Source organism: Streptomyces flaveolus (genome assembly GCF_000716535.1).
Lineage (GTDB): Bacteria > Actinomycetota > Actinomycetes > Streptomycetales > Streptomycetaceae > Streptomyces > Streptomyces flaveolus_A.
On the sequence record NZ_JNWV01000007.1, the window covers coordinates 1 to 111,272 of the forward strand.

At 72.2% G+C, this 111,272-nt stretch carries 109 protein-coding genes, 1 tRNA gene, 3 pseudogenes and 1 riboswitch (1 of these 114 running past the window's edge); of the genes and pseudogenes, 67 read left to right on the plus strand and 46 right to left on the minus strand.

From position 1 onward, the window contains the following. On the plus strand, nt 1-573 hold a 573-nt coding region (locus OO52_RS50725), incomplete at its 5' end, for a hypothetical protein (RefSeq protein WP_209439608.1). Here OO52_RS50725 and OO52_RS52535 read toward each other — a convergent pair. Next, complete coding sequence (locus OO52_RS52535; protein WP_030989302.1) at nt 549-911, minus strand: hypothetical protein; 363 nt, start codon at nt 909-911, stop codon at nt 549-551. The genes OO52_RS50725 and OO52_RS52535 overlap by 25 nt on opposite strands. 399 nt (nt 912-1,310) lie before the next feature. Further along, entirely contained in the window at nt 1,311-2,495 is a 1,185-nt protein-coding gene (locus tag OO52_RS08755; protein ID WP_030643160.1) for a helix-turn-helix domain-containing protein, read from the minus strand. 114 nt (nt 2,496-2,609) lie between these two features. Here OO52_RS08755 and OO52_RS08760 point away from each other — a divergent pair, with 114 nt between their 5' ends. Beyond that, nucleotides 2,610-3,170 carry a flavoprotein gene (locus OO52_RS08760; RefSeq protein WP_030643158.1) on the plus strand — a complete coding sequence of 187 codons (561 nt, stop codon included), beginning with the start codon at nt 2,610-2,612 and terminating at the stop codon, nt 3,168-3,170. Nucleotides 3,171-3,330: 160 nt separating this feature from the next. Here the strand turns inward: OO52_RS08760 and OO52_RS51430 are convergent, their stop codons facing one another. Both OO52_RS51430 and OO52_RS08765 read right to left on the minus strand, forming a co-directional pair. After that, on the minus strand, nt 3,331-3,504 hold the full coding sequence (locus OO52_RS51430; RefSeq protein ID WP_167347905.1) for a hypothetical protein: 174 nt from the start codon (nt 3,502-3,504) through the stop codon (nt 3,331-3,333). Between the two features lie 59 nt (nt 3,505-3,563). Next, the gene (locus OO52_RS08765; RefSeq protein WP_030643156.1) at nt 3,564-3,884 is read right to left on the minus strand and encodes a GYD domain-containing protein; all 321 of its coding nucleotides are present in this window, start codon (nt 3,882-3,884) and stop codon (nt 3,564-3,566) included. A 341-nt stretch (nt 3,885-4,225) separates the two neighbouring features. Between OO52_RS08765 and OO52_RS08770 the strand changes: the two genes are divergently transcribed. Beyond that, nucleotides 4,226-4,435, plus strand: coding sequence for a hypothetical protein (locus tag OO52_RS08770; protein WP_030643154.1), 210 nt, complete (start codon nt 4,226-4,228; stop codon nt 4,433-4,435). Between the two features lie 108 nt (nt 4,436-4,543). After that, nucleotides 4,544-4,750, plus strand: coding sequence for a ribosomal protein L7/L12 (locus tag OO52_RS08775; protein WP_037628894.1), 207 nt, complete (start codon nt 4,544-4,546; stop codon nt 4,748-4,750). 80 nt (nt 4,751-4,830) lie between these two features. On the opposite strand, the gene OO52_RS08780 is transcribed toward OO52_RS08775, so the two are convergent. Then, complete coding sequence (locus OO52_RS08780) at nt 4,831-5,592, minus strand: phosphoglyceromutase (RefSeq protein ID WP_030643150.1); 762 nt, start codon at nt 5,590-5,592, stop codon at nt 4,831-4,833. A gap of 202 nt (nt 5,593-5,794) precedes the next feature. Between OO52_RS08780 and OO52_RS08785 the strand changes: the two genes are divergently transcribed. The 3 genes from OO52_RS08785 to OO52_RS08795 all read left to right on the plus strand — a co-directional run bounded on the left by OO52_RS08785 (nt 5,795) and on the right by OO52_RS08795 (nt 11,007). Beyond that, nucleotides 5,795-7,489, plus strand: a complete 1,695-nt coding sequence (locus tag OO52_RS08785) for a stealth family protein (protein ID WP_030643148.1) — start codon at nt 5,795-5,797, stop codon at nt 7,487-7,489. A gap of 11 nt (nt 7,490-7,500) precedes the next feature. After that, nucleotides 7,501-9,663, plus strand: coding sequence for a stealth conserved region 3 domain-containing protein (locus OO52_RS08790; RefSeq protein WP_158712482.1), 2,163 nt, complete (start codon nt 7,501-7,503; stop codon nt 9,661-9,663). 90 nt (nt 9,664-9,753) lie between these two features. Continuing rightward, on the plus strand, nt 9,754-11,007 hold the full coding sequence (locus tag OO52_RS08795) for an MDR family MFS transporter (RefSeq protein WP_030643146.1): 1,254 nt from the start codon (nt 9,754-9,756) through the stop codon (nt 11,005-11,007). A 19-nt stretch (nt 11,008-11,026) separates the two neighbouring features. Here OO52_RS08795 and OO52_RS08800 read toward each other — a convergent pair whose 3' ends face one another. Further along, complete coding sequence (locus tag OO52_RS08800; RefSeq protein ID WP_030643143.1) at nt 11,027-11,410, minus strand: hypothetical protein; 384 nt, start codon at nt 11,408-11,410, stop codon at nt 11,027-11,029. Between the two features lie 493 nt (nt 11,411-11,903). On the opposite strand from OO52_RS08800, the gene OO52_RS08805 reads away from it, so the two are divergent. Further along, complete coding sequence (locus OO52_RS08805; protein ID WP_051818317.1) at nt 11,904-12,764, plus strand: GAF and ANTAR domain-containing protein; 861 nt, start codon at nt 11,904-11,906, stop codon at nt 12,762-12,764. Between the two features lie 29 nt (nt 12,765-12,793). Here OO52_RS08805 and OO52_RS08810 read toward each other — a convergent pair whose 3' ends face one another. The 3 genes from OO52_RS08810 to phoU form a co-directional block, all read right to left on the minus strand. Beyond that, nucleotides 12,794-13,042 (minus strand): SCO4226 family nickel-binding protein, encoded by a 249-nt coding sequence (locus OO52_RS08810; RefSeq protein WP_030643140.1) that lies wholly within the window; start codon nt 13,040-13,042, stop codon nt 12,794-12,796. A gap of 131 nt (nt 13,043-13,173) precedes the next feature. Then, a complete protein-coding gene (locus OO52_RS51435; RefSeq protein WP_167347904.1) occupies nt 13,174-13,329 on the minus strand; it encodes a hypothetical protein in 156 nt (51 codons plus the stop codon). Nucleotides 13,330-13,455: 126 nt separating this feature from the next. Beyond that, the gene (gene phoU, locus OO52_RS08815) at nt 13,456-14,145 is read right to left on the minus strand and encodes a phosphate signaling complex protein PhoU (protein ID WP_030643138.1); all 690 of its coding nucleotides are present in this window, start codon (nt 14,143-14,145) and stop codon (nt 13,456-13,458) included. A gap of 180 nt (nt 14,146-14,325) precedes the next feature. Between phoU and OO52_RS08820 the strand changes: the two genes are divergently transcribed. Both OO52_RS08820 and OO52_RS08825 read left to right on the plus strand, forming a co-directional pair. Then, nucleotides 14,326-15,576, plus strand: a complete 1,251-nt coding sequence (locus OO52_RS08820; protein ID WP_030643136.1) for a sensor histidine kinase — start codon at nt 14,326-14,328, stop codon at nt 15,574-15,576. After that, nucleotides 15,573-16,253, plus strand: a complete 681-nt coding sequence (locus OO52_RS08825) for a response regulator transcription factor (RefSeq protein WP_014673455.1) — start codon at nt 15,573-15,575, stop codon at nt 16,251-16,253. The genes OO52_RS08820 and OO52_RS08825 overlap by 4 nt, the downstream gene beginning before the upstream one ends. An 88-nt stretch (nt 16,254-16,341) precedes the next feature. Here the strand turns inward: OO52_RS08825 and OO52_RS08830 are convergent, their stop codons facing one another. Continuing rightward, complete coding sequence (locus OO52_RS08830; RefSeq protein ID WP_030643134.1) at nt 16,342-17,016, minus strand: hypothetical protein; 675 nt, start codon at nt 17,014-17,016, stop codon at nt 16,342-16,344. 626 nt (nt 17,017-17,642) lie between these two features. On the opposite strand from OO52_RS08830, the gene OO52_RS08835 reads away from it, so the two are divergent. The 7 genes from OO52_RS08835 to OO52_RS08865 all read left to right on the plus strand — a co-directional run bounded on the left by OO52_RS08835 (nt 17,643) and on the right by OO52_RS08865 (nt 24,533). Then, nucleotides 17,643-18,125: a CarD family transcriptional regulator gene (locus tag OO52_RS08835; RefSeq protein WP_003953493.1), complete on the plus strand. Its 483-nt coding sequence runs from the start codon at nt 17,643-17,645 to the stop codon at nt 18,123-18,125. Nucleotides 18,126-18,479: 354 nt separating this feature from the next. Beyond that, on the plus strand, nt 18,480-19,232 hold the full coding sequence (ispD, locus tag OO52_RS08840) for a 2-C-methyl-D-erythritol 4-phosphate cytidylyltransferase (protein WP_030643131.1): 753 nt from the start codon (nt 18,480-18,482) through the stop codon (nt 19,230-19,232). After that, entirely contained in the window at nt 19,222-19,719 is a 498-nt protein-coding gene (gene ispF / locus OO52_RS08845; RefSeq protein ID WP_030643129.1) for a 2-C-methyl-D-erythritol 2,4-cyclodiphosphate synthase, read from the plus strand. Before ispD ends, ispF begins: the two co-directional genes overlap by 11 nt. Nucleotides 19,720-19,775: 56 nt before the next feature. After that, a complete protein-coding gene (locus tag OO52_RS08850; RefSeq protein ID WP_030643127.1) occupies nt 19,776-20,180 on the plus strand; it encodes a PPOX class F420-dependent oxidoreductase in 405 nt (134 codons plus the stop codon). 83 nt (nt 20,181-20,263) lie between these two features. Further along, the gene (cysS, locus tag OO52_RS08855) at nt 20,264-21,667 is read left to right on the plus strand and encodes a cysteine--tRNA ligase (protein ID WP_030643125.1); all 1,404 of its coding nucleotides are present in this window, start codon (nt 20,264-20,266) and stop codon (nt 21,665-21,667) included. An 88-nt stretch (nt 21,668-21,755) separates the two neighbouring features. Next, nucleotides 21,756-22,697: a 23S rRNA (guanosine(2251)-2'-O)-methyltransferase RlmB gene (rlmB, locus tag OO52_RS08860; RefSeq protein ID WP_030643123.1), complete on the plus strand. Its 942-nt coding sequence runs from the start codon at nt 21,756-21,758 to the stop codon at nt 22,695-22,697. Between the two features lie 150 nt (nt 22,698-22,847). Beyond that, the gene (locus tag OO52_RS08865) at nt 22,848-24,533 is read left to right on the plus strand and encodes a DoxX family protein (protein ID WP_030643122.1); all 1,686 of its coding nucleotides are present in this window, start codon (nt 22,848-22,850) and stop codon (nt 24,531-24,533) included. A gap of 75 nt (nt 24,534-24,608) precedes the next feature. Here OO52_RS08865 and OO52_RS08870 read toward each other — a convergent pair whose 3' ends face one another. From OO52_RS08870 to msiK, 3 genes are all read right to left on the minus strand, one after another. Further along, entirely contained in the window at nt 24,609-25,340 is a 732-nt protein-coding gene (locus OO52_RS08870) for a nucleotidyltransferase family protein (RefSeq protein ID WP_030643121.1), read from the minus strand. Nucleotides 25,341-25,442: 102 nt separating this feature from the next. Beyond that, nucleotides 25,443-25,904: a hypothetical protein gene (locus tag OO52_RS08875; RefSeq protein ID WP_030643120.1), complete on the minus strand. Its 462-nt coding sequence runs from the start codon at nt 25,902-25,904 to the stop codon at nt 25,443-25,445. A gap of 218 nt (nt 25,905-26,122) precedes the next feature. After that, entirely contained in the window at nt 26,123-27,259 is a 1,137-nt protein-coding gene (msiK, locus tag OO52_RS08880) for a diacetylchitobiose ABC transporter ATP-binding protein MsiK (RefSeq protein WP_030643119.1), read from the minus strand. A gap of 207 nt (nt 27,260-27,466) precedes the next feature. On the opposite strand from msiK, the gene OO52_RS08885 reads away from it, so the two are divergent. Next, nucleotides 27,467-27,540, plus strand: a tRNA-Thr gene (locus OO52_RS08885). A gap of 531 nt (nt 27,541-28,071) precedes the next feature. Here OO52_RS08885 and OO52_RS51440 read toward each other — a convergent pair. Then, nucleotides 28,072-28,230, minus strand: coding sequence for a hypothetical protein (locus OO52_RS51440; protein ID WP_167347903.1), 159 nt, complete (start codon nt 28,228-28,230; stop codon nt 28,072-28,074). Between the two features lie 351 nt (nt 28,231-28,581). Between OO52_RS51440 and OO52_RS54525 the strand changes: the two are divergent. From OO52_RS54525 to OO52_RS08920, 7 genes and pseudogenes are all read left to right on the plus strand, one after another. Next, nucleotides 28,582-28,764 (plus strand): annotated as a pseudogene (locus OO52_RS54525) (acyl-CoA desaturase); the annotation flags it as partial. A gap of 366 nt (nt 28,765-29,130) precedes the next feature. Continuing rightward, complete coding sequence (locus tag OO52_RS08895) at nt 29,131-30,591, plus strand: ice-binding family protein (RefSeq protein WP_030643117.1); 1,461 nt, start codon at nt 29,131-29,133, stop codon at nt 30,589-30,591. 235 nt (nt 30,592-30,826) lie between these two features. Beyond that, entirely contained in the window at nt 30,827-31,444 is a 618-nt protein-coding gene (locus tag OO52_RS08900) for a DUF5819 family protein (RefSeq protein WP_030643116.1), read from the plus strand. Further along, the gene (locus OO52_RS08905) at nt 31,434-32,654 is read left to right on the plus strand and encodes an HTTM domain-containing protein (RefSeq protein WP_106971960.1); all 1,221 of its coding nucleotides are present in this window, start codon (nt 31,434-31,436) and stop codon (nt 32,652-32,654) included. Before OO52_RS08900 ends, OO52_RS08905 begins: the two co-directional genes overlap by 11 nt. Before the next feature lie 266 nt (nt 32,655-32,920). Continuing rightward, entirely contained in the window at nt 32,921-33,622 is a 702-nt protein-coding gene (locus OO52_RS08910) for a DUF5994 family protein (protein WP_030643113.1), read from the plus strand. Between the two features lie 10 nt (nt 33,623-33,632). Further along, nucleotides 33,633-33,908: a hypothetical protein gene (locus OO52_RS08915; protein WP_030643111.1), complete on the plus strand. Its 276-nt coding sequence runs from the start codon at nt 33,633-33,635 to the stop codon at nt 33,906-33,908. A gap of 147 nt (nt 33,909-34,055) precedes the next feature. Next, nucleotides 34,056-34,436: an STAS domain-containing protein gene (locus tag OO52_RS08920; protein WP_078876751.1), complete on the plus strand. Its 381-nt coding sequence runs from the start codon at nt 34,056-34,058 to the stop codon at nt 34,434-34,436. A 163-nt stretch (nt 34,437-34,599) separates the two neighbouring features. On the opposite strand, the gene OO52_RS08925 is transcribed toward OO52_RS08920, so the two are convergent. Then, complete coding sequence (locus OO52_RS08925) at nt 34,600-35,511, minus strand: aminoglycoside phosphotransferase family protein (RefSeq protein ID WP_030643107.1); 912 nt, start codon at nt 35,509-35,511, stop codon at nt 34,600-34,602. Here OO52_RS08925 and OO52_RS08930 point away from each other — a divergent pair. The 3 genes from OO52_RS08930 to OO52_RS08940 are packed head-to-tail and all read left to right on the plus strand — an operon-like array spanning nt 35,510 to nt 38,092. Then, nucleotides 35,510-36,163, plus strand: coding sequence for a rhomboid-like protein (locus tag OO52_RS08930; protein WP_030643104.1), 654 nt, complete (start codon nt 35,510-35,512; stop codon nt 36,161-36,163). The two genes, OO52_RS08925 and OO52_RS08930, sit on opposite strands and share 2 nt — an antisense overlap. 10 nt (nt 36,164-36,173) lie before the next feature. Beyond that, nucleotides 36,174-37,580: an NAD(P)/FAD-dependent oxidoreductase gene (locus OO52_RS08935; protein WP_030643102.1), complete on the plus strand. Its 1,407-nt coding sequence runs from the start codon at nt 36,174-36,176 to the stop codon at nt 37,578-37,580. 32 nt (nt 37,581-37,612) lie between these two features. Beyond that, nucleotides 37,613-38,092 carry a GNAT family N-acetyltransferase gene (locus OO52_RS08940; protein ID WP_030643100.1) on the plus strand — a complete coding sequence of 160 codons (480 nt, stop codon included), beginning with the start codon at nt 37,613-37,615 and terminating at the stop codon, nt 38,090-38,092. A gap of 347 nt (nt 38,093-38,439) precedes the next feature. Here OO52_RS08940 and OO52_RS08945 read toward each other — a convergent pair. Together OO52_RS08945 and OO52_RS08950 are read right to left on the minus strand one after the other, a co-directional pair. Beyond that, a pseudogene (locus OO52_RS08945) lies at nt 38,440-39,408 on the minus strand (zinc-binding dehydrogenase); the annotation flags it as partial. Nucleotides 39,409-39,455: 47 nt separating this feature from the next. Further along, the gene (locus tag OO52_RS08950; protein ID WP_030643096.1) at nt 39,456-40,628 is read right to left on the minus strand and encodes an NAD(P)-binding protein; all 1,173 of its coding nucleotides are present in this window, start codon (nt 40,626-40,628) and stop codon (nt 39,456-39,458) included. A 121-nt stretch (nt 40,629-40,749) separates the two neighbouring features. Between OO52_RS08950 and OO52_RS08955 the strand changes: the two genes are divergently transcribed. The 3 genes from OO52_RS08955 to OO52_RS08965 all read left to right on the plus strand — a co-directional run bounded on the left by OO52_RS08955 (nt 40,750) and on the right by OO52_RS08965 (nt 44,011). Further along, a complete protein-coding gene (locus OO52_RS08955; RefSeq protein WP_196944574.1) occupies nt 40,750-41,439 on the plus strand; it encodes a pentapeptide repeat-containing protein in 690 nt (229 codons plus the stop codon). A gap of 178 nt (nt 41,440-41,617) precedes the next feature. Further along, on the plus strand, nt 41,618-42,136 hold the full coding sequence (locus OO52_RS08960; RefSeq protein ID WP_030643092.1) for a GNAT family N-acetyltransferase: 519 nt from the start codon (nt 41,618-41,620) through the stop codon (nt 42,134-42,136). Nucleotides 42,137-42,451: 315 nt separating this feature from the next. After that, the gene (locus OO52_RS08965) at nt 42,452-44,011 is read left to right on the plus strand and encodes a M4 family metallopeptidase (protein ID WP_106971962.1); all 1,560 of its coding nucleotides are present in this window, start codon (nt 42,452-42,454) and stop codon (nt 44,009-44,011) included. Between the two features lie 40 nt (nt 44,012-44,051). Here OO52_RS08965 and OO52_RS08970 read toward each other — a convergent pair whose 3' ends face one another. Beyond that, nucleotides 44,052-45,446 (minus strand): M1 family metallopeptidase, encoded by a 1,395-nt coding sequence (locus tag OO52_RS08970; RefSeq protein WP_030643080.1) that lies wholly within the window; start codon nt 45,444-45,446, stop codon nt 44,052-44,054. 70 nt (nt 45,447-45,516) lie between these two features. On the opposite strand from OO52_RS08970, the gene OO52_RS08975 reads away from it, so the two are divergent. Further along, nucleotides 45,517-46,017, plus strand: coding sequence for a hypothetical protein (locus OO52_RS08975; protein ID WP_030643078.1), 501 nt, complete (start codon nt 45,517-45,519; stop codon nt 46,015-46,017). A gap of 48 nt (nt 46,018-46,065) precedes the next feature. On the opposite strand, the gene OO52_RS08980 is transcribed toward OO52_RS08975, so the two are convergent. After that, nucleotides 46,066-46,641, minus strand: a complete 576-nt coding sequence (locus OO52_RS08980) for a TerD family protein (RefSeq protein ID WP_030643076.1) — start codon at nt 46,639-46,641, stop codon at nt 46,066-46,068. A 166-nt stretch (nt 46,642-46,807) separates the two neighbouring features. On the opposite strand from OO52_RS08980, the gene arfB reads away from it, so the two are divergent. Together arfB and OO52_RS08990 are read left to right on the plus strand one after the other, a co-directional pair. Further along, the gene (gene arfB, locus OO52_RS08985; RefSeq protein WP_030643075.1) at nt 46,808-47,245 is read left to right on the plus strand and encodes an alternative ribosome rescue aminoacyl-tRNA hydrolase ArfB; all 438 of its coding nucleotides are present in this window, start codon (nt 46,808-46,810) and stop codon (nt 47,243-47,245) included. Nucleotides 47,246-47,347: 102 nt separating this feature from the next. Next, on the plus strand, nt 47,348-48,187 hold the full coding sequence (locus OO52_RS08990) for a sigma-70 family RNA polymerase sigma factor (protein WP_030643073.1): 840 nt from the start codon (nt 47,348-47,350) through the stop codon (nt 48,185-48,187). Here the strand turns inward: OO52_RS08990 and OO52_RS08995 are convergent. Continuing rightward, entirely contained in the window at nt 48,184-48,666 is a 483-nt protein-coding gene (locus tag OO52_RS08995; RefSeq protein ID WP_030643070.1) for a GNAT family N-acetyltransferase, read from the minus strand. The two genes, OO52_RS08990 and OO52_RS08995, sit on opposite strands and share 4 nt — an antisense overlap. A gap of 50 nt (nt 48,667-48,716) precedes the next feature. After that, nucleotides 48,717-49,289, minus strand: a complete 573-nt coding sequence (locus tag OO52_RS09000) for a flavin reductase family protein (RefSeq protein ID WP_078876753.1) — start codon at nt 49,287-49,289, stop codon at nt 48,717-48,719. A 370-nt stretch (nt 49,290-49,659) separates the two neighbouring features. On the opposite strand from OO52_RS09000, the gene cdgB reads away from it, so the two are divergent. Both cdgB and OO52_RS09010 read left to right on the plus strand, forming a co-directional pair. After that, complete coding sequence (gene cdgB, locus OO52_RS09005; protein ID WP_030643068.1) at nt 49,660-51,315, plus strand: diguanylate cyclase CdgB; 1,656 nt, start codon at nt 49,660-49,662, stop codon at nt 51,313-51,315. Between the two features lie 118 nt (nt 51,316-51,433). Next, nucleotides 51,434-52,381, plus strand: a complete 948-nt coding sequence (locus OO52_RS09010; RefSeq protein WP_030643067.1) for a CBM35 domain-containing protein — start codon at nt 51,434-51,436, stop codon at nt 52,379-52,381. On the opposite strand, the gene OO52_RS09015 is transcribed toward OO52_RS09010, so the two are convergent. The 3 genes from OO52_RS09015 to OO52_RS09025 all read right to left on the minus strand — a co-directional run bounded on the left by OO52_RS09015 (nt 52,378) and on the right by OO52_RS09025 (nt 55,618). Continuing rightward, complete coding sequence (locus OO52_RS09015; RefSeq protein ID WP_030643066.1) at nt 52,378-53,307, minus strand: 1-phosphofructokinase family hexose kinase; 930 nt, start codon at nt 53,305-53,307, stop codon at nt 52,378-52,380. The genes OO52_RS09010 and OO52_RS09015 overlap by 4 nt on opposite strands. 122 nt (nt 53,308-53,429) lie before the next feature. Beyond that, complete coding sequence (gene nagA / locus OO52_RS09020; protein ID WP_030643065.1) at nt 53,430-54,557, minus strand: N-acetylglucosamine-6-phosphate deacetylase; 1,128 nt, start codon at nt 54,555-54,557, stop codon at nt 53,430-53,432. A 116-nt stretch (nt 54,558-54,673) separates the two neighbouring features. Next, complete coding sequence (locus OO52_RS09025) at nt 54,674-55,618, minus strand: ROK family protein (RefSeq protein WP_199819915.1); 945 nt, start codon at nt 55,616-55,618, stop codon at nt 54,674-54,676. A 141-nt stretch (nt 55,619-55,759) separates the two neighbouring features. Here OO52_RS09025 and OO52_RS09030 point away from each other — a divergent pair, with 141 nt between their 5' ends. The 3 genes from OO52_RS09030 (at nt 55,760) to otsB (ending at nt 58,690) form a co-directional block, all read left to right on the plus strand. Further along, a complete protein-coding gene (locus OO52_RS09030) occupies nt 55,760-57,013 on the plus strand; it encodes an ABC transporter substrate-binding protein (protein ID WP_030643063.1) in 1,254 nt (417 codons plus the stop codon). Between the two features lie 35 nt (nt 57,014-57,048). Further along, nucleotides 57,049-57,273: a DUF3263 domain-containing protein gene (locus OO52_RS09035; RefSeq protein WP_030643061.1), complete on the plus strand. Its 225-nt coding sequence runs from the start codon at nt 57,049-57,051 to the stop codon at nt 57,271-57,273. A 553-nt stretch (nt 57,274-57,826) separates the two neighbouring features. Continuing rightward, nucleotides 57,827-58,690 (plus strand): trehalose-phosphatase, encoded by an 864-nt coding sequence (gene otsB / locus OO52_RS09040; protein WP_030643059.1) that lies wholly within the window; start codon nt 57,827-57,829, stop codon nt 58,688-58,690. On the opposite strand, the gene OO52_RS09045 is transcribed toward otsB, so the two are convergent. Both OO52_RS09045 and OO52_RS09050 read right to left on the minus strand, forming a co-directional pair. Continuing rightward, nucleotides 58,657-60,096 (minus strand): alpha,alpha-trehalose-phosphate synthase (UDP-forming), encoded by a 1,440-nt coding sequence (locus OO52_RS09045; RefSeq protein ID WP_106971961.1) that lies wholly within the window; start codon nt 60,094-60,096, stop codon nt 58,657-58,659. The two genes, otsB and OO52_RS09045, sit on opposite strands and share 34 nt — an antisense overlap. 74 nt (nt 60,097-60,170) lie before the next feature. Continuing rightward, the gene (locus OO52_RS09050) at nt 60,171-61,115 is read right to left on the minus strand and encodes a glucosyl-3-phosphoglycerate synthase (protein ID WP_030643055.1); all 945 of its coding nucleotides are present in this window, start codon (nt 61,113-61,115) and stop codon (nt 60,171-60,173) included. 131 nt (nt 61,116-61,246) lie between these two features. Beyond that, a riboswitch (SAM riboswitch) is annotated at nt 61,247-61,387 on the plus strand. Nucleotides 61,388-61,404: 17 nt separating this feature from the next. Between OO52_RS09050 and thrC the strand changes: the two genes are divergently transcribed. From thrC to OO52_RS09075, 5 genes are all read left to right on the plus strand, one after another. Continuing rightward, nucleotides 61,405-62,688, plus strand: coding sequence for a threonine synthase (gene thrC, locus OO52_RS09055; protein ID WP_030643053.1), 1,284 nt, complete (start codon nt 61,405-61,407; stop codon nt 62,686-62,688). Nucleotides 62,689-62,836: 148 nt separating this feature from the next. Further along, entirely contained in the window at nt 62,837-63,112 is a 276-nt protein-coding gene (locus tag OO52_RS09060; protein WP_030643051.1) for a MoaD/ThiS family protein, read from the plus strand. Nucleotides 63,113-63,557: 445 nt separating this feature from the next. Next, entirely contained in the window at nt 63,558-63,761 is a 204-nt protein-coding gene (locus OO52_RS09065) for a cold-shock protein (protein WP_004929928.1), read from the plus strand. Between the two features lie 298 nt (nt 63,762-64,059). Next, nucleotides 64,060-65,682 (plus strand): chaperonin GroEL, encoded by a 1,623-nt coding sequence (gene groL / locus OO52_RS09070; RefSeq protein ID WP_014673417.1) that lies wholly within the window; start codon nt 64,060-64,062, stop codon nt 65,680-65,682. A 235-nt stretch (nt 65,683-65,917) separates the two neighbouring features. Next, a complete protein-coding gene (locus OO52_RS09075) occupies nt 65,918-67,045 on the plus strand; it encodes an NADH:flavin oxidoreductase (protein ID WP_030643048.1) in 1,128 nt (375 codons plus the stop codon). A 27-nt stretch (nt 67,046-67,072) separates the two neighbouring features. Here OO52_RS09075 and OO52_RS09080 read toward each other — a convergent pair whose 3' ends face one another. The 3 genes from OO52_RS09080 to OO52_RS09090 all read right to left on the minus strand — a co-directional run bounded on the left by OO52_RS09080 (nt 67,073) and on the right by OO52_RS09090 (nt 69,606). Next, entirely contained in the window at nt 67,073-67,645 is a 573-nt protein-coding gene (locus tag OO52_RS09080; protein WP_030643046.1) for a hypothetical protein, read from the minus strand. Nucleotides 67,646-67,693: 48 nt separating this feature from the next. After that, a complete protein-coding gene (gene murQ / locus OO52_RS09085; RefSeq protein ID WP_030643044.1) occupies nt 67,694-68,632 on the minus strand; it encodes an N-acetylmuramic acid 6-phosphate etherase in 939 nt (312 codons plus the stop codon). Nucleotides 68,633-68,700: 68 nt separating this feature from the next. After that, a complete protein-coding gene (locus tag OO52_RS09090; RefSeq protein ID WP_014673413.1) occupies nt 68,701-69,606 on the minus strand; it encodes a MurR/RpiR family transcriptional regulator in 906 nt (301 codons plus the stop codon). 56 nt (nt 69,607-69,662) lie between these two features. On the opposite strand from OO52_RS09090, the gene OO52_RS09095 reads away from it, so the two are divergent. Both OO52_RS09095 and OO52_RS09100 read left to right on the plus strand, forming a co-directional pair. Then, nucleotides 69,663-70,046, plus strand: coding sequence for a hypothetical protein (locus OO52_RS09095; RefSeq protein ID WP_030643041.1), 384 nt, complete (start codon nt 69,663-69,665; stop codon nt 70,044-70,046). Between the two features lie 7 nt (nt 70,047-70,053). Further along, the gene (locus OO52_RS09100) at nt 70,054-70,329 is read left to right on the plus strand and encodes a DUF4031 domain-containing protein (protein ID WP_030643039.1); all 276 of its coding nucleotides are present in this window, start codon (nt 70,054-70,056) and stop codon (nt 70,327-70,329) included. Here the strand turns inward: OO52_RS09100 and OO52_RS09105 are convergent. Both OO52_RS09105 and OO52_RS09110 read right to left on the minus strand, forming a co-directional pair. Further along, nucleotides 70,311-71,402 (minus strand): GNAT family N-acetyltransferase, encoded by a 1,092-nt coding sequence (locus OO52_RS09105; RefSeq protein WP_030643037.1) that lies wholly within the window; start codon nt 71,400-71,402, stop codon nt 70,311-70,313. The two genes, OO52_RS09100 and OO52_RS09105, sit on opposite strands and share 19 nt — an antisense overlap. Nucleotides 71,403-71,437: 35 nt before the next feature. Next, a complete protein-coding gene (locus tag OO52_RS09110) occupies nt 71,438-72,082 on the minus strand; it encodes an HD domain-containing protein (RefSeq protein ID WP_030643035.1) in 645 nt (214 codons plus the stop codon). 132 nt (nt 72,083-72,214) lie between these two features. On the opposite strand from OO52_RS09110, the gene OO52_RS09115 reads away from it, so the two are divergent. Beyond that, nucleotides 72,215-72,874, plus strand: coding sequence for a maleylpyruvate isomerase family mycothiol-dependent enzyme (locus OO52_RS09115; RefSeq protein WP_196946300.1), 660 nt, complete (start codon nt 72,215-72,217; stop codon nt 72,872-72,874). 66 nt (nt 72,875-72,940) lie between these two features. Then, nucleotides 72,941-73,639, plus strand: a complete 699-nt coding sequence (locus OO52_RS09120; protein ID WP_030643031.1) for a copper homeostasis protein CutC — start codon at nt 72,941-72,943, stop codon at nt 73,637-73,639. A 34-nt stretch (nt 73,640-73,673) separates the two neighbouring features. On the opposite strand, the gene OO52_RS09125 is transcribed toward OO52_RS09120, so the two are convergent. Next, entirely contained in the window at nt 73,674-75,728 is a 2,055-nt protein-coding gene (locus OO52_RS09125; RefSeq protein ID WP_030643029.1) for a HelD family protein, read from the minus strand. 507 nt (nt 75,729-76,235) lie between these two features. On the opposite strand from OO52_RS09125, the gene OO52_RS09130 reads away from it, so the two are divergent. Together OO52_RS09130 and OO52_RS09135 are read left to right on the plus strand one after the other, a co-directional pair. Beyond that, a complete protein-coding gene (locus OO52_RS09130) occupies nt 76,236-76,418 on the plus strand; it encodes a hypothetical protein (protein WP_030643027.1) in 183 nt (60 codons plus the stop codon). Between the two features lie 33 nt (nt 76,419-76,451). Then, nucleotides 76,452-77,582, plus strand: a complete 1,131-nt coding sequence (locus OO52_RS09135; protein ID WP_030643025.1) for a glycosyltransferase 87 family protein — start codon at nt 76,452-76,454, stop codon at nt 77,580-77,582. A 33-nt stretch (nt 77,583-77,615) separates the two neighbouring features. Here OO52_RS09135 and OO52_RS09140 read toward each other — a convergent pair whose 3' ends face one another. Beyond that, a complete protein-coding gene (locus OO52_RS09140; protein ID WP_234339444.1) occupies nt 77,616-79,637 on the minus strand; it encodes a CASTOR/POLLUX-related putative ion channel in 2,022 nt (673 codons plus the stop codon). Between the two features lie 228 nt (nt 79,638-79,865). Here OO52_RS09140 and OO52_RS09145 point away from each other — a divergent pair, with 228 nt between their 5' ends. Then, nucleotides 79,866-81,884: a flavin monoamine oxidase family protein gene (locus OO52_RS09145; RefSeq protein ID WP_030643021.1), complete on the plus strand. Its 2,019-nt coding sequence runs from the start codon at nt 79,866-79,868 to the stop codon at nt 81,882-81,884. Nucleotides 81,885-81,888: 4 nt separating this feature from the next. Here OO52_RS09145 and OO52_RS09150 read toward each other — a convergent pair whose 3' ends face one another. After that, the gene (locus OO52_RS09150; protein WP_030643019.1) at nt 81,889-83,532 is read right to left on the minus strand and encodes a DNA repair helicase XPB; all 1,644 of its coding nucleotides are present in this window, start codon (nt 83,530-83,532) and stop codon (nt 81,889-81,891) included. 178 nt (nt 83,533-83,710) lie between these two features. Between OO52_RS09150 and OO52_RS09155 the strand changes: the two genes are divergently transcribed. Beyond that, complete coding sequence (locus OO52_RS09155) at nt 83,711-84,250, plus strand: hypothetical protein (RefSeq protein ID WP_030643017.1); 540 nt, start codon at nt 83,711-83,713, stop codon at nt 84,248-84,250. A gap of 8 nt (nt 84,251-84,258) precedes the next feature. Here the strand turns inward: OO52_RS09155 and OO52_RS09160 are convergent, their stop codons facing one another. Further along, nucleotides 84,259-86,862 carry a helicase-associated domain-containing protein gene (locus tag OO52_RS09160; protein WP_030643015.1) on the minus strand — a complete coding sequence of 868 codons (2,604 nt, stop codon included), beginning with the start codon at nt 86,860-86,862 and terminating at the stop codon, nt 84,259-84,261. Between the two features lie 98 nt (nt 86,863-86,960). Between OO52_RS09160 and OO52_RS09165 the strand changes: the two genes are divergently transcribed. Beyond that, nucleotides 86,961-87,959, plus strand: a complete 999-nt coding sequence (locus tag OO52_RS09165) for a hypothetical protein (RefSeq protein ID WP_030643013.1) — start codon at nt 86,961-86,963, stop codon at nt 87,957-87,959. 148 nt (nt 87,960-88,107) lie between these two features. Further along, nucleotides 88,108-88,752 (plus strand): HAD family hydrolase, encoded by a 645-nt coding sequence (locus tag OO52_RS09170; RefSeq protein ID WP_030643011.1) that lies wholly within the window; start codon nt 88,108-88,110, stop codon nt 88,750-88,752. Here the strand turns inward: OO52_RS09170 and OO52_RS09175 are convergent. Beyond that, on the minus strand, nt 88,716-88,979 hold the full coding sequence (locus tag OO52_RS09175; RefSeq protein ID WP_030643009.1) for a hypothetical protein: 264 nt from the start codon (nt 88,977-88,979) through the stop codon (nt 88,716-88,718). The two genes, OO52_RS09170 and OO52_RS09175, sit on opposite strands and share 37 nt — an antisense overlap. A gap of 164 nt (nt 88,980-89,143) precedes the next feature. Here OO52_RS09175 and OO52_RS53940 point away from each other — a divergent pair, with 164 nt between their 5' ends. Further along, complete coding sequence (locus OO52_RS53940) at nt 89,144-89,527, plus strand: cold-shock protein (protein ID WP_030643007.1); 384 nt, start codon at nt 89,144-89,146, stop codon at nt 89,525-89,527. Between the two features lie 31 nt (nt 89,528-89,558). Here OO52_RS53940 and OO52_RS09185 read toward each other — a convergent pair whose 3' ends face one another. The 4 genes from OO52_RS09185 to OO52_RS09200 form a co-directional block, all read right to left on the minus strand. Next, nucleotides 89,559-90,407: a 1,4-dihydroxy-6-naphthoate synthase gene (locus tag OO52_RS09185; RefSeq protein WP_030643006.1), complete on the minus strand. Its 849-nt coding sequence runs from the start codon at nt 90,405-90,407 to the stop codon at nt 89,559-89,561. After that, nucleotides 90,397-91,149, minus strand: coding sequence for a futalosine hydrolase (locus OO52_RS09190; RefSeq protein ID WP_199819911.1), 753 nt, complete (start codon nt 91,147-91,149; stop codon nt 90,397-90,399). The genes OO52_RS09185 and OO52_RS09190 overlap by 11 nt, the downstream gene beginning before the upstream one ends. After that, complete coding sequence (locus tag OO52_RS09195) at nt 91,122-91,619, minus strand: DUF2771 family protein (RefSeq protein ID WP_030643004.1); 498 nt, start codon at nt 91,617-91,619, stop codon at nt 91,122-91,124. The genes OO52_RS09190 and OO52_RS09195 overlap by 28 nt, the downstream gene beginning before the upstream one ends. Before the next feature lie 94 nt (nt 91,620-91,713). Then, nucleotides 91,714-93,114 carry an MFS transporter gene (locus OO52_RS09200; RefSeq protein WP_234317250.1) on the minus strand — a complete coding sequence of 467 codons (1,401 nt, stop codon included), beginning with the start codon at nt 93,112-93,114 and terminating at the stop codon, nt 91,714-91,716. Nucleotides 93,115-93,381: 267 nt separating this feature from the next. Between OO52_RS09200 and OO52_RS09205 the strand changes: the two genes are divergently transcribed. Beyond that, complete coding sequence (locus tag OO52_RS09205) at nt 93,382-94,308, plus strand: DUF3027 domain-containing protein (RefSeq protein ID WP_030643002.1); 927 nt, start codon at nt 93,382-93,384, stop codon at nt 94,306-94,308. A gap of 29 nt (nt 94,309-94,337) precedes the next feature. Further along, nucleotides 94,338-94,826 carry a GNAT family N-acetyltransferase gene (locus OO52_RS09210; protein WP_030643001.1) on the plus strand — a complete coding sequence of 163 codons (489 nt, stop codon included), beginning with the start codon at nt 94,338-94,340 and terminating at the stop codon, nt 94,824-94,826. A gap of 6 nt (nt 94,827-94,832) precedes the next feature. Here OO52_RS09210 and OO52_RS46985 read toward each other — a convergent pair. After that, a pseudogene (locus tag OO52_RS46985) lies at nt 94,833-95,240 on the minus strand (ATP-binding protein); the annotation flags it as partial. Between the two features lie 92 nt (nt 95,241-95,332). On the opposite strand from OO52_RS46985, the gene OO52_RS09215 reads away from it, so the two are divergent. After that, a complete protein-coding gene (locus tag OO52_RS09215) occupies nt 95,333-96,202 on the plus strand; it encodes a helix-turn-helix domain-containing protein (RefSeq protein ID WP_030642999.1) in 870 nt (289 codons plus the stop codon). Next, the gene (locus OO52_RS09220) at nt 96,199-96,393 is read left to right on the plus strand and encodes a DUF397 domain-containing protein (protein ID WP_030642997.1); all 195 of its coding nucleotides are present in this window, start codon (nt 96,199-96,201) and stop codon (nt 96,391-96,393) included. Before OO52_RS09215 ends, OO52_RS09220 begins: the two co-directional genes overlap by 4 nt. 1 nt (nt 96,394) lies before the next feature. Here OO52_RS09220 and OO52_RS09225 read toward each other — a convergent pair whose 3' ends face one another. After that, nucleotides 96,395-98,020 (minus strand): alkaline phosphatase D family protein, encoded by a 1,626-nt coding sequence (locus tag OO52_RS09225; RefSeq protein ID WP_030642995.1) that lies wholly within the window; start codon nt 98,018-98,020, stop codon nt 96,395-96,397. 146 nt (nt 98,021-98,166) lie between these two features. Between OO52_RS09225 and ppk2 the strand changes: the two genes are divergently transcribed. Beyond that, a complete protein-coding gene (gene ppk2 / locus OO52_RS09230) occupies nt 98,167-99,186 on the plus strand; it encodes a polyphosphate kinase 2 (RefSeq protein WP_030642994.1) in 1,020 nt (339 codons plus the stop codon). A gap of 15 nt (nt 99,187-99,201) precedes the next feature. Then, nucleotides 99,202-100,164 (plus strand): YihY/virulence factor BrkB family protein, encoded by a 963-nt coding sequence (locus OO52_RS09235; RefSeq protein ID WP_030642992.1) that lies wholly within the window; start codon nt 99,202-99,204, stop codon nt 100,162-100,164. Between the two features lie 16 nt (nt 100,165-100,180). On the opposite strand, the gene OO52_RS09240 is transcribed toward OO52_RS09235, so the two are convergent. Next, complete coding sequence (locus OO52_RS09240; protein ID WP_030642990.1) at nt 100,181-100,672, minus strand: hemerythrin domain-containing protein; 492 nt, start codon at nt 100,670-100,672, stop codon at nt 100,181-100,183. A gap of 136 nt (nt 100,673-100,808) precedes the next feature. Between OO52_RS09240 and OO52_RS09245 the strand changes: the two genes are divergently transcribed. The 3 genes from OO52_RS09245 (at nt 100,809) to OO52_RS09255 (ending at nt 105,897) form a co-directional block, all read left to right on the plus strand. Beyond that, a complete protein-coding gene (locus OO52_RS09245) occupies nt 100,809-103,967 on the plus strand; it encodes a sacsin N-terminal ATP-binding-like domain-containing protein (protein WP_030642988.1) in 3,159 nt (1,052 codons plus the stop codon). 140 nt (nt 103,968-104,107) lie between these two features. Then, nucleotides 104,108-104,866, plus strand: a complete 759-nt coding sequence (locus OO52_RS09250) for a hypothetical protein (protein WP_030642986.1) — start codon at nt 104,108-104,110, stop codon at nt 104,864-104,866. Between the two features lie 200 nt (nt 104,867-105,066). Continuing rightward, the gene (locus OO52_RS09255) at nt 105,067-105,897 is read left to right on the plus strand and encodes a hypothetical protein (protein ID WP_030642985.1); all 831 of its coding nucleotides are present in this window, start codon (nt 105,067-105,069) and stop codon (nt 105,895-105,897) included. Nucleotides 105,898-105,914: 17 nt separating this feature from the next. Here OO52_RS09255 and OO52_RS09260 read toward each other — a convergent pair whose 3' ends face one another. Together OO52_RS09260 and OO52_RS09265 are read right to left on the minus strand one after the other, a co-directional pair. Further along, nucleotides 105,915-108,311 (minus strand): HAD-IC family P-type ATPase, encoded by a 2,397-nt coding sequence (locus tag OO52_RS09260; protein ID WP_030642984.1) that lies wholly within the window; start codon nt 108,309-108,311, stop codon nt 105,915-105,917. An 88-nt stretch (nt 108,312-108,399) separates the two neighbouring features. After that, a complete protein-coding gene (locus tag OO52_RS09265; RefSeq protein WP_030642983.1) occupies nt 108,400-108,666 on the minus strand; it encodes a DUF2530 domain-containing protein in 267 nt (88 codons plus the stop codon). 150 nt (nt 108,667-108,816) lie between these two features. Between OO52_RS09265 and OO52_RS09270 the strand changes: the two genes are divergently transcribed. Then, complete coding sequence (locus OO52_RS09270) at nt 108,817-110,268, plus strand: NCS2 family permease (protein ID WP_030642982.1); 1,452 nt, start codon at nt 108,817-108,819, stop codon at nt 110,266-110,268. Between the two features lie 10 nt (nt 110,269-110,278). Here OO52_RS09270 and OO52_RS09275 read toward each other — a convergent pair whose 3' ends face one another. Then, the gene (locus OO52_RS09275) at nt 110,279-110,461 is read right to left on the minus strand and encodes a ribbon-helix-helix protein, CopG family (protein WP_030642981.1); all 183 of its coding nucleotides are present in this window, start codon (nt 110,459-110,461) and stop codon (nt 110,279-110,281) included. A 155-nt stretch (nt 110,462-110,616) separates the two neighbouring features. On the opposite strand from OO52_RS09275, the gene OO52_RS09280 reads away from it, so the two are divergent. Together OO52_RS09280 and OO52_RS09285 are read left to right on the plus strand one after the other, a co-directional pair. After that, nucleotides 110,617-111,054 (plus strand): MarR family winged helix-turn-helix transcriptional regulator, encoded by a 438-nt coding sequence (locus OO52_RS09280; RefSeq protein ID WP_030642980.1) that lies wholly within the window; start codon nt 110,617-110,619, stop codon nt 111,052-111,054. Between the two features lie 105 nt (nt 111,055-111,159). Continuing rightward, on the plus strand, nt 111,160-111,272 hold the 5' end (the start) of the coding sequence (locus OO52_RS09285) for an MFS transporter (protein ID WP_030642979.1). It continues 1,159 nt past the right edge of the window; 113 of the gene's 1,272 nt are visible here — the first part of the coding sequence; it begins with the start codon at nt 111,160-111,162; its stop codon lies off the right edge, out of view.

Below are 111,272 nucleotides of genomic sequence, written 5' to 3' on the forward strand. Positions count from 1 at the left end.
TCAGCCGGTGGCCGTTCTTGTATCCGGACTCTCACTCCGACGCCGGGGCAAACGCCCGGATCAGGTGGGAACCCGTACACCACTTCTCAGGACGCAACCTTGTTGCACGGCGTAGGCCACGGTGCGTTGGCTGTCAGCCACGGCGGAACGACCCTAAGCCGGCCCCATGTGCTTGAGCTAACGCTGACGAATGTAGGCAATCGAGATCTGGAAGCTGCTCATTTCAGTAACCAGCCCATCGAGTTCACATCTAGTGCCACATTCATCGATGTACTTTCGCAGGTTTCCTCGCCCTCGTCCCAGCGGATCATCCCTGCAACCATCAGCGGGACCAAACTCGAACTCACGCCCGGCACGCTGCATCGGCATCAGAGCATCACGTACACGGCACTCGTTGATGGTGCCAGTCCGACCATCGACGCCGTGGCATCCCTGAGTAATGGCGACTTCCAGCGCCGCCGGGGATCAGACGCAAGCCAGTCAACGGATCGGACTCAGATCGCGGTGGCAATCGTGGGTGCGCTGGCCTCGGCAGTCGCCGTTGCGGTTCAAACGCTTCTCGACCTCAAATGAGCTGCCCGGCGGTTCGCCAGTGGCAGGAAGCGCACTGGGCGGATCGTCCATGTGATCCGGGTGCCGGCGTGGGTCACTGACACCGTGCACGGCTCGCCGCGTAAGAGGGCTCGGCGGGTCTCGATGCGGTGCTCGTGCAGCCACTCCCACGCCTCGTCCGATGCGTCGGTGTCCAGTGCTGGTGAGATCGTGCGGAGGGTGACGGCCACCCAGCGATCCGCCTGGGGCGCTGAGCGGGCGTCGAACGAGGCCACCAGCGCCGGTTGCCACTGCTCCGTCAGGTCCTCGGTCCAGCACTCGCACCAGTAGCCGTACCACGCCGCCGTTTCGTCAGAAATCGTAGGGGTGCCGTTGTCCCCCGGTTCGAGTCACCGGGCGGCCGGCTCTCCGGCCCGGCAATTCGGGCACTCACATGACGGGAAGGCGGAGGTGAGCGGTGGTGGTCCTTCGAGGGGCGGCACGCTCACTGTGCCGTGCTCCTGGGTGACGGCGCCGTGGCGGTTCACCCGGTACACCCTGATGGTCATCTTGGCGGTTGGCGGGTCATCCTGGGGCGGGCATGTAGCGTTCGCCATGTCGACGCTCCTTCGCAGCGTTGGCCGGCCCCGGGGTCGTTCGCGCGGCCGTCGGGGCGCATCTCGCCTCGTCGCCTTCGCATAGCTGTGGCGACGGTGAGTAAAGGGTGACAAGCCGCTGGATGAGGAACGCTCACAGTTTTGTGAGCGTCGTGAGCGCGTCTAGAGGCCGACCCAGGCCGCCATGTGGTTGAGCGTCTCCGGGGTGCGGCGGGACTGGTGCACCAGGCCGGTGATCGTCTCCCGGGCGGCGGGGTGGTAGCGGGTCTGCTCGGGGGCCAGGCGGCGAGCTTCTACGAGGGATTTCAGCGCCGCGTCGGTGAGCCCGGTCTCCATCTCGGCGCGGGCCCGTTCGATGAGGAAGTGGGCGCGGCGGGAAGTAGGGAGGCGGGAAGGCAATTTGATGTTCCGAGCCTGCTTCAGTGCGTCGTCGTGCTGGCACATCTCGATGGCGGCGGACATCTTGTGCAGGGCCACGTTGGCCGGACCGAAGCTGAGCCAGTGCACATCGGAGGCGTCGCCGATGCGCTGTGCGATCCGGTGGGCCTCGGCGATGTGCTGTTCGACGGACGAGCGCTGCTCGGCGCGGGCGGCGATGACCGCTCCGCCTAGGTGCAACTGTCCGGCCACGGCGAGTGCTTCTCGCGAAGGTTTATTCCGCGCGATCACGTCATGCCCGGTGGCGATGAGGCGTTGTCCGATCCGGTACTCGCCCTCGCGGAAGTAGACCAAGGCCCGCATGTACTGCCGTACGGCGGCCAGGCACGGGTCGGATGCGCGGTGCGCCGCCCAGTCCATGCGGTCCAGAGCGACTGTGGACAGGTCGTAGTAGCCGAGCTTGACGCTGATGTCGTGCGCCGTGCGGTATGCGGAGGACAGCGCCTGCCACAGCTCCGTAGAGGGGGTCGACCATGCCGTGTGGGTCAGTTCGGCGATGAGCCCCGGAAGATCGCGCGCCGCGCTGCGCAAGCGGGTAGCCCGCACCTCGACGCAGAGGTGGTCGGCCGCGGCGATGAGCTGTCGCGTCGGCCGGGGGGCCAGATCAGGGTTGGGGCCGAGGTCATACAGGTCCAGGGATTCGCGGATGGGCCGGACCAGTTCCGCCAGGCGGTCACGCTGCAGTTCGGTCACGTACGGCTGCCCGGTCAGGACCGTCACGTCGATGCTGAGGGCCCTGGCGCAGGCCGCGACGAAGGCGGCGGTGGCCGGGCGTGCGCCGCATTCGACCTGGTTCAGGTAGCTGTAGGAGTAGGGAAGCCGCTCGGCCAGCTGCCGTTGGGTGAGTCTGGCCAGTCTGCGCTGTTCCTTGATGCGTGAGCCCGTGTGGTCGTCGTCCCGCGTCGGCATACCGGTCTCCGTTCTGAGCACCCGATGGAACGGTACCCGCGTAGCTGTACGGGTACGTGGCTTCCGTCCCCCATCGCCCCTGGTGCCGGTGGTCGTGTGTGGTCGGATAGGCACATGACGACAACGCGTCCTGTCCTCTACCTCTTCGGCTCCGCTGCCCCACCGGTGTTCGACATGACGGAGGTCGTCGCAGATGCGCAGGGGCGAGGGTTCGACGTGTGTCTCGGGCTGACCCCGACCGCGGCACGCTGGCTTGAGCCGCAGAGGGCCGAGCTGGAGCGGATGACCGGGCACCCCGTGCGCAGCGCGTACAAGCTGCCGGGGGAGCCGGACGTGTGGCCGAAGGCGGACGTGATCGCGGTGGCGCCCGCGACCTTCAACACGGTCAACGCCTGGGCCCTCGGTATCACTCGTGACTTTGTGGTCGGCGTCGTCGCCGAGGGCATCGGCAAGGGCATCCCCTTGGTCGCGATGCCCTGCGTGAACGCCGCCTACGCGCAGCACCGGCAGTTCGAGCGGAGTCTCGCCGAGCTGCGTGAGATGGGTGTGCGTGTTCTGTATGGCGATGATGGTTTTGTCCCGAATCAGCCAGGGCAGGGCAAACCGAGCGAGTATCCGTGGCACCTGGTGCTCGGCGCGGTCGAGGAGATCGCCCTGGGCCGGTGGCCAAGGTGAGCCGGCACCGTCCCCGTGGCTCCAGGGGCTGCGTGGCCGGCCCAGCGACGGCCTCACCACAGTGTCAAGCTCCCGAGCCCCTGACGGCAGAAACAGCCCCTTGCCCGCGGACAACCCGCAGGCAAGGGGCCTGAGCAGCTGGGTTTCGCTTGTCGGAGCGTCAGTGCTTGAAGGAGCTCTTGGCCCCTTCCTTCGCGCCCCGCATCCTGCCCCTCGCTTCGAGGGCGGCGCCCTTTACCGCGAGATCGTCCTTGTGCACCGCGTGAGCCAGCGTTCGCACGGCCTTTCCCACAACCTGTTCGGCCTTTGCCTTGGCCTTCTCTCCGGCACTCATCTCGGTACCTCCACGCTTACTCACCGAGTGCCCGGGAGGGCGAGGAGGCATGTCTCCGCTCACGCGCCGGGCGCGCGGAAGGCGACCCGTCGGCGGGCGGCCTCGTCGATCTCTTCGAGGGCGAGGAGGGGAGTGGCCCGGGTCTGGAGGGCGCCGCTGGCCTTGACGGTGAGGCTGACGGCGGCCATCGACACCGGGTCGGGGAGGTCGATGATGCACACGAGGTCGTCCTCCCCGAAGGCGAAGTACATGGCCTCGACCGTCCCGCCGAGGTCGGCGACGACCCGGTCGACGGCGTCGCGACGCCCGCTGGCGCCTTCCTTGAGCAGCCCCTTCGTGCCCTCCGGCGTGTAGGTGGCCTGGATGAGGAACTTCGGCATGGGGCTGCTCCCTGTCCGCTTCTTCTCCGACAGCACGATGGCCTACCCGGTGCCACGTCGGACGCCACTCAGCGACGGCTTGATTCACTCGGAAGCCGACGTCTCTCCTTCTCCGCTGAGTAGCCGAGCACAGCAGAGGGCCCCTTGACCGCGAGAAAGTCGCAGGTAGGGGGCCTGGAGGGCGAAGGTTGCTTCTTCTTCGCCTGGCTCTGGCGGGCCCGTCTTCCGCCCGCACCCGACAGCGATGTCACCCGAATGGCGCAACGTGACGTGCCACCCACATGGGCGAAGGTCAAGCTGACTAGTGCCCCAACCGAGGCAATCCGTGAAAGGCGAACCACATGCGCATTCGACGAATCCTCGCCACCGTCATCGCCACGACAGCCCTCGCCGGACTCGGCCTCACAGGCGCCGCCACCGCCATCGCCGCCACCGCACAGGGCGCCCCGTCCTACGTCACCCCTTCCGAGTGCAAGCAGGGCGGCGGAACGGCAGATCTGACGGACAACCTCTGCAAGGGCGGTATGCACGACGGGGAGAAGATCGACTGAATCCCGCAAGGCGCCCCGCGGCCACGCGCCGCGGGGCGCTCCCGCGCGACTGTGCCGACGCAACGGGGACGGACTGGCGCTTGCCCCTAGGGAGCGCTCGCCCATGACATGGATGTGGTCCGAGCGGTGCGCAAGGTGACCGGGCTGAGCTTGTGGTACAGCCGGGTCCTGGCGCGCCAAGCCCCCGTCACCCTCCTTGAGGGTCTGCCTGCGGACAGGGCCCAGTCCGCTGTCGCTCTGCTCCGGAGCGCCGGCGCCAGAGTGGAGTGGAGACAGGAACCGGAGCCCGGAGAGCGCACCGCCCCATCGCCCTGACGGCCCACAGGCGGCCCCAGAAGGCGAAGAAGCCCCCTCCCAGCGGGGAAACCGCAGGCGGGGGGCTTGTCCGTGGGCGCTTACTTCTTCTTGCCCTGGTTCTTGACCGCCTCGATCGCGGCCGCCGCCGCCTCCGGGTCGAGGTACTTGCCGCCGGGGGTGACCGGCTTGAAGTCGGCGTCCAGCTCGTAGTAGAGGGGGATGCCCGTCGGGATGTTCAGGCCCGCGATGTCCGCGTCGGAGATGCCGTCCAGGTGCTTGACCAGGGCGCGCAGGCTGTTGCCGTGGGCGGCGATCAGGACCGTGCGGCCGGTCAGCAGGTCGGGGACGATGGCGTCGTACCAGTACGGGAGCATCCGGATGACGACGTCCTTCAGGCACTCCGTGCGCGGGCGCAGCTCCGGCGGGATGGAGGCGTAGCGCGCGTCGTTCGCCTGGGAGAACTCGGAGTCGTCCGACAGCGGCGGGGGCGGGGTGTCGTACGAGCGGCGCCAGAGCATGAACTGCTCCTCGCCGAACTCGGCCAGCGTCGCAGCCTTGTCCTTGCCCTGGAGGGCGCCGTAGTGGCGCTCGTTCAGGCGCCAGGAGCGGTGGACGGGGATCCAGTGGCGGTCCGCGGCCTCCAGCGCGAGCTGGGCCGTGCGGATCGCGCGCTTCTGGAGGGACGTGTGGACCACGTCGGGGAGGAGATCGGCGTCCTTCAGGAGCTCGCCACCGCGGACTGCCTCCTTCTCGCCCTTCTCGTTCAGGTTCACGTCCACCCAGCCGGTGAACAGGTTCTTCGCGTTCCACTCGCTCTCGCCGTGGCGGAGGAGGATCAGCTTGTACGGTGCGTCGGCCATGGCCTTTAGCCTACCTAAGGGGGATGGGGGCCGTGTCTGGCACGGGGGGCCCTGCTCCGCCGTAGCGCGCCGGTCGGCCGGCGGGGCCACGGGTCGGTAACGGGCACACCAAGTCCGGGTTGCTTCTCGTACAACGATTCGCCACATTCGGGTGTCTCTTCAACGCCGGGAGGTTGAGGGCTCGGGAAGAGGAGTACACGACGTGACCGTGCGTTCCTTTGTGCGGCGGATGCGACCGCGGGTCGAGCGGAAGGCCGCCGAGCAGGTCTGGCAACTGCGCACCATGCGACGGCGCCGCAGGGCGGTGGTCACGGATCCGGTGCTGCGCCCGGTCCTGGTGCGGGGCCAGCGGTCGTACGGCCGGGTCGTGGACCGGTTCAGCGCCGCCGAGGCCGCCGCGGCCAACCTGGATCTCGTGGTCGGCGCGCTGGAGCAGGAGGGCATCTCCTATTTCCTGGTGTCCTCCCGGACCCGGTACACGGTCGGCGTGAACGCCGTGGACCGGGCGCGGTTACTCGCCGCGCTGGAGACGCGGAACGCGGGTACGGCCGTGTTCATCGGCCGTCCGCTGCCCGGCGGCCGGCTCCAGCACCCGGCCCTGTTCCTGGACGGCGTCCTGCCTGCCGCGCTGCGCACGGCCCCCGTGCTGCGCGTGGGCGAGAACCACCTCGGCCCCGCCGGCCAACTGCTCGCCGGACCGGAGCTTGCCTGTGACGTCGAGTTCTGGGAGGACGGCGCGGAGCTGCTCGCCTCCGCCGACGGGCCGCGGCGGCTGGCCAAGGTACAGCCCCAGGCGTCCGCCGACGTCTTCGCCGAGTCGCTCGTCACCCCCCGTAACAACGGGGTGACCGACGTGCTGCCGGCGAGTGAGCAGAAGCTGGTCACCGTGCGCGTCGGCGAGCGGGAGCTGCCCAGCTTCGCCCCGCTCACCCTGCCCACCGTGAACCAGGTGACCTTCCCCGTCGACGTCGTCTACACCTGGGTGGACGGCGAGGAGCCGGCGATGCGGGCCAAGCGGGCCCGGTACCAGGAGGACGGCATCGCCGAGATCCTGGACAAGGAGACGGGCGCCTCCCGCTACACCAGCCACGACGAGCTGAAGTACTCGCTGCGCTCGCTCGCGATGTACGCCGACTTCGTCCGGCACATCCACCTCGTCACCGACGGCCAGAAGCCGCACTGGCTGGACGACACCGCCCCCGGCATCACGGTCGTCGACCACCGCGACATCTTCCCGGCCGACGTGCTGCCCGTCTTCAACTCGCACGCGATCGAGACCCGGCTGCACCACATACCGGGCCTGTCCGAGCACTACCTGTACTTCAACGACGACGTCTTCGTCGGCCGCCGGGTCACCCCGGAGCACTTCTTCTTCGGCAGCGGTCTGCTGAAGATCCCGGTGTCACCGCTCAAGATCGGCGTCGGCAAGCCGCACGCCGAGGAGACCGCCACCAACTCCGCCAGCAAGAACGTACGGCGGCTGCTGCTGGAGGAGTTCGGGCGGCTGACGACGCACAACTTCATGCATACCCCGCTGCCGCAGCGACGCGGCACGCTGCGGGCGCTGGAGGAGCTGTTCCCGGAGGACATCCGGCGCACCACCGCCTCCCGGTTCCGTTCGCCGCAGGACATCGCGATGACGGCGCCGCTGCTCTACCAGTACGCGCTGATGACCGGCCAGGGCGTCCCCGGCAAGTTCAGCTTCCGGTACGTGAACATCAGCCGGCCCGACGCCGAGCCGCGCCTGACCGACCTGCGCCGCAACCGCCGCTTCGACTTCTTCTGCCTCAACGACGTCGACGTGCCGCCGGAGGAGCGGGAGCAGGTCAGCGCCCGGATGCACGAGTTCCTGGAGCACTACTTCCCCTTCCCGAGCCCCTTCGAGAAGCAGGGCTGACGGTCGCGGCCATGGCCATCGACGTCCGTCACCGACTCGCATCACCGTCGCCCGGACCGCGGGCCGTCCGGGACCTGCTGCGTCCGCTGTCGCGCCTGCTGGGTCGCCTGCGGCTGTGGCTCGCGGCCCGGCTCTGGGCGCTGCGCGCAGCCCCGGCCCGCCGCCGGCTGCGCGCCGCCGTCCCGGGGCTGCGCCGGGTCGCCTGCGGGCCGGTACGGCTGTACGGGCTCACGGTCGCCGCGTACACCGCCGTGGAGGCCGCCGCCACCGACCTGGAGCAGGTGTGCGCCGCGCTGGAGGCGGCCGGCGTCCCGTACTTCCTGGTCCCGGCCGAGCCGGGGCCCGGGGTGCCGCGGCCGGTGGTCGGGGTGGAGGAGCCGTACCGCGTCGCGGTCCTGGCGCGGGCCCGGGAGCACTTCGCGCGCGGCGCCGGGTACGTCGGTGCGGTGGGGCCGGACGGTGCCGTGACCAGCGCGGTGCTGTGGGCCGACGGCAAGCTGCCGCGGGCGCTGCGGTGCGCCCCCGTGCTGCGGGCCGGTGTGGTCCGGCTGGGGCCCTGTGGGCAGGTGCTCGGCGGGCTGGAGACGGGATGCGACATCGAGTTCTGGCGGTACGGGCGTGAGCTGGGCGCGGACCCCGCGCATCTGACGGTGCCGGGTACGAGCCTCCAGGACGACTTCGGCCCGGCACTGGTCGCCCCACGCCGCAACGCCGTCTCGGAGGTCCTGCCGCCGACGGCTCGGGAGCCGGCTGAGGCGACGGGGCGGCAGCCGTTACCGCCGACGGGGGAGCAGCCGCTCGATCCCGTGGGGAAGCAGCCGCTCGGCCCGGCGGGGGAGCAGTCGTGCGTGTCTGCCGGGCGGCAGTCGTCTACGTGTGCTGGGCGGCAGCCGTCCGGGTCGGCCGGGGAGCAACCGTCCGGGTCGCCCGGGGAGCAGCCGTCAGCGTTGCCTGAACAGCGGACGCTCACCCCTGCCGGGCAACAACCGTCCGCGCCGCCCGGCCGGCGACCGCCCACCCCCGCGGAGCGGCACGGCACGGCTCCCGGCGCCCGGTGCTCCCTGCCGACCTTCGCCGTGTTCGCCGAGCCCGGTATCGATCAGGTCTGCTTCCCCGTCGACGCCGTGTACACCTGGGTGGACGGGGACGACCCGGTGATGGCCGTGAAGCGCCGGGCCCATCAGGCGCTGTCCGACGACGTCATCGCCCCGCGCGAGACGGGCGCCTCCCGCTACACCAGCCACGACGAACTGAAGTACGCGCTGCGGTCGCTGGAGATGTACGCCGGTTTCATCCGGAACGTCTACCTCGTGACCGACGCGCAGACACCGGCCTGGCTGAACCCGGACGCGGTGGGCCTGACCGTCATCGACCACCGGGACATCCTCCCGGCCGACGCGCTGCCCGTCTTCAACTCGCACGCGATAGAGAGCCGGCTGCACCACATCCCGGGCCTGTCGGAGCACTACCTCTACTTCAACGACGACGTCTTCATCAACCACCCGGTGCGCGCCGAGAACTTCTTCCACGGCAACGGCATCGCCCGCATCCCGCTGTCCCCGCTGAAGCTCGGCGTCGGCGCCCCGCACCCGCTGGAGCCGGCGCCGAACTCCGCCGGGAAGAACGCCCGCGAGGTGATCCGGCGCTTCCACGGCAGGTACGTCACGCACAAGTCGCTGCACACTCCGCACCCCCAACTGATGTCGGTCATGCGGGAGATGGAGGGCCTCGGCATCGAGGAGCTGGAGCGGACGGCGTACTCGCGCTTCCGGTCCACCACCGACGTCGCGCCGGCGTCCACGCTCCACCACCACTGGGCCATCGCGACGGGCCGGGCGGTACCGGCCGACTACAGCTTCCGGTACGTCCAACTGGGCACGCCGGACATGCGGCGGCGGCTGGCGCGGCTCGCGGCCGGCGAGGACGTGGACTTCTTCTGCCTCAACGACGTGGACACCGACCCGGCGGACCGGGCGGCGGCGCGGTCGGCCATCCGCGCCTTCCTGGAGCGGAAGTATCCGTTCCCCAGCCGTTTCGAGCGGGCGGCACGGGCGACGTCGCATCCTTCCGCTCCCTCCGCTCCCTCTGTTTCCTCCGCTCCTACGCGCCCCCGCCCACCCCTCCGACCGCACCGCGCCGGGCGCGCCGACGCCGCCCGGCCGTGGCTCGATTGACGCGACTTGTTAATTGATTGGCGTCTCCCAGGCCCCCGCTCGTAACTTGTGCTCACCGCTTGAGCCGCTTACAGACGTGGGGGATCCTCGATGTCACCAGCCCGTGTGAGACGTGCCGTCCACGAATCCGTCTCCGGGCTCCCCAGAGAGTTCTGGTGGCTGTGGACCAGCACCCTCGTCAACCGGCTGGGCGCGTTCGTGGCCACGTTCATGGCCCTCTACCTCACGCTCGACCGCGGCTACTCCGCCTCGTACGCCGGTCTCGTCGCCTCCCTGCACGGGCTCGGCGGGGTCGTCTCCTCGCTGGCCGGCGGGGTGATGGCCGACCGGCTCGGCCGGCGGCCCACGCTGCTCATCGCGCAGACCGCCACCGCCGCCTCGGTCGCCCTGCTCGGCTTCATGACCGACCCGGTCGCCATCGCCGCCGTCGCCTTCCTCGTCGGCATGGCCTCCAACGCCTCCCGGCCGGCCGTGCAGGCGATGATGGCCGACATCGTCCGCCCCGAGGACCGGGTGCGGGCCTTCTCCCTCAACTACTGGGCGATCAACCTGGGCTTCGCCGTCTCCTCCATGGCCGCCGGGTTCATCGCCGAGTTCAGCTATCTCGCCGGGTTCCTGATCGAGGCGGGGATGACCCTGGCCTGCGCGGTCGTCGTCTTCGCCAAGGTGCCGGAGTCGCGGCCGGCGGTCACGGCCAAGCAGGCGGAGGACGGTGTCAGCCTGGGCACGGTGCTGCGGGACGGGCGGTACATGGCCGTCGTCGGACTGTCCTTCCTCGTCGCCCTGGTCTTCCAGCAGGGTTCGGTCGGACTGCCGGTGGCCATGGGGCGGGCCGGGTTCTCCCCGGCCGACTACGGTCTCGCCATCGCCGTCAACGGCATCCTGATCGTCGTCCTCCAGATCCCCGTCACCCGGTTCATCGAGCACCGCGACCCGCGCACCCTCTTGGTCGCCTCCTCGCTCCTCGCGGGATACGGCTTCGGGCTCACCGCGTTCGCCGGCTCGGTCGGTGTCTTCATGGTCACCGTGTGCGTGTGGACCCTGGCCGAGATCGTCAACGCCCCGACCCAGACCGGCCTCGTCGTCCGCCTCTCCCCGGTCCACGGCCGCGGGCGCTACCAGGGCATGTACACCCTCTCCTGGTCCGTCGCCGCCCTGATCGCTCCCCTGATGTCGGGCGTGGTCATCGACCACCTCGGCGCCGGGTGGCTGTGGGGGACGTGCGCGGTGGTGGGGACGGCGGCCGGGCTCGGCTACGGCGTCCTGATGCGCCGCCTGCCCCAGGAGCAGCCGGCCCCGGCCAGGGCGCGGGCGGACGCCGAGACCGAGGTCCGTACGGCCTAGGCAGCCGCTGCCGAGGGCCTCACAGGGCCGGCAGGAAGCCGCCGCGGGCCGTGCCCGAGGAGAGCAGGGCGGACCAGTCGAGGGTCTCGGGCAGCCGGTGCAGGGACAGCACGACCGCCCCGCCCGCCCGCTCGGCGTCCCCGCACCAGTCACCCATGTCGCCGGGCGCTCCCTCCGCGCCGATCACCGGGGCGGCGAGGGCGGGGACGACGAGGCCGTGATCGCCGGGTCCGTCCACGACACACAGGGTGAGCCGCGGGGCGATGCTCCACCCCTCGCACACCGGCACCGCCCCGTCGGGCGCGGTCAGCACCGGCAGCACGTCGTGGACGGACGCCTCGGCCAGCAGCAGCACGGGCGTCGCCCCACGGACGAACAGGGTCTTCTCGGGATCCAGCAGCATGGCCCCACTCTCGCAGGACCGGCGCGGGGGCGCGGGAGAGGGGTGGCGCCGACGTGCGGGGTTCGCCGGGGAGGGGCTGGCGCCGACGTGGGTCTCGCCTACGTGCCCCGGGAGGGGGGTGGCGCCGACGCGGGCCTCGCCGACGTGCCCCGGGGGAACGTGCGCCGACGTGCGGGGCTCGGCGACGTGCCCTGGGGGAGGACCGCCGGTATGCGGGCCGCGTTAGCGCGGGGCCCGGGAGGGAGGTGCCGTCGGCGCGCCGACGTGCGCCGACGTGCGGGGCTCGGCGACGTGCCCTGGGGGAGGACCGCCGGTATGCGGGCCGCGTTAGCGCGGGGCCCGGGAGGGAGGTGCCGTCGGCAGAGACGTGCCGCCAACCCGCGGTGCGCACGTCGGCAGAAACGCGCAGTTACCTCCCCCTTTCTGGGAACTCGGCAGGCGGATGCCGGTGGATCATGCCGGTGGAGACCGTGCCGCGGCAGGGGTGATGAGCATGCCGCCCGAGAAGTCCGGGTCGTCCGCGGGTGGCGGCGGGCCGCCCGAGGCCGAGGTGCGGCTGCGGGTCAGTGAGGCGCTGGCGGCCGCCGCGCGGGGTGCCGACGAGCCCCGGGCGGTGCCCGGCGCGCTGTGCGCGGCGTGCGTGCGGCTGCTGCCGGTCACCGGTTCCTCGGTGTCGATCTCCGGCGGCAAGGGCGTCCGCATGACCTGGTGCGCCAGCGACCGGGTCGCCGCCCGGCTGGCGGAGCTCCAGTACACGGTGGGCGACGGCCCCTGCCAGACCGCCCTCGACCAAGGCGTCCCCGTCCTCGCCGCCGACCTCACCCAGGGTCCAGACGTCCGCCGCTGGCCGATCTTCGCGCACGAGGCGGTGGGTCTCGGCGTCCGCGCGGTGTTCTCGCTGCCGCTCGGCGTCAGCGGCGCCGCCGTCGGCACCCTCGACCTGTACAGCGAGCGGGTGGGCGGGCTGGCCGAGCCCGATCTGCGGGTCGCGCTGTGGGTGCGGGACGCGGTCACCCTGGCGCTGATGAACCTCCAGGCGGCCCGGCACGCCCACGCCGACGGGGGCGCCGAGGAGGACACCGAGGGCGAGGTGGCGTCCTGGGTGGCGGCCTCCGAGGCCGGCCACACCGAGGTCTACCAGGCGGTCGGCATGGTGATGGTGCAACTGGACGTGGACCCCGAGCAGGCCCTGGACCGGCTGCGGGCCCGCGCGTACGCCGACGGCCGCACGGTCAGCCAGGTGGCCCGGGAGGTCCTGACCCGCCGGCTGAGCTTCCGGCCGGAGAAGGACGGCGGGGACCCGGCTCGCCCCTACGGCGGTGGCCCCGCTCCCCCCTGGGGAGGACGGGCCTGACGTCCGCCGGCGCGGAAGGGGCGCCGCCCTCACACCTCCAGCGGTACCGGATGCACCTCGTCCGCCCGATGGCCGGCGCGCTCGTGGATGCGCTGGACGGCCTCCGCCGAGGGTGCCTCGGAGAGGCAGTAGACGATGCCGGACTCCGGGTCCGCCCAGGCATGCTCGAAGTGCACCGACTCGTCCGCCTCGATGGCGAGGTCGGCCCGGTGCGCCTCCATCAGCTGGTCGGCCGTGATGCCTTCCATGCCGCGGTGTACGTCGATGAACTTGGCCATGGCCCGACACCTCCTCCTCGCGCCGGTTGTCCGTCCCCCGCTCCTTCCATGCTGCGCCCGAGGGGAGGGAGGGGCATCCGGTACGACGGGGGCCGGTGTGAACCGCGCTCACACCGGCCCGGACATGCCGTTCAGCCGCACTGGCAGGGGTTGCCCGACTGGCACCCGCAGCCGCAGCCGGAGCCGCAGCCGCAGGCGCCGAACAGCGGAAGTGTCCTGATCTCGGCGGGCTGCTCGGTCTCGCGCTCCTGCGTCGGGTCGGGCGTGGTGCTGGGGGATTCGGCCATGGGTCCCTCCTAGACCTGGGGCAGGGTGCCCTCGCCCATTCCATGCCCGTTCCGCCGGGCGCATCAACGGCGCACGGAGGCGTTCGCGGACCCGGCCCGCCCCGGCCCGCTCCCGCCCCGGAGGGGTTACGCCCCCTCGGTGCCCGTCACCGGCTGGATGTCCGGCTGCAGCTCGTCCGCGTGCTCACCGGTCACCAGGTAGACCACGCGCTTGGCGACGGCCACGGCGTGGTCGGCGTACCGCTCGTAGTAGCGGCCCAGCAGGGTGACGTCCACGGCCGTCTCGATGCCGTGCTTCCAGCGGTCGTCGATCAGGTGCTGGAAGAGCGTGCGGTGCAGCAGGTCCATCTCGTCGTCGTCCTGCTCCAGCTGGAGCGCGAGGTCGACGTCCTTGGTCACGAGCACTTCGGCCGCCTTGGCCATCAGGCGCTGCGCGAGCTGGCCCATCTCCAGGATGGTGGCGTGCAGGTCGTACGGAACGGCCCGGTCCGGGAAGCGCAGCCGCGCGAGCTTCGCCACGTGCTGGGCGAGGTCGCCGGAGCGCTCCAGGTCGGCGGACATGCGCAGCGACGTGACGACGATCCGCAGGTCCGTCGCCACCGGCTGCTGCCGGGCCAGCAGTGCTATCGCCCGCGCCTCCAGGTCGTGCTGGAGTTCGTCGACCTTCTTGTCGGCCTCGATCACGCTCTCGGCCAGCTTGAGGTCGGTGTCGAGGATGGCGGTCGTGGCGCGCCCGATCGCCGATCCGACCAGCCGGGCCATCTCCACCAGTCCGTCGCCGATCGAGTCCAGTTCCTCGTGGTACGCGTCCCGCATCAGGGTTCCCTCTCATCGGTGTGCTTGGTCCCCACGCTCCCACGTTCCGCCCCGCACTCGTCCGTTTCCGCCACCCCAAATGAACCAATACTGGCTGCAAGGTGAACTCTGGGCGACGAGTGTTCGAGGTCGCACCTCGACGGCTGTGGTCATGTCGTACGCCGTGCCTAACCTGGGGGCATGGACGTGAACGCGGCGGTCGCCGCAGCGGCAGCGATCGCCGGGGTGCTCACCGGTGTCATCGCCATGCTGGCGTTCCGCTGGAGCGAACGCGACCAGAAGCGACCGACCAGGACTTCCTTGCACACTGATCCCGTACTCCCGCCCGGCGTGGACACCGTACTGTCCGTGCTCCGCTCCTCCGCCGTCGTCCTCGACGAGGCCGACGCCGTGGTCAAGGCCAGCTCCGCCGCCTACGCCCTCGGGCTGGTCCGCGGCGGCAAGCTCGCCGTCGAACCCATGCTCCAGATGGCCCGGGACACCAGACGGGACGGCGAGATACGACAGGTCGAGCTGGACCTGCCCCGGCGCGGCACCGGACGCGGCGAGGCCCTCGCCGTCTCCGCGCGCGTGGCCCCGCTCGGTTCCCGCCTGGTCCTGCTGCTGGTCGAGGACCTGACGGAGGCCCGCCGGATCGAGGCCGTGCGCCGCGACTTCGTGGCGAACGTCAGCCATGAGCTGAAGACGCCCGTCGGCGCGCTGTCCCTGCTCTCCGAGGCCGTGATGGATGCCTCCGACGACCCCGAGGCCGTGCAGCGCTTCGCCGGCCGGATGCAGATCGAGGCGACCCGGCTGACCAACCTGGTGCAGGAGCTGATCGACCTCTCCCGGGTGCAGAACGACGACCCGCTGGAGGACGCCGAGCCCGTCCGGGTGGAAGAGCTGGTCGCCGAGGCCATCGACCGCTGCCGCCACCAGGCGGGCACGAAGCAGATCACGATCGCCGCCGGAGGCACCGCGGACCTGCACGTGTGGGGCAACCGCGGCCAGCTCGCCGCCGCCCTCGGCAACCTGGTCGAGAACGCGGTCAACTACTCCCCGGCCCGCACCCGCGTCGGCATCGCCGCACGCCGGGTCAACGCGCCCGGCGGTGACCTGATCGAGCTGGCGGTCACCGACCAGGGCATCGGCATCTCGGACAAGGACAAGGAGCGCATCTTCGAGCGCTTCTACCGCGTCGACCCGGCCCGCTCCCGGCAGACCGGCGGCACCGGCCTGGGGCTCGCCATCGTCAAGCACGTGGTCGCCTCGCACGGCGGGGAGGTCACGGTCTGGAGCGCCGAGGGCCAGGGCTCCACCTTCACTCTCAGGCTGCCGGAGGCGGGCGCGGCCCGCGACCGCGCACAGCAGCACCCCGACCTCGAAGACGAGGACGGATCCACCGACTCACCCCCGTACGCATCGCTTCCCGCCCCGGAGGTCCTTCCGTGACCCGTGTGCTCGTCGTCGAGGACGAGGAGTCCTTCTCCGACGCCCTGTCGTACATGCTCCGCAAGGAGGGCTTCGAGGTCGCCGTCGCGGCGACCGGCCCTGACGGCCTGGACGAGTTCGAGCGCAACGGCGCCGATCTGGTCCTGCTCGACCTGATGCTGCCGGGCCTGCCCGGCACCGAGGTCTGCCGTCAGCTACGCGGCCGTTCCAACGTCCCCGTGATCATGGTGACCGCCAAGGACAGCGAGATCGACAAGGTTGTCGGGCTCGAAATAGGAGCCGACGACTACGTCACCAAGCCGTTCTCCTCCCGCGAGCTGGTCGCCCGCATCCGCGCGGTGCTGCGCCGGCGCGGCGAGCCGGAGGAGGTCACCCCGGCCGCGCTGGAGGCGGGCCCGGTCCGGATGGACGTCGACCGGCACGTGGTCACCGTCGGCGGCTCGAAGGTCGACCTGCCGCTCAAGGAGTTCGACCTGCTGGAGATGCTGCTGCGCAACGCGGGCCGCGTGCTCACCCGCATGCAGCTCATCGACCGCGTCTGGGGCGCCGACTACGTGGGCGACACCAAGACCCTCGACGTCCACGTCAAGCGTCTGCGCGCCAAGATCGAACCGGACCCGGGCGCGCCGCGGTACCTGGTGACGGTGCGGGGTCTGGGCTACAAGTTCGAGCCGTAAACCGTGGACGCCTGCAGATAGAAAAACGCTTGTACATATGCCGAAGGGCGGCACCCGCGCGGGGTGCCGCCCTTCGGCGTACGGCTGGTCAGTGGCCGGCGGCCGAGGCCGACGCCGAGTCGTGCGGGGTGGCGGCCTCGCCGGACGCGGTGGCCGACGGGCTCGTCCCGTGGCCGCTCGCCGGCTTGCCGCTGCCGGTCGCGCTGCCGGACGGGCTGGCCGGGGCGCCGCCGGCGGCCGGGGCGGACGGGACCTGGCTAGGGCCCCACTTGTCGAAGTAGCTGGTGGCCGGGACGACGAAGGCGCGCAGGCTCACCTTGCCGGTCTTGCTGAAGGTGAAGGTGATCTTCTGGGCGTTGCCGTCCTGGACGGCCTCACGGCCGCTGGGCAGCGTCGCGGACGCGTTGTCCTTGCCGCCGAGGATCAGCGAGCCGCCCGCCGGAACGGTCAGGCTCTGGCCCTTGGCGGGCTTCAGCTCGGCGGACGTGCCGCTGGTGTCCAGGGTGACCGACTGGAGGGTCTGGTCGGTGCGCCCGGAGTTGAAGACGGTCGCGGAGATCACCGCGGGGCCCGTCGACTGGAGGTCGGGCTGGGTGATGACCAGAGCGTTCTGGATCTTGATGTCGCCCACGCTGGTCGCCGCGTTGTCCGGCTTGATCTCCAGGGTCTGGGCGTTGTTTCCGGCGCCGCAGGCGGCGAGCGAGGCGATCGAGAAGACGATGGCGGAGGCGGCGAGGGCGCCGCGTCGAAGGCTGCTGCTCACGGCGGCGGCAACTCCTTGAACGCGCGGGCGGCTCCCCTTATAAAGCCGCCCTAAGTGTCTGTCAGCGGACTTAGGTTACCGAGCCGTTCCCAGGCCATCGCACCCGACCCTCCCCCCGGCCCCGGGCTTCCCTCCGGGTGGGGGTACCCCGCGGGGCACATCTGACTCAGCGGTCACATTGCGGAGCCGCTGGTCTGTCATTCACATAACGCGAGGGCGACCCCCTCTCGGCGCCTCACAACGACGCTCGCAAAATTTCCGTGAAGGAATGTCCGAGCCCCCCGGATATTGATCACGGAGCACCCCTCCGGCAGCCGTTGATCAATTCTGGATTCGTCTCACATCCGGCCACGGCCACCGAACGGAGTAGCGGAAGTCGCACGCTTGAGACCGGACAAATCGGGATGTTACGCCACTCGGAGCGACCCCCCGAGGCGTGTGACGTACGTGTTTCGCCCTGCCCGGAGAGCCCCTCCGACCTGCGAATACCCGCTTCCGGAGACTCGCCGCAGCACGTTCCGGTTGCTGTTGTCAAGCCCTGAGATATGCCCTGACCTGCGAAAACGCCATTCAGAAGACGCCGTATCCGTGTTACCCTGGATAGCCACGGAAGGGGTACCTGTCACATGACGTTCAAGGTTGGCGACACCGTGGTCTATCCCCATCACGGGGCCGCGCTGATCGAGGCTATCGAAACTCGCCAGATCAAAGGCGTGGACAAGACCTACTTGGTGCTGAAGGTCGCCCAGGGTGACCTGACGGTACGTGTGCCAGCGGACAATGCGGAGTTCGTCGGCGTGCGTGATGTGGTCGGTCAGGACGGGCTGGACCGGGTCTTCGAGGTGCTGCGCGCGCCGTACGCCGAGGAGCCCACGAACTGGTCCCGTCGCTACAAGGCAAACCTGGAGAAGCTCGCCTCCGGCGATGTCATCAAGGTCGCGGAAGTCGTTCGTGACCTGTGGCGTCGCGAGCGCGAGCGCGGACTGTCCGCCGGTGAGAAGCGCATGCTCGCCAAGGCCCGCCAGATCCTGGTGAGCGAGCTGGCTCTCGCGGAGAACACGAACGAAGACAAGGCCGAGGCCCTGCTCGACGAGGTGCTCGCCTCCTGACGCGCAACGGCAGCGAACCTTCGCTTCCGGCACGCTCAGCACACTGAAATGCCGCGGTGCCCGATGACACTGACCTGTCGCCGGGCGCTGCGGCATATTGCGTCCCCGCAGCGGGTGCTTCTCGGGAAGCCTGTGACCGGGAAGCCTGTGGATCAACCCCCCGACACGCGATCCCCCGATAATCGATCCCCGGTCGATACTCGATCCCCGGTGCTCGATGCGCCGGTACTCGATGTGCCGGCCCGGGCGGATGGCTCGACCAGGGTCACGGAAAGGGTCCGGTCAAGGCGTCGCGCCCGGCACTCCTCCAGGCCATACCCACCTAGGTCGAGCACACAAACCTGACAGGAACCGATGTCTGACGAATCGCGCCCCACGCCCGCGCAGACCCCCGTCGCCGCCGTGATTCCGGCCGCCGGCCGGGGCGTGCGGCTCGGTCCGGGCGCCCCCAAGGCGCTCCGCGCGCTGAACGGCACGCCCATGCTCATCCACGCGGTCCGCGCCCTCGCCGCGTCCCGCCATGTCTCGCTGGTGATCGTCGTGGCCCCGCCGGACGGCGCCGCGGAGGTCAAGTCCCTGCTCGACGCGCACGCGCTGCCGGAGCGGACGGACTTCCAGGTCGTCCCCGGCGGCTCGTCCCGCCAGGAGTCCGTCCGGATCGGCCTGGGCGCCCTGCCGCCGCACTACCGGATCGTCCTCGTCCACGACGCGGCCCGGCCGCTCGTGCCGGTGGACACGGTCGACGCGGTCATCGAGGCCGTACGCGACGGCGCCCCCGCCGTGGTGCCCGCGCTGCCGCTGGCCGACACGGTCAAGGAGGTCGCGCCCGCGGACGTGATCGGCGACCCCGAGCCGGTCGTCGCCACCCCCGAGCGGGCCCGGCTGCGCGCCGTCCAGACCCCGCAGGGCTTCGACCGGGCGACCCTGGTCCGCGCCCACGAGACCGTCACCGAGAACGTCACCGACGACGCGAGCATGGTGGAGCAGCTCGGGCTGCCGGTCGTGGCCGTCCCCGGACACGAGGAGGCCTTCAAGGTGACCCGGCCCCTCGACCTGATCCTCGCCGAGGCGGTCCTGGCCCGCAGGAGGCTGACCGATGGCTTCTGAGGCCGGCTTCGTGCTCCCCCAGGTCGGCATCGGCACCGACATCCACGCCTTCGAGGAGGGCCGCGAGCTGTGGTGCGCGGGCCTGAAGTGGGAGGGGGAGGGGCCCGGCCTGGCCGGCCACTCCGATGCCGACGTCGTCGCCCACGCGGCCTGCAACGCCCTCTTCTCCGCCGCCGGGCTCGGCGACCTGGGGCAGCACTTCGGCACCGGCCGCCCCGATTGGTCCGGCGCGTCCGGGGTCACCCTGCTCACCGAGGCGGCCCGGATCGTGCGCGCGGCAGGCTTCACCATCGGCAACGTCGCCGTCCAGGTGATCGGACCCCGCCCGAAGATCGGCAAGCGGCGCGACGAGGCCCAGAAGATCCTCTCCGAGGCGGCCGGCGCGCCCGTGTCCGTCTCCGGCGCCACGACCGACGGGCTCGGCTTCCCGGGCCGCGAGGAGGGGCTGATGGCGGTGGCCACGGCACTCGTGGTGCGCGTGAGCTGACGGCGTGGCAGGGTACCCACACGACGACCAGTGATCGTGTATTCCGGAGGGTGCCCATGTCCGCCGTACTGTCCGACCGCCTGAAGTCCGTGCTCGACGGCAAGGTGTTCGTCGTCTTCGGCACCGTCCAGCCCGACGGCAGCCCGCAGATGTCCCCGGTGTGGGTGAAGCGCGACGGCGACGACCTGCTGGTCTCCACGACGGTCGACCGCCGCAAGTACCGGAACCTGGAGCGCGAGCCCCGGGTGACGGTCGTCGTCGTGAACCCCGACGAGCCGTACGAGTACGCCGAGATCCGCGGCACCGCCGAGACCACGACCGAGGGCGGCCAGGAACTGATCGACGCACTCAGCCGCAAGTACACCGGCAAGGACTACGCGGACTTCAACCCGGCGTCGGGCCAGGACGCCGAGCGGGTGGTCGTACGGATCCGGCCGCGGAAGGTCGTCGGCAGGCTGTGAGGCGGCGGGGCGCGGCCGGGCGGTGAAGCGGTTTCCCGGTGGGAAGGCGCATGGCACTGCCCGCCGCCCACTACCCTGGAGTGGTGACCATTCGCCTGTACGACACCAGCGCCCGGCAGATCCGTGACTTCACCCCGCTCAAGCCGGGCTGTGTCTCGATCTACCTGTGCGGCGCCACCGTGCAGGCCGCACCGCACATCGGCCACATCCGCTCGGGCCTCAACTTCGACATCATGCGCCGCTGGTTCGCGTACCGCGGCTACGAGGTGACGTTCATCCGCAACGTCACCGACATCGACGACAAGATCATCGCCAAGAGCCACGAGCAGGACCGGCCCTGGTGGTCGATCGGGTACGAGAACGAGCGCGCGTTCAACGAGGGCTACACCGCCCTCGGCTGCCTCCCGCCGACCTACGAGCCCCGCGCCACCGGCCACATCACCGAGATGGTCGAGATGATGCGGGGTCTCATCGAGCGCGGGCACGCCTACGAGGCCGACGGCAACGTCTACTTCGACGTACGGTCCTTCCCGCACTACCTGGAGCTGTCCCGGCAGGAGCTGGACAACCTGCTCCAGCCGTCCGGCGAGGGCGAGACCGGCAAGCGGGACCCGCGCGACTTCGCCATGTGGAAGTCGGCCAAGCCGGGCGAGCCGACCTGGCCGACCCCGTGGGGACCGGGGCGCCCCGGCTGGCACCTGGAGTGCTCCGCCATGGCGCACAAGTACCTGGGCAGCGCCTTCGACATCCACGGCGGCGGTCTCGACCTGATCTTCCCGCACCACGAGAACGAGATCGCCCAGGCCAAGGCCTACGGCGACGACTTCGCCCGGTACTGGGTGCACAACGCCTGGGTGACCATGGCCGGCGACAAGATGTCCAAGTCGCTCGGCAACAGCGTCCTGGTCAGTGAGATGGTCAAGCAGTGGCGGCCCGTCGTGCTGCGCTACTACCTGGGCACCCCGCACTACCGCTCGATGATCGAGTACAGCGAGGAGTCCCTGCGCGAGGCCGAGTCCGCGTTCGCGCGGATCGAGGGCTTCGTGCAGCGGGTCACCGAGCTGGCCGGGAAGACGGTCGAGCCGGCCGCCGAGGTCCCGCCCGCCTTCGCCGAGGCGATGGACGACGACCTGGGCGTCCCGCAGGCCCTCGCCGTTGTGCACACCACCGTCCGGCAGGGCAACAGCGCACTGGCCGCCGACGACAAGGAAGCGGCCGTCGCCCGGCTCGCCGAGGTGCGGGCCATGCTCGGCGTCCTCGGCCTCGACCCGCTCGACCCGCACTGGGCCGGTGAGGGCGGCGACCGGAGCGAGGACCTGAACGGCGTGGTCGACAGCCTCGTGCGCCTCGTCCTCGACCAGCGCGAGTCCGCCCGCGCCCGCAAGGACTGGGCCACCGCCGACGCCATCCGCGACCAGCTCGGCCAGGCCGGGCTGGTCATCGAGGACAGCCCGCAGGGCCCGCGCTGGAGCCTCGGCCCGCGCTAGCCCCCGCTTGATCGATTGTGCCGCCCGGCCGTCCGGGCGGCACACTGCATAAGACGTACGTACGAAAGCTCACGAAGACAGGTAGGTCATGGCCGCGAACAACCGTCGCATGTCCGGCAAGAAGGGCGCGCAGGTCGGCAGTGGCGGCCAGCGGCGCCGGGGCCTGGAGGGCAAGGGCCCGACCCCGCCCGCCGAGATGCGCAAGGGGCACGCCAAGCAGCGCGCCGCCGCGGCCAAATCGCGCCGCGCGCAGGGCCGCTCGCAGCAGCGCCGGGGCGGCGGCAGGTCCGCCTCCGAGCTGGTGGTGGGCCGCAACCCGGTCGTCGAGGCGCTCCGCGAGGGCGTCCCGGCCTCCACCCTCTACGTCCAGCAGTTCATCGACAACGACGAGCGCGTCCGCGAGGCCCTCCAGCTCGCCGCCGAGCGCGGTGGCATCAACCTCATGGAGGCCCCGCGTCCCGAGCTGGACCGCATGACGAACGGCCTCAACCACCAGGGCCTCGTCCTCCAGGTCCCGCCGTACGAGTACGCGCACCCGGAGGATCTGCTCGACGCCGCCGCCGAGGAGGGCGAGGACCCGCTGGTCGTGGCCCTGGACGGGGTCACCGACCCGCGCAACCTCGGCGCCGTCGTCCGTTCCGTCTCCGCCTTCGGCGGCCACGGCGTGGTCGTGCCCGAGCGCCGCTCGGCCGGCATGACCGCCGGCGCCTGGAAGACCTCCGCCGGTACGGCCGCCCGTACGCCGGTCGCCCGCGCCACCAACCTCACCCGGGCCCTGGAGGCCTACAAGAAGGCCGGCCTCACGGTGGTCGGCCTGGCGGCGGACGGCGAGGTCGAACTCGGCGACCTGGAGGCCCTGGCGGGCCCGGTCGCCATCGTCGTCGGCAGCGAGGGCAAGGGCCTGTCCCGCCTGGTCGGCGAGACCTGCGACTTCCGCGTCCGCATCCCGATGCCGGGCGGCGCCGAGTCCCTCAACGCGGGTGTCGCCGCCGGGATCGTGCTGTACGAGGCCGCACGCAGGCGGAGCTGAACAACCGTCCGGACGGGCCTGAACACCCGTCCGGAAGTTCACCCTTGCGGGGTAATTCAGGCGTCCATATGGCGCTCGCGCCCGCTTTGACGGGGTCCGGACACATCCGGGCGGTCAAAGCAGTGTCCTAACGCCACGTCACTCGGTTAGATGAGTGTGGACACCAGAACACCCCGCACACCCACGGGGGACCGCTCGTCGGGATTCGACGACGCTCCCGCGCTGAGCATGGTGAAGGTGCCGAGCGATCCGGCGCAGGTCATCGTCAATCACGCCAGCTTCCGCGTGCAGCTGGGCGCGGCGGCCAAGCGCACCCAATCCCCGCGGATCGCCCGGCATCTGAGCGCCACCCAGGACACCGCCCGGATGCCCGTCGTGGGCACGGCGGGCCGGGCCGGTGCCACCGGCCGCCGCCGCCCCGTCGTGTGGAGCGGCAAGTCCGCCCCCGACGACACCGGCGCCCACCGGCTCCTCCAGGCCGTGCGGGGCAGCAGCGTCCGCCACGCCGACGAGCCCGAGGCCGGCGCGACCCAGGTCATCCCGCGCGTCCAGACGGGCTACGCCGACACCTACGACGAACGCGACCGGACCGTCGAGACCCCTGTCGTCGGCCACCAGCGCACCGCCCCCGACATCGACGGCACCCGCCTCCTGCCGCACATGCGCACGGCCGTCGGCGCCTACGACGACCCCGGCTACCCCGACGACCACGAGCCGTACGCCGCCTACCCGGACGACACCGACACCGACACCGACCTCGTTCCCGACGCCGACGCCCCGCGCACCGGCAAGCGCCACGGCGACGACCCGGCCCGGCACGCCTACTACCCGGGCCGCCGGCTCAACCTCGGTGTCGTCCTCCTCCCGCTGCGCGTCTTCCTCGGCTTCATCTCCATCTACGCCGGCATGGGCAAGCTGTGCGACCCCGTCTACTTCGACGGCGGCAAGCGCGGCTCCATGGTCACCTGGCTCAACACGCTGCACCCCTGGGACGTCGCCGAGCCGCTGCGCCAGTTCGCCCTGCACCACCCGGTCGGCTCCGGCCTGGTCATCGCCTTCCTCCAGGTCGTCGTCGGCGTCCTGACGATCCTGGGCTGCTGGCAGCGTGTCGCCGCGGTCGTCGGCGCGATGCTCTCCGCCGCGCTGATCGTCACCGTCAGCTGGAAGACCGTCCCGGTCTACGACGCCCCGGACATCATCTACCTCGCCGCCTGGTCCCCGCTGATCATCGCCGGCGCCCCCGTCTACTCCGTGGACGGCCGCCTCGCGGGCGGCGCCTGGCGCCGTCTCGGCCCCCGCGCCGACATCTGGGAGCTGCGCCGCTACGTCCTGCGCCGCGGCGCGCTGATCACGGTCATCACGGTCGGCCTGACCCTGCTCATCGGCTCCCTGCTGGGCGGTGCGGTCCGCGACTCCAGCCGCGTGGTCGTCCCCGGCCCCGGCGAGGCGCCCCGCAACCAGCTTCCCGGCTCCCCGCTCCCGCAGGAGCCCGGCACGCGGCACAAGAAGACCCCGGCGGCCTCCAGCTCCCCGACGGGCGGCGCCACGGCCGGCGCGAGCCCCTCCGGGGCGGCGACGACCCCGGGCACGAGCCGGGCCACCTCCGGCACCACCACCACGACCCCGACCCAGACACAGGGCACCACGGGCCAGGTCCCGCCCCGCCGGACGTCCCCGACGACGGGCGGCGCCCCCAGCACGACGGCGGGCCCGACGAGCACGGGCGGCGGCGGCACGAGCACCGGTGGCTCTACGACGGGCGGCGGCACGTCCTCGGGCGGCGGCAGCACGTCCACGGGCGGCCAGCCCGGCCTGGTGGGCGGCCTGCTGGGCTGAAGGAACAGGACAGGAGGAAGGCCCCGTACCGAGGGAGGTACGGGGCCTTTCCAACTCCCGGGCACCCGCGCCCGGCTACCGTCCCAGAGCGGCCAGTTCCTTCGCCGCCTCCGTCAGGTCCTTCGCCGTGTCGATGGCCCGCCAGTACGCCCCCTGCGGAATGGGGAACCCGGCCAGCTTCTTCTCCCGGGCCAGCCGGGGGAACGTGGTCCGCTCGTGGTCCCCGCGCTCGGGCAGCAGGGAGGCGAACTCCGGCGAGAACACGTAGACACCCGCGTTGATCTCGAACGTCGACGGCGGCGCCTCGATGAAGTCGGTGATGTGCCCGAACCCGTCGGTCTTCACGGCCCCCCACGGAATCCGCGGCCGGGCGAGCGCCAGCGTGGCCACGGCGCCCCGCTCGGTGTGGAAGTCGGCCATGTCCCGCAGGGAGAACCGCGTCCAGATGTCCCCGTTAGTGGCGTACCAGGCCCGGTCGGGGTGGGGGAGACGGGCGGCCGCGTACCGCAGGCCGCCGCCGCGGCCGAGGGGCTCGGTCTCCACGACGGTGGTGACGGAGACGGGAAGGTCGGCCGAGTCCAGCCACTTCTGCAGGACGTCGGCGAGGTGGCCGCAGGAGACCACGACGTCCGTCACACCTTCCTCGGCCAGCCAGGTCAGCTGGTGGCCGATGATCGGAGTGCCCGTACCGGGGATCTCGACCATCGGCTTGGGCCGGTCGTCGGTGTACGGACGCAGCCGGGAGCCCTGGCCACCGGCCAGGACCACGGCTTGAGTGGGGCGCGACGCGGCGTTCGGATGGGTCATGACCGCACTGTACGTGGCGCCCCACGGCTGTTCGCGGGCGGCAACGCGCTCCTTCGGGAGCCGTTACCCGGTTCTCACCGGGAACCGGCTGGTCCCCGGTGCTCAGCTGTGCGCGGCCAGGACGCCCGAGGCGAAGGCCGTGTCGCACACCGGGCGGGCGTACGACTGGGCGCGCGAGGCGCCGTAGATGTGCACCGCGGCCCTGCCGAGGGCACGGGCGATGGAGGAGCAGTGCCGGGCCAGCGAGGGGCGGCCGTTGACGGCCTGCTGGAGGTGGGTGAGGACCACCCCCGGGTTCTTGTGCTGCAGCTCGGTCATCAGCTGGTCGCGGAGCACGTCCTGCGGGGCGCGGGTGACCTTCTTGGCGGAGACCTCCGCCGACGAGATGTCGGAGGCGGCCAGCACCGAGCTGGAGGGGCTCCCCGTCCAGTTGACCCGGGTGACCGCGAGGGTCCCGGAGAGCACCAGGACGACGGGCAGGACGAGGGCGAGAGTGCGGCCGATCCGGCGGGCAGGGCCGCCCCGATGGCCACGTCGCGTCTGTGGGGTGGTGGAGTGCTTCACGCGTGTGAGGGTAGCGCCCAGTGATGATTTGGAGACATTGAGTCACTCTTATGGGGGATGAGAAGGCGCTGATTTCCGGGTAACGGGTTGACGAAGCCCCCACAACAAGATCCACGACGAGATCAACTGCGAGACCCCGCGACGCGACCCGACGACGGGACCAAGCGGGAAGGGCCCCGCACGCCGAGCGCGCGGGGCCCTTCCGATGCCGGAGGCCGTCAGTCGGACAGCCGCTCGCCGGTGGACGTGGAGAACACGTGGGTCTCGCCCGGCCGCGGCACGACGTGCAGCGTGGAGCCCTTCTCCGGGACGGAGCGGCTGCTGACGCGGACCACGAGGTCCTTCGTCTCGCCGCCGACCTCGACGGTGCCGTAGACGTAGCCGTCGGCGCCGGTCTCCTCGACGACGTTCACGGAGACGGCGAGGCCGGCCGGGGCGTCGGAGGCGTCCTTGGACAGGGAGGCGGCGACGGAGCCGTTGTGCTCGACCACGTCGAAGTGCTCGGGACGCACGCCCACGGTGACCGTGCGGTCGCCCTTGTCGGCGGCGGCCTTCAGGGCGTCCCGGTTGACCGGGACGACGCTGTTGCCGAACTTCACGCCGCCGTCGGTGATCGGGACCTCGATCAGGTTCATGGCGGGGGAGCCGATGAAGCCGGCGACGAAGAGGTTCGCGGGCTTGTCGTACATGTTCCGCGGCGAGTCGACCTGCTGGAGGATGCCGTCCTTGAGCACGGCCACGCGGTCGCCCATCGTCATGGCCTCGACCTGGTCGTGGGTGACGTAGACGGTGGTGATGCCGAGGCGGCGCTGGAGGGACGCGATCTGCGTACGGGTGGAGACGCGGAGCTTGGCGTCCAGGTTGGACAGCGGCTCGTCCATGAGGAAGACCTGCGGCTCGCGGACGATCGCGCGGCCCATGGCGACACGCTGGCGCTGACCACCGGAGAGCGCCTTCGGCTTGCGGTCCAGGTACTCGGTGAGGTCGAGGATCTTCGCGGCCTCTTCGACCTTCTGCCGGATCTCCGCCTTGTTGACGCCGGCGATCTTGAGCGCGAAGCCCATGTTGTCGGCGACCGTCATGTGCGGGTAGAGGGCGTAGTTCTGGAACACCATGGCGATGTCCCGGTCCTTGGGCGGCAGGTGCGTGACGTCGCGGTCACCGATGCGGATGGCGCCGCCGTTGACGTCCTCCAGGCCCGCGAGCATCCGCAGGGAGGTGGACTTTCCGCAACCGGACGGGCCGACCAGGACGAGGAACTCGCCGTCCTCGATCGCGATGTCGAGTGCGTCGACGGCGGGCTTGGTGGAACCCGGGTAGATCCGGGTCGCCTTGTCGAACGTGACTGTGGCCATGGTGAATGGGCCCCCTTCTACCGGCAGGAACGTGCCGGACGATCCGTTGTAGGAAGGTGGTTGGTGTAGTCCACGCGAGTGAACTGGATCGAGACGGTACCTGGCGTTCACTCGATCTGTCAGTACCTGGACCCATGTGAACTTCGCGGAAATTCTCGACGGGACGGCCCCGAGACCTGGGTACACTGCACGGGCACCCAGGTGCACGCCTCCTTAGCTCAGCTGGTCAGAGCGCCGCTCTTGTAAAGCGAAGGTCGTCGGTTCGAATCCGACAGGGGGCTCTCTCCATACCGCGCTGAACTGGGGGTCCCCCCCGTTTCAGGCGTTCCGTGCGGCCTCGGACTCGTCGTCCGGGGCCGTTCGCGCGAGCGGATGCGGCGCCATTGCCCGGCCGGGCTGCGGTTCCCCCGGAATCCGGTCGCGTCTCGCTCGGCTTCAGGCTCCCCGCCATCACTCGTTCGACCGAGTGTCTCTTTCAGGTCGGCGCCGGCCGCGTGGGCACGCTGTCCGGCCGACGCCTGGAAGGCGGCGATCGCGTCCACCCTGCTGCGACTCAGGCACGCGCTGGTGGCGCCCTCACGGCCGGCGACAGAACAGAGCGGTCACCGGGGACAGGACGGGTCCTACGGGACGCACGTGGAGCACTCCGCACCCGGTCCCGGTCCCCGTGGACCAGCCGGCCACGCGTCAAGGTCAGGTCGACGCATTCGGCCTGATCCGATGTTATGTCCCCGGCCTCGCCCTCGGCGCGGACAGGACCGCGTCCACCGCCTGACCCGCACGCGCAGACAGTCGCCTCAGCCTCGCTCTTTCTATCGGCGCCTCAGCGCTCTCCGGATCAGCAGGAAGGCAGCGATGGCGATCAGGACAACCCCCATGAAGATCACAACTGCCCCGACGACGACCAGGAGCGTCCCGAGCAGGATCAAAATCGCCCCGATGGTGAGAAGAAACATCGCGAGAACCGTCACGGTCGCCTCCAGGGCCCCCTCCGACTGTGACCCCCGCTGACCCCCTGTCGCAACGTATCCGGACAAGTAATGTGCCACCCCTGGCAGTGCCCGCCTGCTGGGGTCCGGACCCATCGCGGGCCAGAAAACCGCTTTGATCGGCCAGGAAGCCCTGCCTGTCCTGTCATGGAGTGAGGCCGGCCTGGCAGGTAGCCGATCCGGACAAAGGGCCTGCGCTGCCGCAATCTCTCTCCGGAGGAGGCAGATGGCTCGGCACCGCCTTGGGAGCTGATGCCGGCCTGCTGGGACGCCGTCCCGGCTACTGCGCACTGCGGATCACAGTGGTGGCCGTGCTCTACGTCGGCGGGTGGATCGCCGTCGCGCTTGGGCATGCCGATCCTGACGGGGAAAGACCGCCCGGACTTCCTGCATCGCCAAGTGCTCACCTCACGCAACGTGCGCGGCGGCTGGTTCACCGAGGTCGCGCTGGGCGGGCTGAACCATCGGATCGAGCACCGCCTGTTCCCCAGCGTGCCCAGCCCCAACCTGCGCCGGAACCTCCGGCGCACGAGCCCTCCCGGCGGAAACCGGGTCGCACCTTCCCTGCTCGGTGCCGGCACCCCAGGCACCAGAAGCACTCCGCGTACCGGAGACCGCGGGGCAGGCAGGGCCGCCTCGATCGAAAGCGGCCCCGGGAGCGGATTCATCCGCGCATCCGGGTGAACGCGCCGGATAATCGGAAGTATGCATTCCCTAATAATTGGCCCGCATTCGAGGGCTTAACGATTGGAAATCGCGAAATTCCCTCGCCTTCTGTGGATGCCTGAAGATTCCTCCGTAATATGCGCCATCAGATCAAGGCTCCCCGGGCGTTTGGTTAGGGCCCGGTATGCCACGGCCCCCACAGAAATTGGCCTCTTGATGAAGCTGAAGATCCCCCTTACGGCTCGCCGCCGCACCTTGCCCGGCTTGCTGGCCTCGGCCCTCGCCGCGACGGTGGCCGCCGCGATGGTCGTCCTGTCGCCCACGCAGGCAGTCGCCATCGCCACGCCCGTACCGCTGGCCACCGCCGCGAGCTTCTCCGTCCTGGCGGGTGCAGGAGTCACCAACACCGGCCCCACGGTGATCGGCCACGATCTCGGGACGCACCCGAACCCGGCCATCACCGGTTTCCCGCCCGGCGAAGTACTCGGAGCGGTGCACGCCGCTGACGCGGTGGCGCTCCAGGCCAAGTCCGACCTGGTCACGGCGTACAACAACGCGGCCGGCCAGGCCACGGACTTCGCGCTCGCGGCGGGAATCGGCAACGGCACCACCCTGCTTCCGGGTGTCTACACCGCTTCCTCCGGTGTCGGGCTCACCGGTGATCTGATTCTGGACGCCCGGGGGAACCCGAATTCGGTCTGGGTGTTCCAGATTCCGGAGGCCCTGACGACGGCGTCCTCCAGCCGGGTTCTCCTGACGAACGGCGCCTCGCCGTGCAACGTGTACTGGCAGATCGGCAGTTCGGCCACTCTCGGCACGAATTCCACCTTCGTCGGCACCATCATGGCTCTGACGGACATCCATGTGACCACGGGGACGAATATCGAGGGCCGGGCGCTGGCACGCAATGGTGCCGTGACGCTTGACACGAACCGGATCTTCCTCGGCTCCTGCTCCACCGGCACCACCGGCGGCACCACGGCCGGGACGACCACCGGCACCACCACGACCGGGACGACCACCGGCACCACGGCCGGGACGACCGCCGGCACCACCACGGCCGGGACGACCGCCGGCACCACCACGGCCGGGACGACCACCGGCACCACGGCCGGGACGACCGCCGGCACCACCACGGCCGGGACGACCACCGGCACCACGGCCGGGACGACCATCGGCACCACGGCCGGAACCACCACCGGCACCACGGCCGGAACCACCACCGCCGGAACGACCGGTGGGACCAGCACGGGTGGACTGACGAACGGCACCATTCTCGGTGCGACCGGTGGGGGTGTGATCAGCGGCGGCCTCCTGGGCGGCCCCCTCGTCACCGGGGGTGCCGGCACCGCGGGCAACACCGCTGGTAACTCCGCGGGCAACAGCGCCGGGAACACCGCGGGCAACACCGCCGGTGGCGGGCACGGCGGCGCGCCGGGCGGACCGGGCCATGGTGGCGACTCCCACCAGGGCAAGCCGGGTGATGAGCACCAGGGCGTGCACGGCAAGCCCGGCCACGGCCATGGCGAGAAGCCGGACGTGCACAACGGCTACGGCTACGGCAGTAAGCCGAAGATCGAGGACTACATGGACTACGGGGACTCCAAGGGCCACCAGGGCTCCAAGGGCTCCGACGGGTCCGGGGTCCACGAAGGCGACAAGAGCCACGAGGACTAGGCGACGGACTTCGCGAAGTTCCTTCCTCAGATGACGGCGCGCGGCGGGACCTCGATTCCGCCGCGCGTCGCCGGCGCGAGTCCACGGAAACCCCAGGCGCCGGACAGCGACAGGTGAGAAGGCAGGGTGGACGGTGTCGAGCGGAATCGAATCAGCGGTTGTGAGGAAACGTGGGCAGTCCGGTTCCGGACCCCTCCCGGGGGAGGGCCGTGACGACGCGGACCCGCTTGCCACCATGCACGTCGGTGCCCGCGTGCTGAGAGCCGGGCTGCACAGTGCCGTGGGCCTGTGTCTGGTGGTGGCTCTGGTCCATGTCGCCGTCGTCTTCCTCGCCGTGGCACCCTCCAATGCCCTTTCACGGCGGTACAGCCAGCAGATCAACGCATGGGTGTACCCCCTCTTCGAACAGAACTGGCGGCTCTTCGCCCCCAACCCCGACTCCTTCAACCGGCAGATCCTGGCGAGAACCGCGCGCACCGACTCGGACGGGTCGATGCGGGTGAGCCCGTGGCTCGACCTGACCGCCGCGGACCGTGCCGCGGTCGAGCACCATGTGTTCCCGAGCCACACGGCTCAGAACCTCCTGCGCCGCGCCTGGTCCTCCTACGTCGACACTCACGGAGCGGACGACGTGCCCCGCTCGGAACGGGCCGCGATGATGCAGACGTATTTGAGCAACATCGCCGCGGACCGCGTCGCCGACCAGGACAAAGGCCGAAGGTTCGACTTCATTCAGCTCCGGGTCGTCACACGGTCCGTCGCCGCGCCCGACGCGCCGGCCGGCAACCGCCCGCAGACGCCCGTCGAGAACCGGCTCCTGCCCTGGTGGAAGGTGACCCCCCATGGGAAGTGAACACAACCGCGATGTCCCCGCCACGGCAGGCACGCCAGGCCCCCCCGCCGACCGGAAGCCCCTGCCGGCGGGCGCGGGTTCCGAACGGCTGCTCACCCGGGCCGGCGCTCTCTGGGCGCTCGTCACCGGTCAGCCGGTCTCTCTCTACGCCACGTCGGTTCTGCGTATCGGTTACGGGTCGCTCTATCTGGTCTTTCTCCTGCGTGAGTTCCCGCACCGGCACGAGATCTGGGGCCCCGGCTCCCCGTGGACAGCCGCGCTGGCGGCCGAGCTCTTCGACCAGACGGGCTGGTACAGCGTCCTGATCCTGTCGGACAGCCGTGGCTACTTCGAACTGTGCTACGCGCTGGCTCTCGTGACGTCCGCGCTGTTCATGCTGGGCTGGCGGACCCGCGCCACGTCCGTCCTGTTCGCCGTCGTGGTGACGTCGTTCCATGCGAGAGCGATCTTCATGACGGACGGGGGCGACAACCTGATCCTGCTGATGGCCCTGTACCTCGTGCTCACCGCGTGCGGTCGGCGCTGGTCCCTCGACGCGCGCAGAGAGCGGCTGAAGACGGCGCGTGCGGACGGCGCGCCGACGCGGGCGCGGAGTCTTGTCGTGCAGGACCTGCGTGCGACCCGCCGGACGTTGGTCACTGTGGTGCACAACTGCGCCGTATTCGTCATCGCGGCGCAGGTCTGCTTCCTGTACGGGTCAGCGGGTCTGTACAAAGTCCAGGGCTCATTCTGGGGTGACGGCACCGCTCTCCACTACGTGCTGAACCTCGAACTCTTCCAGCCCTGGCCGGCGCTCTCCCATGTGCTGGACCAGTACCCGATCGTGATCTCGGCCGTCAGCTACCTGACCGTGCTCACCCAGGTCGCCTTCCCCTTCGTGCTGTTCGGGCGGCTCAAGTACCCCGTTCTCGTCATGCTGCTGAGCATGCACGTCGGCATCGCGGTAGTCCTGGGACTGCCCCTCTTCTCGGGGGCGATGATCATCGCGGATGCCGTGTTCCTTCCCGACCGCCTGTACACCGTCCTGCCTCACCTCCTTCGGCGCGGTACCAAGCGATGCGGCGTGCCTGCGCCGGGGCAGGGAACAGGACTCGGAACCGTACCCCCGCAGGGTGGTCGCACGGACAGCCCGGAAGAACGCTGGCCGATGTCCCGCCCGGCAAGCGGTCGCGGTGGTCCGGCACCGTCCGGCCCGACGGTGACGCAATAGAAGCCGCGTGGACCCGCTGAGCCGGCGTCGGCTCACCCCGGACCGGTCCGGCCCCCAGGAAATCGTTACGACGAAGCCACCGCCCGGCTCGTGAACGCCCCGCGCGGAACGGTGACGCCTTCCGTGCGCCGGGTACGCAGGACCAGGTCCCCGGAACACGGTCAGGGGAACTGCGGCAGGCGCTGAGGCAGCGCCGGGAGGTCATCCGGCGGGTACTCCACATCCATGCGGCCACTGCTCCGCGTCGCGGCGGGACGCGGAGTAGTGTGGGCGGTACCGAGGGCATTCCGCACACCGGCTTCCACGCCGGGTCGTTCTCGGCGAAAGATGAAACCCGGGCCGCCGCAGAGGCGGCCCGGAGACGGGTCCGCATCATGTCGGCGACCTTGCACCCCACCCCGCACCGCGAGCCCGTCGCAGCCCCGGCCGCGCGTCTCGCATTGAAGACCGACGGCACCTCCCGCGGACTCCTGGACGGCGCATGGTGGCCCCGCTCCCGGGATCTGCTGAGCGAACTGCCGGCACTCATCGACGTGCTGGACCCCTTGTGGGGCCGCATCACCCGCATCGCCGTCAACCCGGAGCACTGGCCGGTCATCCCCCGCCAGGTTCCCGTGGACGGCCACATCGTCAAGGTCGGCTGGTTCACCCCGGAGCTCGACCCGCACAAGCTGCTGCTGCTCTCCTACGGCACCGGCCGCTGGGATCTCCTGGTCGTCCCGCCCGGGACCGGGGCGGAGTCGGCGGCCCGGTTGATGGCTGCCGCGTCCGACTACGACGGACCGCCACTGACCGCGAGCGCGCTCATCGCCGCGGACGAGGCCCGACACGGCGTCTCCGCGGCCGACCGGCCACTGGACCCGGACGAGGCAGGAGAGGACGAGGGCGGCGGCGCTTCCGCGGTGCCCGCAGTTCCCCGCCCCACCGGTGCGCCCGACCGGGCCAGCCGACTGATCATCGGTATGTGAGGTGGCCGTCATGAACACCGTCCTGACAGCCGCCGTCTTCATGGTCCTCATCGCAGCGGCGGCGTACCTGATCCACCGGCTCAACATCCAGCACGCCGACAGGATCGCCGGATACCGGTACGGCGCGCCCCTGCCCGGCCGTCGCGGCCGCGGCACGCCGCAGCCCCCGGTGGGACCGGACCGGATCGAGTCGCCGACCGCCGGAGAACGACGGGACCACCGCGACGGGGGCCGCGGCCGCTTTCCGCCGCGCCGCCGCCGCGGTCGTACCACTCACCACTGGTGATCATCCGGTGTCCCCGCCGGCTGCCCGGCCGCGCGCACGGACCGTCGAATCGGCCCGCAGCGACGCGACCGGGCGCGTACACCCGGGCCTTGGACCGCGCCAGCAGCGGCCACGGCCCACGAACCGAGGCATCTGAACCGAGGCGTCATGAGTCTTCCGCAGCTGAACATCTACCGGCACGACCGGGGCAGGCGGGCACTGATCACCCTGGCCGGTGAGATCGACCCGGCCACCGCGCCGCAGGTGCGCGCTGCTCTGGAGCGGTGCCTGCATGACGGCATCACCGTCATCGACGTCGATCTGACCACCGTCGACCGCTGCGACAGCAGCGGCCTGCGCGTCTTCCTCGACGCGTCGCGGCACGCCGCCGGGGCCCACGTGTCCCTTCGGCTGCACTACCCGTCCCCGCAGAACGCACGACTGCTCGCGGACATGGGCTCCGATCGTCTGCTCCTGCGATGGTGCCGGGAGAGACGGCGCAGGCCGGCCGAGTCCCGCGCGTGCGCGAGTGACTCCAGGCTCAGCTGACCCCGTCCAGGGCCTGTGTCACTTCCCTGGTCGCGTCCTCCAGCGTGCGGCCGCCGAGTGGGGGAGCCGCGCCGTCCTCTGTCGAGGAGGATGCCGCCCACGCGGTGTCTGCGCTGTGCGAGGAGCCAAGCCTGGGCGGTACCCGCTTCCCACCCGGGCTTCCTCATGCCAGCAGGCGAGCGATCTCCAGTTGCCGTTCCTCGACGGGGCGGCCGTCACCGATGTCCCACAGGGCGTTCTGGAGCAGGCGGCCCAGGGTCCAGGCGCGGGCCCGGGCGCGGTCCAGGCCGAGGACGTCGGTCATCGCGTCGAAGCGCCAGCGGACCTCGGCCGCGTCGAAGCGGTTGTGCAGGGCGGGCCACAGTTCGAAGCCGGGGTCGCCGGCCAGTGGCTTGGGGTCGATGGCGAGCCAGTCGGCGCGGTCGGCGGCGAGGACGTTCTCGTCGTGCAGGTCCCAGTGCAGGAGCCGGTCGCCGGGCTCGTGGACCACCTCGCGTACCGCGGCGGCGCAGTCGGCGACGATCCGGCGGGCCCCCGGGTCCGGGATGCGCGGCAGCGCGCGCGGTGTCCGTTCCAGCATGGCCTCGGCGATGTCGCCCAGGCGGCGCAGGCCGGGCGGCGCCGGGAAGGACGTGAGGTGGGCCAGCAGCCGGGCGATGACCAGGACGGCCTCGCGGGTGTCGCCGAGGCCGGCCAGCATCCGGGACTCGTCCAGGCGCTCCAGGAGCATGGTGCCGGTGGCCGGGTCGTGGTCCAGGAGCCGTACCGCCCCGTCGCCGTCCCACACGCGCAGTGCGACCGGTTCGCCCACGCTCTCCTCGTCCGTCAGCTGGAGCTTGAGGACCGCGCGGAGGCCGTCGGCGCGGACGACCGGCAGGACCAGGGCGCTGACGCCGTTCATCGACGGCCCGTCGAGCGTGAGCCGCCAGCGGTGCAGGAAGTCGGCCGCGAGGTCCGGCAGCGCGGCGATGAACGCCCGCCCCGCCGCGCCGTTGTACGTCTCCTGCGCCTCCGCCAGCTCGCCGGGGATGTCAATCACGAAGCGGACGATACTGGCGTGCGTGAATCGGCTCATGCGAATTTTCCGGGGCCTGAGCGGGGTGTGGGCGTACGTCCGCGGTGCTCCCGGCACGTACGTGTGGCTGGGGATCCTGTTCGTGACGACGGTCGCGCTGCACCACATGTCGCCGGAGTTCGAGGAGCACTTCCTGCGGCGGCGGTCGACGAACATCCATGAGCTGTCCCGCAATCCGGTGCGGGTGCTGGTGGCCAGCGCGATGTGGATCGAGAGCGGGTACTGGGTGCCGTACGCCCTCCTGTACACGGTGTTCCACGTGCCGGCCGAGCGCTGGCTGGGCACGGCCCGCTGGCTGGCGGTGTGCGCGCTGGCGCACGTGCTGGCCTCGCTGATCAGCGAGGGGGTGCTGCTGGAGGCGATCCGCCGGGGCATGGCACCGCACTCGGCGGTGAACACCCTGGACATCGGGGTGAGTTACGCGCTGGCCGGGGTGATGGCGGTGCTCACCTACCGGATCGCGGCGCCCTGGCGGTACGCGTACCTGCCGGCGGTGCTCGCCGTGTTCGGGCTGCCGCTGGCCGCCGGGCCGACCTTCACCGACTTCGGTCACATCGTCGCCGTACTGATCGGTCTGGCCTGCTATCCGCTGGTCAGGGGCCGCGGAAAAGCATGGAATCCGAAGGAGACACTGGCCGGGCTCAGGGGTTAACGTCCCGGCCATGAGCAGCTCGGCGAGCAGTGTCGTGAACGGTGGCATCTCCTTCTGGTACGCGGACGACGGCCTTCCGGCGGTGCGGGAGCCGCTGCCCGGGGACGCGTCCGCCGACGTCGTGATCGTGGGTGGCGGCTACACGGGCCTGTGGACCGCGTACTACCTGAAGAAGGCCGCTCCCTTCCTGCGCGTCACCGTCCTGGAGCAGAAGTTCTGCGGGTACGGCGCCTCCGGCCGCAACGGCGGCTGGCTGTACAACGGGATCGCGGGCCGGGACCGGTACGCGAAGCTGCACGGCCACGAGGCCGCCGTACGGCTCCAGCGGGCGATGAACGACACCGTGGCCGAGGTGATCGCGGTCGCCGAGGCGGAGGGCATCGACGCCGACGTGCACAAGGGCGGTGTCCTGGAGGTGGCCACCACTCCGGCGCAGCTCGCCCGGCTGAAGGCGTTCCACGAGCACGAGCTGTCGTACGGCGAGAAGGACCGGGAGCTGTACGGCGCCCGGGAGACCGCCGAGCGGATCCGGATCGCGGACGCGGTCGGCTCCGCCTGGACCCCGCACGGGGCACGGCTGCACCCGGTGAAGCTGGTCAAGGGGCTCGCGGCGGCCGTGGAGGCGCTCGGCGTGACCATCCACGAGTCGACGCCGGTGACGGAAATCCGCCCCAAGCACGCGGTCACGCCGTACGGCACCGTCCGCGCGCCCTACGTCCTGCGCTGCACCGAGGGCTTCACCGCCGCCCTCAAGGGGCAGAAGCGGACCTGGCTGCCGATGAACTCCTCGATGATCGCGACCGAGCCGCTGACCGAGGAGCAGTGGGCGGCGATCGGCTGGGCGGGCCGGGAGACCCTCGGGGACATGGCGCACGCCTACATGTACGCCCAGCGCACGGCCGACGGCCGGATCGCGCTCGGCGGGCGCGGGGTGCCGTACCGCTTCGGTTCGCGCACCGACAACGACGGCCGGACGCAGGCGGCGACCGTCGAGGCCCTGCGGGAGATCCTGACCCGCTTCTTCCCGTCGCTGGCCGGGGTGCGGATCGAGCACGCCTGGTCGGGCGTGCTCGGGGTGCCGCGCGACTGGTGCGCCACGGTGACGCTCGACCGCTCCACCGGCCTGGGGTGGGCGGGTGGCTACGTCGGTTCCGGCGTCGCCACCACCAACCTGGCCGCCCGCACCCTGCGCGACCTGGTCCAGCGGGACTCCGGGCAGGGCGGCCGGACGGAGCTGACGGAGCTGCCCTGGGTCGACCACAAGGTCCGCAAGTGGGAACCGGAACCCTTCCGCTGGCTGGGCGTCCACGGCATGTACGCCACCTACCGCGCCGCCGACCAGCGCGAACGCCTCCACCCGGGCACGGAGTCCTCGCGCCTGGCGAAGGTGGCCGACCGGGTGGCGGGACGGCACTGAGGCCCGGTCCCCGGGCCGGTTACCCTCGCGGCATGATTCGTACCGCGACCCCCGACGACGTCCCCGTCATCCACACCATGGTCCGTGAGCTGGCCGAGTACGAGAAGGCGCCCGAGGAGGCCCGGGCGAGCGAGGCGCAGTTGCGGGAGGCGCTGTTCGGGGAGCGGCCGGCCGCGTTCGCGCACATGGCGGTGGACGAGGCGAGCGGGGAGCCGGTCGGGTTCGCGCTGTGGTTCCTCAACTTCTCCACCTGGCGCGGGGTGCACGGCATCTACCTGGAGGACCTGTACGTCCGCCCGGAGGCGCGCGGCGGCGGCCACGGACGGGCGCTGCTGGCCGAGCTGGCGCGGATCTGCGGGGAGCGCGGGTACGAGCGGCTGGAGTGGTCCGTGCTGGACTGGAACCGGCCGGCGATCGGCTTCTACGAGGCGCTGGGCGCCCGGCCGCAGGACGAGTGGACGGTGTACCGGCTCACGGACGAGGCGCTGACCGCGCTGGGCTCGGCCGGCTGACACCGGTCCCGGTGGTCGCGGCGGTGGTGGTCGGGGCGGTGGCGGTGGTCCGGTGGCCCCGGGGCGTCCGTGGGCGGTCGCGCAGTTCCCCGCGCCCCTTGGGCCGGCGAGCCGCAGCGTGCGCGAAGGCGCGGGCCTGTACCGGTGTGCGGCCCCGCCGCGTGGGCGCGCGAGCGACAGCATGCGCGGGCCCGGAACGACGAACCCCGCCGCGCGCCGCGCCGCCGTGCCAAGCCGCGCCGCCTGCGCAGTCTCCCGGGCTGTGCCGTTCCCGGGCTGTGCCGTTCCCGGGCTGTGCCGTTCCCGGGCTGTGCCGTTCCCGGGCTGTGCCGTTCCCGGGCTGTGCAGGGTTCCAGTACGACCTTGCCGATCGTGTCCCGCCCCTCCAGTGCCCGGTGTGCGGCGGCGGCCTCCGCGAGGGGGAAGCGGGTGACGGCCGGGCGCAGGCGGCCCCGGGCGGCCTCGGCGAGGGCGCGCAGTTCCAGTGCGCGCAGGCCGCCGGCCCGCTCCAGCATCGCCGGGCCGAGCACCGACTCCGAGACGCCCTCGACGTGGTACCCCTGCCCCTGTCCGATGCCGTCCGCCGACCAGCCGAACACCAGGTGCCGGCCGCCGGGGCCGAGCAGGGCGACGGCCTCCCGGGCGGCCCGGCCGCCCACGCCGTCGTAGACGAGGGAGGCGGGCCGGCCGCCGAGGTGCGCGCGGACCTTGGCGGGCCAGTCGGGGTCGGTGTAGTCGACGGCGAGGTCGGCGCCGTTCGCGCGCACCCGGGCGGTCTTGTCCGGGCCGCCCGCGAGCCCGATCACGGTCGCCCCGGCGTTCTTGGCGTGCTGCACGAGCAGCGTGCCGATGCCGCCGGCCGCGGCCGGCACGACCACCACGTCGTCCGGTCCCGGCTCGGCGAACCCGGCGATCCCCAGCGCCGTGCGGCCCGTGCCGATCATGGCGACGGCGGCGGCGAAGTCCAGGTTCTCCGGGACGTCGTGCACGCGTTCGACCTCGGTGACGGCGAGTTCGGCGTACCCGCCGGGCGCGAAGCCCAGGTGGGCCACCACCCGCCGGCCGAGCCACAGGTCGTCCACGCCGTCGCCGAGCGCGTCCACGACCCCCGCGACCTCCCGGCCGGGCACGGTCGGCAGGCGGGGCGGCTGGGGCAGCGGGCCCCGGTGGCCCTCCCGCAGGGCCGCGTCGAGCAGGTGCACGCCGGCCGCGGCGACCGCGATCCGCACCTGGCCGGGGCCCGGGACGGGGTCCGGGAGCTCCTCGTAGGTCAGGTTCTCGGCCGGGCCGAAGGCGTACAGGCGGACGGCGTGCATGGGACCCCCAGGGAGACGAGGCTCGGTGTGATCCCCACCCTCGGACCTCAAGCGCGCTTGAGGTCAAGGGCGGGCCGGCCGAGGATCAGGGACACCGCGGTGACCGCGCTGTTGAAGGACACCTCCGAGAGCACGCCCGGGGCCGCCACCTGGTCGCCCACGAGGTAGACCCCGTCACCGCGGTCCACGGCGGGCCGGTCCCGCCAGGTCCGGCCCGGCAGGTCCACGGCCCCCGTACGGCCGTCCGCCACGGCCTCCCGCCGCCAGGTCACCCGCTCCCGCCACCCACGGAACCCCAGGTCCAGCAGTTGCTCGGCGCGGGCCACGCCGTCGGCCCGGACCTGGCCGGGCCCGACCGGGAACTGCCCCTGGACGAGCTGCTCCCCGGCCGGCGCGAGGGACGGGTCCTGTGCGGTGAAGCGCTCGATCCAGCCCGGCGCGTCCAGGTCGGAGACGGCGAAGGCGTCCCCGCGCCGGGTGCGTACGGCGAGGTCGAGAAGGACGGTACGGCCGCTCGGCCACTCCAGCGCGTCGTCGCGGAGCAGCCGCCGGGCGGCGGGCAGGCCGGTGGCGACGACCACCGGGGTGTCCTCGGGCAGCTCGTCCACCCGGGCGCTCGTCTCGATCCGCACGCCCGTGTTCCAGGCCCGCGCGGCCATCCGGTCGATCACCCCGCCCCAGCCGCCGCGCGGGTAGTGCGCCTCCGGCGGCAGCTTGGTGGCCCGGCGCAGCCGCTCCTGCACGAAGGCGGCGGACAGGCCGCCCGGGTCGTGGTGGAACAGCGCCACCGCCGCGTAGTGGGCCGCCGCGCGGGCGCCCTCCTCGCCCGCGATCCCGGTCGCCCAGCCGAGGAAGTCGGCGTCGACGGGGGCCGGACCGACCCGGCGCCGCAGCAGCTTGAGCATGGCGAAGGGTGGGGTGCGGCGCAGCACACCGTGGTGGCGCAGCCGCAGCCGGGCGGCCTCCAGGGGCGGCAGCGCGGCGAGCGGGCCGATCAGGTCCCGCTGCCTGAGCCAGGCCCAGTGCGGGCCGCCGGCGTAGAAGGCGTGCGGGCCCTCGTTGGTCCGGTACGGCCCCTGCGTCGTACGGGCCCGCCCGCCCAGGGTGCCGTGGGCCTCGTACACGGTGACCCGGGCGCCGGCCTCGGCGGCGGTGATCGCGGCGGTGAGTCCGGCGAAGCCGCCGCCGATGACGGTGATGCGGTGCGCGGGCTTGTGCATGGCTCTCCCTGAGGTCGGTGCACCTGCTCGGCAGTACGACGGCCGGCGCCCCGCCGGTGTGACATCCCGGTGTTTCCCCGGTTCAGGGCGGGTTGTCAGTGGCGGGGTGCAGCATGGGCGCATGGTGAGGCGAACGACGGGAAGCCGGCCCGGGGGCCGGGCGGCGGTGCGGGGCCCGCGGCGGCCGGAGGTGCGGCTGCCACCCCTGGAGCCCTGGACCGAGAGGGAGTTGGAGCCGGACGGCGACTACGACGGGCTGGAGTTCCGGGACTGCGACCTGGCCGGGCAGGACGGCGCGGGCGCCCGGTTCATGGACTGCGCGCTGACGGGCTGCGCGGTGGACGAGACCGCGCTGGGCCGGGCCCGGGTGCTGGACTCGGTGCTGACCGGACTGCGCGGGGTCGGGACGCGCCTGGCCGAGGCCACGCTCAGGGACGTCGAGCTGGTCGACGCCCGCCTGGGCGGCACGCAACTGCACGGCGCCGTGCTGGAGAGAGTCGTGGTCCGGGGCGGCAAGATCGACTGTCTGAACCTGCGCGAGGCCCGCCTCAAGGACGTCGTCTTCGAGTCCTGCGTCCTGGTCGAACCGGACTTCGCGGGCGCGCGCCTGGAGCGGGTGGAGTTCACCGACTGCGCCTTGAAGGGGGCCGACTTCGGCGGGGCCACCCTGACGGACGTCGACCTGCGCGGGGCCGCTCCGCTGGAGATCACCCGGGGCCTGGACCGGCTCTCCGGCGCGGTGATCAGCACCGGGCAACTGCTGGACCTGGCCCCGGTGCTGGCGGCGGCGATGGGGATTCGGGTGACCTGACCCGCTCGGGCGCCTCGATGCCCGAGCGTTCGCGTGACTTCATCCACAGGCCGGCGAGAGAACTGTGAGGCACTCCATGAGCACCCCCGACGACCGGCGGACGTCGTCCTGCTCCGGGCCTGGAGATCTTCGCCCTGTTCATGGGCGCTCCGCAGGCCTCGGGCGGGACGTGCGGCGCGTGGTCCTCGAACCCCTGCCACCCCATGGCGGCATCCCGGCCCCGCTGCTCACCGAGCTGACCGCGCTGTACGCCTCCAACCGTGAGTTCCACGCGCTGAGCGGGGACTTCCCCGATCCCGACGACATACGGCCCGAGCAGGTGGCGGCAGGGCTGGCCGGGGCGGGCAGCGAGGTGCTGTCGGCCCGCGTCGAGGGGCGGCTGGTGGCGGTGGTGATCACGCTGGCCCACCATCCCGACCCCGCCGACCCCGATCCGTGGATCGGACTGCTCATGGTCGACGCCGGCGAGCACGGCAAGGGGTACGGCCGGCGCGTCGCCACGCTGGTCGAGGAGCGTTTCCGCGCCGCCGGGCGGCAGGCCGTACGGCTCGCCGTGCTCGACGGCAACGCCAAGGGGCTGGCCTTCTGGACCGCCCTCGGCTACGAGGTCGTCGACCATCGTCCCGACCGCGCTCTCGGCCGGCCCTGTGCCGTGCTGCGCAAGGTGCTGTGGACATCCCCGTCCGCCGGCGCGTGACGTTCCACGCCTCAAGTGCGCTGTAGATGACGGAGGTTGAGGCTGAACGCCGTGTCCGCATAACGGATTTCGCAGCACGGCTTTCGGATACGAACACGTAAATTCTTGACGGCCCTCTGTCAAACAGACGGGTTCCGGTGTCACTCTCTCCTCGCCCGCCGCAACTCTGTGTATCCCCTGTGACCCCTCTGTGTCTCCACCCCACGAGACCAGACAGAAGGAGATCGAGTGAGACAGCAGCCCCACGACACCGGCGCCTCCCGTACTCCCCGCAAGACCGCCGTGCGCGCCGCCGCCCTGGTCGGCTCCGCGGCGATGGTCGTCCTCGCCCTGCAGAACGGCGCCGCGACCGCCGCGCCCGCGCCGCACCCCTCCGGCGCCAAGGCCGTCGCGCTCAGCGCCCCGGCCCGCGCCGCGGCACTGGAGTCGGCCCGGCAGCACGCCGGTGCGGCGGCCCGTGAACTCGGGCTCGGTGCCCAGGAGAAGCTGGTCGTCCGGGACGTGGTCAAGGACGCGGACGGCACCGTCCACACCCGCTACGAGCGCACGTACGCCGGTCTGCCGGTGCTCGGCGGCGACCTGGTCGTCCACACGGCGAAGAACGGCGCGCTGAAGGGCGTCAGCAAGGCGACCAAGGCCCGGATATCCGTGCCGAGCACGACGGCGGCCGTGTCCCCGGCCGCCGCGAAGCAGACCGCGCTCAAGGCCGCCGGCACCGCGAAGGCCACCACCGCCACCGCCCGCAAGGTCGTGTGGGCCGCGGCCGGCAAGCCGGTCCTCGCCTACGAGTCCGTCGTCAAGGGCCGGCAGCACGACGGCACCCCGAGCGAGCTGCACGTCATCACGGACGCGCGCACCGGCGAGCGGCTGTACTCCTTCGAGGCCGTCGACACCGGCACGGGCACCAGCCAGTACAGCGGCACCGTCCCGCTCGGCACGACCGCCGCCGCCTCCGGAGGCTACGACCTGACCGACGGCGGGCGCGGCGGCCACAAGACGTACGACCTGAACGGCGGCACCACCGGCACCGGCACCCTCTTCCACGACGCCGACGACCTCTGGGGCGACGGCACCGTGAACAACCGCCAGACCGCCGCCGTCGACGCCGCCTACGGCGCCGCCGTCACCTGGGACTACTACGAGTCCGCGTTCAACCGCAACGGCATCGCGGGCGACGGCAAGGCCGCCTACTCCCGCGTCCACTACGGCAACGCCTACGTCAACGCGTTCTGGAACGACAGCTGCTTCTGCATGACGTACGGCGACGGCGCGAACAACGCCGACCCGCTGACCTCGCTGGACGTCGCCGGGCACGAGATGAGCCACGGCCTGACCGCGGCCACCGCCGGTCTGAAGTACAGCCGTGAGTCGGGCGGCCTGAACGAGGCCACCTCCGACATCTTCGGCACCTCGGTGGAGTTCTTCGCGAACAACTCCGCCGACGCCGGTGACTACCTCATCGGCGAGAAGATCGACATCAACGGTGACGGCACCCCGCTGCGCTACATGGACAAGCCCAGCAAGGACGGCGCCTCCGCCGACTACTGGTCGCGCACCGTGGGCCGCCTGGACGTGCACTACTCGTCCGGTGTCGCCAACCACTTCTTCTACCTGCTGTCCGAGGGCAGCGGCGCGAAGACGGTCAACGGGGTGTCCTACAACTCCCCGACGTACGACGGCTCCACCGTCACCGGCATCGGCCGGGACAAGGCGGCTCAGATCTGGTACAAGGCCCTGACCACGTACTTCACCTCGTCCACGGACTACGCGGGCGCCCGCACCGGCACCCTCCAGGCCGCGGCCGACCTGTACGGCTCGGGCAGCGCGGAGTACAACGCGGTGGCGGCGGCCTGGGCGGCCGTGAACGTCAAGTAGCCGCTCGGGTACGGCGGTACGGCGGCCGGGCCGCCCGTTCTCACGGGTGGTCCGGCTTGCCGTCTCCGTACAGCCAGTCCTTCCAGATCCCGCCGAAGTCCTTATCCGGGGCCTTCTTCTCGACGTACGCGGTGAAGTCGGCGGTGCTCACGGTGGAGTGGCGGTGGTCGGCGGCCCAGCCCTGGACGATGTCGTAGAAGGTGTCGTCGCCGACCTTCTGGCGGATCTTCTGCAGGACCATCGCGCCGCGCTCGTAGACCGGGCTGCCGGAGATGTGCGCGGCATCGGACTGCTTCGCCGGCGGGAAGGCCCAGATCTCCTCGCGGTCGCCGTCGTACAGGCGGGTGAACGTCTCCTGGGCGGTGGGCCCGCCGTGGTCCTCCTGGTACAGCCACTCCGCGTACGTCGCGAAACCCTCGTTGAGCCACATGTCCCGCCAGCTCTTCGGCGTCACCGAGTCGCCGTACCACTGGTGGGCGAGCTCGTGCACGAGGATCGAGGTGTCGAGCTGGTCGGCGGGGAAGACGGGGCGGGTCTGGGTCTCCAACGCGTAGCCGGCGTCGCCCGGACGGTCGACGATCGCGCCGGCCGAGGAGAAGGGGTACGGCCCGAAGTTGGTCTCCTCCCAGTCGAGGATCTCCGGGATCTTCGCGAGGACCTTCCCGCTCGCCCGGGCCTGGGCCGGGTCCACGGCGGTGACGACGGGCAGTCCGTGCGGGCCGGTGCCGTGGGCGATGTCGTAGTGGCCGATGGCGACGGTGGCGACGTAGCTCGCCATGGGCTGACCGGTGTGCCAGTGGTAGGCGGTACGGCCCCCCTTCGTGCTCTGCTCCGTCAGCTCGCCGTTGGACACGGCCTGGAGGCCCTTCGGGACGGTGACCGAGATGTCGTACGTCGCCTTGTCGGAGGGGTGGTGGTTGCCCGGGAACCAGGCCATGGAGCCGACGGGTTCGCCGAGGGCGAGGGCGCCGTCGGAGGTGGGCAGCCAGCCTTCCTCGGAGCCGTCGGGGTCGGCGAGGGTGCGCGGGGTGCCCGAGTAGCGGACGGTCGCGCGGAAGGTCTCGCCCTTGCTGAGGTCGTCGTGCGGGCGGACGGTGAGTTCCTGGCCGGCGCGGTTCCAGCGGGCGTCCTTCCCCTCCACGGTGACCGAGTCGACGCGCAGCCCGGTGAGGTCGAGGTCGAAGGCGGACAGGTCCCGGGTGGCCCGGGCGGTGATGACGGCCGTGCCGGTGAGCCGGCGGGTGGCCGGGGCGTAGTCCAGGGTCAGGTCGTAGTGGCCGACGTCGTAGCCGCCGTTGCCCGCCTTCGGGAAGTACGGGTCGCGCACGCCGGAGCCGCCCGGAGTGCCCCGCACGCCGCCGTCACACGCGGTGCCGGTGAGGGCGAGGGCGAGGAGCGCGGCGAGGGCCGGGACAAGGCGTAAGGATCTGGACATGCCGGCGATCTTAGGCGGCGGTGCGCACCGCGGAGAGGGTTCGGCGGGCCGGCGTGACACCATCTCCCCCGTGCTCGACATCGGCTACGCCCTCTCCAACCGGTTCCCGGACCCCCCGCAGACCGACTACCGCCGCGCGGACGTCCACGCGCTGCGGTACGACCTGTTCTGCGGGGACGTCTATCTCGCGGACACCGAGACCGACCGGGAGCTGTCCACAGCCTGGGGATGGGTGCCGGTGCTGGACTTCGCGTGGGCGCTGTGCGACATCGTGGAACGGCTGGACCGGGACCCGATGGGCTCCCGCGCCGCCCGGCCGCAGCGGGCGGAGCTGGACTTCACCGAGTCCACCGACCGGATGCTCTTCGAGCGCCGCTTCGGCTGGGTCGACATCACCGCCGACTGGATGCCGGCCGAGGAGTCTCCGCTGACCTTCTCCCACACCGAACTGCGCCGCGAGGCCCGCGACTTCCTGCACGACCTGCTCGCGGACCTCGTCGACCTCCACGAGGACCTGGCGGAGAACCCGGCGATCTGGACCCTCCAGGCCCGCTTCCCGCGGGTGTCGTGAAGAGGACCCCGGCGCTGGGCCGGGGGTCCTCTCGCGTGACTTCGCTCGTCAGACGTTCACGCCGAAGTCCTGGGCGATGCCCACCAGGCCCGAGGCGTAACCCTGGCCCACCGCGCGGAACTTCCACTCCGCGCCGTTGCGGTACAGCTCGCCGAAGATCATGGCCGTCTCGGTGGCCGCGTCCTCGGACAGGTCGTAGCGCGCGATCTCGGCGCCGCCCGCCTGGTTGACGATGCGGATGTAGGCGTTGCGGACCTGGCCGAAGTTCTGGCCGCGGTTCTCGGCGTCGTAGATGGAGACCGGGAAGACGACCTTCTCGATGTCCGCCGGGAGCGCGGCCAGGTTGACGTTGATCGCCTCGTCGTCGCCGGCGCCCTCGCCCGTGCGGTTGTCGCCCGTGTGGACGATCGAGTTGTCCGGGGTCTGCTTGTTGTTGAAGAAGACGAAGTGGGCGTCCGAGTAGACCTTGCCCTCGGGGTTCACCGCGATGGCGGAGGCGTCCAGGTCGAAGTCCGTGCCGGTGGTGGTGCGGACGTCCCAGCCGAGGCCCACGGTGACGGCGGTCAGGCCCGGAGCCTCCTTGGTGAGCGAGACGTTGCCACCCTTGGACAGGCTTACAGCCATGTTGGGAGTCCCTTCCTTAGATACCCGTGCATATCCGTGCACTCTGTGCCGACGAAGCTACCGTCACCGGGGACAACGTCGAGGGGGGTCCCCATGGTTCCGGATCCCTTTACCTTTTTTACCGAACCGGAAATCCAGGTGACGTGAGGCGGGCCGGGCCGGGAACATGAAGGACATGTCCGGGCCCTACCTCATCCGTGGCTCCGTCTCGCTTCCCGAGGCCGAGCTGATGTGGCGTTTCTCCAGGTCGTCCGGGCCCGGTGGGCAGCACGTCAACACCAGCGACTCGCAGGTCGAGCTGCGCTTCGACCTCGCCCGCACGGAGGCGCTCCCTCCGGTGTGGAAGGAGCGGGCGCTGCGGCGGCTGGCCGGCCGCCTCGTGGACGGGGTGGTGTCCGTACGGGCCTCGGAGCACCGTTCCCAGTGGCGCAACCGCGAGGCCGCCGCCGTACGCCTCGCCGCGCTCCTCGCGGAGGCCACCGCGCCGCCGCCCAAGCCCCGCAAGCCGACCCGCATCCCGCGCGGCATCAACGAACGCCGGCTGCGGGAGAAGAAGCAGCGCGCGGAGACCAAGCGGGGCCGTACGGGCCGGGACTGGGGTTAGCCGGGGCGGGCGCCCTGTCACATCTGCCGGCTCCCTGTCGTCAGGGTGGTGCAGGAGCACTCGGGACCGCCGGGGGCGACGACGGAGAGGCCGCAGCCACCCATGACCGACAACGACTTTCTCGCCGAACGCTTCGAGGCGTACCGGGGGCACCTGCGGGCCGTCGCCTACCGGATGCTCGGCTCCGCCGCCGAGGCCGAGGACGCCGTCCAGGAGGCCTGGTTCCGGCTCAGCCGGTCCGACACCCAGGCGGTGGAGAACCTCGGCGGCTGGCTGACGACCGTCGTCGGCCGGGTCTGCCTCGACCTGCTCCGCTCCCGCCGCTCCCGGGGCGAGCAGCCGCTGGAGAGCTGGCGGCCGGCGCCCTCCGCCGAGGTGGACCCCGCGCAGGACGCCCTGCTCGCCGACTCGGTCGGGCTGGCCCTCCTCGTCGTCCTGGACACCCTCTCCCCGGCCGAACGGCTGGCCTTCGTGCTGCACGACCTGTTCGGGGTGCCCTTCGAGGAGATCGGCGGCATCCTCGGCCGCAGCCCGGCCGCGACGCGGCAGCTCGCCAGCCGGGCCCGGCGCCGGGTGCGGGGCGTGGAGGCGCCGGAGGCCGACCTGGCCCGGCAGCGGGAGGTGGTGGACGCCTTCCTGGCCGCCGCGCGCAACGGCGACTTCGACGGGCTGCTGGAGGTGCTCGACCCCGAGGTGGAGGCCCGTACCGAGGCCGGTGTGAACAGCGGTGCGGCCCGCGTAGCCGCTGCCGCGGCGGGCTTCGCCCATCTGGCGCGCGTCGCGCGTCCGGTGCTCGTCGACGGCGCGACCGGCCTGGCCGTGTTCGCCGACGGCCGTCCGGAGCGGGTCCTGGCCTTCGCCTTCGTCGCCGACCGCATCTCGGTGATCGACATCATCACCGACCCCGCCCGTCTGGCGGACCTCACCGTCGAAGAGGTCTAGCTCGCCACAGGTGCCGCTCGGGACAGGTCCAGCACCCCGACCGTCTGGCCCCCGCTCGTCTCCCCGTTCTTCCGGAAGCCCAGACGGAGGTAGAACTCCTCGGGGCCGTCCGGGCCGGGGTGCCAGCTGACGTACAGCTCCGTGCCGCCCCGACGGCGGATCTCACCGGCCACGGCGTCGACGGCGAAGCGGCCGTAGCCCCGGCCCTGCTCGCCGGCGGCGATGTTCAGCCGCCACAGCCCGGAGCGGTGCACGCTGCCGTCGCCGTGCCAGTCGATGCCGAGGAAGGCCATCAGGAAACCGACCGCGCGGCCGTCGTCGACGATCAGCCGGGGCCAGGCGACGCCGGCGGGATGGACGTAGGCCTCGGCCAGGGACTGTACGACCGGCGAGACGGCGTGTTCCTGGGCGGGGTGGACGCGGACGGCGACGGCGGTGTCGAAGTTGGCCGGGGTGATCTCTTCCAGACGTGGGGTCATCCGCGCACGGTAGGCACGCGGCCCCTCCGCCCGCCACGCGGTTTCCGCGCTCAGCCCAACTGCCGGTACCGCCCCCGGAAGTACAGCAGCGGGCCCCCCTCGGCGCTCGGCACCCGGGCGCTGAGGACGCGGCCGATGACCAGGGTGTGGTCCCCCGCGGTCACCCGCTGCTCGGTCCGGCACTCCAGGGCGGCCAGCGCGCCGCCGACCAGCGGGGCGCCGGTGACCTCGCCCCGGCCGTAGGGGATGTCCTCGAAGAGCAGCCTGTCGCTGATGCGGCCCTTCATGGCGAAACGGCCCGCGATGTGCCGCTGGCTCTCGGTGAGGACCGACACCGCCCACAGCGGCTGCTCGTCGAGCAGGTCGTCCATGCGGGCGCCCGTGCGCAGGCTGACCAGGACCAGCGGCGGGTCGAGGGAGACCGACATGAAAGCGGTGGCGGTCATGCCGACGTCCTCCATGCCCGGGGCCTCGGGGTCGTCCGGGTCCAGCGGCGGTTCCTGCGCGGTCACCAGGACCACGCCCGCGGCCAGCCGGGACATCGCGGCCCGGAACTCGTCGTTGCTCACCCCCTCAGCATGCCCGGAAGGCAGGGGGGTGGTGGGGGAGGGAGTCTTCAGCACGCCGGAAACGCTAGTCTCCGGCCCGCGCGGGCCGCATCGGCCCTCCGCCCGAACCGGGTCCTAGGACCAGCGGCGCATGTATGCGGTGACCGGCGGAGCGCGCATGCCTGTGACCGACGGCTCACGCATGCGGCCAGATGCGTGCATGATGTGAGCACCGGCGCACGCTGTGCGTTCAGTAAACGCACAGGGCAAACGCAGAAACTCCACTCAATTGTTCACGTTCCCCTGTGACTTGAGTCACAAGGGGCAGGAATTGTTGACCCTGTGTACCGAGTGGGCTTCGCGCTGTGATTCAGTGGCGGGGAAGCCACGAAGAGGTTCAGACACAACCCTTGATTCGCTGCGAGGTCTCGGGGGGAGGGTGAGCATGGAGACCGAGTCGGAGCCGTACGTCCGTCTTGCGTCCCTGCGACAGCTGCACCAGGTCATGGCCGACATGAACACGGCACGCAGCCTGGCGGACACACTGCAGACCGTCGCCGACGGCGCCGTGAGCGCCCTCGGCTACGAGATGGCGGCCGTCAACCTGGTCCGCCAGGACGGCGATCTCGTGGTCGCCGCCTTCTCCGGCAACTCCGCTGCCGAGGCCCTGATCACCGGCCGGGCCGGCTCCCGCGAATCCTGGGACCGGCGGCTGAACATGGGCGAACGCTGGGGCGACCTCGTCTTCATACCGCACACCGAGGGCTGGGTCCTCGACGACGACGACGTCCCCCAGTGGTACACCGACGGCCCCGAGCCGCGCTTCGAGGACGAGTGGCACCCCTCCGACCGGCTCTTCGCGCCCATGTACACCCCCGGAGTGCAGCGCGGCACCTGTGGCGAACTGCTCGGCGTCATATCCGTCGACCGGCCGCGCAACGGCCGCCGCCCCGGCGCCTGGGGCCGCGAGGCCCTCCAGATGTACGCCTTCCAGGCCGCCATCGCGATCAGCAACGCGCGCCTGCGCGCCAACATGCAGCGCGCCCTGGTCCGCCTGGAACGCGAGCAGCAGGCCCTGCGCGCCAGCGAGGAATCCTTCCGGCAGGCCTTCGAGTACGCCCCGTCCGGCATGGCCATCGCCGAGATGGGCGGCGACCAGCACGGCCGCATCCTGCGCACCAACGACGCCCTGTGCCGGCTGCTCGGCCGGCCCGCCTCCGCGATGCGCCGCTACTCCTTCGCCGACCTCGTCCACCCCGAGGACGTCGGCACCCTGCTGAGGACCTCCGCGGAGGGCGGCCGTGCGGAACTGCGCCTGGGCCGCCGCGACGGCACCTACGTCTGGGTGTCCCTGCGCAACAGCGTCGTCGCCGACGCCGCCGACGGCCCCCGCTTCCTCCTCACCCACGTCGAGGACATAGAGGAGCGCAAGCGGCGCGAGCTCCAGCTCGCCCACCGCGCCTCCCACGACTCGCTGACCGGCCTGCCCAACTCCGCCGAGCTGCGCTCGCGCCTGTCCGCCCGGCTCTGTCAGCGCCCCGCCCACGCCGGCGCCGTGGAGTCCCTGGACGCGGCCTACGGCCATCCCGCCTTCGACGCCCCCGCCGGCCACGGCTTCGACTTCACGCCGGGCACGGAGGGCTTCGACGCCTACGACCACCACGTGCACACCGTCGCCCCCGAGGACGGCCGCGACGACGGCACCAAGGGCCTCGCGGTGCTCTTCTGCGACCTCGACGGCTTCAAGTCGATCAACGACCGGTTCGGGCACAACGCGGGTGACGCGGTCCTCATCGAGGTCGCCCGGCGGCTGAGCAACGGCGTCCGGGACGGCGACACGGTCGCCCGGCTCGGCGGCGACGAGTTCGTGATCCTCGCCGACGGCCTCGGCCGGGCCGACGCCCAGGACCTCGCCGTACGGCTGCGCAACGAGATCATCCAGCCGATCCGCGCCGAGGGCCGGGCCGTCCGGGTGGGCGCCAGCTTCGGCATCGGCTGGGCACACTGCGGCATGACGGCGGACGAGGTGTTGAAGTCCGCTGACGAGCGGATGTACGTAGAGAAACGATCTCGTCCCAAACAGCACCGGCGCGCTGGATGATGCGCAGGTCAGCGAGTTGATGCGGTCCGAGTCACCCGTTTGGGCCAGCGAGAGCGGGTAGGCTCGCCATTCCACACCCCTACCGCATCCGACCGCACCTGTTGAGGAGTACCAAGGGATGACGCCCGGCGACAACGGCGCGAGCACGCCCGAGGACGACGACCCGTTCGGCTACCTGTACGCAGACGGCCAGGCCCGGGGAGCCCAGCCGCCGTCCGGTGGTTACGGCTACCCGAACTCGGTCAGCAGGGTGCGCACGGTCGGCGAGCGCAGCTACGGCGCACAGCAGGCCCCGTACGGCCAGCCGCCGCAGGCGACGTACGGCCAGGGCGTCCCCCAGCAGGGCGCCTACGGCCAGCCGAACGCCCACTACCAGGCTCCGGAGACGCTCCCCGGCGGCGCCCCGTCCTCCCACCGCCCCGCGCCCCCCACGTCCGGCCGCCGCGGCCCCAACACCAAGGGTCTGCTGATCGGCGCCATCGCGGTGGTCGCCGCGGTCGTCATCGGCATCGGCGTCGCGATGATCAACGGCAACACGGACGACGACAAGTCCGGCAACGAGGCAGGCTCCACCCCGACCCAGTCCCAGACCAGCAGCCCGAGCCCTTCGGGGAGCGGTTCGGCGGCGAGCGACTCGATGCAGTCCGACGCCTCGGCGCTCACTCCGGCCGGCGGTGTGTCGAAGGCCTCGGACGTCAAGGGCGCGACCTCCTCCGACGGCAGCTACGTGACGGGCCTGAACCAGCCCGGCGCGTCGGTCACCTGGAACGTCGACGTTCCGTCGGACGGCCCGTACACCATGTTCGTGTACTACAGCGCGACCGGCGACGACCAGGAGATGTCGGTCACCGTCAACGGCACCCCGTTCGGCAGCAAGCTGGGCCTGGACAACTGGCGGCACGCCAAGGACGGCGACTTCGCCAACGGCTGGACCCGCTCCTACGTGTGGCCCACCCTGAAGAAGGGCGCCAACACGATCTCGATCTCCTGCGGCGCCGGCGACAAGTGCAACGTCCTGATCAGCAACGTCAAGCTGAAGCCGGGGCAGGTCAAGAAGGACAGCTAGGCCGCGCTGAACTCCCCGGACAGCGCCACCCGGTCCAGCAGCTCCTCGTATGCGGACCGGTCGAACTCGCCCGCCGCGGGTGAGCGTACCGTCGCCGCCGACAAGGCGACCGCGAGGGTGAGGCGGTCAGGCCAGGGGAGGAGTTCCACCAGGCCGGACAGCAGGCCCGCCACCGCCGAGTCACCGGCGCCGGTGGGGTTGCCGAATTCGGGGGCCGGCGGGGCGGCGCGCCAGCGGCCTTCGGGGGTGACGGCGAGCAGGCCGTCCGCGCCGAGGGAGGCGACCACCGCGCGGGCGCCGCGGCGCCGGGCGTCCTGGGTGGCGCGCAGCGGGTCGTGGGAGCCGGTGAGTTCGGCCAGTTCGTCGGCGTTGGGCTTGATGATGTCCGGGCGGGCCGCGACGCCCCGGCGCAGCGGCTCGCCGCTCGTGTCCAGCAGCACCGGGACGCCGGCGGACCGGGCCGTGCGGACCAGGTTCGCGTACGCGCCGACCGGGACCCCCGGTGGCAGGCTCCCGCACAGGGCCACCGCCGAGGCGCCGCCCAGCAGTTCCTCGTAACGGTCGAGGAAGGCGCCCCACTCGGCCGGTGCGATCTGCGGGCCGGGCTCGTTCAGCTGGGTCGTGTCCCCTGACAGTTCGTCGACCACGGCTATCGTGCGCCGGGTCGCCCCGGCCACCGGCACCAGCGCGTCGGTCAGTCCGGGCGTACCGGTCAGCCGGTCGCGTACCGCCCGGCCGGTCCCGCCGCCCGCGAAGCCGGTGACCGTCACCTCGTGGCCGAGCGCGGCCAGGACCCGGGCCACGTTCACGCCCTTGCCGCCGGGCCGCTCGACCACCTCGGAGACGCGGTGCGAGGCGTGCGGCCGCAGCGACCGTACGCGATAGGTGATGTCGAGAGCGGTGTTCAGCGTGACCGTGAGGATCACCCGGGCCGACCTCCCTCGAAGTCCGTGCGGCTGTCTCGGTTTCCGGGGCCTCGATCATGCCAAAGAGACGGCGGTCGGCCCAGTGCGCGGGCCGGCCTCCGTCTCCTCGACGTCGGTACGGATCAGGGCAGTTGGGGCGCTACCACCCATTCACCCTGCCGCATCACGCCCTTCAGCTCGAAGTCCGCGTCCAGCAGGACCAGGTCGGCGTCCTTGCCGGGCTCCAGCGAGCCGACGCGGTCGAAGAGGCCGAGCAGCCGGGCCGGGTTGGCCGACAGGGCGGTCACGGCGTCCTCCACCGACAGCTTGTCGACGCTCACCGCCCGCTGGAACGCGCGGTCCAGGGTGAGCGTGGAGCCCGCGATCGAACCGCCCTCCACCAGCCGGGCCACGCCCTCGCTGACCTCGACCTCCAGCGGTCCGAGCATGTAGCGCCCGTCGCCGATGCCGGCCGCGTCCATCGCGTCGGTGATGAACGCCACCCGGGCCGCGCCCGCGTGACGGAACGCCAGCTCCAGCGCGGCGGGGTGCAGATGGACGCCGTCGTTGATCAGCTCGACCGTGACCCGCTCGTCCTCCAGCAGGGCGGCGATCGGGCCGGGCGCGCGGTGGTTCAGGGCGGGCATGGCGTTGAAGAGGTGGGTGGCGACGGTGGCGCCCGCGTCGATCGCCTCGACCGTCTGCTCGTAGCCGGCGTCCGTGTGTCCGATCGCCGCGATCACGCCGTTCTCGGCGAGCAGCCGTACGGAGTCGATGCCGCCCGGCAGTTCGGTCGCGAGGGTGACCATCTTCGCCTTGCCGCGCGCCGCGTCGATCAGCTTGCGGACCTCGGCCGGGTCCGGGTCGCGCAGCAGCTTCTCGGAGTGCGCGCCCTTGCGGCACGGCGAGATGAACGGCCCCTCGAAGTGGATGCCCGCGATGTCGCCCTGCTCGGCCAGCTCGCTCAGCAGGCCGGCCTGACGGACCAGCAGGTCCATCTCGTCGGTGACGGTCGAGGCGACGAGGGTGGTGGTGCCGTGGACGCGGTGCGTGTGGACGGCGGTGAGGATCTGCTCGGCCGTGCCGGAGAAGGAGGCTCCGCCTCCGCCGTGGTTGTGGATGTCCACGAAGCCGGGGACCAGCCAGTGGCCGGTGACGTCGATGACCTGGGCGTCGGCGGGAGGCGTGCTGGTGATGCGCGTGCCCTCGATCGCCAACCGGCCGTTCTCCACCGTTCCGGTGGGCAGGACCACGCTCGCGCCGGTGAGCACCTGCGGGCCGGTGGTGGGTACGCGCGCCCCGCGGCGGAGCCGCACGTCGGCACTGCCCCGCGCCCCTGGTGGGGCGCTGTTCCCACCCGGAGCCTGATTGTCCCGCTCGGTTGCCATCAGGTGCTTACCTCCGGAGTCGTAGAAGTGGCTGTCAGCAGGTCCTGCGCGAGCAGTCCCGCGCCCAGGCAGCCGGCCGTGTCGCCCAGCGCCGCCGGGACGATCGCCGGCAGTTTCTGGAAGGTGACCCGGTGCCGGACGGCCTCCCGCAGGGGCTGGAACAACACTTCCCCCGCCTCGGCCAGGCCGCCACCGATGATCAGCGTGCGGGGGTCCAGCAGGGTGAGGCCGGTGACCAGCCCGTCGGCGAGCGCGTCCACCGCCTCCTGCCAGACCCGGACGGCGTTCGGGTCGCCGGACGCGACGGCCTCGGCGCAGTCCGCCGCGTCCGCCCCGGGGTCGCCGCAGGCCGCCGCCCAGGCCTCGCTGACGGCGGACGCGGAGGCGTACCGCTCCAGGCAGCCGCGCTGCCCGCAGGGACACGGCGTGCCGCCGGGGCGTACGACGATGTGGCCGATCTCGCCCGCGAAGCCGTGCGCGCCGGCCTCCACCCGGCCGTCGATGCCGATGGCACCGGCGATCCCGGTGCCCAGCGGCACGAACAGGAACCGGTCCGCGCCCCGCCCCGCGCCGATCCGGCCCTCCGCGAGGCCGCCGGTGCGGACGTCGTGGCCGAGGGCGACGGGCACCCCGAGCCGGTCGGTGAGCAGGGCCCGCAGGGGCACGTCGCGCCAGCCCAGGTTGGCGGCGTAGACGGCGGTGCCGGTCGTCTCGTCGACGATGCCGGGGACGGCGATGCCGGCCGCGCCGGCGGGCTCGCCGTAGTGCTCGACGCCGTACGCGTGCAGGTCGGCGGCGAAGTCGAGGATGCCCGCGAGCACCGCCTCGGGGCCGCGCTCGCGGCCGGTGGCGCGGCGGGCGCGGTGCAGCAGCGCGCCGTCGTCACCGACCAGGGCGGCCTTCATCCCGGTACCGCCCACGTCGAGGGCGATGACATGTCTCACCACGGGGCTAGTGTGACCCCCCCACCCGGGAGAGGTCTAGTCCACTCACGTGGTGTAGACCTTATGTGTCCACATATTGAACCGTCAGACAGCAGGGTTGGGGCTTTGAGCGTGCGTCGGCGTACGGCAGGAACGATCGCGGTGGTGTCCGCACTGGGCATGACGGCGGTCCTCGGCGGCTGCGGGAGTACGGGCTCCTCCGACGTGACCCTCAGACTCGTCGCCGCCGACTACGGCGACTCCGCCGCCAACAGCTCCAGGAAGTACTGGGACGCCCTGGCCGAGGAGTACGAGAAGCAGCACTCCGGGGTGAAGGTCGAGGTCAGCGTCTACTCCTGGAACGACGTCGACCGCAAGGTCAAGGAGATGGTCGACGCCGGCCACGCCCCGGACATGGCCCAGATCGGCGCCTACGCCGACTACGCCGCCGCCGGCAAGCTCTACCCGGTCTCCGACCTGCTCTCCATACGCACCCAGGCGGACTTCCTCTCCCAGCTCTCCGACGCCGGCGAGTGGAAGCACACGCAGTACGGCATCCCGTTCGCCGCCTCCACGCGCGTGCTCTTCTACAACAAGACCCTGTTCGCCAAGGCCGACCTCACGGCGCCCACCACCTGGGACGAGCTGGCCGCCGACGCGAAGGCGCTCAAGAACGAGGGCGTGAAGTACCCGTACGCGCTGCCCCTCGGCCCCGAGGAGGCCCAGGCCGAGACCATGCAGTGGCTGCTCAGCGGCGGCAACGGCGGCAGCGGGTACACCGACGACGTCGGCACCTACACCATCGACTCCGCCACGAACGTCGAGACCTTCACCTGGCTCAAGGACGAACTGGTCGACAAGGGCCTGACCGGCCCCGTCGCCCCCGGCAAGCTCAACCGCGCCGAGGCGTTCGCCGCCTTCGCCGACGGCCAGGTCGGCATGGTCAACGGGCACCCCACGCTCATCCAGCAGGCAGCCAGGAAGGGCGTGCAGTTCGGCACGGTGCCGATGCCGGGCCGCACCGGCAGGGCCAGGGCCTCCATGGGCGTCGCCGACTGGATGATGGGCTTCAAGCAGAACGGGCATGCCCAGCAGATCGGCGACTTCCTCGACTTCGTCTACAGCGAGAAGAACGTCCTCGACTTCTCCCGCAAGTACGGGCTGCTGCCGGTCACCAGCTCCGCGTCCAACACCATGGCCGCGTCGGACGCCCCCGCCGACAAGGCGCTGCGCCCCTTCCTGGAGCAGCTCCCGACCTCGGAGCTGTACCCCGTCGGCAAGACCTCCTGGGCGGCGGTCAGCGCGGCCGTGAAGCAGAACATCGGCCAGGCGGTCGCCCCCGGCGGCAGCCCCGCCGGCGTCCTGACCCGCCTGCAGTCGACGGCCATGGCGGCCGACAGCAGCAGCGCCAACTGAGCCCGCTGTCGGTGCCCGCCGCTACCGTGGCGGGCATGGAACTGGGCACCCGCGAGAAGGCGATCCTCGCGCTGGAGCGCCGGGCCTTCCCCGGCCCCGGCGCGAAGGAACGCGCGATACGCGAGGAGCTGGACCTGTCCCCCGTCCGCTACTACCAGCTCCTCAACGCCCTCCTGGACGACGAGCGGGCCCTGGCCCACGACCCGGTGACGGTCAACCGCCTGCGCCGCGTCCGGGAGGCGAGACGCACGGAACGCTGAGCCCCGGGCACGCCTTGTCCCCCGACCGGGTTTCCAGGGAGCCGGGACGGCTTGTCGGCTGACCGGGTTTCCGGGGAGCCGGGACGTTTTTCGGCCGACCGAGCTTCCGGGGAGCCCGGGCCCCTTCTCGCCCGACCGAGTCTCCGAGGAGCGGGGACGGCTTGTCGGCTGACCGGGTTTCCGGGGAGCCGGGACGTTTTTCGGCCGACCGAGTTCCCGGGGAGGCCGGACCCCTTCTCGCCCGACCGAGTCTCCGGGGAGCCGAGACGGCTTGTCGGCCGACCGAGGCCCCGGCGGCACCGCAGTACCTTCCCGGGCCGACCGAAGGCCCGGCGGCACCTTTTCGGCCGACCGAGTCGGGTGGTGGGTGGGCGGGGCCGGGGTCCAGGGGCGGAGCCCCTGGCGGGGTCTGGGGCGGAGCCCCAGGCGTGCACCGCCGCGGAGCCCCTGGCGGGGTCTGGGGCGGAGCCCCTGGCGTGCGCCGCCGCGGAGCCCCAGGCGTGCGCCGTCGCACCCCAGGCGTGAGACCCGCCGGGCTGGATAGTGTCGCGGTATGGACGCCATGGACGCTCTGCCGACCCCGCGCACCCAACCCGGCCGGGACGGCCTCGCCGCCCTGCTCGCGCAGCCCCGCACCGCCCTGATCGGCCTGGACTTCGACGGCACGCTGGCCCCGATCGTCGCCGACCCCGAGCAGGCCCGCGCCCACCCCGGGGCCGTACCCGCCCTCGCCGCCCTCGCCCCGCAGATCGCCTCCGTCGCCGTGATCACCGGCCGTCCGCCCGACGTCGCCGTCCGGTACGGCGGCTTCGCCGGTGTCCCCGGCCTGGAGCACCTCACCGTCCTCGGCCACTACGGCGCCGAGCGCTGGGACGCGGCCACCGGCGAGGTCACCGCGCCGCCTGCGCACCCCGGCGTGGCCGCCGTCCGCGCCGAGCTGCCCGGCCTGCTGGAGCACGCCGGCGCGCAGGAGGGCACGTGGATCGAGGAGAAGGGCCGGGCGCTCGCGGTGCACACCCGCCGCGCCCCCGACCCGCAGGCCGCGTTCGAGGCCCTGCGCGCCCCCCTCGCCGACCTCGCCACCCGGCACGGCCTGGTCGTCGAGCCCGGCCGCATGGTCCTGGAACTGCGCCCACCGGGCATGGACAAGGGCGTGGCGCTCCTCGACCACGCCCGCGCCGTCAAGGCCGGCTGCGTCGTCTACGCCGGTGACGACCTGGGCGACCTCCCCGCCTTCGCCGCGGTCGAGAAGCTCCGCACCAACGGTGTCCCCGGCCTACTGGTCTGCAGCGGCAGCACGGAGGTCACCGAGCTGGCGGACCGGGCCGACCTGGTGGTCGACGGCCCGGAGGGAGTCGTGGGCCTGCTCCGCGCGCTGGCCGCTCAGCTCGGCCGGGGGTCCAGCGCCGCGAGCTGATCGAGGAACCACCGGGCCGGCGGCAGCGCGGTCGCGGCGGCGGCCAGTCGCTTCGAGCGTTCCGCCCGCGCGTCCGCCGGCAGGGTCAGCGCCTCGTGCAGCGCCCGCGCCGTCCCGGCGATGTCGTACGGGTTCACCACGAAGGCGTCCTCGCCCAGCTCCTCGTACGCCCCCGCCTCCCGCGACAGCACCAGTGCGCAGCCCTCGTCGGAGACGACCGGGACCTCCTTGGCGACCAGGTTCATGCCGTCCCGGATGGGGTTCACCAGCGCCACGTCGGCCAGCCGGTACGCGGCCAGGGAGCGGGCGAAGTCGTCCTTCACGTGCAGCACGACCGGGGTCCAGCCGGCCGTGCCGTACCGCTCGTTGATCTCGGCCGCGACCTGCCGCACCTGCGCCGTGTACTCCCGGTACACGGCGAGGTCCTGCCGGGACGGGTAGGCGAACGCCACGTGGACGACCTTCTCCCGCCACTCCGGGTGGTCCTCCAGAAGCTGCTCGTACGCCAGCAGCCCGCGCACGATGTTCTTGGACAGCTCCGTCCGGTCCACCCGGACGATCGTCTTCCGGCCCTTTCCGATCTCCGCCCGCAGCGCCGCCATCCGCTCGTCCACGTCCGGCTGGTGCGCCCGCTCGCGCAGGAAGTCCGCGTCCGCGCCCAGCCCGTGCACCCCGATCCGGGTGCCGGACGGGATGCCGGGTCCGAGCACCGCGTGGCAGCAGTCCGTGAACGCGTCCGCCCACCGCCGGGTGAGGAACGCCGCCCGGTCCGCGCCCAGGATGCCGCCGAGCAGCTCGGCCGCGATGTCGTCGGGCAGGAGCCGGAAGTAGTCCGGCGGCGCCCACGGCGTGTGCGAGAAGTGGCCGATGCGCAGGTCGGGCCGGAGCTGGCGGAGCATGCGGGGGGCGAGGGCCAGGTGGTAGTCCTGGATCAGCACGGCCGCGCCCTCGGCCGCCTCCTCGGCCAGCGCCTCGGCGAACGCCCGGTTGTAGGCCTCGTACGACGCCCACTGCCGCCGGAACCCGGCGTCGAAGACCGGCTCCAGCGGGGTCTGGTACAGCATGTGGTGGACGAACCAGAGCACCGAGTTGGCGATGCCGTTGTACGCCTCGGCGTGCACGGTCGCGTCGATGTCGAGCATCCGCACCCGCTGCCCGCCGGTCTCCTCGGGCGGCAGCAGCCCGCCGTCCGCGCGCCGGACGGCCGCCCGGTCGCCGTCGCCGAGCGCGGCGCACACCCACACGGAGCCCGCGTCCGACCCGATGGCGGACAGTCCCGAGACCAGCCCGCCGCCACCCCGCCGGGCGTGCAGCGCGCCGTCCTCGTCCACCTGATAGGAGACCGGGCCGCGGTTCGACGCGACCAGCACCTGAGCCTTCTGAGCAGCATCGAGCGTGGAAGCCATACGCCTCAACCTAGCCCGGCCCCGAACCGCTCAAACGTACGGCCCGCCGGGCGCGCCGACCGTATACGGCCCGTTCACGCCACCTTCCGTTCGGCGTACTCCGCGATCTCCACCATGGGCGGCCGCTCCTCGGTGTCCACCGAGTAGGTGCGCGGCTCGAACCCTTCCTCGCCCCGCTCGAACTGGGTCAGCGCGGGCCGGATCAGATGGCCGCGGGCCAGCCGGAGCTGGGCGGTGCGGTAGATCGCGGCGGCCATCCGGCCGAGCGCCTGCCCGTCCTGGTGCCGGTGCTTGCGCACGCCCACGTCGACCTGGGCCAGCGCGTCCAGGCCCACCAGGTGCAGCGCGTCCACCAGCATGCCCAGCTCCACGCCGTAGCCGACGGGGAACGGCAGTTGTTCCAGCAGTGTGCGGCGGGCCGCGTACTCGCCGCCCAGCGGCTGCACGAACCCGGCGAGCTGCGGCCAGTGCATGTTCAGCAGCGGGCGGGCCATCAGCTCGGTGACCCGGCCGCCCTGCCCGGCGCTGCCGCCGAGCGGGCGGTCGTACATCGCCTTGACCAGGTCGACGTCCGGGTCGGTGAGCAGCGGGCCGACGATCCCGGAGACGAAGTCGGAGGAGAACTCCTTGAGGTCCGCGTCGATGAAGCAGACGATGTCCCCGCTGGTCACCAGCAGCGACCGCCACAGCACCTCGCCCTTGCCGGGGACGGCCGGGATGCGCGGCAGGATGGCGTCCCGGTGGACGACCCGGGCGCCCGCGCGCGCGGCGACCTGGGAGGTGCGGTCGGTGGAGCCGGAGTCGACGACCACGATCTCGTCGACGAGCGGCACCTGTTCCACGAGGTCGTGCCGGATGACCGCGACGATGTCGCCGACGGTCGCCTCCTCGTTGAGCGCGGGCAGGACGACGCTGATCGTCTGGCCCGTGCGCTGCTTGGCGGCGAGGATCTGGTGCAGCGGGCGAGCGGCCACGGACCAGGACCGGGCGGTCAGCCAGCGCTCGACTTCTTCCAGCACAGTCTGTGGCTCCTCACTCTTGTCTCGCGGTTCGGACGGCTATCTCAACTGTCCCGGCCGTCGGTTACAGTCTTGAACAACGCCGGTGACCATCGCATGTCGGGGGTCCCGTGCGTTCTACAACCGCATACCGCTCATCCAGAGGGGCAGAGGGACACGGCCCGATGAAGCCCCGGCAACCCCCCTGATCCGGACTCGTTCACGCGAGGCTCACGGCCAGGGAAGGTGCCAATTCCGTCTCACGGCGAGGTGCGCCGTGAGGAAGATGAGGAGAAAGGGCCTCGCCTCCATGGCTGTGCAGACAGTTGTCACCACCAGCGAATCCACGGTCGACCTCGGCCCCGCCGCGGCCCTGAGCTGTCGCGAGTGCGGTCATCGGGTGCCGCTCGGCCCGGTCTTCGCCTGCGAGGAGTGTTTCGGCCCGCTGGAGATCGCCTACGACTTCTCCGCCTACGACACCGAGGAACTGCGCCGCCGCATCGAGGCCGGCCCCGCGAACATCTGGCGCTACGCGCCCCTGCTGCCCGTCCCGGCGGACGTCGCCGACAAGCCGAACATCAACCCCGGCTGGACCAAGCTCGTCAAGGCCGACAACCTGGCCCGCGAGCTGGGCGTGACCGGCGGCCTGTACGTGAAGGACGACTCCGGCAACCCGACCCACTCCTTCAAGGACCGGGTCGTGGCCCAGGCCCTGGAGGCCGCCCGCGCCTTCGGCTTCACCACGCTCTCCTGCTCCTCCACCGGCAACCTGGCCGGCGCCGTCGGCGCCGCCGCCGCCCGTGCCGGCCTCCGCTCCTGCGTGTTCATCCCGCACGACCTGGAGCAGGGCAAGGTCGTCATGGCCGCGGTCTACGGCGGTGAACTCGTCGGCATCGAGGGCAACTACGACGACGTGAACCGCTTCTGCTCCGAGCTGATCGGCGACCCGGCCGGCGAGGGCTGGGGCTTCGTCAACGTCAACCTGCGGCCGTACTACGCGGAGGGCTCCAAGACCCTGGCGTACGAGATCTGCGAGCAGCTCGGCTGGCGGCTGCCGGACCAGATCGTGGTCCCGATCGCCTCCGGCTCCCAGCTCACGAAGATCGACAAGGGGCTCCAGGAGCTGATCAGGCTGGGGCTGGTCGAGGACAAGCCGTACAAGATCTTCGGCGCCCAGGCCCAGGGCTGCTCCCCGGTCTCCACCGCCTTCAAGGCCGGCCACGACGTCGTACGGCCCCAGAAGCCGGACACCATCGCCAAGTCCCTGGCCATCGGCAACCCGGCCGACGGGCCGTACGTCCTGGACATCGCGCGCCGCACCGGCGGTGCCGTGGAGGACGTGACGGACGAGGAGGTCGTGGACGCGATCAAGCTGCTCGCGCGGACCGAGGGCATCTTCGCGGAGACGGCCGGCGGCGTGACCGTCGGCGTCACCCGCAAGTTGCTGGAGGCGGGCGTGCTGGACCCGGCGAAGACCACGGTCGTCCTCAACACCGGCGACGGCCTGAAGACCCTGGACGCGGTGGCCGGGACCGGCCTGACCGCCACCATCCGCCCGACCCTGGACTCCTTCCGAGAGGCCGGCCTCGCATGACAGGCGTGCCGCCGGGACGCCGCACGCGATCCGCGGGCCGGTGGCGGCCGATCGCGCCCACGCGGCGGCAGCCGCACCCGCACCACGGCCCCGCGCCCCTGGGGCGCCGCCCCGCCGTACCCGAGAACCCGACCGGAGGTCTCACCGCATGAGCGTGACCGTTCGCATCCCCACCATCCTGCGCACCTACACCGGCGGGCAGGCCGAGGTCGCCGCCGAGGGCGCGACGCTCGGTGAGGTCATCGCCGACCTGGAGAAGAACCACACGGGCATCGCCGCGCGCGTGCTGGACGACCAGGGCAAGCTGCGCCGGTTCGTCAACGTGTACGTCAACGACGACGACGTCCGCTTCGAGCAGGGCCTGGACACGGTCACGCCCGACGGGGCCGGCGTCTCGATCATCCCGGCGGTCGCCGGCGGCTGAGCCGCGGATCCGCGCTCATTACCTTCGGTAACGGCAGTTACCGACTGTTCATCCGATTGCCCCCTCCGTGAGAGAAGCGGAGGGGGCAATTCTGTGTGATTGAGCGCGGTAGAGTTGGGGAACACGGCCCCGGCCTTCGGTCGCGGGCCCTGGATTTCATGCCGCCGACCCGACAAGAAGTAGCCAAAGTGTGCGGGTCCTCTGCGGCTTTTGTGGCTTTTATGGAGCCCGACTTGCCCTGAAGTCGGGTGAATTCTCACCAGATTCCGGACCGTCCGCGTCCAGAATTCTCGTCCGATTGACCTGTTGCAGACGGCAGTTGGACAGATACATTCAGCCGCGGTCGACGCGTTCCGGCGCACGCCCCCGTCCCATGGGGGGTGAGGTCTGACCCGGGTTCGCGAAGTGCGGATCTGTGCAAGGGCCAGTAATAGGGGAGTTAGGCATGGCTCAGGGCACCGTCAAGTGGTTCAACGCGGAGAAGGGGTACGGCTTCATCGCGGTCGACGGTGGTGCGGACGTCTTCGTCCACTACAGCGCCATTCAGATGGACGGCTACCGCACCCTGGAAGAGGGCCAGCGGGTGGAGTTCGAGATCTCGCAGGGCCAGAAGGGCCCGCAGGCCGACATGGTTCGCCTCAGCGCCTGAACGTTTCTTGTCCGAAGGGCCCGCACCTCGCAGAGGGTGCGGGCCCTTCGCCGTGCCCGGTTCCGCTGTTCGCGTGCGGCTGACGGGGGCCTCCCACCCGCCAAGGCGCTTGCACTCGACCATGCCGAGTGCTAATCATTGGCGTTAGCACTCTGAAGGTGAGAGTGACAGCGAAGGACCGGGTCGGTGAGGCCCGCGGGCCGGGTGGGGCAAGGAACCACGAGGCCGGCGAGCCGTCCGTCGCGGGCGCGGGCGCGGTCCGAAGGAATCACCCCCAGTCCTGGAGGGACCACTTCACATGGCCAAGATCATCGCGTTCGACGAGGAGGCGCGGCGCGGCCTCGAGCGCGGCATGAACCAGCTCGCGGACGCCGTGAAGGTGACGCTCGGCCCCAAGGGCCGCAACGTCGTCCTCGAGAAGAAGTGGGGCGCCCCCACGATCACCAACGATGGTGTCTCCATCGCCAAGGAGATCGAGCTCGAGGACCCGTACGAGAAGATCGGCGCCGAGCTGGTCAAGGAAGTCGCCAAGAAGACGGACGACGTCGCCGGTGACGGTACGACCACCGCGACCGTGCTCGCCCAGGCCCTGGTCAAGGAGGGCCTGCGCAACGTCGCCGCCGGTGCCAACCCGATGGCTCTGAAGCGCGGTATCGAGAAGGCCGTCGAGGCCGTCTCCGCCGCCCTGCTGGAGCAGGCGAAGGACGTCGAGACCAAGGAGCAGATCGCCTCCACCGCGTCCATCTCCGCCGCCGACACCCAGATCGGCGAGCTGATCGCCGAGGCCATGGACAAGGTCGGCAAGGAAGGCGTCATCACCGTCGAGGAGTCCAACACCTTCGGGCTGGAGCTGGAGCTCACCGAGGGCATGCGCTTCGACAAGGGCTACATCTCCGCCTACTTCGCGACCGACATGGAGCGCATGGAGGCGGTGCTCGAGGACCCGTACATCCTCATCGCCAACTCCAAGATCTCCTCGGTCAAGGACCTGCTCCCGCTGCTGGAGAAGGTCATGCAGTCGGGCAAGCCGCTGCTGATCATCGCCGAGGACGTCGAGGGCGAGGCCCTGTCGACCCTGGTCGTCAACAAGATCCGCGGCACCTTCAAGTCCGTCGCCGTCAAGGCCCCGGGCTTCGGTGACCGCCGCAAGGCCATGCTCGGCGACATCGCCATCCTCACGGGCGGCGAGGTCATCTCCGAGGAGGTCGGCCTCAAGCTGGAGAACGCGACCCTGGACCTCCTGGGCCGCGCCCGCAAGGTCGTCATCACCAAGGACGAGACCACCATCGTCGACGGCGCCGGCTCCTCCGAGCAGGTCAACGGCCGGGTCAACCAGATCCGCGCCGAGATCGAGAACAGCGACTCCGACTACGACCGCGAGAAGCTGCAGGAGCGCCTGGCGAAGCTCGCCGGCGGTGTCGCGGTCATCAAGGCCGGTGCCGCCACCGAGGTGGAGCTCAAGGAGCGCAAGCACCGCATCGAGGACGCCGTCCGCAACGCGAAGGCGGCCGTCGAGGAGGGCATCGTCGCCGGTGGTGGCGTGGCCCTGCTGCAGGCCTCCCAGGTCTTCGAGAAGCTGGAGCTCGAGGGTGACGAGGCGACCGGCGCCAACGCCGTGCGCATCGCCCTGGAGGCCCCGCTGAAGCAGATCGCCGTCAACGCCGGCCTCGAGGGCGGCGTCGTGGTGGAGAAGGTGCGCAACCTGACCCCGGGTCACGGCCTGAACGCCGCGACCGGCGAGTACGTCGACCTGGTGGCCGAGGGCATCATCGACCCGGCGAAGGTGACCCGTTCCGCGCTGCAGAACGCCGCCTCCATCGCCGCGCTGTTCCTCACCACCGAGGCCGTCATCGCCGACAAGCCGGAGAAGGCCGCGGCCCCGGCCGGCGGCGGCATGCCGGGCGGTGACATGGACTTCTGATCGACCTGACGGTTGATCGCCTGTCCTACGGACCGAGGGCGGCACTCCCAGCCAGTGGCTGGGAGTGCCGCCCTCGGGCGTTCGCGGGGCGGGGCGAGGGTGTCCGGTATCACGCGGGGGGCTTAGGGACCCGACCGGAATGCGGGCCGCTGGGCGGTGTTTACTTAAGACACTGCAACAATGCGTGCGCACATACCAGTCGGTTCACCCCGTCCACTCACGAGGAGCCCCCCACGTGACCGTCACCACGCCCCCCGTCTCCCGCGCGGCTCGCGTCCTGTCCCGCCCGATCACGCTGAACGGCCTCATCGTCCCGAACCGGATCGTGATGGCGCCCATGACCCGCATGTTCTCCCCGGGCGGCGTCCCGGGCGAGGACGTGCGCTCGTACTACGCCCGCCGGGCCGCCGCCGGTGTCGGCCTGATCGTCACCGAGGGCACCTACGTGGGCCACCCGTCGGCCGGCCAGAGCGACCGCGTCCCGCGCTTCCACGGCGAGGAGCAGCTGGCGGGCTGGGCGAAGGTCGCCGAGGACGTGCACGCGGCCGGCGGCCGGATCGTCCCGCAGCTCTGGCACATCGGCATGGTCCGCAAGCAGGGCGACGCCCCCTTCCCGGACGCGCCCGCCGTCGGCCCCTCCGGCCTGGAGACCGCCGGTGCCGAGCCCACCGGCAAGGCCATGACGCAGGCGGACGTGGACGACGTCGTCGCCGCGTTCGCCGAGGCCGCTGCCGCCGCCGAGCGCATCGGCTTCGACGGCGTGGAGCTCCACGGCGCCCACGGCTACCTCCTCGACCAGTTCCTGTGGGCGGGGACCAACCGCCGCACCGACGCGTACGGTGGCGACCTGGCGGCCCGCACCAGGTTCTCCGCCGAGATCGTCGCCGCCGTGCGCGCGGCGGTTTCGCCGGACTTCCCGATCCTCTTCCGCTACTCGCAGTGGAAGCAGCAGGACTACACCGCCCGGCTCGCCGAGACCCCCGAGGAACTGGAGGCCCTGCTCACCCCGCTCGCGGCGGCCGGTGTCGACGTCTTCCACGCCTCCACCCGCCGCTACTGGCTGCCCGAGTTCGACGGCTCCGACCTGAACCTGGCCGGCTGGACGAAGAAGCTCACCGGCAAGCCCGTCATCACCGTCGGCTCGGTCGGCCTCGACGGCGACTTCATCAACGCCTTCCAGGGCGAGGGCTCCCCGGTCAAGGCCATCGACAACCTCCTGGACCGCCTGGAGGCCGACGAGTTCGACCTGGTGGCCGTCGGCCGCGCGCTGCTCCAGGACCCGGAGTGGGCGGCCAAGGTGCTCTCCGACCGGTTCGACGAGCTGAAGCCGTACGACGCGGCGGCCCTGAAGACCCTGAGCTGACCGGGGTGCCTCCGGGGGCGCCGGACGCTAGAGGTTGCCCATCGGCTCGATGTCGACCCGTACCGGCGTCCCCCACACCCGCAGCACCTCGTAGTCGGTGAACTCGTGCACGAGCCGGTACGCCATGGCGGGCCGGGAGCCGCGCCGCTGGGCGGCGAGATACGCCTCCGCCTCGCGCCGGTCCCGCCGCGGCGTCCCGCACAGCTGCCACTCCTGGCCGTTCCACAGCTCCGGCAGCCACCGCTGCTGCGCCTGGGGCCGGTCACCGCGCACGCCGTACCGGGACGGGGCCGAGGGGACCGGCTCGCCCGGCCGGGGCCTGCCGCCCTGGAACTCCGAGCGGCGGGCGGCCCGGCGCCGGGTCTCGCACAGCAGACACAGGTCGGGCGCGCTCTCGTCCACCGGTCCCTGCGGGTGCTCGGGGCAGCGGGTGGCGGGCGCGGCGGTGGTGACGGTGTCGTCCAGCAGATCGAGGGCCCGCCGCAGGTCGTCCTTGATCTCGTGCAGCCGGGCGTCCGGCGTGTCGGCGGTCAGGGCCTCGCCGTGCTCCCCGAGCAGCCGAAGAGCCCGTCCGAGGGCGGTGAGCTGGGCGTGATTCATGTCGGTGGGTGCCTCCTCCCCTCCATGGTGCCCTGACCGCACGGTCCGTCAGCGTGCCGCGTGGGTCAGCGCCGTGCGCAGACGGCCGCCGGACTCCGCCAGGAGGCGGGCCGCCGTCGGGCCGTCGACGCCGGCGAGCAGGGCCAGGATCGCGTGCTTCACCTCGCCGCCGGTCTCCGTGAGGGCCTCCTCGATCTCGGCGTCGCTCGCGCCCGTGGCCTGGGAGACGATCCGGTGGGAGCGGGCCCGGAGCTTGTCGTTGGAGGCGCGCACGTCGACCATCAGGTTCCCGTACGTCTTGCCGAGCCGGATCATCGTGATCGTCGAGAGCATGTTCAGCACCAGCTTCTGGGCCGTGCCCGCCTTCAGCCGGGTGGAACCGGCGATCAGCTCCGGGCCCACGACGACCTCGATGCCGTGCTCGGCGGCGGCGGCCAGCGCGCTGTCCTCGTTGCAGGCCAGGCCGACGGTCAGCGCGCCGAGCGCCCGGGCGTGCTCGACGGCGCCGACCGCGTACGGGGTGCGGCCGGAGGCGGAGACGCCGACCACGGTGTCGTCCGGGGTGAGTCTCAGCGCGTCCAGGTCCCGGCGGGCCAGCTCCTTCGAGTCCTCCGCGCCTTCGACGGAGGTGACCATGGCCGCGGGTCCGCCCGCGATCAGCCCGACGACCTGGTCGGGGTCGGTGTTGAAGGTGGGCGGGCACTCGGAGGCGTCCAGCACGCCCAGCCGGCCGGCGGTCCCGGCACCGGCGTAGACGAGCCGCCCGCCCCTGCTCATGCGCGCGGCGACCGCGTCGACGGCGGCGGCGATCCGCGGTAGCTGCGTCGCCACGGCGGCGGGCACGCCCGCGTCCTCGCCGTTCATCAGCCGGGCGATGTCGAGGGTGGGCAACCGGTCGATCTCGGCGAGTTCCGGACGGAAGGCCTCGGTGGTCAGTGAGGCCAGCTCGGCGCGCAGGTCGTGGGAGGTGATGTCGTGAGAGGTCATAGGGGGCGGCTCTCTCCGGTGACGTGTGAGGGGGGTGGTGAACCTTCCTGCCGGCTCCTTCCTACCCCCTAGCGCGAACCGCTCCGGTGCCGGTGGGCCAACGCCTCGTAGGAGGCGGCCAGCGCGGGCGCCGCCGTCTCGTACGTCCGCTGCGCCACCCCCACGAACAGACAGTCCACCACCAGGAGCTGACTCGTCCGGGAGGACATCGCGGCGGGCCGCAGCTCCGTCTCCCGTGACGTCGACGTCGTCAGGACGAGGTCGGCGTACTGCGTGACCGGCGAGTTCGGCCGCCCGGTGATGGCCACCGTCGTCGCCCCGCGCTCGAAGGCCACCCGGAGCGGCTCGATGACGTCCCCCGTCGACCCGGAGTGCGTGATCGCGAGGGCCACGTCACCCGAACGGAGCTGCACGGCGTTGGTCACCGCGAGATGCGGGTCGCTGTGCGCGTGGGCTATGAGCCCTATCCGCAGCAGCTTCTGGGTGAGGTCCTGGGCGACGAGCCCGGACGCACCTATGCCGTACACATCGGTGCGCCGGGCGGCGGCCAGCGCGGTGACGGCCGCGCCGAGCTGGACGGTGTCGAGTCCGGCCGCGGTGTCGGCGAGGGTCTGCTGCTCCTCGTAGGCGAGCTTGGTGACGACGTCGGCGATGGGGTCGTCCACCGCGATGTCCGTCGTGATCGCGGGCGCCCGCCCGGACTGCTGCTGGGCGGCGAGTCCGGCGAGGGCCAGCCGCAGGTCGCGGTAGCCCGGATAGCCGAGCAGCCGGGCGGTGCGGACGACCGTCGCCTCGCTGGTGCCGGTGAGTTCGGCGAGACCCGTGACGGTGAGTGCGGCGCAGCCGGCCGGGTCACCGGCGACGGCCTCGGCGACGCGCTGCATGGACCGGGTCATGGACGGGGCGAGCGTGCGCACCTTGGCGGCGAGCGATCCGCCCGGGCTGCCGAAAATTTCCTTCACGTCCTGGGTCACACATGAAAGATATTTTCGGTTCGGTGTCCCGGTCAAGAGTGCGCACAATGGGGTGCATGGACCCCATCAGCCCCCTGGAGCAGTCATTGCACGCGGCCCGCGCCCGCGTGCTCGCGGATCTCGTCGCGGGCGAGGTCGCGGAGGCCGACGTCGTCTCGCTGGTGGAGGACTCCATCGCCCAGCGGCGCTGGTGGGTCGAACAGTGGCCGGACGGCGCGGCCTTCGTGGCCGGGCTGATCGCCCAGGACGTGCAGGACGCGCTGCTGGAGCGGTACGGCCGCTGGCCGCTCTGCCCCGTCTGCGGCTCCGGCGACCCGCACGCGCTGGACGTGGAGCCGGAACTGGGCCCCGATCCGCACTGGGTGTGCCACAAGGCAGGCGTGAAGGTCGCGTCGGTGGGCTCGCTGGCGTCGGCCCTGCGCGGGACGACGTCCTCATGAGGCGCCCGTGACCCTCTACATCGACCCGCCGACCTGGCCCGGCCACGGGCGCATGTGGTCGCACCTGGTCAGCGATGTGTCGTACGACGAACTGCACCTGTTCGCCGAGGGCCTCGGCATGCCGCGCCGGGCCTTCGACAGCGACCACTACGACGTCCCGTCCCACCGCTACGCGGACGCGGTGGCGGCGGGCGCGGTGCAGGTCAGCAGCCGCGAGGTGGTCCGGCTGCTGCACTTCGCCGGTCTGCGCAGGCGCAAGGGGCGTCAGGTCCGGCGGACGTAGAGCAGCAGCGCGGTGTCCATGTCGTACTCGTCGGTGGCGGTGCGCTCCTCCTCCACGGTCGCGCGGCTGAAGCCCGCCCGGGTCACCACGCGCTGGGAGGGCAGGTTGGCCGGTTCGATCGTGGCGATGACCGTGTCGACGTCGGCCCGGGCCAGCGCCCACCCGGTCAGGGCGCGCAGCGCCTCGGTCGCGTAGCCCCGGCCGCGGGCGCTCTCGACCAGGTCGTAGCCGATCTCCACCCGGCGCTCGTCGTCCGGGGCGCCGTGGAAGCCGATGCCGCCCACCGCGCGGCCGTCCTCGGTCCGCACGAGGGCGAAGACCCCGAACTCCGGGCGGTGCACACCGGCTTCGTACGCCTTCAGCAGGTGGGAGCAGGCTTCCCGGGTGCCCTCGTACGGGCCGTCGTCGAGCCAGTCGAAGCCGCCGTCGCCGCCGAGGACCAGATCGCGGGCGGCGGCCGGGCGGATGCCGGTGAGGGTGACGCGTCCGGCGGGGATGACGAGGTTGTTGTACCAGGTCCAGTCGGTGACCGGGGCGCGGCCGGGCAGCTCGCCGCGGCCGGTCGCCCACAGCAGCGTCTGCCAGGGCGGGGGGCCGGGCTGGACGTGCGGGAAGAGCCGGGTCAGGACCGCTTCGGCGAGGTCGGCGGGCGGTTCGTAGGGGAGGCCGAGGCCCCGGGTGATGTCGTGGGTGTGCAGCAGGGCCTCGGCGACGCCCATCGCGGCGAAGCCCTCGCGGTCGGCGCTGCCGAAGTGGACCGGGTGGAAGGCGCGGACGCCGGGCGGGGTGGTGCGGACGGCGGCGGCCAGCAGGGCGCCGGTGGCCTCGATCACCTGGAGCAGGCCGGCGTTGTCGGTGCCCTCGGGCAGGGTGATGCGCAGCGGGAGGCGGTCCTGGGCGCGGCCGGCGAGGCGGCTCGCGTACGCGGCGAAGTCCTCGGCGATGTGGAAGGCCGTGGTGCGGCAACTCCATTCCAGGCCGGCCGCGTTCACCGCGTCCCAGTCCCGGTCCAGCGCCGTGCGCAGTGCCGCCGTGCAGCTCGCGACGGCCGCCTCCACCTGATCCCCGCTCATCGTCCGCATGCGCGCACAGTACGGCGGGGGCGTCCTCAGGTCGACAGCATTTCCAGCTCGGACGTGAGGTTGTAGCGGGCGGTGGCCTCCCAGTGCTCCTGGCCGTACGGGGTGCGGTACAGCCGCGGCAGGGCGAGGAGTTGGCGCAGGATCGCCGAACGGCCCTGGCGGAAGGCGTCGGGGGGCACGAAGTGGTACTCCTCGCGGACCTCGGCGGTGTAGACGGCGTACGCCGACGGGGGCGCGGCCAGGATCGCGAGGTCGGCGTCGCACAGCACCTGTCCGTCGCGGTCGTCGTCGGCCGGGTCGTGGGTGACGGTGAGCCGGACCAGCCGGGCCACCTCGGCCGTCTTCGCCTCCGGCACACCGGCCTCGGGCAGGGCGCGCTCGGCCAGCCGCGCGGACCGCTCCTCGTTCTCGGACCGTTCGGGCAGGTAGACGGCGTCGTGGAACCAGGCGGCCAGGCGGACCACGTCCGGGTCGGCCGCGTACTCCTCCAGCACGTCGACGTGGTCGAGCACGGCGGTGAGGTGGGCCGGCGTGTGGTAGCGGCGCTGCGGCTCCTGCCAGCGGGCGAGCAGGTTGTCGGCGTAGGGGGCGGGGTCGGGGCCGCCGCCGGGGGCGCGGACTGCTTCCAGGGCGCGGGCGAAACGGAGGCGCAGGGCGTCGAGGTCGGCCATGCCCCCATTCTTCCGTGGCGGGGACGCGGGCCGCCGGTCGGTCCGTCCGGTGGCGGCCCCGGGCCGGCTGCCCGTCCGTTTCCCGCGTGACGGCCGTCCCTCGGCGCCCCTAGCGTGATCTCCATGACTGACATGCTGGAAGTGCGTGATCCGGAGCTCCCCGGGCGGCTGCTGGCCGCCGAGCGCGACGAACTGGTACCGCTGCTGCGGTCCCTGCCCGACGCCGACTTCGCGCTGCCGTCGGCCGGGTGTCCGGGCTGGACGGTGCGGGACGTGCTGGCGCACTGTTCCGCCGCGCTCATGCGGGTGGTGGAGAACCGGTTCGAGAAGGGCGTGTTCTCGCCGGAGTCGAACGAGCGGGACATCGCCGAGCGGGCCGGCTGGACGAACGCGCGGGTCGTGGACGAGCTGGAGCGCGGGATGACGGAGGCCGGACCGGTGATCGCCGGGACGGACGGATCGCTGGACATGATCGCGCTCGGCGAGTGGGTGCACGCCGGGGACGTGCGCGAGGTGCTGGGCGCGCCGGGGGCGTACGCCGGGGCGGGGCTGCCCGACGCGCTGACCCTGCTGGCGCGGATCACCCGGCAGAAGGAGCACGTGCCCCTCCACGCCGACCTGGACGACCGGGACGAGCCGCTGCGGCTCGGCGCGGTGGCCGCGGGCGGCCCGCCGGCCCGGTACATCGGCGACGCGGCCACGCTCGTACGGCTGTACGCGGGGCGGCCGCTGAACGGGGCGTCCTACGAGCTGGCGGGAGCCCGGGAGGGAGAGCTGAACATCTTCGGGTGAGTGGCGCCCCCGGGCAGGCGTAGTCTTGGATTGGACTAGACCTGTAGCGCCGATGAATGGGGTGCCATGAGCAAGCGTGCAGTCCTGGAGGTGATCGCCCTCGACGTCGAGGACGCGGTCGCCGCCCAGGCCGGGGGCGCGGACCGGCTGGAGCTCGTCACCGAGATGGCGGCCGACGGGCTCACCCCCGCGCCCGCCACCGTCGCCGCGATCCGCGCCGCCGTCGACATCGACCTGCGCGTGATGCTCCGCCTCGCGGACGGCTTCGCGGCCGGTGACCTGGACCGGCTGATCGGCGTGGCCGACGAGCTGCGGCAGGCCGGCGCCGACCAGTTCGTGCTCGGGTTCCTCGCCACGGACGGCGGTGTCGACCTGGACGCGGTGGAGCGGGTCGTCGACGCGCTCGGCGGCTGCCGCTGGACCTTCCACCGGGCGATCGACCGGGCCGCCGACCGGGACGCCCTGCGCAAGCAGCTCGCCGACCTGCCGGGTCTGGACACCTACCTCACCGCCGGCTCCGCCACGGGCGTGGACGACGGCCTGTTCACGCTGCTCGCCGAAGCGGCGCACGACGGCGAGCCCGGGTACGAGCAGCAGATCATGGTCGGCGGCGGACTGCGCCTCGACCATGTCTCCCGGCTCCGCGCGGGCGGGATCGAGGCGTTCCACATCGGCGGCGCGGCCCGCCCCGACGGCTGGCGGGGCCCGGTCTCGGCGGACGCGGTCGCCCAGTGGCGCACGGCCCTGGACGGCGACGCCGCATAGTCCCGCCCCGGGTCCGCTCGGGCGCGGCGGCGCGCTACTCGGCGAGCTGCGGCGGCAGTGGTGCCGTGTGCGTCACGATCAGGCCCGACACCGCTCGGGTCAGCGCCACGTACAGGCGCCGCAGGCCCGTGCGCTCGTCCGGCTCGCCGTCCACCACCGCCTGCGGCTCGTCCAGGACCACGTAGTCGTACTCCAGGCCCTTGGCGAGCGAGGCCGGGACCAGGGTCAGCCGGGTCTCGCGGGTGGTCTCCTCACCGGGGGCCAGGTAGGAGATGCCGGCCGCCGCCAGGGCCTCGGCGAGCGCCGGGACGCGGGCGTCGGCGGCGATCAGACCGGTCGAGCCCTCGTTGCGCAGCAGCTCCGCGCACGCGGCGACGGTGTCGGCCGCCTCCGTGGCCGTACGGACCTCGAAGAAGCCGGGGTTCTCCCGGACGGAGGCGACCGGGGTGAGGCCGGGCGCGATGTGCGGCAGCAGCCGGGAGGCGTACGCGATGACGTCCGTCGGCACGCGGAAACCGGCCGTCAGCTCCTCGACGGCCCCGTCCGGCTTGCCGAGATGGGCCAGCGCCTCCGCCCAGCTGCGGGTCGCCCACGGGGTCGTGCCCTGCGCGAGGTCGCCCAGCACGGTCGCGCTGCCGGTGGTGCAGCGGCGGCCGACGGCCCGGTACTGCATGGGGGAGAGGTCCTGCGCCTCGTCCAGGACGACGTGGCCGAGCGAGTGCGTGCGCTGGATCAGATCGGTGGCCTCGTCGATCAGCACGGCGTCCGCCGGCGACCACTTGGCCGTCTTCACGCTGCGCACCGGCTTGGCCCACAGGATCGTCTTCCGCTCGTCCTCGTCCAGGAGCCCGTCCGCGTGCTCGGCGAGGAACTCCGCGTCGGTGAGCAGCCGCAGCACCAGCTTGGCCGGATCGACGGCCGGCCAGACCGCCTTCACGGCCGCCTTCACCGCGCCGTTGCGGGCGACCGCGTCCTGCACCCGGTCGTCCGGGGCCTCCCCGGCCCGTTCCATCTGCACCAGCACCGCGTGCGCGATGCGCTGCGGCAGGGCCTCGCGGGCGGCGCCGTAGCGGATGTCCCGGTCCAGCAACTCCCGGACGATCTCCTCCAGTTCGTACGCCGGCACCCGCCAGCGCCGCGAGCCGCGCACGACCACGACCGGCTCGGTGGGCATGGTCACGTGGGAGTACAGGGCGCGCCTGAGGACCTCGGCCATGCGGGCGTCGCCCTTGACGATCGCGGCGGCGGCGTCGTCCGTGCCGCGCACCTCCACCTGGGCGACCAGGTCGTCCACGGTCGCCTGCCGCACGCTCAACTCGCCGAGCGCCGGCAGGACCTGCTCGATGTAGTGCAGGAAGGACCGGTTCGGCCCGATGACCAGCGTGCCGGTGCGGGCCAGCCGCTCCCGGTGGGCGTACAGCAGGTACGCGACCCGGTGCAGGCCGACGGCGGTCTTTCCGGTGCCCGGACCTCCCTGCACGCAGACGGTGCCGCCGAGCCCGCTGCGGACGATCTCGTCCTGTTCCGGCTGGATGGTGGCGACGATGTCCCGCATCGGGCCGACGCGGGGCCGCTCGATCTCCTGCTGGAGCAGCTTGCTGGTGGTGGCGGACTCTGCCGGGTCGGAGAGGTGCTCGTCCTCGTAGGCGGTCAGGTCGCCGCCGGTGTATCCGAAGCGGCGGCGCAGGCCGATGTCCATCGGGTCCTTCTTGGACGCCCGGTAGAACGGCTGCGAGACCGGTGCGCGCCAGTCGATGACCATGGGGTCGCCGTCGGCGTCGTGGACGTGCCGCCGCCCGATGTAGAACCGCTCGCCCTCGGCGCCCTCGGCCCGCTCCGCGCCCGGCGCGTGCAGGTAGTCGAGCCGGCCGAAGAACAGAGGGGTGTCGCTGAGGTCGGCCAGTGCCTTGATGCGCTCGTCGATCTGGCGGGAGAGCACCGCGGCGTTGACCCAGTTCGCGGTGACGTCGCTGATGTCGAGTGCCTCCACGTCCTCGCGCATGGCGCGCAGCGCGGAACGGGACGCGGCGAGGTGGGAGCGCTCTCGGGCGAGGGGGTCGTCGAGCGGGTCGTGGGCGGGCGTGGACAAGGGGGTGCCTCCGGTGGGCCTGCTGCGTGGGCTACGACGATGCCACCCGGTTTCCGGCCGGGCGACGGCACTCCGTGAGGGAGGCGGGCAAGAGCGGAGATTTTAGGGGAGCGGCCGGGCCGGGGCCAATGAATTTCCGCCCCGCGCGCATGCGGCGCCGCGCCGCATGCCGGGTAGCGCTTGCCGGACCGCGTACGCCGGGCCGCGCCGTTCGCCGGGTCGCGTTCGCCGGGCCGTGCCGTTCGTCGGGCCGCGCCGCTTGCCGAGCCGCGCCGCCAGTCGGGTTGCGTCGTTCGTCGGGCCTGTTCGCCGGGGGGCGCTTGCCGGGCCCCGCGCCGCGCGGCCATTCCCGCTTCGGCTCCCGGGCGTCCTCTGCTGATCCGTCCCCTAGGGGATGGGAGACCTCAGGACCAGGGGCGGCGTCCACCCGGAGGTCTACGTGGGGTCGGCCGGAATTGGACCCGCGGGCCGATGCGGGTGGGGGGTCCGCGGTTCCACCATGGAGACATGAGCGCAGCAGCCATCTCACCCACACCCGTCCGGCCCCCGTCCGGCGCGACGGCCGTCGACGGTCCCCACCACCACCTGCTCGGCAACGCCCTGCGCGCCGTGAAGGTGTTCCTGGAGGCGGCCTTCAGCGTCGTCATCCTCGGCGAGTACGGCGAGGAAGCGGGCATACGCCACAAGTGACGGCATAGGGTCGCGTCCGTGCGGAAACGGACGTTGACGCCCTCCTGCCCTGCCCTGCTCCTCCTCGCCCTCTCCCTCGCCGCCTTCGTCACCCTGTGCGTCCTGCGCGGCGCACCCATGGCCGATCTCCTCGTCTACCGGGCCGAGGGCGCGGCCGTGGCCCACGGCACCGCCCTGTACGGCTTCACGGTCACCGAGTGGCACCTCCCGGCGACCTATCCGCCCTTCGCGGCGATCCTGTTCGTGCCCGCGGTCTGGCTGCCGGTCCCGGTCCTGAAGGCGGTCTTCCTCGCGGGCAACGTGCTCCTGCTCGCCACCCTGGTCGCCCTCTCGGCCCGCCTGGCGAACCGGGCCCTCCCCCCGTCCCTGCTCTGCACGGCCACCGCCCTCGCCCTGTGGCTCGAACCGGTCTTCCAGACGCTCCTCTTCGGGCAGATCAACCTGGCCCTCGCCTGCCTCGTGCTTTGGGACCTGACCCGTCCGGCCGGCGCCCGCGCCAAGGGCCTGGCCCTCGGGATGGCGGCCGGTGTCAAGCTCACCCCGGCCGTGTTCATGGCGTACCTGCTCCTGCGCGGCCGGGTGCGGGAGGCGGCGACGGCGGGGGCGGCCTTCGCGGGGACGGTCGCGCTCGGTGCCGTCCTGCTCCCCTCGGCGAGCGTGGACTTCTGGACCCGGCGGCTGTACGAGACCGGCCGGGTGGGCAAGGCGTGGATCGTGGACAACCAGTCGCTGCGGGGGCTGGTCGCCCGGGCGCTGGGCGATCCCGCGCCGGGTCTCGCCTGGGCGCTCCCGGCGGTGTTGGTCGCCGTGGTGGGCCTGGGGCTGGCCGCGCGGACCCGCCGGGAGGGCCACGGCGTCCTGCTGACCGCGTGCACGGCCCTGCTGGTGTGCCCGATCAGCTGGACCCACCACTGGGTGTGGTGCGTGCCGCTCCTCGCCGTGCTGCTGGCGGAGGGCCGCACCCGTACGGCCGTACTGGTGACCCTGGTCTTCACCGCCCGCACGATGTGGCTGGTCCCCCACGAGGGCGCCCGCGACCTCGAACTGCCCTGGTGGCAGCAGCCGTTGGCGGCCGCGTACCCGCTCCTGGCGCTGGGACTGCTGATCTCGTACGACAGCGTGACCAGCCGCTGTGCACCGGTCCCGGCGTCAGGGCCCAGGTGAAGGGCCGGCCACCGGTTCGGCGTCACCCCGGCGTCACCCCGGCGTCGGCTCCGCGCCGTCACCGGCCCGGGCGTCCCCTCCGAAGCGGCCGTCGTGGTCACCGTCGTCCCGTTCGTGTCGCGCGTCGCGGCTTCGCGGAACGCTCCCGCTCCCGCCCGCGTGGCCGGCGCCGGCGATGACGACGACCTCGTCACCGGTGGTCCAGCGCCGGCGGTCGGCCTTGGGCGGGTTGACGCGCAGCCCGTAGCCGGGGGCGCGGCCGGCGTCGGCGTGGCTGCGGTAACCGATGGCGCACTCGCCCCGGTCGCGCGCCGCGGCGACGACCGTGGCGAAGGACGCCTCCTGGCCGGGCTGTACGTAGTCGGCGGCCGGCCGCAGGTGGACCTGGGTACCGCCGGCCGAGAACAGCTCGTCGAACACCGCCGCCAGGTGGCGGTTCTGGGAGATCTGCGCCATCAGCAGCCCGACGAGCTTGCCGCTGATGATCACGTCGGCTCCGGGGCCGAGCGGTGCGAGGGGCCGGTTGCCGTCGTCGGCCAGTTCGGTGACCACCGGCAGTTCCCGGCCGGTCCGCTGTTCGAGGTGGCGCAGCACGAGCAGGGTGACGAGCGTGCGGTTGTCCGGCTCCTCCGGGGGCTCGCCGGGGCGCGGGTCCCGGCCGAGCACGATGACGCTGTCGTAGGAGGTGATGTCCAGGCCGTACAGGGTCTCCGGCCGGGTGGTGTCGCCCCTGCGGTGCACACACCTCCAGTCGGCGTCGCCGGTGTCGCACGCCGCCCGCACGGTCGCACCGTCCTCGTCCGCCACCACGTCGGCGACGGAGCCGGGCGGTGCGTTGCGGCCCCATTCCCGGAGGATGAGCGGCGCCCGGCGGTTCCAGCCCAGCACCAGCACCCGCTCCGGCCGCGGCTCCCGCGGCCGCGGGACCGCCATGAGCCGCTCCTCGACGAACCGCGTGCAGTCGGCGAGTTCGGCGGTGTCGTCGTCGGCGGCGATGACGATGATCCGGTCGTCCGGCCCGATCACCGTCCGCGCCGGAGGGTTCAGCCACGGCGCGCCGTCACGGATCAGCCCGACCGCGCTCGCGTTGCCGTAGGAGAGCAGCACGTCACCGAAGTCCCGGCCGACCAGCGACGGATGGAAGGCCGGGTAGAACTCGTCCCCGGCGAAGTCGAGGAGCTCGCGGTGGACGAGGGACAGCCCCGGGCGGCGTGCGGCCTGGGCGATGAGCCGGGCGGTGACCGTGTCGCTCTCCACGACGATGCCGCGCTCTCCCGCGGCCAGCCGGGCCGCCAGCAGGTAGCCGCTGTCCCGGACCGCGGCCACGACGGGCGCGGTGACGTCGTCCCCGGCCGCCGTCGCCCGCAGCGCCAGCAGGGTCTTGACCACGTCGGCGTCACCGCGCGAGTCGTCGGGCGGCAGCACGATCACCGAGTCGGCCGTGGCCGGACTGGTCAGCGCCAGCACGGCCGGATCGGCCGATGGGCCGCTGCGGCAGATCAGCCGGGTCCGGCCGGTGGGGCCCACCTTGCTGTACAGGGCCTCCTCCATGGCCGTCTTGTCCCGGTCGGCCAGGACGGCCACGGCCGAACTCCGCTGGTTGGCACCCGCCGCGACCAGCTCGCCCACCACCGTGAACACCTGCTCCGACCAGCCGAGGACCACCACATGGCCGTGCTCGACCAGCGTGGAGCGTCCGCGCCGCAGGGCGATGAGCCGCTCGGTCAGCCCGGTCGTGATGAGACCGACGAGGGTCGAGACGTACACCAGGGCGACGAGGGCCAGCAGCACCGACAGCAGCACCCGCAACGGGGCGCCGGTGGTGCCGCCCAGCCGCAGCGTCTCCCCGGTCAGGCGCCAGACCTCCGTCAGTTTCCCGGGAAGGGTGGCGGGGGCGTGCGGACCCGTCCACACCAGGACCGCGCTCGCGGGCACGACGAGGGCCAGGCAGACCACCACCAGCCAGCCGACCAGGGCCGAGGTCCCGCGCGCCAGGGTCGTGTCGAACCAGTACCGCGCTCGGGCACCCACCCGAGGACGCCGCTGTTCCACCATGTTCCCCCTCCGCCACAGGCCTGTAGGGGGCAGTGTCCTGACCCGGTACCCCGCGACGCGCGGCACGGCGCGCGATTCATCCCTTCGCCGTAATCGGGTGCGGCGGGACCACCTCGCCGTGCCTCCGCGCACCCCCGTCCCGCCGGTTTGAACGGCGGCCTTCCCTCGTCCGTGGCAATTCACCGCAACCCGGGACGCAACGGCCCGGCGGACCAGTAGAAGTTCGCCATGACCGAAGATCACCAGGTGGACGCCGGCAACGGCGGCCTGACCAGGCGTACGCTCACGACCGCCGCCGGCACGACCGCCGCGGCCACCGTCCTCAGCGCGGGCAGCGCGGCGGCCCTGCCCGCCCCAGCATCCCCGCGGGCCCCCGCCCCGGCGGCCCCCTCCAGCGCGCGGGGCCCGGACTTCGACCGCTGTCTCGCCGCCGCGCGGGCCCTGCTCGTAGTCGACTCCGCCGACCGGCCCCTCGTCCCCGGCTACCAGCGCGTGCTCAAGGACGGCCTCCCCCGAGGACGGGCGGGCGGGCCCAAGAGCGTCCTCGTCATCGGGGCGGGCCCGGCCGGCCTCGTCACGGCCTGGCTGCTGAAGCGGGCCGGACACCGCGTGACCGTCCTGGAGGCCAACGGCAACCGGGCGGGCGGACGCATCAAGACCTTCCGCCGCGGCGGCCACGAGAAGGCGGCGCAGCCCTTCGCCGACCCCCGCCAGTACGCCGAGGCCGGCGCGATGCGGCTGCCCGGCAGCCACCCGCTGGTGATGGACCTCATCGGCCAACTGGGCCTGAAGAAGCGGCCCTTCTACTACGTCGACGTCGACGCGGACGGACGCCCCGCCTCCCACACCTGGATCCACGTCAACGGCATCCGGGTGCGGCGCGCCGACTACGCCCGCGCGCCCCGGCGCGTCAACCGCTCCTTCGGCGTCCCGCGCGCCCACTGGGACACACCGGCCGCCGCCATCCTGCGCTCGGTCCTCGACCCGGTGCGCGACGAGTTCAGCACGGTCGGTCCCGACGGCAAGCGCGTCGACAAGCCGCTGCCCGAACGGGTGCGGGGCTGGGCCAGGGTGATCCAGCGCTTCGGCGACTGGTCGATGTTCCGCTTCCTGACCGAGCACGCGGGCCTGGACGAGCGGACGGTCGACCTCATCGGCACCGTCGAGAACCTCACCTCACGGCTGCCCCTGTCCTTCGTCCACAGCTTCATCGGCTCCTCCCTGATCAGCCCGGACACGGCGTTCTGGGAGCTGGAGGGCGGCACGGCCGTCCTGCCGGACGCCCTGCTGGCCAAGGTCCGCGACACCGTGCGCTTCGACCGGCGGGTCACACGGATCGAGTACTACGACCCCGGCCGCGCCGGCGGCGACACGGCGCACGTCCACGCCAAGGGCCCCCACGTATGGGTGGACACCGTCTCCGAGGGGCGCGGCGGCCCGGTCGTGCGGGAGCAGTTCACCGCGGACGCGGCCGTGGTGACCGTGCCCTTCTCCGGCCTGCGGCACGTGCAGGTCAGCCCGCTGATGTCGTACACCAAGCGCCGGGCGATCACCGAACTGCACTACGACTGCGCGACCAAGGTGCTGCTGGAGTTCAGCCGCCGCTGGTGGGAGTTCGACGAGTCCGACTGGAAGCGGGAGCTCAACCGCGTCGACCCCGGCCTGTACGACGCCTACCGCACCGGGCGCACCCCCGGCGACGGCCGTCTGCTCGGCGCGCACCCCTCCGTCCCGCGCGGCCACATCACCCCCGGCCAGCGCGTGCACTACGCCGCCAACCGTGCCGTCACCCGGGACCAGCCGGAGGCGGCCGACGTCATCGGCGGCGGCTCGGTGTCGGACAACGCCAACCGCTTCATGTACCACCCGTCCCACCCGGTCCCCGGCAGCGCGGGCGGGGTGGTCCTGGCCTCCTACAGCTGGGCGGACGACGCCCTGCGCTGGGACTCCCTCGACGACGACGCCCGCTATCCGCACGCCCTGTGCGGCCTCCAGGAGGTGTACGGCCAGCGGATCGAGGTCTTCTACACCGGCGCCGGCCGCACCCAGAGCTGGCTGCGCGACCCCTACGCCTACGGCGAGGCGTCCGTGCTCCTGCCCGGCCAGCACACGGAACTGCTCCCGTCCATTCCGGCCCCCGAGGGACCCCTGCACTTCGCGGGCGACCACACCTCCGTCAAACCGGCGTGGATCGAGGGAGCGCTGGAATCCGCCGTGCGCGCCGCCCTGGAGGTCCACACGGCGTGACGGGCTAGCTCTCGGCCAGGATCTCGTCCGCGTCCATGATCCGGTAGGCGTACCCCTGCTCGGCCAGGAAGCGCTGCCGGTGGGCGGCGAAGTCCTGGTCGAGGGTGTCGCGGGCGACGACCGAGTAGAAGTGGGCCTGGTGGCCGTCGGCCTTGGGGCGCAGCACCCGGCCGAGCCGCTGGGCCTCCTCCTGCCGGGAGCCGAAGGTGCCGGACACCTGGATGGCGACCGTGGCCTCGGGCAGGTCGATGGAGAAGTTGGCGACCTTCGACACCACCAGCACGCTGATCTCGCCCTCGCGGAACGCGTCGAAGAGCTTCTCGCGCTGCGCGTTGGAGGTCTCGCCCTTGATCACCGGGGCGTTCAGGTGCTCGCCCAGCTCGTCGAGCTGGTCGATGTACTGCCCGATGACGAGGATCTGCTGCCCGGCGAACCGGCGGACGATCGCCTCGGTGACCTTCCGCTTGGTCTCCGTCGTGGCGCAGAAGCGGTACTTCTCCTCCGTCTCGGCGGTCGCGTAGGCCAGCCGCTCGGAGTCGGTCAGGTTGACCCGGACCTCGACGCAGTCGGCGGGCGCGATGTAGCCCTGCGCCTCGATCTCCTTCCAGGGCGCGTCGAAGCGCTTGGGCCCGATGAGGGAGAACACGTCCGACTCGCGGCCGTCCTCGCGCACGAGGGTGGCCGTGAGACCGAGCCGCCGCCGCGCCTGGAGATCGGCGGTGAACTTGAAGACGGGCGCGGGCAGCAGATGGACCTCGTCGTAGACGATCAGGCCCCAGTCCCGGGAGTCGAACAGCTCCAGGTGCGGGTAGACGCCCTTCCGCTTGGTCGTCAGCACCTGGTAGGTCGCGATGGTGACGGGCCGGATCTCCTTCTTCGTCCCGCTGTACTCGCCGATCTCGTCCTCGGTCAGCGAGGTCCGCTTCACCAGCTCGTGCTTCCACTGCCGGGCGGAGACGGTGTTGGTGACGAGGATCAGCGTGGTCGACTTCGCCTGGGCCATGGACCCGGCCCCGACCAGCGTCTTCCCGGCGCCGCAGGGCAGCACCACGACCCCGCTGCCGCCGTGCCAGAAGTTCTCCACGGCCTGCTTCTGGTAGGGCCTGAGCGCCCAGCCGTCCTCCAGCAGCTCGATCGGGTGGGCCTCACCGTCGACGTACCCGGCGAGGTCCTCGGCCGGCCAGCCCAGCTTCAGCAGCGTCTGCTTGATCTGCCCGCGCTCGGAGGGGTGCACGGCCACGGTGTCCGGGTCGATCCGCGCGCCGACCAGCGGGGCGATCCGCTTGGACTTCAGCACCTCCTCCAGCACCGGCCGGTCGGTGCTGGTCAGGACGAGCCCGTGCGCGGGGTCCTTGGTGAGGGTGAGGCGCCCGTAGCGGTCCATCGTCTCGGCGATGTCCACGAGCAGCGCGTGCGGCACGGGGTAGCGGCTGTACTGCACCAGGGCGTCCACGACCTGCTCGGCGTCGTGCCCGGCGGCGCGCGCGTTCCACAGCCCGAGCGGGGTGACCCGGTAGGTGTGGATGTGTTCGGGTGCCCGCTCCAGCTCGGCGAAGGGCGCGATGGCCCGCCGGCAGTCGTCGGCCCGCTCGTGGTCGACTTCCAGGAGCAGGGTCTTGTCGGACTGGACGATCAGCGGACCATTCACGCGCGGCACACCCTTTCCATGACGGCCAAACGTCAAGTGTGCCTCATGCGGCCGAGGGGCTCCACGGCCGCAAGATCACCCGGCGGCACCGGACGCCGGGCGCAACCCCCTCGCGCCACCGCGAGTCCTGACACACGACAAGGCGGCGCGGGCGCGCGGCCGGGTGAGGAGTTCAGGGATGTCGGCACGCAGATGGGCCGTCGGCACCGGAGCCGTGGGGGTTCTGGTGGCCACCGGCACCTGGGCGATGCGGCCGGGAACCGTCGACACGCGGCTGTGGGACGAGATACGGCCGGTCGTCGAGGCCCGGCTCGCGGCGGACAGCCACGGCACCGGCTACGGCGAGGACGTGCCCGGGCTGCACGCGCGCTGGTTCTGCCGGGCCGAGGCGCTCGACGTGGCGGAGCACGGCGGCGAGGTGCGCGCGGGCGTCGACGCGCTGTGCCTGGAGTACGGGGTGCGCGACGGCGGCCTGGTGGAGTGCGGCGGCGGGCGGGGTCCGCAGGTGGTGCGGCTGGAGCGGGACCCGCACGGCGGTTACCGGGTGGTCTCGCGCGAGGCACCGCCGGACGGCGCCGGGAACGCGGAGTGGACCGAGGCCCACTTCGGTTTCTTCGCCCGGGCCGCCCTCGACGACACGATCCCGTCCGACGCGCTGGAGAGCGCCGCCCGCGCCCACTTCGGCCTGCCCGCGGACGCGCCGGTCGGGGACTGCTAAGGCCTGTCTCAGTCGTCCGCCAGCTCCGCGACGCCGGTGACGCGGTGCAGCGGGAACGTCCGGACCTCGTCCGCCGTGTGGTCGTACGCCGTCACGAAGCCGCCCTCGACCCGGATCGGGGCGATGACCCGCTGGCTGGCGGCGCCCTCGGCGTTGACGTAACCGATCCACACCGAGTCGCCGGTCAGGACGGCGGCCTGCATGGTGGCGAGGGTCTCGGCGGAGGAGGTGCGGGGCAGCTCGCCGCCCGCCAGGGGCTCGCCGGCGGGCTTGCGCGGGGTGGTGGCGGCCAGGTCGCCGGCCCGGATCGCCCGGATCGCCGCCGCGAGCAGCGTGGCGTCGGGCGGCGGCGGCCCGTCCGGCACCGGCTCGGGCGCGGTGCGCGGCGGGGTGCGGTGGGCGTGCGCCCGGGTGATCAGGACATCGCCCTCGGCGGACTCGGCGGCGGGCGCGTACCCCATCGCGCGCAGCCCCTCCAGCAGCGTCGCCGGGTCGGTCTGGGCGGCCAGCACGGTCGGCGCGAGCCGGCGCAGGCGCAGGGCGGCGGCGCGCTTGTCGGCGAGGATCTCGTTCAGCAGGGTGTCGTCGTCGCAGCGGACGTACGCCGAGGCCGCGCCGACCCGCAGGTGGCCGTGTCTGCGGGCCACGTCGTCGATCAGATAGGCGAGCGGCTGTGGGACCGGGGTGCGGGAGTGCTCGGCGAGGAAGGCGTGCAGGTCGGCGGCGGTCCGGCCGGCGTCCAGGGCACGGCGGACGGACGCCGGTGTGAACCGGTACACGGTCGCCCCGCCCTTGGACTCCACGTCCGCGAGCACCCCCAGCGTGTCCGCGAGCGGGCGCCGCAGCGGACCGGGCGCCACCGCCGTCAGGTCGGCCTGGAGCAGCACGTGGTCCAGTGGCTCGGGCAGCAGCGGGGCGAGCAGCCGGGCAGCGGCGGCGGCCGCGACGCCCTGCTCGGCGGGGGAGAGGGGCGCGAGCCGCTCGGGGGCCCGGTGGTGGTGCACCGGAAGCTTGTCCCCGGGGCCGGTGGGCTCGGCGGAAGCAGCGGCGGGTGCGACCGGGGCGCCGGTGGCGGACGCGGTGCCGGACCTCGCCGCCCTCGGCCCGGCCCCGGCGGCAGCCGGTGCCCCCAGCAGCGCGCGCCCGTGGGACGACAGGGCGCCCCGGCCCGTCACCCCCAGCAGTTCCGCCTCCGACAAAGTCCAGCGGGCGAGCCGGGAGCGCAGGTCGTCGTCCCGGGCGCCGTCGCGCTGAGCGGCCCGCAGGGGCCGCTCCCAGCGCAGCCGGGCCAGCACCGACTCCGCGTCCGGCGCCGCACCCTGCGGCAGCGCGGCCAGCAGGGACAGCACCCGGTGCCGTACCTCGGGCGCGGCGGAGCGGTCGAGGCCCGGACCGAGCGCCGACAGCGTCCGGTCCTTCGCGTCCCGCCCGCCGACCAGCCCCGGCGTGCGGGTGGCCGTCAGCCAGGCCTGGGCGAGCCGGGCCCAGCGCTCGGCCGGGGGCAGCTCCAGCCACTCGTCGTAGGCAGGGGTGGCCGCGTACCGCTCGTCGGCCTCGCCGTCGGAGGCGATCAGGCCGGCCGCGTAGGCCAGCTCGACCCAGAAGGCGGCGACCGGCTCCGACACGTCCAGTGCCACGGCGGTCCGCTTCAGGTCGCGGACGCTCAGCCCGCCCGCCCGCAGCACCGCCGGGCCGCCCTCGTCCCAGTCCTTCAGCAGCTCCTCCACGGTGGCCAGCGCGGTGTACGCCTGCCCGGCCGCCGTCGCGTCCACCACCTGCGGGTTGTGGGTCGTGGCCGGCGCCACGGCGGGCGGCAGCGGCTCGGGCGCACGGTGGGCGCGGCCCTCGCGCAGGTGCAGGGCGACCTCGCGGGGCAGCACGACCGTGCCGGGCGTGGTCGGCAGCAGCAGACCGCGGTCCAGCAGCCAGCGCAGATGCGCCGCCGGATCGGCGGTGACCTGCCCGTACGGCGGCCCCCACACCAGCCGGGACAGCACCTCGCGGGCCGGCTCCGGGGCCCCGGCGAGCAGCTTCGCCATCTTCCTGCGGTGGCCGAACAGTCCGGTCAGCGCGGCCACGGCGGACACCGAGTCATGGGTCGACGGCAGCCCGGCCGTCGCCACGATCTCCTGGATCCGCCCCGGCGACATGCCCGAGGTGGCCTCCTGCACGGTCGGGCCCAGCCCGGTCGGGGACGGGTGCTGCGGGGACGGCGCGAGCAGCTCGCGGGCGGTCCGCACCAGCCGCAGCCGGTCGTCGTCGCCCCACACCAGCGCCTGCTCGCGCAGGGTGGCGACGGCCCGGGGCAGCTCGCGGGCGACCGCCTCGTCACCGGCGTCCCCGGCCATCAGGCCGAGCAGTGTGTCGTACGACGCCGGGTCCGGGGCCACGGCCAGCGCCTCCGCCGTCTGGAGCGCGAACCGGTCCAGCCGCTCCAGGGCGCGCAGCACCGAGGCGCGGGTGCCGGCGCGGGTGGCGAGCTGGGTGAGGTCGGTGGGGACGGGGGTGATGAGGTCCGGGCGGCTGCGCAGCAGCGCGGCCAGGGAGGCGTCGTCCCGCGCGCGGAGCGCCTCCGCGAGGGACCGAGGGGCTGAGTGGGCCTCGGGGCTCATCCGGCCAACGGTAGCGGACTTCCATATGCCGAGGGCATCCCGCGAGAAGCGGTACGGTCCTCACGGGGTATCAGTCGGCGTCACCCCGGAGGGGTTCCGTGGGCATCGAAAGCGACCAGGTCGTCTACGAGTATCTGAGCCGCGTCGGAGACATCGCCCAGCAGCGCCAGCTGCCGTCGGCGACGCGGATGCGGCTCGTGTCGGAGCTGCGGAACGAGATCGACCGGCACCGGGCGCAGGCGACGGTGGACTCGCCCGCCGCCGTCCGCCGCATCCTGGACCGCCTGGGCAGCCCGGACGAGGTGGTCACGGCGGCGGGCGGCACCGGCGGCCTCCCGCAGGCGCCGTCCACCGCCGTACCGGCGCAGCCCTCCTCCCGGGAGCGGGCGCCGGAGCCGGCGGAGCGGGAGCGGCCGAAGGGGTTGCGCCGGGTCGTACCGCGCCCGCGCCCCGCCGAGCCCGAGCCGCCCGCCGCGCGCGACACGCCGGCCCCGCCGCACCTCGCTCCCGCGCACGAGCTGGGGGACGCCACGGCACCGCCCGACTGGTGGCGCGTCGGCACCGCGGCCCCCCTGGGGGACACCGACCCGGTGCCGGGGTTCGTCGGCGGCGTGGAGATCCCGGAACTGCTCAAACGGCCGCCGCGGGAGGCTCCCGCCGAGAAGGCCGAGCCGGTGGCGGCGCCGGTGGCGGAACCCGCCGAGGCCGCTCCGGAAGCGGCGCCCGCCCGGCGTCGCCGCCTGCTCCCCGTCGCCTCCGCCGGCTGGTCCAACCCCCTCCTGCTGCTGGCCGCCGCCGCGCTCGTCGCCGGTGCCGTGCTCGGCAACTGGTTCGCGCTGCTCCTCGGCTGGGCCATCGCCTACGGCTCCCGGCGGCTGACGCCCGCGGAGACGAAGTGGGCGGTGATGGTGCTGCCGGGCACGGCGGTCGCGGCGGGGCTGGTGTGGCTGTGGGGACGCAACGAGGGCCGCTGGGGTGCTCCGATCGCCCAGGGCCACATGAACGACGCGGTGGGCGACACCTGGCCGTGGGTGGTCAGGGGAGCGGCGCTCGCCTCGGCGGCATACCTGGTCTGGCGCTCACAGAGGAAGGGGTAGTTCCCCGCGCCCCTTGACCAAGCTGCGGCTGACCCACCAAAGGGGCGCGGGGAACTGCGCGAGCGGCCACGACGCACCCGCCCCCGGCGCTCAACAGGCTCCCACGGCTCGACCCCACCCGGCCGAACCGCCGGAGGCACTCGGCAGAATGTCCCGCATGGCATCCTCACTGACCGTCGGTTTCGACCTCGACATGACCCTCATCGACTCCCGGCCGGGCATCCGTGCCTGCTACCTGGCCCTGGCGGAGCGGACGGGGACGTTCATCGACGCCGATCTGGCGGTGACCCGGCTCGGGCCGCCGCTCGCGGAGGAGCTGATCCACTGGTTCCCGGCGGACGAGGTGCCGGCGGTGGCCGACCTGTACCGGGAGATGTACCCCTCCATAGCCATCGCAGCGACGCCCGCCATGGACGGTGCCCGGGAGGCGGTCGACGCGGTGCGGGCGGCCGGCGGACGGACGATGGTGGTGACGGCGAAGTACGAGCCGAACGCCAAGCTGCACCTGGCCCACCTCGGCATCGAGCCGGACGTGGTCGTCGGCGACCTGTGGGCCGAGCGGAAGGCGCTTGCGCTGCGCGAGTACGGCGCGGGCGTGTACGTCGGCGATCACGTCGGTGACGTCCGCGGCGCCCGTGCGGCGGGTGCGTTCTCGGTCGCCGTCGCGACCGGCCCGTGCCCGGCCGACGAGCTGCGCGCGGCCGGAGCGGACGTCGTCCTGACGGATCTGTCCGCGTTCCCCGCGTGGCTCGGCGGCTACCGCGAGGCGTCCGGCGCCGCACCCCTCGCCTGACGCCGTCCGGCGGCGACGGAGCGCAGCACACCCGCGCCGGCCACGAGGAATCCGACGGCCATGAGCATGCTCAAACCGAACATGTACGTCGGAAAAGGCTTCGCTCCGAGGAACAGCGGGGCCACCGTGACGAGGGTGGCCACGGCCCCGAGGAAGAAGACGACGGCACCGGCGCGGATCAGTCGGTCGCCGGGCGCGGCGGAATTCGTTTGGGTTTTGTCACGCACCGGACCAGGGTAGTTCCCTGCGCGAGAGAACAACCGGGGGACGTCTTGTCACCCGCCCCAAGACCATTAGCCTTGGTACCGGCGGGTCATGGTCGACCCGCCCGAGTGCTATCAAGAGCCGTTTCCGAAGTAGTTTTCCGACGAGTACGAGGACGAGGACAGACGTGCCTACCGGCAAGGTCAAGTGGTTCAACAGCGAGAAGGGCTTCGGCTTTCTCTCCCGCGACGACGGCGGTGACGTCTTCGTCCATTCCTCGGTTCTCCCCGCCGGAGTCGATTCGCTCAAGCCGGGACAGCGCGTGGAGTTCGGTGTCGTCGCCGGTCAGCGCGGTGACCAGGCGCTGTCGGTGATCGTGCTCGACCCGACCCCGTCCGTGGCCGCCGCCCAGCGCAAGAAGCCGGACGAGCTGGCGTCGATCGTGCAGGATTTGACGACCCTTCTCGAGAACATCACGCCGATGCTGGAGAAGGGCCGTTACCCGGACAAGGCCTCCGGCAAGAAGATCGCCGGTCTGCTCCGCGCGGTCGCCGATCAGCTCGACGTCTGAGCCGTATCCGACGTCCGACGTCCGGCCCGCATTACGGGAAAGCGAGCGCGTCCGGGCCGAGGGGCGGCACCAGCCCCTCGGCCGCCGCGCGTGTGAGCAGTCCCCGGACCGCCGCGTAGCCGTCCTCGCCGAGGCCGGCGGTGAACTCGTTGACGTACAGCCCGATGTGCTGGTCGGCGACGGCGGGGTCCATCTCCTGCGCGTGCTCCATGACGTACGGCCGGGAGGCCTCCGGGTCGTCCCAGGCGGCGCGTACGGAGGCCCGGATCGCGTCGGCGAGCCGGCCGAGCCGCTCGGCGCCCAGCGACCGCTTGGCGATGATCGCGCCCAGGGGGATCGGCAGCCCGGTGGTGCGCTCCCAGTGCTCGCCCATGTCGGCGAGCTTGTGCAGCCCGTAGTTCTGGTAGGTGAACCGGGCCTCGTGGATGACCAGGCCGGCGTCCACCTTGCCGTCCCGCACGGCCGGCATGATCTCGTGGAACGGCATGACCACGATCTCGCCGACCCCGCCCGGCAGCGTGTCCGCGGCCCACAGCCGGAACAGCAGGTAGGCGGTCGACCTCTCGCTGGGCACGGCGACCGTGCGGCCCGTCAGGTCGACATCCACCTCCCGGGTGAGCACCAGCGGTCCGCAGCCCCGCCCCAGCGCACCGCCGCACGGCAGCAGCGCGTACTCGCCGAGGACGTACGGCAGGACGGCGTACGACACCTTCAGCACGTCGAACTCGCCGCGCTCGGCCATGCCGTTGGTGATGTCGATGTCGGCGAAGGTCACGTCCAGCGCGGGGGCGCCGGGGACGCGGCCGTGGGCCAGGGCGTCGAAGACGAAGGTGTCGTTCGGGCAGGGGGAGTACGCGATCTGCAGCGGTTCACCGGTCATGTGCGTTCCAACTCTCCAATGCGGGCGCGAGTTTCCCGAAACCCTCGGTGAGGGCGGCGAGGGCGTCACCGATGCGCCAGGCGGCGCGGTCGCGGGGCCCCACCGGGTTGGAGACCGCGCGGAGCTCCAGCACGGGCACCCCGTGCGCGGCGGCGGCCTCCGCCACCCCGAACCCCTCCATGCCCTCGGCGAGCGCGCCGGGGTGCCGGTCGCTCAGGGCGGCGGCGCGGGCGGCCGTACCGGTCACCGTGGACACGGTCAGGATCGTGCCGGTCCGGGCACCGGTGGCCTCGGACACGACTCGTACGAGTGATTCCGGCGGACGGTGGGTGATGGTCCCGAATCCGAGTTCGGTGACCGGCAGGAAGCCGTCGGCGGTCTCGGCGCCCAGGTCGGCGGCCGTGATCGCGTCCGCGACGACGAGCGAGCCGACGGGTGCCCCGGGCGGGAAGCCGCCGCCGATCCCGGCCGAGACGACCAGACCGTAGGGGCGGCCGGCCAGCGCGGCGGCGGTGAGGGCGCCGGCGGTCGTGGCGGCGGCGAGCGCCGGGCCGACCCCGGCGGCGAGCAGGTCCCAGCCCGTGGCCGTACGGATGAGGGACGCGCCCGGCAGCCGTACCTCCTCGGCCGGCGCGGGCAACGCCCGGGCCACCGCGTCCCGCTCGACGGGGACCGCGGTGGCGACGAGGACCGGGACCGGAAGAGACGTCGTGATCAGGCCTTCTTCAGCTTGAAGGACCACAAGCCCTTGTTCGTGCTCTCGCCCATCCGGATCGACAGGGTGTTGGTGTTGCCCTGGGTGCCGTACTGGACGTTGAAGAACGCGCTGCTCGGGATCGTGCGGTACGTCTCCTTGCTGGAGTCGCTGAACTGGCGGCCGTTGACCAGCACGATCCAGCCCGCGTCCGCGATCTTCGGGTCGACGCCGATGCGGACGGTCTCATCCTGACCGACCTTGATCGACTTGACGTCGTCGGCGTTCTTGACGCACTCCTTCAGCGACGTCTCGTCCAGCGCCTTGCCGTCGTTGTAGCAGAGGGCCTCGGAGTTGACCGAGTCCCCGCCGACGGTGATCGTCGCGACGGGGGTCGGCTTGTCGCAGGCCGACAGGACGAGCAGTCCGGCGGAAACGGCGCCGGCGGCGGCGACGACGCGGCGGCGTCGCGCAACGCGGTGTACATCAGCGGCTTCGCCGCGGGGCAGCGTGGTCATGGCCGAAGGCTATCGGGCGCCCTGAGCCGTCCGCCCACGTGGGGTACGGCGTGCCCGGTTCGTTACGCCACGCGTGCCGGTGCCGCCCACGGCGTCACGCCACCCGGGTCCGGGACCGGCCGCCGTGCCGGGCCGAGGCGAGCAGCCCCTTCAGCGTGCTCAGCCAGCCGACGGCCACGAACGCGGCGCCCACCAGCAGACCGACCGTGCCGTTGAGCGGCATCACGATGCCGACCGCGCCGCCGAACACCCACGCCATCTGCAACAGCGTCTCCGAGCGGGCGAACGCCGAGGTGCGCACCAGCTCGGGCACGTCCCGCTGGATCAGCGCGTCCAGCGCCAGCTTGGCCAGCGCCTGCGCGAACCCGGCGACCGCGGCCAGGCAGGCCACCAGGAACGCCCCGAAGAAGACGGCCGCGACGACCGCGGCGCCGAGCACCACCGCGACCACGGTCACGATGATGATCTCCGGCGCCCGGGACCGGAGCCAGGCCCCCACGGCCGTACCGAGGGCGTTGCCCGCGCCGGCCGCGACGCCCACTATCCCCAGCGACACCGCCGCGCTCTCCCCGGTCAGCGGGTGCTCGCGCAGCAGGAAGGCGAGGAAGAAGATCAGGAAGCCGGACAGACAGCGCAGGGCGGCGTTGGCGCCGAGCGCGTGCGTGACGGCCGGCCCGACCGTCCGCAGCCCCGGCCGCTTGGCCTGCCCCCGGTGCGGCCCGTGCAGATGCTGCTCGTCGGCCGCGAGCAGCGCCACGTCCTCCCCCTTGGCCGAGTCCACCTTGGGCGGCAGGGAGAAGGACAGGAACGTACCGGCGACGAAGATCACGAAGGCGCCGTAGAGCGGCCACGGATCACCGAGGGCGTGCAGCCCCGCCGCGACCGGCGCGGCGGCACCCGTGGCGAGCAGCCCGGCGAGGGTCACCCGGGAGTTGGCCTTCACGAGCGAGAATCGCGGTGGCAACAGCCGGGGTACGACGGCGCTGCGGACCACTCCGTACGCCTTGGACGCCACCAGCACGCCCAGCGCGGCCGGGTACAGCTCCAGGCTGCCGGTCGCCACCGCGCCCGAGATGATCAGCGAGAGCAGCGCCCGCGCCAGCATGGCCCCGGCCATCGCGGCGCGCCGCCCGTGCGGCAGCCGGTCCAGGAGAGGACCGATGACGGGCGCGAGGACCGTGAAGGGCGCCATGGTGATGGCGAGATAGAGGGCGACCCGGCCGCGCGCCTCGTCGGTCGGCACCGAGAAGAACACCGTGGACGCGAGCGCCACGGTGACCATCACGTCCCCCGCGCCGTTCACCGCGTGCAGCTCGATCAGCTTGCCCAGACCCGACTCACCCGCGCCGTGCGCGTGCGTGGCCCTGCGGATGCCCCGGGCCGCACCGGTCACGGGAAAGTGCAGGGCACGGCCGACCGAGCGGACGGCACCACCCACCCGGCCCGACCCGCCGCCTCGACCATTCGCCCTGTCCGCGGCTGCCACGACGTTCATAGTGCCCCGAGATACGGCCGGATAGTGCGGAGCGTTCGGGTGTGGCGGCACACGACCCCGGTCGGCGCAGGCAGAGGGGCGGGTGGGAATATGCACGAATCCCGTCCGGTGTAGCGTGCGTGTCTCAGCCATAACGCAGAATGGATGGCAGAGGTGCGCCCAGGCGCGCGGATGCAGACGTCGATGCGGTCCCCAGGTCCGCTCCGTCGGCGAAACCGCCGGAGGCAGCCGCACTCGACGAGACGGCGTAGGAGAGAAGCGATACCTGTGAGCGCAGCGACCACGCGAAGCCGCACCCCCGACCGCCTGTGCGCCGAGGCCGTCGACCTCGCCCGCACCGCCGCCGAGGAGGCCGCCGCGCCCGGCGTGGTCGGCGAGCACGCCGGCCTGGTGTCGGAGGGCGACCGCGTTGTCACGCACTTCTTCGAGTGCAGGGAGCTGGGCTACCGGGGCTGGCGCTGGGCGGTGACGGTGGCCCGCGCCTCCCGCGCCAAGGTCGTCACGCTCGACGAGGTCGTCCTCCTCCCCGGCCCCGACGCCCTCCTCGCCCCCGAGTGGGTCCCGTGGAGCGAACGCCTGCGCCCCGGCGACCTCGGCCCCGGCGACCTGCTCCCCACCGACCAGGACGACCTGCGCCTGGAGCCCGGCTACACGGGCGAGGAGGAGCCGCCGCCGAACTCGGTGGTCTCCGAGGAGATGCGGGAACTGGCGGAGGCCGAGGACGCCGACGTCACGCCCGGCGCCCCCGCCGCCCAGCCCGCGGCCCCGTCCCGCGGCTCCATCGCGTCCGTCGCCGAGGAACTGGGCATGCGCCGCGCCCGGGTCCTGTCCCGCTACGGCCTGCACAGCGCCGCCGACCGCTGGGAGGAGTCCTTCGGCCCGAAGACGGCCATGGCCCAGGCGGCCCCCGCGACCTGCATGAGCTGCGGCTTCCTCACCCCCATCGGCGGCTCCCTCGGCCAGGCCTTCGGCGTCTGCGCCAACGAGTTCTCCCCGGCGGACGGCCGCGTGGTCTCCCTCGCCTACGGCTGCGGCGGCCACTCGGAGGCGGCGGTCATGCCGAAGCCCCCGCAGCCGGCCGCGCCGGTCGTCGACGAGACCCGGGTCGACCCCTTCCCGCTCCGCCCGGCCCGCGACTCCGGCTCGGTCCCGGAGACCGGCGACGACGAGACGGCGGAGCTCGGCCACTCCTGAACCGCGGCCTCCGCTGCGAGACTGCTCCGGTGATCATCAGAGCAGCGCAGGAGCAGGACCTGCCCGGCTTCCTGGCCCTGGCGGGCCAGGTGGAGCACTGGTTCGGGCCGATGGTGGACGACCCCGGGTTCAGCCGGGCCGTGGCGGACGGCATCCGCGCGTCCACGGCCCTGGTCGCCGCCTCCCCGGACGGGCCCGGCCTGCTCGGCGCCCTCCTCTTCGGGAGTACGGCCCCCGCCGCCGGGGACACGGCGCCCGTCCACCACGTCCACTGGCTCGTCGTCTCGGAGCAGGCGCGCGGCCAGGGTGTCGGGCGTGCGCTCATGGCGGACGCGATCCGCGGATTCGTCCACGGACCCGCCACCATCGAGGTGGTCACGTTCGGCCCGGACCACCCGGGTGCCGTGACGAGCGGCGCCCGGGCGTTCTACGCCTCCCTCGGCTTCACCCCGGCCGAGGCGGCCGATCCCGGCCCGGAGGGCGGCTCCCGGCAGGTCTACCGCCGGTACGTCTCCTGACCCGACCCGGACCTCGGCCCACACCGTCTTCTTCGGCGCGGGCCCCGGCGCGATCCCCCAGCGCTGTGCGAGCGCGTCCACGAGGAGGAGTCCCCGTCCGGCATCGGCGTCCGGTTCCGGACGGGTGCGCCGGGGCAGCCGGTCACCGCGCGTGTCGGTCACCTCGATACGGAGCGTGTCACCGACGACGTACAGCGTCAGCCTGAAGTCCCGGCCGGCCACGCGGCCGTGGGTCGCCGCATTGGCGGCCAGCTCCGCGACGATCAGCTCCGCGGGGTCCGACGGCAGCCCCCAGGAACGTAGTTGCTCCCTGGCGAGCAGCCGGGCGAGACGGGCCCCGCGGGGCGTGGAGGACAGCCGCACCGTGAAGTTCGGGATGGGGGTGCAGATGTGGGTGGAGATTTCCTCGTTCACATCACTCAGAGTGGCGGCACCTGCTACCCCTGAACAGTGACGACGCGGTTGCGTAGAGTCACTGTCCAGCGCGTGTCCGGTGGTGTCCGGGCATGTCGAGAAGGGGGTGCTGCGGTGTGAGCGAGGAAGAGGAGCCGGGCTGGGAGGTCGAGCCGGACGACGAGTGGGGCGTCGCCGTCATCGCGACCGTCGGCCGCCAACTGAGGCTGCGCCGCGAGTCGGTGGGCATGCGGGCCGCCGACTTCGCCAGGGCCGTGGGCTACAGCGAGGACATGGTCTACAAGGTCGAGTCGGGCAAGCGGATCCCGAGAGCGGAGTATCTCGACAAGGCGGACAAGGTCCTGGACGCGGGTGGGTTGCTCGCGGCGATGAAGGAGGACGTGGAGAAGGTCCGGTATCCGAAGAAGGTTCGGGCTTTGGCGGAGGTGGAGGCCAAGGCGGTCGAGCTTCAGCTCTACGATCCGCTCAGCATCCATGGGTTGTTGCAGACGCCGGAGTACGCGCGTGCGCTCCTGATGATGCGGCGCCCGGCGTACAGCGACACCGAGATCGAGCGATACGTAACGGCACGCATGGCTCGCAAGTCCGTCTTCGAGCGGGACCCGGCCCCCGAAATCAGCTTCGTCGTGGAGGAGTGGACCCTGCGTCGGCCCCTGGGAGGGCGGGAGACGCTGCGTAGTCAGCTGCAACACCTGCTGGATGCCGCGAAGTTACGGAACGTCGAGCTTCAGGTGATGCCGATGGACCGCGAGGAGCATGCTGGAGTGGACGGGAGCATCGAGATGCTGAAGTTCGCCGACGGATCAGCCGTGGGGCGCTCGCCCGCACTGGTCAATGGCCGACCGGTCGAGGAGCCCAGGCACCTCCGTATCCTTGAGCTGCGGTACGGCATCATCCGGGCTCAGGCGCTCACTCCCCGTGAGTCGGCGACCTTCATCGAACACCTGCTGGGGGCAACATGATCCGCTGGTTCAAGAGCAGCTACAGCAGCGGCAGTGAAGGCGACTCCTGCGTCGAAGTCGGCCTCGACTGGGTCGCCACCCCCGCCCCCTCCACCATCCACATCCGGGACTCCAAGCAGGACAACGGCCCCCGCCTCACCCTCGCCCCCTCCGCCTGGACGGAGTTCGTGGCGTACGCCGCCCGGCGCTGAACTATCCGGCGAGACTCGATTCGTGGACCGTGCGCAGCCTCGCCTCCGTGCCGGTGCGTTCCAGGCGCAGGTGGGCCGAACGGCCGTTCAGCGTCAGGGTCATGAGCTGGTTGCCGAACCACGGCCCGCCCCGCTTGCGCCACCGCACCGGCGGCTTGGGGTTGCGGCCGTGCCGGGCGAGGAGGCGGCCCAGGAAGCGGGCCGGCGCGCTCCAGCCGACGCGGAAGCCGATCCGCATCGCCGCCGGCACGGAGTTGTGCACGGGTGAGCAGGTGAGCTGGACGACGGGTATGCCGAGGTCGCCTGAGCGCCAGGTCGCCTCGGCGACGTAACCGTGGTGCACGTCCCCGGAGAGCACGCACACGCTCGCCGGGGCGCCCGGTGCCGCCGCGACCTCGGCGATGAGGTCGGCGAGGTCGGCGAAGGAGCGGGGAAAGGCCGCCCAGTGTTCCAGGTCGGCCCCGCGCCGCAGCCACTCGCCGAAGCGGGCCCAGCGGGCGCCGCGTTCTCCGGCGCACAGGGCCGCGTCCCAGCCCTCGGCGTCGTGCACCAGGTGCGGCAGCAGCCAGGGCAGGGAGGTGCCGATCAGGAGGTGGTCGTAGGCCCCCTCGTCGGCCAGGACCTGCTCGCGCAGCCAGTCGGCCTCGGCCGGGTCGAGCATGGCGCGGTGGTCCTCGTCCAGGACGCGCGCGGCCCGCGAGTCGACCATCACCACCCGGACCCGGCCGAAGTCGCGCCGGTAGCTGAAGCGGACGGAGGAGGAGTCGGCGTCGGCCTGTTCGGCCAGGGCGCGCAGTGCCTTGGTGCCGTCCGGCGTGGCGCGGACGGTGGCCCAGGTGGGGTCGTCGGCCAGTTCGGCGGGGGAGAGGTTGCCGAGGTGCTGGTGGACCCAGTACGACATCAGGCCGCTCAGCAGCCGTTCCTGCCACCAGTCGGTGTCGCGCATGTCGGCGAGCCAGGAGGCGGAGGTGTTCCAGTCGTCCACGATGTCGTGGTCGTCGAAGATCATGAAGCTGGGCACGGTGGACAGCAGCCAGCGCACCTCGGGGTCGAGCCAGGACTCGTAGTAGAGGTGGCAGTACTCCTCGTAGTCGGCGACCTGTCCGCCGGGCGGCTCGTCGAGGTCGCGGCGGCCGGCCAGCCAGCGCCGGGTCTCCTCGGAGGTCTCGTCCGCGTATATCTGGTCGCCCAGGAGCAGCAGGACGTCGGGGCGCTCGGCGCCGGGGTCGGCCGACAGCCGGCGGGCCAGGGTGTCGAGGGCGTCGGGGCCCACCCGGTCCTTGCCGTCCGCCGGCGGCGCGGCCCAGCGGCACGACCCGAAGGTGACGCGGACGGCGTCACCGGCGCCGGGCGTGCGGATGACGGAGGGCGGGAAGCGGGAGTCGGGCAGGGGCCACACCGGGGCGTCGTCCAGGAACACCTCGTAGGAGGGGGAGGTGCCCGGTTCCAGTCCGGTGACCGTGACCAGCGCGTAGTGGTGCCCGGCCACCTGGAAGGTGGCGGCCGTGCCGCCCGCGCCGTCGGAACAGCGCACCCGCGCCGTGCAGGGCCCGCTCGCCTCGACCCACACGGTCGCGCGGGAGCCGTCGGTGTACCGCAGCAGCGGTCCCAGGCGCAGTTCTGCCACGTGATCGCCTTCCTGACTCACCCGTACGGAATTGAACGACCCCAGCGACGGTACAGCGACGGTGCGGGCGTCTGGGACCCGTCTGCGCGGGCACGTGTGAGGAGAACCGGGCGGGGCGGCCCGGCGAGAGGTGAGGCGGAGGTGGCGTGGCCGAGCACGAGCAGGCGACGGAGGCGGCGGAGACCCACGACGCGGTGCGCGAGGACGACCTGCTGCGGGGGTTCGCGGTGGACGACCGGCAGCCGGAGCGGCCGGTGCTGCTGGACGCCGGCGGCCGGCCGGTCGAGACATGGCGGGAGAACCACCCCTACGACCACCGGATCGGCCGGCGCGAGTACGAGCGGACCAAGCGGATCCTCCAGATCGAACTGCTCAAGCTCCAGCGCTGGGTGAAGGACACGGGGCAGCGGATCGTCGTGGTGTGCGAGGGGCGGGACGCGGCCGGCAAGGGCGGCACCATCAAGCGGTTCACCGAGCGGCTGAACCCCCGGGGCGCCCGCGTGGTGGCGCTGGACAAGCCGACCGAACGGGAGGCGGGGCAGTGGTACTTCCAGCGGTACGTCACGCACCTGCCGGCCCGCGGTGAGATGGTCTTCTTCGACCGGTCCTGGTACAACCGGGCCGGGGTCGAGCGGGTCATGGGGTTCTGCACGGAAGCCGAACACCGGCAGTTCCTGCGGCAGGCCCCGCTGTTCGAGCGGCTGCTCACCGACGACGGCGTCCTGCTGGTGAAGTTCTGGTTCTCGGTGTCGCGCGCCGAGCAGCGGACCCGGTTCGCGATCCGGCAGGTCGACCCGGTGCGCCGCTGGAAGCTCTCCCCCACCGACCTCTCCTCCCTCGACCGCTGGGACGACTACACCGCGGCCAAGGTCGACATGTTCCGGGCGACCGACACCGCGCACGCGCCCTGGACGGTCGTGAAGAACAACGACAAGCGACGGGGCCGGCTGGAGGCGATGCGCAGCCTCCTGGACCGCTTCGACTACCCGGCCAAGGACCACGCGGCGGTCGGTACCCCCGACCCGCTGATCGTCGGTGCGGCGGACACCCTGCTCGAACCGGGCGAGGAACCCACGGCCCTGTCGCCGACCCCGCTGGCCGGGCCGGGCGGCGGGCCCGGGAACCACCCGGACCCCGCGGCGACGGCCGGCCGCGGCCACAGCTGAGGAGGGGCCCGGACCATGGGGACGGTGGTGCACGTCCCGCAGACGCGGGACATGATCGGGGACGAGCTCTCCGGCGACGAGGCCTTCACCGCGCTGCGGCGCTACGGGGGCGTGAGACTGCTGCTCGACGCCTTCTCCCGGTTCCGCTACGCCGACGGCTTCACCAACGCCCGCGCCCTCGGCTTCCAGATCGTGCTGGGCATGGTGCCCTTCACCATCGCGCTCGTCGGCCTCGCCACGGCCGCGCACACCGAGAGCGTGGGGCGGATCATCGAACTGACCCTGGGCAGGATCGTGCCGGGCGCCAGCGCCGACGTGATCGGGGAGGCGCTGCGCGGCACCCGCCGCACCGCCGGCTCCGGCGCGTGGAGCACCCTCGCGCTGTGCCTGGGGCTGGTGTTCTCCGTCCTCAACCTGGCCTCCGCCATGGGCCAGGTGGAGCGGGGCGCCAACCGGATCTACGGCATCGAACGGGACCGGCCCTTCCCGCGGAAGTACGGCAGGGCCGTGCTGCTCGCCTTCGCCGCGGGCGTGCCCATGGTCCTGGGGTTCCTGGTCCTGGTCGCCGGCGGGGCCGTGAGCGCCGCGACGGCCGAGGCGCTGGGCGTCTCCGGGCCCCCGGCGTGGTGGGGCGCCCTGGAGGTGCCCGTGGGAACGGCCCTCGCCTGGATCGCCTCCGCCGTCATCTTCCGCTGGTCGCCGCGCCGGGACCAGCCCGGGTACACCTGGCTGGCGTTCGGTTCCGCCGTCCACCTGGTGCTGTGGGTCACCGCGACCTGGCTGCTGACGCTGTACGTCTCCCGCAGCGGCTCCTTCGGCGCCGTGTACGGGCCGCTCACGGCCTTCGTGGCCCTGCTGCTGTGGGCCAACCTGACCGGGGTCGCCCTGTTCCTGGGCATCGCGTTCGCCGCGCAGCTCGAAGCGGCCCGGGCCGGCCTGGGCCGGGCCGTGCGGCCGGACCCCGGCCCGGGCCCCTGAGACAGCGGCGCGTCCGTCAGGACCCCACGATCCGGCGCACGTTGTCGATCGAACCGCACCCGGCCTTCAGCCGGCGCTCGCGCTCCTCCAGGAACGCCGCGCCCAACTCCTCGCGCCGCTCCATCGCCACGTTCTCGCGCGCCCCGTTGAGGATGGTGCGCTCCTCCTCGTCGGCGTGGTGGGTGACGGCCTCCACCAGCTCCTCCAGCTTCTCGTCCCACTCCTCGGAGCCGACCTCGTCGACCTCCAGGAGGGCCAGCAGGGCATGGTTGCCCTCGTCGTGCTCGTGCTCGCCGTGCTCGACCTCTTCGTCGTCGATGTTCTTGTACCGCTTCAGGGCGGGGTAGACCTCGGCCTCCTCGGCCAGCGCGTGCGCGATCAACAGGTCGGCGAACTCCTCCAGCGCGGCCGCGCGGTCGGCTTCCACGCTGCGCATGAGGCGGAACAGCTCCTCCATGCGCCGGTGGTCCTCAAGGATCAGCTCGACGACATCCTGGGTCTCGGCCATGGGACGGCACCACTTTCGTGCGTACGGCACTACCGTGCCAACGGATGGGTCTCTACCGCCTACCCTCACCGTCCGCGTTGATGGCCTCCCGGCTCCGCGCTGTACCTTCGTCCTCACGTCGTAGAGGAGAGTCAACGTGAGCAAGTTCGTCCGGCCTGCGGCCGAGGGCGCCGACCCCTTCGGCACCGCCCGACTGCGTCGCGGCGTCCTCGACGCCTGGGCGACCAGCCCCGCCCGGTTCCGGGAGGACGCCAACGCCGAGGAGGACCTGGTCCTCGGCGGGTACCGGGACCGGCTCGTCGTCGAGCTGGCCCAGAACGCCGCCGACGCCGCCGCGCGGGCGCACGTGCCGGGGCGGTTGCGGCTCACCCTCCGCGACGGCGTGCTCGTGGCCGCGAACACCGGGGCCCCGCTGGACGCGGCCGGCGTCGAGTCGCTGTCCACGCTGCGGGCCTCCGCGAAGCGGGACACCGAGGCGACGCACGGCGCCGTCGGCCGGTTCGGTGTCGGCTTCGCCGCCGTGCTCGCCGTCACCGACGAACCGGCGATCGTGGGGCGGCACGGGGGTGTGCGCTGGTCCCTCGCCGAGGCCAGGGAGCTGGCCGCCGACACCGCCCGGCACAGTCCCGGGCTGGGGGACGAGGTGCGGCGCCGGGACGGGCACGTGCCCCTGCTGCGGCTGCCCTTCGCCGCCGAGGGCACCGCTCCGGAGCCGTACGACACCGCCGTCATCCTGCCGCTGCGCGATGCCGCCGCCGCCGATCTCGCCGAGCGGCTCCTCGGCGGCATCGACGACGCCCTGCTCCTCGCCCTGCCGGGGCTGGCGGAGGTCGTCGTGGAGGTCGACGACGAGGCCCCCCGGACGCTCAGCCGGCGTACCGACGGTCCCTTCACCATCGTGGAGGACTCCCGGGACGGCATCACCAACTGGCGCACGGGGTCCGCGAACGGGGCGCTCACGCCCGACCTCCTCGCCGACCGTCCGGTCGAGGAGCGGCTGCGCCCGCACTGGTCGGTGACCTGGGCCGTGCCCGTCGACGCCTACGGCGCCCCGGTGCGGCCCCGCACCAGCCCGGTCGTGCACGCGCCGACGCCGAGTGACGAGCCCCTGGGCGTGCCCGCGCTGCTCATCGCCTCCTTCCCGCTCGACACCACCCGCCGGCACGCGGCGCCCGGTCCGCTCACCGACTTCCTGGTGGAGCGCGCCGCCGACGCCTACGCCGAACTGCTCGCGGCCTGGCGGCCGGTGCTGCCCGGGATCATCGACCTCGTGCCGGGACCGCTCGGCAAGGGCGCGCTGGACGGGGCGCTGCGGCAGGCCGTGCTGGAGCGGCTGCCGCGCACCGCCTTCCTGCCCCCGGCCGTCGAGGCGAAGGGCGAGGACGAGCTGCCTCAGGCGCTGCGGCCCCGCGACGCCGAGATCGTGGAGGGCGCCGGCGCCGACACCGTGCGGGTGCTCGCCGAGGTGCTGCCCACCCTGCTCCCGGCCGGGCTGGAGCGGCGCGTCGAGCTGCGCACCCTCGGGGTCGCCCGGCTGCCGCTCGCCGACGCCGTCGACCGGCTCGCCGGGCTGGAGAAGGAGCCGCAGTGGTGGTGGCGGCTGTACGACAGCCTCGCCGGGGTCGACCCCGAGCGGCTGTCGGGGCTGCCGGTGCCGCTTGCTGGGGGCACCTCCCAGGCTTTCGGCTCTGGGGGAGGCAGGACGACGATCGGGCCCCGGCAGGTGCTGCTGCCCACGCCGGACGCCGCCCGGATCGATGCGGACGTGCTGGGGCGGCTCGGGCTGAAGGTGGCCCACGCGGACGCCGCGCACCCGCTGCTGGAGAAGCTGGGCGCGCTGCCCGCGACCCCGCGCGCGGTGCTGACCACCCCGCAGGTCCGGGCCGCCGTGGCGGGCTCGCTGGAGGAGGACGGCGGTCTCGACTGGGAGCAGGACGCGCCGGACGCCGAGGAACTGGCCGACACGGTCCTCGGGCTGGTGCGGGACGCGGGGCTCGAACCGGGGGACGAGCCCTGGCTGGGCGCCCTCGCGCTGCCCGACGAGGACGGGGAACTCGCGCCCGCCGGTGAGCTGGTGTTCCCCGGCAGCCCCTTCGCCCGCGTGATCCGCGAGGGCGAACTGGCCGCTGTGGACGCCGAACTGGCGGAGAAGTGGGGGGAGCAGCCGCTCGCCGCGTGCGGGGTGCTCGCCGACTTCGCGCTCGTCCGCGCCACGGACGTCGTCCTCGACCCGGACGAGCTGGAGCCCCGGGACGGCGACTACGCCGAGCCCGACGACGCCGGTCTGCTGGACGCCGTGGACGTGTGGTGCGAGGACATCCTCGACCGGTTCCCGGACAGCCCGGTGCCGCCGGTCGCCACCGAACTCGTCGCCGTCCGCGACCTGGACCTGGTGGACGACGACCACTGGCCCGAGGCGCTCGCCCTGCTGGCCCGGCCGCCGCTGCGGGACGCCCTCACCCAGCCCGTGCGCATCCTGCTGCCCGACGGCACCCACGAGGCCGTACGGCCGTACACCGCGTGGTGGCTGCGCGGGCACCCGGTGCTCGACGGGCGGCGCCCGGCCGGTCTGCTCGCCGCCGGCGGGGACCCGCTGCTGCGCGGGCTGTACGAGGAGGCCGACGCCACCGGGTTCGAGGACGAGCAGGTGCTGCGGGCGCTCGGCGTGCGCACCTCCGTCGGCGCGCTGCTGGACGAGCCCGGCGGCGCCGCCGAGCTGCTGGACCGTCTCGCCGACCCGGAGCGGCCCGTCACGCCCGCCCAACTGCACGGGCTGTACAGCGCGCTGGCGGAGCTGGAGCCCGAGCAGGTGACCCTCCCGGACGAGCTGCGGGCCGTGGTCGACGGCCGGGTGGAGGTCGTGGAGGCCGGATCGGCCGTCGTGGTCGACTCGCCGGACCTGCTGCCGTTCACCTCGGGTGTGCCGCTGCTGCCGGTCCGGCCGGCGCGGGCCGCCGAGCTGGCCGAGCTGTTCCAGGTGCGGCGGCTGAGCGAGTCCGTCACCGGCGAGGTGCACTCCGAGGGGACCGAGCACGACGTACCGGACGCGGTGCGGGTACTGCTCGGGCCGCGTACCCCGGGCACCTACGTCGAGCACGAGGAACTCGTCGTGGACGGCGTGGAGATCGACTGGCGGCTCACCGACGACGGCGTGCTGCACGCGGCCACCCTGGAGGGGGTCGCGGCGGGGCTGGCGTGGGCGGCCAGGCAGTGGCCCCGGCGGTTCGAGGTGGCCGCGCTGCTGGAGGACCCGTCGAGGACGGAGGAGCTGGCGCGGGACCGTTGGTTCGACTGACCCCACCCTTCCCGCCGGAGTCGCACAACCCTCGAACAAGTCACCACGGAATTTTCACTTCTCGTACAACCTTTCACCTTGTCCCCGCGTCACATCTGCGGAGTCACCCGACTCCCCAGTTCTCAACGTGGGGACCACACATGCGCATGCGTGCCTCTGTCGCCGTCGTCGGCGGCGCCCTGGCCCTGTCCGCCCTCGCCGTCCCGGCCGCCCAGGCCGACGGCCACTACGGCGACACGAAGATCACCAAGGTGGTCGTCGACGGCGACAACAAGGTGCAGATCGGCATCTCCAGCGCGGTGACCGTCAAGGTCAGCGTGACCGCCTCGGACAACTCGGGCATCAAGGGCGCCGAGGAGTTCACCCTCTACGGCCCCGACAACGGGTACGCGGACACGGCCAAGCCGACCTGCACCAAGGTCAACGCCACCACCTCCACCTGCACCGCCTCGGTGAAGATCGACCCGAAGACGGACTACCTCACCAACAAGAGCGCCGGCACCTGGTACGTGGACGCGTGGATCGACGCCAAGGACGGGGACTTCATCTGGAAGGAGAAGGCCGGCTCCTTCTCCTTCCAGCGCGCCGCCAGGCTCACCGCCAACGCCTCCCCGGAGCCGGTGAAGAAGGGCAAGACCGTCACCGTGACGGGCGCCCTCACCCGCGCCAACTGGGAGTCGCTGAAGTACGGCGGCTACGGCTCGCAGTACGTGAAGCTCCAGTTCCGCAAGAAGAGCTCCAGCACCTACACCACGCTGAAGACCATCAAGGCGGACACCAAGGGCAACCTGAAGACGACGACCACCGCCACGGTCGACGGCTACTACCGCTTCTCCTTCGCGGGCGGCTCGACCACCTCGGCGGTCAGCGCCACCGGTGACTTCGTCGACGTGCAGTAAGCGGCACGGTTCCCGCCCCGGGAGTGCCTGCCGTCGCTCCCGGGGCGGAACGTTCCTTCTCAGATGTGTCATGTGCTGGTAATCCGAGGCCCAAATCTGGCCGGAACGAGGTCTTGCCGTACAACCAGTCCCCTGCCTCGCGGATCTGATCGCGTGAGTCGACCGACTCCACGATCACTTCTCCCTCCAGGGGAACGCACATGCGCATACGTGCCACCGTGGCCGCCGTCTCCGGCGCCCTGGCCCTCTCCGCCTTCGCCGTCCCGGCCGCACACGCCACCGGCGACTCCGGCACGCCCTACACGCTGAACGTCAGCTTCTCGAACGTCACCATCGCCAAGGCGATCAAGGTCGGCACCACCAACGAGGTCAGTGCCACCTACTCCTACACGCTGACGCACGGTTCCGACGTGAACATCGCGGCGAAGGACTTCTACACCGACGCCTTCCTGTACAAGGGCTCGTACGACACCGCGACCGCCGAGCTGTACGGCGACAACCCGGCGACCTGCACCCCCGTCACGACGACGACGGCCACCTGCAAGGGCACCGTCGACATCTACCCGGCCGACGGCGACCTGAAGAGCGCCTGGGCCGGTTCCTGGGGCGTGGCCGCCGAGGCCGTCGCCTTCAACGGCCAGGACCAGAACAACCCCGACCTGAGCAAGGTCGGCTACAAGGACAAGAGCGGCCTCGGCAGCACCCTGGTGCAGCGCTACTCCAAGCTCACCACCAACGCGGGCCCGGAGCCGGTCGGCAAGGGCAAGACCCTCACGGTGACGGGCAAGCTGACCCGGGCGAGCTGGGACGACCACCTCTACCACGGCTACACCAGCCAGCCGGTCAAGCTCCAGTTCAAAAAGGCGGGCACGACCACCTGGACCACCGTCAAGACGGTGTACACGGACTCGTCCGGCAACCTGAAGACCACCACCACCGCGAACTACGACGGCTACTGGCGCTACAGCTTCGCGGGCACCTCGACCACCCCGGCGGTCAGCGCCACGTCCGACTACGTCGACGTGCAGTAAGCGGCATCAGACCGGACTCAGTCCGGGAAGCGGCGGCCGACCCACCTCCACAGGTACTCCAGGGCGGCCGCCGCCACCGCGGCCACGCCGACCGCCGTCCACGGCAAGGTCATCCCGACCAGCTTCAGCGCGAAGAAGCCCTGGAGCGCGGGCACGGCGAGGACCAGCAGGAAGGCCATGGCCATCGCGGCCACCAGGGCCACCCGCCACCAGGTGTAGGGGCGGGCGATGATCGCCAGGACCCACATGGAGATCAGGAACAGGGTCAGGGTGGCCGCGCTCGTCTCCGCGGCCAGGGCGCCGGGGCCGGTGTAGTGGTGGCGGGCGAGCAGGTACGTGGCGAAGGTCGCGACGCCGGCCAGCACCCCGCCGGGGATCGCGTACCGCATCACCCGGCGCACGAAGTGCGGTCTCGCCCGCTCCGTGTTGGGAGCGAGGGCCAGGAAGAAGGCCGGGACGCCGATGGTGAGCGTGGACAGCAGGGTCAGGTGCCGGGGCAGGAACGGGTACTCCACCTGCCAGCACACCACCAGCACCGCCAGCAGCACCGAGTAGACCGTCTTCACCAGGAACAGCGTCGCCACGCGCGTGATGTTGCCGATCACCCGGCGGCCCTCGGCGACCACCGAGGGCAGGGCCGCGAAGCTGTTGTCCAGCAGCACGATCTGGGCCACCGCCCGGGTGGCCTCCGAACCGGAGCCCATGGCGACCCCGATGTCCGCGTCCTTCAGGGCCAGCACGTCGTTCACGCCGTCCCCGGTCATCGCGACCGTGTGCCCGCGCGACTGGAGCGCGCCCACCATGTCCCGCTTCTGCTGCGGGGTCACCCGTCCGAAGACGGTGCCCGCGTCCAGGGCCTTCGCCATCGCCGGCCGCTCGGCGGGCAGCCGCCGCGCGTCCACGGCCGTGCCGTCCAGGCCCAGCTTCGCGGCGACCGCGCCGACCGAGACCGCGTTGTCCCCGGAGATGACCTTGGCGCGGACGTTCTGCTCGGCGAAGTAACGCAGGGTGTCGGAGGCGTCGGGCCGCAGCCGCTGCTCCAGCACGACCAGGGCGGTGGCCCGCGCGCCCCGGGCCGGCTCGGCGTCGTCCAGGTCGCGGTGCGCGCGGGCCAGCAGCAGCACGCGCAGGCCCTGCTCGTTCAGGCGCTCGGTCTCGGCCAGCGCCGGGTCGTCGGCCCCCAGGAGCACGTCCGGGGCGCCCAGCAGCCAGGTGCTGGTCTCGCCGTCGCCCTCGCTGAACGCGGCCCCGCTGTACTTGCGCGCGGAGGAGAAGGGCAGCGACTCGACGCAGCGCCAGTCGTCGCTGTCCGGGTAGGCGTCGATGATGGCCTGGAGGGAGGCGTTGGGGCGCGGGTCGGACTCGCCGAGCGCGCCGAGCACCTTGCGTATGTACGTCTCGTCCGCGCCGTCCAGCGTCCGCAGCTCGGTGACGTCCATGCCGCCCTCGGTGAGCGTGCCGGTCTTGTCCAGGCAGACGGTGTCGACGCGGGCCAGGCCCTCGATGGCCGGCAGCTCCTGCACCAGGCACTGCTTGCGGCCGAGCCGGATGACGCCGATCGCGAAGGCCACGGAGGTGAGCAGCACCAGCCCCTCGGGGACCATCGGCACGATCCCGCCGACCGTGCGGGCCACGCCGTCCTTCAGGTCGTCGTTCTTGACCACGAGCTGGGTGATGACGAGTCCGACGGCCGCCGGGACCATCATCCAGGTGACGTACTTGAGGATCGTGGAGATGCCGGTGCGCAGCTCGGAGTGGACGAGCGTGAACCGGGACGCCTCCTCGGCGAGCTGGGCGGCGTAGGCCTCGCGGCCGACCTTGGTGGCCGTGAAGGCGCCGCCGCCCGCGACAACGAAGCTCCCGGACAGGACCGGGTCGCCGGGGCGTTTGACGACGGGGTCGGCCTCGCCGGTGAGCAGCGACTCGTCGATCTCCAGCCCGTCCGCCTCCGCGCACACCCCGTCGACCACGATCCTGTCGCCGGGACCGATCTCCATGAGGTCGTCCAGGACGATCTCATGGGTGGCCACCTCCGTCGCGACCCCGTCCCGTCTCACCGTCGGCCGGGCCTCCCCGATCACCGCGAGCGAGTCCAGGGTCTGTTTGGCCCGCCACTCCTGGACGATGCCGATGCCGGTGTTGGCGAGGATCACGAAGCCGAAGAGGCTGTCCTGGATCGGCGCGACGAACAGCGTGATCAGCCACAGGACGCCGATGATCGCGTTGAACCGGGTGAAGACGTTGGCCCGGACGATCTGCCCGAGCGACCGGCTGCTGCGCACCGGTACGTCGTTGACGAGGCCCCGGCTGACGCGGTCCGCGACCTCGGCACCGGTCAGCCCCGCCGCGGGCCGCCTCGGCAGGGCCATGGGATGCACGGGGTCGAGTTCGGCGCCCGCGTCTATATGGCTCATGCAGTCGACGTTACGTGCGATTTCGCCCACCCGCCCGGCAAACGGGGGGCCAGGGGCGGAGCCCCCGGTGGCCGGTCGGCCGAACGGGCTATTCGGCCGGCGTCGTCTCCAGAGCCGCCGCCCGCTTCAGCGCGGCGTCCCGCTTGCGCACGTACCAGACGCCGATCAGTCCCAGCCCTCCCCCGGCCAGGCACGTCCACAGCCACCACAGGTGCCCGTGGTCCTCGAACCAGCCGTAGAAGGGGAGCTGGACCAGGAAGAGGACGAACCACACGAGGGTGCCGCCGGTGATCGTGGCGACCACGGGCCCCTCCAGGGGCTCCGGCGCCTCGTGCTTGGGGGTCCACTTAGCCATGCGCCCAGCTTAAGCGCCGCCACGGTCTACGCGCGGAGATAGCGATCTGGCACTCATACGTTCATACTGAAACCGTTTGTCTTTGACCACTTCTGATCGTAGGAAACTCCAACGGGGCTCGGGGGAACCCCGCTGGTGATGAGGTCCCGCATGTCCACCTCGGCACCCGCCAAGGTCCCCACCCCCGAAAAGCCGGGTGGCGCGTCCGCCTACGGCGCCCTCGACCGCTACTTCAAGATCTCCGAGCGCGGCAGCTCCCTCGCCCGCGAGGTCCGCGGCGGTTTCGCCACCTTCTTCGCGATGGCGTACATCATCGTGCTGAACCCGATCATCCTCGGCAGCGCGAAGGACATGTACGGGCACCACCTGGACAACGGCCAGCTGGTGACGGCGACCGCGCTGACCGCCGCGTTCAGCACGCTGCTGATGGGCGTCATCGGCAACGTGCCGATCGCGCTCGCCGCCGGCCTCGGCGTGAACTCGGTCGTCGCCCTCCAGCTCGCGCCGCGCATGTCCTGGCCGGACGCCATGGGCATGGTCGTACTGGCCGGCATCGTGGTGATGCTGCTGGTCGCCACCGGGCTGCGCGAGCGCGTGATGAACGCCGTGCCGTTCGGCCTGCGCAAGGCGATCGCGATCGGTATCGGCCTGTTCATCATGCTGATCGGCCTCGTCGACTCCGGCTTCGTCACCCGCATCCCGGACGCCGCCCAGACCACCGTCCCGGTCCAGCTCGGCGTCGGCGGTCACCTCACCGGCTGGCCGGTGCTGATCTTCATCCTGGGCGCGCTGCTCACCTTCGCGCTGATCGTCCGCAAGGTGCCGGGCGCGATCCTCATCTCCATCGTCGGCATGACCGTGCTCGCGGTGATCGTCAACGCGGTCGCCACGATCCCGTCCTGGGGCCTGACGGTCCCCAAGTGGCCGGGCAACCCGGTCGCCACCCCCGACTTCGGCCTGGTCGGCCAGGTCAGCCTGTTCGGCGGATTCTCCAAGGTCGGCGTGCTGACCGGCATCCTCTTCGTCTTCACGGTCCTGCTGTCGTGCTTCTTCGACGCGATGGGCACGATCATGGGCATCAGCGACGAGGCCAGGCTGACGGACGCCGAGGGCTACATGCCGGGCATCAACAAGGTCCTGTTCGTGGACGGCCTCGCGGTCGCGGCGGGCGGTGCCAGCTCCTCCTCGGCCACCACCGCCTTCGTGGAGTCCACGGCCGGCGTCGGCGAGGGTGCCCGTACCGGCTTCGCCAACGTCGTCACGGGCGGCCTGTTCGCCGTGGCGCTGTTCCTCACCCCGATCGCCACGATGGTCCCCTCGCAGGCGGCCACCCCGGCGCTGGTCGCGGTCGGCTTCCTGATCCTGTCGAACTCCATCAAGGAGATCGACTGGGCGGACTACACCATCGCGATCCCGGCGTTCGTGACGATGCTGATGATGCCGTTCACCTACTCGATCACGAACGGTATCGGCATGGGCTTCATCACCTTCACGGTGCTGCGCCTGGCCGCCGGGCGGGCCCGGGAGATCCCGCCGGCGATGTACGTCGTCTCGGCGGTCTTCGCCTTCTACTACCTGATGCCGGCCCTGGGCCTGACCTGACCGGCGGGCGTCAGGTGACGCCGTAGAACTTCTCCGTCTCCTCGACGGCGGCCTGGAACCGCTCGTCGAAGTCATCCCGAATGAGCGTCCGGACGACATAGTCCTGGACGCTCATTCCTCTTCTCGCCGCGTGGTGCCGGAGCCGTTCGAGCAGCTCCCCGTCTATCCGCAGGCTGAGCACACTGGTCCCCATGGGTACGAGGGTCGCCACATCCGGGCGCCCGACGCGTCACTTTCCGGAACCGGCTCACCCGTACGGGTGATCAGAGGGTTCAGTGGCGGGTGTCACGGGCATCCTGGGCGCGCCCGGCTGGTCTTTAGCGAGAGTAATGAGTTACGCTAAAGAACATGCCGGACCTTACCCATGGCGACGACGCAGCCGCCGTGAACGCTCTCCGCTCCGCCGTGATGCGGCTGTCCCGTCGGCTCAAGCACCAGCGGGTCGACGAGTCGCTGAGCCCCACCGAGATGTCGGTGCTCGGCACCCTCGCCCGCTGCGGCTCCGCCACGCCGGGCGAACTGGCCCGCAAGGAGCACGTCCAGCCGCCGTCGATGACCCGCATCGTCGCGCTGCTCGAAGCCAAGGGGCTGGTCCGGCTGGAGCCGCACCCCGAGGACCGGCGCCAGAAGGTCGTCACCCAGACCGAGCAGGCCGAGGCCATGCTCGAAGAGAGCCGCCGCAAGCGCAACGCCTTCCTGGCCGGCCTGGTCGAGGGCCTCGACGAGGACGAGTGGGCCGCTCTGCGCGCCGCCGCCCCCGTGCTGGAGAAACTCGCACATCTGTAAGCGCACGATCCAAGGAGGCGAACCCTTTTGAGTACGGGATCCGGAACACCTTCCGCCCCCGCACCGACCACCCCTACCACCACCCCCGTTTCCCGTAAGTCCTCGATGTTCAGCTCGCTGAAGATCCGGAACTACCGCCTCTTCTTCATCGGCCAGGTCGTCTCCAACACCGGCACCTGGATGCAACGCATCGCCCAGGACTGGCTGGTCCTCAGCCT

Coding starts and splice junctions, on each gene's coding strand:
- phoU (WP_030643138.1), bottom strand. CDS start 14,145: ATGCGGGACGCGTACCACGAGGAACTGGACTCGATCGGCGACGGACTG.
- OO52_RS09110 (WP_030643035.1), bottom strand. CDS start 72,082: ATGGCCGACCTCGACGCCCTGCGCCTCCGTTTCGCCCGCGCCCTGGAA.
- arfB (WP_030643075.1), top strand. CDS start 46,808: ATGAAGGACATGTCCGGGCCCTACCTCATCCGTGGCTCCGTCTCGCTT.
- OO52_RS08995 (WP_030643070.1), bottom strand. CDS start 48,666: ATGACCCCACGTCTGGAAGAGATCACCCCGGCCAACTTCGACACCGCC.
- OO52_RS09095 (WP_030643041.1), top strand. CDS start 69,663: ATGGACCCCATCAGCCCCCTGGAGCAGTCATTGCACGCGGCCCGCGCC.
- OO52_RS08895 (WP_030643117.1), top strand. CDS start 29,131: ATGAAGCTGAAGATCCCCCTTACGGCTCGCCGCCGCACCTTGCCCGGC.
- OO52_RS09260 (WP_030642984.1), bottom strand. CDS start 108,311: ATGAGCCATATAGACGCGGGCGCCGAACTCGACCCCGTGCATCCCATG.
- OO52_RS09200 (WP_234317250.1), bottom strand. CDS start 93,114: ATGAACGTCGTGGCAGCCGCGGACAGGGCGAATGGTCGAGGCGGCGGG.
- OO52_RS09170 (WP_030643011.1), top strand. CDS start 88,108: ATGTCCCGCATGGCATCCTCACTGACCGTCGGTTTCGACCTCGACATG.
- thrC (WP_030643053.1), top strand. CDS start 61,405: ATGGCTGTGCAGACAGTTGTCACCACCAGCGAATCCACGGTCGACCTC.
- OO52_RS08930 (WP_030643104.1), top strand. CDS start 35,510: ATGCGAATTTTCCGGGGCCTGAGCGGGGTGTGGGCGTACGTCCGCGGT.
- OO52_RS08905 (WP_106971960.1), top strand. CDS start 31,434: ATGGGAAGTGAACACAACCGCGATGTCCCCGCCACGGCAGGCACGCCA.
- OO52_RS09105 (WP_030643037.1), bottom strand. CDS start 71,402: ATGAGCGGGGATCAGGTGGAGGCGGCCGTCGCGAGCTGCACGGCGGCA.
- groL (WP_014673417.1), top strand. CDS start 64,060: ATGGCCAAGATCATCGCGTTCGACGAGGAGGCGCGGCGCGGCCTCGAG.
- OO52_RS51430 (WP_167347905.1), bottom strand. CDS start 3,504: ATGAGTGCCGGAGAGAAGGCCAAGGCAAAGGCCGAACAGGTTGTGGGA.
- ispF (WP_030643129.1), top strand. CDS start 19,222: ATGGCTTCTGAGGCCGGCTTCGTGCTCCCCCAGGTCGGCATCGGCACC.
- OO52_RS08790 (WP_158712482.1), top strand. CDS start 7,501: ATGGCCATCGACGTCCGTCACCGACTCGCATCACCGTCGCCCGGACCG.
- OO52_RS08920 (WP_078876751.1), top strand. CDS start 34,056: ATGAGTCTTCCGCAGCTGAACATCTACCGGCACGACCGGGGCAGGCGG.
- msiK (WP_030643119.1), bottom strand. CDS start 27,259: ATGGCCACAGTCACGTTCGACAAGGCGACCCGGATCTACCCGGGTTCC.
- murQ (WP_030643044.1), bottom strand. CDS start 68,632: ATGACCTCTCACGACATCACCTCCCACGACCTGCGCGCCGAGCTGGCC.
- OO52_RS09145 (WP_030643021.1), top strand. CDS start 79,866: ATGACCGAAGATCACCAGGTGGACGCCGGCAACGGCGGCCTGACCAGG.
- OO52_RS09010 (WP_030643067.1), top strand. CDS start 51,434: ATGACGCCCGGCGACAACGGCGCGAGCACGCCCGAGGACGACGACCCG.
- rlmB (WP_030643123.1), top strand. CDS start 21,756: ATGGCCGCGAACAACCGTCGCATGTCCGGCAAGAAGGGCGCGCAGGTC.
- OO52_RS08835 (WP_003953493.1), top strand. CDS start 17,643: ATGACGTTCAAGGTTGGCGACACCGTGGTCTATCCCCATCACGGGGCC.
- OO52_RS08965 (WP_106971962.1), top strand. CDS start 42,452: ATGGTCGTCCTCGCCCTGCAGAACGGCGCCGCGACCGCCGCGCCCGCG.
- OO52_RS09060 (WP_030643051.1), top strand. CDS start 62,837: ATGAGCGTGACCGTTCGCATCCCCACCATCCTGCGCACCTACACCGGC.
- OO52_RS08955 (WP_196944574.1), top strand. CDS start 40,750: ATGGTGAGGCGAACGACGGGAAGCCGGCCCGGGGGCCGGGCGGCGGTG.
- otsB (WP_030643059.1), top strand. CDS start 57,827: ATGGACGCCATGGACGCTCTGCCGACCCCGCGCACCCAACCCGGCCGG.
- OO52_RS08765 (WP_030643156.1), bottom strand. CDS start 3,884: ATGCCGAAGTTCCTCATCCAGGCCACCTACACGCCGGAGGGCACGAAG.
- OO52_RS09265 (WP_030642983.1), bottom strand. CDS start 108,666: ATGGCTAAGTGGACCCCCAAGCACGAGGCGCCGGAGCCCCTGGAGGGG.
- ispD (WP_030643131.1), top strand. CDS start 18,480: ATGTCTGACGAATCGCGCCCCACGCCCGCGCAGACCCCCGTCGCCGCC.
- OO52_RS09115 (WP_196946300.1), top strand. CDS start 72,215: ATGCTGGAAGTGCGTGATCCGGAGCTCCCCGGGCGGCTGCTGGCCGCC.
- OO52_RS09195 (WP_030643004.1), bottom strand. CDS start 91,619: ATGACCACGCTGCCCCGCGGCGAAGCCGCTGATGTACACCGCGTTGCG.
- OO52_RS09065 (WP_004929928.1), top strand. CDS start 63,558: ATGGCTCAGGGCACCGTCAAGTGGTTCAACGCGGAGAAGGGGTACGGC.
- OO52_RS08810 (WP_030643140.1), bottom strand. CDS start 13,042: ATGGCCAAGTTCATCGACGTACACCGCGGCATGGAAGGCATCACGGCC.
- OO52_RS08795 (WP_030643146.1), top strand. CDS start 9,754: ATGTCACCAGCCCGTGTGAGACGTGCCGTCCACGAATCCGTCTCCGGG.
- OO52_RS09140 (WP_234339444.1), bottom strand. CDS start 79,637: ATGGTGGAACAGCGGCGTCCTCGGGTGGGTGCCCGAGCGCGGTACTGG.
- OO52_RS09240 (WP_030642990.1), bottom strand. CDS start 100,672: ATGGCCGAGACCCAGGATGTCGTCGAGCTGATCCTTGAGGACCACCGG.
- OO52_RS08870 (WP_030643121.1), bottom strand. CDS start 25,340: ATGACCCATCCGAACGCCGCGTCGCGCCCCACTCAAGCCGTGGTCCTG.
- cdgB (WP_030643068.1), top strand. CDS start 49,660: ATGGAGACCGAGTCGGAGCCGTACGTCCGTCTTGCGTCCCTGCGACAG.
- OO52_RS08770 (WP_030643154.1), top strand. CDS start 4,226: ATGCGCATTCGACGAATCCTCGCCACCGTCATCGCCACGACAGCCCTC.
- OO52_RS08865 (WP_030643122.1), top strand. CDS start 22,848: ATGAGTGTGGACACCAGAACACCCCGCACACCCACGGGGGACCGCTCG.
- OO52_RS08915 (WP_030643111.1), top strand. CDS start 33,633: ATGAACACCGTCCTGACAGCCGCCGTCTTCATGGTCCTCATCGCAGCG.
- OO52_RS08940 (WP_030643100.1), top strand. CDS start 37,613: ATGATTCGTACCGCGACCCCCGACGACGTCCCCGTCATCCACACCATG.
- OO52_RS08950 (WP_030643096.1), bottom strand. CDS start 40,628: ATGCACAAGCCCGCGCACCGCATCACCGTCATCGGCGGCGGCTTCGCC.
- OO52_RS09250 (WP_030642986.1), top strand. CDS start 104,108: ATGCGCATGCGTGCCTCTGTCGCCGTCGTCGGCGGCGCCCTGGCCCTG.
- OO52_RS09255 (WP_030642985.1), top strand. CDS start 105,067: ATGCGCATACGTGCCACCGTGGCCGCCGTCTCCGGCGCCCTGGCCCTC.
- OO52_RS09185 (WP_030643006.1), bottom strand. CDS start 90,407: ATGACCGGTGAACCGCTGCAGATCGCGTACTCCCCCTGCCCGAACGAC.
- OO52_RS08775 (WP_037628894.1), top strand. CDS start 4,544: ATGGATGTGGTCCGAGCGGTGCGCAAGGTGACCGGGCTGAGCTTGTGG.
- OO52_RS09045 (WP_106971961.1), bottom strand. CDS start 60,096: ATGGCTTCCACGCTCGATGCTGCTCAGAAGGCTCAGGTGCTGGTCGCG.
- OO52_RS09235 (WP_030642992.1), top strand. CDS start 99,202: ATGGGGACGGTGGTGCACGTCCCGCAGACGCGGGACATGATCGGGGAC.
- OO52_RS09035 (WP_030643061.1), top strand. CDS start 57,049: ATGGAACTGGGCACCCGCGAGAAGGCGATCCTCGCGCTGGAGCGCCGG.
- OO52_RS08980 (WP_030643076.1), bottom strand. CDS start 46,641: ATGGCTGTAAGCCTGTCCAAGGGTGGCAACGTCTCGCTCACCAAGGAG.
- OO52_RS09080 (WP_030643046.1), bottom strand. CDS start 67,645: ATGAATCACGCCCAGCTCACCGCCCTCGGACGGGCTCTTCGGCTGCTC.
- OO52_RS08780 (WP_030643150.1), bottom strand. CDS start 5,592: ATGGCCGACGCACCGTACAAGCTGATCCTCCTCCGCCACGGCGAGAGC.
- OO52_RS09155 (WP_030643017.1), top strand. CDS start 83,711: ATGTCGGCACGCAGATGGGCCGTCGGCACCGGAGCCGTGGGGGTTCTG.
- OO52_RS09220 (WP_030642997.1), top strand. CDS start 96,199: ATGATCCGCTGGTTCAAGAGCAGCTACAGCAGCGGCAGTGAAGGCGAC.
- OO52_RS51435 (WP_167347904.1), bottom strand. CDS start 13,329: ATGGCCGAATCCCCCAGCACCACGCCCGACCCGACGCAGGAGCGCGAG.
- OO52_RS08850 (WP_030643127.1), top strand. CDS start 19,776: ATGTCCGCCGTACTGTCCGACCGCCTGAAGTCCGTGCTCGACGGCAAG.
- OO52_RS09270 (WP_030642982.1), top strand. CDS start 108,817: ATGTCCACCTCGGCACCCGCCAAGGTCCCCACCCCCGAAAAGCCGGGT.
- OO52_RS08800 (WP_030643143.1), bottom strand. CDS start 11,410: ATGCTGCTGGATCCCGAGAAGACCCTGTTCGTCCGTGGGGCGACGCCC.
- OO52_RS08935 (WP_030643102.1), top strand. CDS start 36,174: ATGAGCAGCTCGGCGAGCAGTGTCGTGAACGGTGGCATCTCCTTCTGG.
- OO52_RS08755 (WP_030643160.1), bottom strand. CDS start 2,495: ATGCCGACGCGGGACGACGACCACACGGGCTCACGCATCAAGGAACAG.
- OO52_RS08900 (WP_030643116.1), top strand. CDS start 30,827: ATGCACGTCGGTGCCCGCGTGCTGAGAGCCGGGCTGCACAGTGCCGTG.
- OO52_RS08970 (WP_030643080.1), bottom strand. CDS start 45,446: ATGTCCAGATCCTTACGCCTTGTCCCGGCCCTCGCCGCGCTCCTCGCC.
- OO52_RS09120 (WP_030643031.1), top strand. CDS start 72,941: ATGAGCAAGCGTGCAGTCCTGGAGGTGATCGCCCTCGACGTCGAGGAC.
- OO52_RS09215 (WP_030642999.1), top strand. CDS start 95,333: ATGTCGAGAAGGGGGTGCTGCGGTGTGAGCGAGGAAGAGGAGCCGGGC.
- OO52_RS08925 (WP_030643107.1), bottom strand. CDS start 35,511: ATGAGCCGATTCACGCACGCCAGTATCGTCCGCTTCGTGATTGACATC.
- OO52_RS08760 (WP_030643158.1), top strand. CDS start 2,610: ATGACGACAACGCGTCCTGTCCTCTACCTCTTCGGCTCCGCTGCCCCA.
- OO52_RS08820 (WP_030643136.1), top strand. CDS start 14,326: ATGGACGTGAACGCGGCGGTCGCCGCAGCGGCAGCGATCGCCGGGGTG.
- OO52_RS09130 (WP_030643027.1), top strand. CDS start 76,236: ATGAGCGCAGCAGCCATCTCACCCACACCCGTCCGGCCCCCGTCCGGC.
- OO52_RS08990 (WP_030643073.1), top strand. CDS start 47,348: ATGACCGACAACGACTTTCTCGCCGAACGCTTCGAGGCGTACCGGGGG.
- OO52_RS09280 (WP_030642980.1), top strand. CDS start 110,617: ATGCCGGACCTTACCCATGGCGACGACGCAGCCGCCGTGAACGCTCTC.
- OO52_RS09160 (WP_030643015.1), bottom strand. CDS start 86,862: ATGAGCCCCGAGGCCCACTCAGCCCCTCGGTCCCTCGCGGAGGCGCTC.
- OO52_RS08805 (WP_051818317.1), top strand. CDS start 11,904: ATGCCGCCCGAGAAGTCCGGGTCGTCCGCGGGTGGCGGCGGGCCGCCC.
- OO52_RS09275 (WP_030642981.1), bottom strand. CDS start 110,461: ATGGGGACCAGTGTGCTCAGCCTGCGGATAGACGGGGAGCTGCTCGAA.